Raw genomic sequence first — 94,511 nt, forward strand, 5'->3', positions numbered from 1 at the left:
GCGTAAAAGTGGGAGAGTAGGTAGCCGCCGTTTTCGAAGGGAGAACCCTTGAGCAAGTATGCTTGGGGGTTCTCTTTTTTGTTAGAAGGGGAGTTTCTCCGGAGCTAGAGAGAGGCGTAGAGAGAGGATTGTCGAGCGGGGAGGTCCCTTTCGCGTTTTGGAGCCTTCCTGGAGGAGCCTTTAGTCCCCTTTGGCTCGGTTCTTCTCCGTCCAATGTAGGGCTTTAGAGACCTCTCCATTACCCCGACAAGGAGAACTCATGGGCTTTCAAGAATATCTTGTTCATGAAACCCTGATTAAGTGACCTCTCGTAGGACTCGTTCGGGGCTGTCGTTAAGCTTAGGGGACTTTGAGGGTAGTCGCTTTAAGGGGAGGCTTAGCTCGAAGAAGGCGTTGTGACTAAATTGGGAAGAGTAAGCGAATTGCGTTTTTCTCTTATCTTTGTAGTGAAAGAGGGCTATTTAATCGCCCCGTGGGAGTTTTTAAACCACGGACTTGCGATTATTTAGTTCTCTTTTTTTTGTGGTTACCGTAGAAAATGGCAGGTTTCAAACATACCTCTATGATCCCTAAAAAGACGGGAGGCTAACACATTACAGAAACGTGTTAGCCCCCGCGGACGAAGAATAGCGGCATTACCCGGTTAATCCTCACTACAAAAGTAGCAAAACTATTCGGTGTGTGGACCGGACAAGGATGAGGGATGAGGTGAAGGAGGATCTAGGCTAAGGGAGTCTCGGCAAACTTTTCCCTCCATGGCTAACTAAGAGGAGAGCATGTCTAGAGGGGGCATGCCCCCGTCCCTTTCCTAGCTTCGCAGCGACTTCTTCGATTGCTGTCAGCCAATTAGGCGGAGGGAGTAGGCTGAAAACGCCTCTGTGTATTGCGTGGTTTCTCGAAGAATCTTGCCCTCATCCCTTCAGAGTTTTAGCTCTATCCCGAAATGAATTTCACCTTCTTTGATAGAGCCATAGCGTAAGGCGTTTTTAGAGGAAGTTGCAATATATTGTGTTTTACTCTTTCTTTCTCTAATTTTGAAGAAATGTATACCTTTCAATTGTATTTCCCTCGAGGGATGTGAGACGTATTTGCTCGATAGCTTCGCAATCGCCAGTGCAAAAGGGACGATCATCAATAATCAATATTGGAATTGCGCTCGGATATGGGCATAGCTTTCTCGTTTTTGATGGTGGTTTGAGGGATCCGAGAGGCATATGGCGAAAGTCTGTGCTTTTTCGGGATTTTACATTTGTAAATAAGGAACTAGAAACATATAAGAACGAATGAAAAGGATTTTACTGCTATTGTTATTGCTTACTGTATCTTTAGCTGTATACGCACAGAGCAATGTTACGAAGTTTTTGGGTATTCCCGTGGAAGGAACTAAGTCTGCAATGATTCAAAATTTGAAAACTAAAGGCTTTGTGTACAATCAAAGGCTAGATTGCCTAGAAGGAGAGTTTAATGGGGCTGAAGTTCGGATTTTTGTTCATACTCAGAATGGTAAAGTGTGGAGACTTTGTGTAGGTGAGAAGCACTCGTTTGATGAATCTCAGATTAAGACAAGGTACGAGAAGCTCTGCGAGCAATTTGAGCGTAATCCTAAATACCTACCTCTATCAGTAGATACCCTACCGGAGAGTAAAGATCTCTCCTACGAGCTGGTTGTACATAAGAAGAAATATCAAGCTGTTTATATCCAATTACCAATAGACGAAGATTCTCTTAAAAGGGTAGTTTGGGTTACTTTTCTTCGGAGGACAGAAAGGTATTCAGGTGAATACTCAATTGTAATATACTACGAGAATGGATTTAATGAGGCGAATGGAGAAGATTTATAAGGAGGAATAAATAGTATGAAGAAGGTCTCAGTTCTTGCATTGCTGTTGGTACTACTTGTATCATGCTCCTCTAATGAGGACAAAGCAAATAGACTTATCAAGAAAGAGATGAAAAAGACTCTTTTTATCGCTGATAGTTACGAGCCTGTGGAAATGCAATTGGATAGTGCATTTGCCCCTTTTGATAATCCAGAACTTTTCGAGAGAATGTTTGACTTTTTTCAATATTCAGAGGAATTGGAGGAGGTGAAACTTGATATAAAACATGCCAAATCAAGTATGTCCATATGGTCAGAATCATATTCTTCTCTTGGGGAGAGTCAATTTGTGAAGAATGAATATGAAGAAGCCCGGAGAGAGTACGAAAAGTCCGTAGCCAGAGAGAAAACGCTTACGGATATAATGATGAATAAGGCTGCTAAATTGAAAAAGATGTTGGAGAGCCCTTCTGAATTCATCGGCTATAAAGCTGTACATTCCTATCGAGCAAAAAATAATGCAGGACAAGTGCTTTTGGGGAAGAATATCTTCTTCTTTGATCCAGAAATAGAGCATGTACTTGCCCAATACGATATGGAAAGTTCGGAGTATATAGCCTGTCAGCTGGCTTTAGAAGAAGTAAAAAATAGTCGGCAGTAGTTTTCAAGGCATAGAGACTACTTTCCCCTTGGAGGGGTGGGTCGGTATTTGGCGGAATGGCAGTACCTTTGTAGTCAATAAGAGTGCGATTAATACAATAACGAATGTCACTACAATGCGGAATCGTTGGGCTGCCCAACGTCGGTAAGTCTACCCTTTTCAATTGTCTTTCTAATGCCAAGGCACAATCTGCCAACTTTCCATTCTGTACAATAGAGCCCAATGTGGGCGTTATCACGGTGCCCGATGAGCGCCTCAACGCGCTCGCCGAGATCGATCATCCCAAGCGTTTGATCCCAGCCACGGTGGAGATTGTGGATATTGCCGGTCTCGTAAAAGGAGCAAGCAAAGGCGAAGGTCTGGGGAATAAGTTCTTAGGGAATATCCGAGAGACAGATGCTATCCTGCATGTGTTGCGTTGTTTTGACGACGATAATATTACCCATGTAGATGGCTCGATAAATCCTCTAAGAGATAAGGAGATTATCGATACCGAGTTGCAGCTCAAGGATTTGGAGACGGTGGAGAGCCGTTTGGCCAAGCTTGAGAAGCAGGCGAAGACCGGTGGCGATAAGCAAGCAGCACTGGTCGTTTCGGTATTGCAAGCCTACAAAGAGGCACTAGAGAAGGGCTTAAATGCTCGCACTGTGCACTTCGAGAAGAAAGAGGAGCAAGAGGCGGCACACGACCTTTTCCTCCTAACGGCAAAACCTGTGCTCTATGTTTGTAATGTAGACGAAGCCTCTGCTGTAAATGGGAATGCTTATGTAGAGCAGGTGCGTGAGGCTGTCGCCAGTGAGGGTGCCGGTATTCTTATCGTGGCCGCCAAGATCGAAAGCGAGATCGCCGAACTGGAGACCTACGAAGAGAGACAAATGTTTTTGGAAGAAATAGGCTTGGAAGAGAGCGGTGTGAATCGTCTTATCCGAGCTGCTTACGCTCTTCTGAACTTGGAGACTTACTTCACCTCCGGAGCCGACGAAACCCGTGCTTGGACTTTCGTGAAGGGGAGTAAAGCCCCTCAATGTGCAGGCATTATTCACACCGATTTTGAGAAAGGTTTTATCCGAGCCGAGGTGATTAAGTATGACGATTACATTGCCTTGGGGAGTGAAACTGCCGTAAAAGAGGCTGGTAAGATGAGTGTGGAAGGGAAGGAATATGTCGTACAAGATGGTGATATAATGCATTTCCGCTTCAATGTCTGAGGGAAAGGATGTTTATCACCAATTCGGTATAGCTCAGAGCGAAGCCGAGCAGCGAGCTTTGGGTGGGCAGCTCTTTTCTGCCTCCCAAGATCCTTGGCTTCGGGATGTTTACTATCGGGCACGTTCTTTGTGCCACAGATACAATCAATTGCCCCTCACTCCCGAGAATGAGCGGGAGCATGCGGAGATTGCGCAGGAGCTTTTCGCTCACATTGGTAGGGGAAGTCGGCTCATTGCTCCTATTTTTGTGGATTATGGCATTCACATTTCTATTGGAGAGGATACATTTATCAATGCCGATGTAATCTTTTTAGACTCTGCTACCATCACAATTGGCAGTCGAGTACTTGTCGCTCCTCGCGTAGGATTTTACACTCCGCAGCACCCCATAGAACCGGAGGAACGGGCTAAAGGAGGGGAATATGCCTACCCCATTGTGGTAGAAGATGATGTGTGGATCGGGGCGGGAGCTTCCATCCTTTCGGGAGTGACTATCGGTAGAGGAAGTATTGTGGCTGCAGGTAGCGTGGTAGTTCGTAGCGTGCCTCCCCGTACGATTGTTGCAGGATGCCCTGCGCAGATTATTCGGAGAATAGGGGAGGAGTAGCACGATTTTGCATTACCTTTGCAAGCGTTATACTTGTACACAATACTATCTGATGGAAAAAGTTGCACCTACTGCTACCACTCCTCGCGTCTTACTCATATATACGGGAGGCACCATTGGCATGATCGAAGACCCTGCTACGGGGGCACTTCGCGCATTTAACTTTACATATCTACAAGACCATATCCCTGAACTACAGCGACTGGGGTTCGAGATCTCTTCCATTCAATTCGATCCCCCCATTGATTCTGCTGCGATTACGGTGGATCTGTGGATTCGCCTTGCTCATACTATCGGGGAGAATTACGATAAGTACGATGGATTTGTGGTGCTACACGGCACTGATACCATGGCGTATACCGCTTCGGCGTTGAGTTTTTTGCTTAGAGGAATTGCCAAACCGGTGGTATTTACCGGAAGTCAGTTACCTGTGGGGCGTCTGCGTACCGATGGTAAGGAAAATTTAATAACAGCCTTGCAAATTGCTGCAGAACGTCAGGCTGATGGGCGAGCCATGGTACCTGAAGTGTGCATTTTCTTTGACAAATATCTCCTCAGAGCCAATCGAACAATCAAATGTAGTGCCGATCAGTTTGAGGCTTTTGCTAGTAACAATTATCCCCATTTGGCGTACGCAGGTATTCATATTCGCTATAACGAAAAGCATATCTATCGCACACCCGAGGGTGAAAAGGCTGATTTAGAGGTTTCTACTCGTATTGATCCCCATGTGTGCGTGCTCAAGATATTCCCCGGCATTACTCCGGAAGTGGTGCAGGCTGTGCTCTCCATCCCTACGTTGCGAGGCGTAGTGCTTGAGACCTATGGTAGCGGTAATGCCCCCACAGACGACTGGTTTATTGAGGCATTGGCTGATGCAGTAAAGCGAGGGATTGTGATTGTAAACGTTACGCAATGCGAATCCGGAAAGGTGGAAATGGGGCGCTATGATACGGGGATTCGTCTTGGGCAAGTAGGGGTTGTTTCGGGTTTTGATATGACCACGGAGAGTGCCATTACAAAGTTGATGTACCTCCTAGGTAAGGGGCTTTCTCCTCAAGAGGTGGGGGTAGAGATGCAGCTATCGATCTGTGGAGAACTCACCCAAAACTGAAACTGACTCTAGGGATTCTTGCAGATGGTGCAGTTTATGTGTCTTGCCAGTGGTAGCAGTGGCAACTGTTACTATCTCTCCTCAGGGGAGGGAGGCTTGCTCATAGATGCCGGTATTCCGACCCGTACCATCGCTCGGGCGTTGGCCTTTCAGGGGATCCCTATAGAGGGGCATATCATGGGGGTTTTGGTCACCCACGAGCATGCCGATCATATTAAAGGGCTTAGTGCCTTGGCCTTGCAGTATCATCTCCCTGTTTATACGACGGGGACGATTCAGCAGGCAATAGATTCCCTTCGTTACTACAAAAAGATGGAGGGATTGCCTCGTCCGACTGTGGAGGTAGGCGAGGCTTTTTGCTTGGCAGGATTTGAAATAGTACCTTTTAATGTGCCGCACGATAGTACAGAAAATGTGGGCTATTACTTCCGGCGAGGCGATTTCTCCCTCACGCTGGCTACCGATGTGGGGCATGTTACTGCAGAAGTACATCGTTATGCGGCATTGGCTCGGCACCTGATTCTTGAGGCGAACTATGACCCCGAAATGCTCTGGAAAGGGCGTTACCCTCAATACCTCAAAGAGCGTGTAGCCGGAGGGAGCGGACACCTTAGTAATATAGAAAGTGCGGAGTTTTTGTGCGACATTTACCATCCTGAGCTAGAGCGTGTTTGGCTTTGTCATTTGAGTCGGGAGAACAATCATCCCGAGCTTTGTCGTAAGACTTTTGAGGACGTTTTGTTCCGCCGTGGAATCATCCCTCTTTCCCATTTCGTTTTGGAGCCACTTAAACGCTCTACCCCGAGTGCTCTATACACTCTTGCCGATTAAGGCAAAATGGGCTTCTCTTTCATCCTTTTCTTCTGTCTTTTGAGAGATTTTTCACATCTCTATGTGCTGAGATTGATGGCGCAATAGTATCTATTTGGTGTTTTATTTGCACTTTTTATGTCTCAGTGTTTCCTTTCTCCCCTTCGAGTGCGCTTTGTGGTTGTTGAGACTCCTCTTGGTGCGTTGTCGAAAAACGATTCGGGGGTGATTTTCTCCTATTCCTGAGTTGCTTTGTGTGGATAATATGCCTATCTTTGTCGGCAGAAACTTCATTATTATTTTGTTTGCTATGAAGACAAATGAGATTCTCGCCCAATTGGAGGCTAAGCACCCGGGCGAAAAAGAATTCCTCCAAGCAGTTAAAGAGGTTCTCCTCTCTATCGAGGATGTGTACAATCAACATCCCGAATTCGAAAAGTATGGCATCATCGAACGTATCGTTGAGCCAGACCGTATTTTCACGTTCCGTGTGCCCTGGACAGACGACGCCGGTAAGGTACATGTAAATATCGGTTACCGCGTACAATTCAACAACGCAATTGGCCCGTACAAGGGTGGTCTCCGTTTCCATCACACCGTGAACCTCTCAATCTTGAAGTTCCTCGGTTTTGAGCAGACATTCAAAAACGCTCTTACTACACTTCCTATGGGTGGTGGTAAGGGAGGTTCTGACTTCTCTCCTAAGGGTCGTACCGACGCTGAAATCATGCGTTTCTGCCAAAGCTTCATGACCGAATTGTGGCGCAACATTGGCCCCGATACCGACATCCCCGCTGGTGACATCGGTGTAGGTGGTCGCGAAGTTGGTTACATGTTTGGTATGTACAAGAAACTCGCTCGTGAGCACACAGGTACGATGACCGGTAAGGGCTTCGAATTCGGTGGTTCACGTCTTCGTCCCGAGTCTACAGGCTTTGGTGCTGTTTACTTTGTACAAAACATGTGTAAGGAAAATGGTATCGACTATAAGGGCAAGACACTTGCTATCTCCGGATTCGGTAACGTATCTTGGGGTGTAGCTCGTAAGGCTACTGAGCTTGGTATCAAGGTTGTTACTATCTCTGGTCCTGACGGTTATGTTTACGACCCCGATGGTATCAATACAGAAGAAAAGTTCCAATGCATGCTCGACCTTCGTGCTAGCGGTAACGACGTTGTTGCTGACTACGTTAAGAAGTTCCCCAATGCACAGTTCTTCGCTGGCAAGAAGCCTTGGATCCAAAAGGTAGACTTCGCAATGCCTTGTGCTACACAAAACGAAATGAACGAAGAAGATGCAAAGGCACTCGTTGCTAACGGCGTAACGCTCGTTGCTGAAACTTCTAACATGGGTTGTACCGCAGAAGCTAGTGAATACTATGTTGCTAAGAAGGTAATCTTCGCTCCTGGTAAGGCTGTAAATGCCGGTGGTGTATCTTGTTCTGGTCTCGAAATGACTCAGAACGCAGCTCACCTCTCTTGGAGCAACGAAGAAGTTGATAAGTGGCTCCACCAGATCATGCAAGACATCCACACACAATGTGTTGAGTATGGTCGCGAAGGTAACTACATCAACTACGTTAAGGGCGCAAACATTGCCGGCTTCATGAAGGTGGCTAAGGCAATGGTTGGTCAAGGCATTTGCTGATAAATAGACCTGCCTACATACTATTTGCACTAGAAGAGACTAGTCGCTCTTAGCGTGCAGATGTAAAAGAATAGCTTCCCTCTCGTCTCCTCTTATTCTCTCTCAGTGAGAGTACGTATAAGAGGAAGATGAGGGGGGAGTCCTTTTTATTATAGATTGCTTTTTCTTCTTTTCTCCTTATGACTGAACTAGATCCCTACCAGATTATTGCTCATTATTATCACCCCGGAACGACGGCGTATCACATTCTGGTGGAGCATAGTGAATGCGTTGCTCGCCTAGCTCTGGCGTTGGCAGATCGTTATTCGGATGCAAGTATTGATCGGGAGTTGCTTTATCAAGCGGCGATGTTGCATGATATCGGCATCATTTATACAGATGCAACGACTATCTCTTGCTATGGGAGAGAGCCTTACATCCGCCATGGCTATTTGGGAGCGAGTCTGTTGAGAAGAGATTGGGGGTTAGAAACGCATGCCCGAGTGTGTGAGCGTCATACGGGCTCCGGAGTAAGCGAAGAGGAGCGTACTGCCCTCCGTTTGCCTTTGCCTGTCGGGCGAAGTTACCTCCCTGAGACCCTAGAGGAGAAGTTGGTTTGCTATGCAGATTGCTTTTACTCAAAGACGCACCTCGATCGCCGGAAGAGCTACAAAGAGGTGCGTACAAAGATGGAGGCTTTTTGGCAAAAAAGAGCGCCCCGACTTGCGGCCGGGGCTATTGCACGCCTTGAGGCTATGCATCAGATGTTTGGAGATCCCGCCTAATCACTATCGGGGGAGACGAGCATACCACTTGAGTAATGCTACTATGGTACGATGTTTTAGGCTTTGGGTGGGGGAGGCGCCAAGGTCCTCTTTGATTTTATCTACTAAGAGGTAGTCGTAGTCCATAGGCAATTTCCTTTCTTATAGAGCTTGTAATCTGTATCCTAAGTCCTCTCTCCAAGTCTTTTAGCGAGGGAGGGCCTTTTAGTTCTAAAACGAGAAGGGACTCCTGTTTATTGTCCCTTCTTTTTTGCTTCTTAGTCTAAAGAGAGGGGACCTTCAAAAATAAAAATTATGCTCTTGAGGGGCAAAAGTACGTGTGGATAGAAAAATCTTCGTATTTTTGTCGGGCAAGCAACAGAGTATCGCAATTAGTAATACGATTATAGTATGGAAGTAAAGAAATCGCCAAAGGCAAACTTGGAGAAAGGGAAGAGCCTTTCTTTCTTGATGGGTTTGGTATTAGCCCTCTCCGTGGTGTTCGTCGCTCTTGAGTGGCACTCTTTAGATGCTATGGGCGATGACAGTACCGATAAGGTCGATATTGCCGACATGGAGGATGTTATGTTCATCCCTGACCAACAGCAGCAGCCTGAGACTCCGCCCGAAGAAACACCGGTAGAAACCGTTGAGGTTGCCCTACCGGAAGAGTTTAAGGTTGTGGATAATAGTAAGGAGGTAGCTAAGATTGCCCTCGTATCCGTGGACGAAAAGAAGCCCCTTCCCCCCGCACCCGTTATTACGCAAGCTCCCCCTCAGGAAGTGGAGCAGGAAGAGCAAATCTTCGAATTCGTAGAAAGTAACCCTGTGCCTCCCGGTGGTAGCCAAGAAGCTCTCCTCAAGTGGATTGCTCGCACCCTTCAATATCCAGAAATTGCCGCAGAGAACGGCGTACAGGGTAAGGTGATTGTCCAATTCGTTGTAGAGAAAGATGGTTCGATCTCAAAGGCCACTGTAGTACGTGGGGTAGACGCATCTCTCGATAAGGAAGCCCTCCGAGTTATCAACAAAATGGATAAGTGGCAACCCGGTAAGCAGGGGGGTAAGCCCGTACGTGTGAAGTATACGCTTCCTATCCAGTTCAAGCTCCAGTAATTTGAGTGTAGAAGAGAGGTCGGATAACTTGTTGCCGATTGTTGTGTCACAGCGAAGCCCCCTCTCTTAGAAATTTAGTCACATAGTTGTCCCCCGCAAGTTTCCCGTGATAGGGGAGTTTGCAGGGGACTTTTTTTTGTTCCACCCCAATATGACCACAATTCAAGACAACCTTAGTTATATAGAGACCGAGCTACAGGCTTTGGTCGCAGACTGCTGCACACAAATCTCGGAGCCTCTCTATGCTCCCATGGCTTATGCTTTTGAGGGAGGAGGTAAGCGAGTGCGCCCTCTTCTTGTGCTGATGGTGGCAGATATGTATGGCAAAGATCGTGCAGATTTCATCAAGGCTGCATTGGCTCTTGAGATCTATCATAACTTCACACTTTTGCACGATGATGTGATGGATCACTCAGAGATGCGTCGCAATCGACCCTCCGTGCCTGCTCAATTTGGTATCGCTCAAGCTATCCTAACGGGGGATGCCATGCTCTCTCTTGCCTACAAGCTCATCCAAGAGTATCCTCTTGCTCTCCAGCCCTCGATTATGGGAGTATTCAATCGCATGTCGCAGGGTATAATGGTGGGGCAGCAAATGGATATGGACTTTGAGACGCGTTCGGATGTAACACTTGCGGAGTATGAGTGTATGATCCGTAAGAAAACAGCCGTATTGCTCTCGGCAGCTCTAGAGATTGGAGCCTATATAGCCGATACGGGTATGCGTGATCGTTCCTATTTGATTCGTGCCGGTATCAATGCCGGTATGGCGTTCCAACTAAGAGACGATTACCTCGATGTGTATGGAGACGAAGCGACATTTGGTAAGCCGATAGGAGGAGATATTGCCGAGAATAAGCAGACTTGGATGCTGATAAAGGCACAAGAAATCGCTCGTGAGAGGGGTGAGTGGGAGCAAGTGAAGGTGGCTCTTGCCATCCCCAAAGAGCAGCGAGAGGAGAAATACCGAGCTGTGCGAGCTTTCTATGATGCGTATGGGATTCCCGAACTTATCCGAAAGGAGATTCAGGAGCAGACCGATTGGGCTTTGGATCTCTTGTCAAGAATGAGTAATTCCTATCCGGAGGCTTCGCAGCGTTTGGTCGATCTTATTCAGAAGATGGCGATGCGCGATCTATGATTGATTCGCATACTCATATCTTTGAGCCGGAGTTTGACGAAGATCGTCGGGAGGTGTTGGAGCGTGCCTGTAGGGCAGGAGTGGAGCATCTTATTCTCCCCAACATTGATGTAGAGTCTCTGCCACGCCTCCTTCAAACCCACGAGGATTTCCCCCTCAATACCTCTATTGCCATTGGGTTGCACCCTACTTCTGTGAGGCAGGACTTCTCTTCCCAGTTGGAGGTGATACACGAAGCTGTACGCAACTATCGCTCGAAGGTGGTGGCTATTGGGGAAGTTGGGCTCGATTTCTACTGGGATCGGAGTTTCATTCGAGAGCAGGAAGAGGCGCTTCGTACCCAAGTGGAATGGGCCATTGAGGAGGATCTCCCTCTTATTTTGCACACACGGAGTGCCCACCGAGAGATGCTGGATTTATTGGCAGCCTACCGAGGGGAGGCTCGTCTCCGAGGGGTCTTCCATAGTTTTACGGGGAGTGAGGAGGAGCTGGAGGAACTGATTGCTTTTTCTCCCTCCTTTATGATCGGGATCAATGGTGTAGTCACCTTCAAGAAGTCCACGCTGCGAGAGTATATCGCTCGCATTCCACTTGATCGGCTCCTTTTGGAGACCGATGCTCCCTATCTCGCTCCGGTGCCTCATCGGGGTAAACGCAACGAGCCCTCTTTCCTTCCGAATGTCCTCGCAGAAGTGGCACGTGCTTTTGGATTATTTCCTGCCCAGTTAGAGGAGGCAATTTCAGCTAATTCTCGCCAACTTTTTGCCCTAGAAAAAATCTAAAATCACCCAATTCTCCTTTTTTTTATTGGTGAGTTTTCCGGAAAGATATCATAAGTTGTTCTCTCTTAGAGGCTTTCTTGATTGTGGAAAACCCGCTATGCAAAAGATCATTTTATCCACTTGAAATAGTTACTTTTGCCTTTGCAAGGTTTAAGATAAAAGTGTTTCTCTTCTTGATTCTTAGTGAGTTGACTATTATTGGTTGCGCTAGGGCTCGGACCTTGTCAAGAGGATGGTGAGAAGTCTCGCCAGAGAGAAAGGGAGGAGAGCTCCTTGCATTAAAATCGCCCAGTATAGGATGTGCAAGCAATCAGCACAAGGGATATTAGAAATAAGAAAACTAAACTCGAAGCGTTATGGAACAGGAAGAACTCTACATATTAAAGCGTGACGGCAGTCGTCAGTTGTTTGAAGCAGAAAAGATTCGATCGGCGATCTACAAGGCTTATCGGGCAGGTGGAGTTCGTCCCGATCCTTCGAGTGTAGACGTAATTGTAGCGCGTATAGAGAGCGTGGCACGTGCTCACAAAGATGGTGCTCTAGCCGTGGAAGATATACAAGATATGGTGGAACAGGCTCTTATGGCAGCCGACCCCTTTATTGCCAAGAAGTATATTATCTATCGTGAGTGGCGTACCGTGGAGCGCGATAAGCGTACGCGCTTGAAGCATACTATGGATGGTATTGTCAAGATCGAGAAGAATGATACCAACTTGAGCAATGCCAATATGAGTGCATATACTCCCTCTGGGCAGATGATGACTTTTGCCTCCGAGGTGACTAAAGACTATGCACGCAAATATCTTGTTTCCAACATCTACTCTCGCGCTCATGAGGTTGGCGATATTCATATCCACGACCTTGACTATTATCCTACCAAGACAACAACTTGCGTACAGTACGACCTCGAGGATCTCTACGAGCGTGGTTTCTTTACCAAGAACGGCAGTGTTCGTACTCCACAGAGCATACAGAGCTACGCCACATTGGCTACGATTGTATTCCAAACCAATCAAAATGAGCAACATGGAGGGCAGGCCATCCCGGCTTTCGACTTCTTTATGGCTCCGGGGGTACGCAAAACTTTTATCAAACGCCTTGTGGCTACTTTCGCTCTCTCCATCCGTCTCAAGTCGGGAGATGAGACTACCGAGGTAGACGAGAAGGCTATTGCCGATCGTATCCGTGAGATTCATCCGCGTCTCTCTGACGATAAGGTCGAGGCAGAACGCCTCTATGAGGGATTAAAAGACTTGATCCCAGGGGTTGACCTTCCCTTTGTGGAAGTGGCTCTTGCTGAGTCGTATCGGCAAACACGCAAGGATACGCATCAAGCCATGGAAGGCTTTATCCATAACCTAAATACGATGCACTCTCGTGGAGGTAATCAGGTGGTTTTCAGCTCGATTAACTACGGTACCGATACGAGTGATGAGGGGCGTATGGTAATCCATGAGTTGCTCCAGGCAACGATGGAGGGTCTAGGACATGGCGAAGTACCTATCTTCCCGATCCAAATCTTTAAGGTAAAGGATGGTATTAACTACTCAGATGAGGATTTTGAGAAGGCGAGTGCCGATTTCGATGCTGCTCTAGCCGGTAAAATTCAATTCGCTACGCCCAACTTCGACCTTCTCTTAGAGAGTTGCTATACCACGGCAAAAGCTCTTTTCCCCAACTTCGTTTTCCTCGATACACCCTTCAATAAGAATGACCTCTGGAAGGCCGACGACCCCAAACGCTACCTCTATGAACTTGCGACCATGGGGTGCCGTACCCGTGTGTTTGAGAATGTTCGCGGAGTAAAAAGCTCCGTAGGCCGAGGTAACCTCTCGTTCACCTCGATCAATATGCCTCGTCTTGCCATCGAAGCGCGTCGCGAAGCCGAAGAGCGCTATCCGGATGGAGATAAGAAAACGGTACGCAGAGAAGCTCGTCGTCGCTTCCTAGATAGAGTGCGCGACATGTCCGAATTGGTGGCCGATCAGCTTTATGAGCGTTACTCTTACCAGCGTACCGCCTTGGCACGTCAGTTCCCCTTTATGATGGGTAATGATGTGTGGAAGGGTGGAAAAACGCTCGAAAGCAACGATGAAGTAGGGGATGTAATCGCAACAGGCACCTTGGGGATTGGCTTTATCGGAGGCCACAATGCGATGGTTGCTATCTATGGAGAGGGGCATGCACACAATCAGGAGGCATGGCAAACTCTGTATGATGCTATAGAAGTGATGAACGATGTCGTCAGAGAGTACAAGCGTAAATATGAGCTTAACTACTCTGTACTGGCAACACCGGCCGAGGGGCTTTCCGGACGATTTACGCGCCTCGACCGTAAACGCTATGGCATTATTCCGGGAGTGAATGACCTAGATTACTATGTCAATTCGTTCCATGTAGATGTGCGCGAAGAGGTTACGATTGCAGAGAAAATCCACCTCGAAGCTCCTTTCCATGCTATCACCGGAGGCGGTCATATTACCTATGTAGAGCTGGATGGGGAGGCAAAGAAGAATCCTGCTGTCCTCCTGAAAATTGTCAAGCTAATGCACGATGAGGGTATAGGCTACGGCTCTATCAATCACCCCGTGGATACTTGCCGCCGCTGTGGATATAAGGGTGTCATTTTTGATAAGTGCCCCGTCTGCAGTAGCGATCAAATCGCTCGTCTCCGCCGCATCACAGGGTACCTGACCGGTAGCTTGGAGTGCTGGAATAGTGCTAAACAAGCTGAGGAGCACGACCGCGTGAAGCATTGTTAAGAATTGCGCCGCCTCGCTCCAATTGATCTCCGCGCTACCTTCGCTCTAGCCTCTCACCCCTTGGAGGGAACAGCTATGGCCGAGGTAGCGCTCTTTGTTTGCGGCTTTCAATCTTATAGACAAAGGGATGTTGCACTTGTTAAATAGATACAAGGAGACGATCACCGACGGCCCCGGTCTGCGCTATGCCATCTATTTGGCAGGGTGCAGTCACCATTGCCCCGGGTGTCATAATCCCGAGAGTCATAACCCTTTGGGGGGGATTGAATTGAGCGAGGAGGTGCTACGAGGGATTATCGATGAGATCAATAGCAATCCCCTTCTTGACGGTATAACCCTCTCTGGAGGAGACCCCTTCTTTAACCCGGAAGAACTACTTAAATTGGTACAACGCCTCTCCGAAGAGTGCTCCTTACCTATACTTTGTTACACCGGATATACCTACGAAGAGTTGCTTGCCGACGAAAGGAGAGCGCCCGTTCTAAAGTATCTTACCACCTTGATAGATGGGAGGTTCGTTCGAGAGCTGCGGGATCCCTCTCTTCCCTTCAGGGGGAGTAGTAATCAGCGGATTATAGATCTTCGTAGCCGTTAGATACCTATTAATTGTCAGAAAGGAGCTATCTTTGTGCGCAGAATAAGAGACGGAAGATAAAAAGTAGAGAGAATATAGGCTCCCCCTTGGGTGAGCAGTGATATAATACAATACTCAAACCACTCTAAGTTTAAACTAAATCAATCATGAAGGAATCCAAAGATGTAAGACGTCTTGAGGAAGTTGTGATCCGCTTCTCAGGTGACTCTGGGGATGGTATGCAGCTTACCGGGACCATCTTTTCGGACCTCTCGGCTGTCTATGGCAACTCGATTGCTACATTTCCCGACTATCCAGCCGAAATCAGAGCGCCCCAAGGTACGCTTGGGGGTGTGTCGGGCTTCCAAGTTCACATTGGTACCAATCCGGTGTACACTCCGGGTGACTTTGCCGATGTTCTCGTTGCAATGAATCCTGCAGCCCTTAAGGTAAATCTAGGGCACATTCGTAAGGATTCTCTTATCATTATTGATACAGATTCGTTCGGCGAAAAGGATCTTGAGAAGGCTGAATTCAAGACTATGGATCCTATTAAGGAGCTTGGTCTTAATCCCGATCGTGTGGTGGCTGCCTCTATCTCGTCTATGGTGAAGGAGTCTCTCAAAGAGCTTCAACTAGACAACAAGAGCGCTCTCCGCTGTAAGAACATGTTTGCTCTCGGGCTGGTTTGCTGGCTATTCGACCGCACTCTCGAGCACGCCGTAGACTTTATCAATAAGAAGTTTGGTAAAAAAGAACTCATCCGTCAGGCCAACATCAAGGCCCTCAACGATGGGTACAACTACGGTGCCAATACACACGCTTCTGCAGGTACTCCCTTCCATGTCGAAGGGCAAAAGCAAGAACCGGGTCTCTATATGGATATGAGTGGGAACAAGGCTACGGCTTATGGTCTTATGGCTGCTGCCGAACGCTCCGGTCTCCAACTCTTCCTCGGTAGCTACCCTATCACTCCTGCTACTGATATCCTTCATGAGCTTTCTAAGCACAAGGCTCTCGGTGTAGTAACCGTACAGGCAGAAGACGAAATTGCCGGTATCTGTACTTCTATCGGGGCTTCTTTCGGTGGTAGCCTTGCTGTTACTACAACGTCCGGTCCCGGTCTTGCCCTTAAGAGTGAGGCTTTGGGTCTCGCTGTAATGGCTGAGCTTCCTCTCGTTGTTGTAGACGTTCAGCGTGGTGGTCCTTCTACCGGTTTGCCCACCAAGAGTGAACAAACCGACCTCTTGCAGGCTCTCTACGGCCGTAATGGGGAGTCTCCTCTCGTAGTTGTTTCGGCTACTTCGTCTGGGGATTGCTTCAATCAAGCTTACTGGGCTTCGAAGATTGCTCTTGAGCACATGACCCCCGTAGTGCTTCTTACCGACGCATATGTGGCCAACGGTTCACAGGCTTGGCGTATTCCCGAATACGAAAAGTTCCCCGAAATCAAACCCAATTACATCTGTAATTACAAGGGTGAAGAGCCTTGGAAACCCTATCGTCGCGATCTCGAAACGTTGGTTCGCTATTGGGCAGTACCTGGTCAGGAAGGCTATCAACACCGTTTGGGAGGTCTCGAAAAGGACAATAAGACAGGAGCCATCAGCACCAATCCTGACAACCACCAACTCATGGTGAATAACCGTCAGGCTAAGATCGATAATATCGCCAAGGTAATTCCTCCTCTCAAGGTTGAGGGTGATGTAGATGATGCAGACTTCCTAATCGTTGGTTGGGGAGGTACTTACGGTCACCTACATGAGGCTATGGAAAAGATGCGCAAGGAAGGCAAGAAGGTGGCTCATGCTCACTTTACCTTCATTAGCCCTCTACCTGCTAACACAAGAGAAGTGCTTCTCAAGTACAAGAAGGCAGTGGTAGCAGAGCAAAACAATGGGCAGCTTGCCATGTACCTAAAGGGTAAGATTGCCGAGTTTACTCCGATGCAATTCAATCGTATTAAGGGGCAACCTTTCAATGTGGGTCGCTTGGTAGAAGAATTTTCTAAAATGATGGAGGCATAAGAGATGGCACAAGATCAGAATACTCCAGTTATGTATACTGCACAAGATTTTAAGAGCGATCAGTATGTTCGTTGGTGCCCTGGTTGTGGAGACCATGGTGTCGTTCTTGCCCTCCAAAAGGCAATGGCTGAGCTTGGTATCGCTCCGCACCAAACGGCTGTGATCTCGGGGATTGGTTGTTCTTCTCGTCTCCCCTACTACATGAATACATATGGTTTTCACACCATTCATGGTCGTGGTGCCGCTATCGCTACAGGTCTCAAGACGGCTCGTCCCGACCTCAGCGTTTGGCTCGCATCAGGCGATGGCGATAGCTTGGCTATCGGGGGTAACCACTTTATTCATGCAATGCGTCGTAATATCGACCTTAATGTAGTACTCTTCAACAATCGCATCTACGGTTTGACTAAGGGGCAATACTCTCCTACGTCTCCCCGTGGTTTCGTTTCTAAGAGTTCACCTTATGGTACGGTAGAAGATCCCTTTATCCCTGCTGAATTGGTGATGGGGGCTCGTGGTCGCTTCTTCGCTCGTAGTTTGGACGTGGACCAAAAGACTTTGGTAGACTGCCTCACCGCTTCTGCTCGTCACAAGGGTGCTGCTGTTACAGAAGTGCTTGTGAACTGTGTGATCTTCAATGATGGTGCGCACAAATATCTCTCATCTAAGGAAGTGCGTGCAGAAAAGACGATCGTACTTGAGCATGGCAAAAAGATGATCTTTGGGCAGAATCTTGATAAGGGTCTCGTACTCGATGGATTCAAACTCAAGGTTGTAAAGATCGGCGAAGGTGGTTACTCTATCAACGATATCCTAACCCACGATGCTCATGAGCAAGATCCTACCCTTCATACCATGTTGGCTATGATGGATGGTGAAGAGCTACCTATGGCTATGGGTGTTATCCGCGATGTAGAGGCTCCTACTTACGACGAAGCTGTACACGCTCAGATTGCAGAAGTACAAGCTAAGAACCCAACTCGTAAGCTTCGCGAGCTCTTCTTGCAACAAGATGTTTGGGAGGTAAAGTAAGCAACCTTACCTTCTTCCGACACCCTTAGCCGGTGTTGGGATAGAATAAAACACTCTGTTTCTTCCCCAAGGGGAGGAGGCAGGGTGTTTATAATTATGGGGGTAAAGGGGAAGTTTGTTTGCCGAGGGGTAAATCTTTGATCCGTGAAGAGGATGGGGAGGAGCCTTGGAGTTGTTCGCCTACCTCTTACCGGAAAGAAGAGGAAATATCTCTCCTATTTTGAAAAAGAGAGGGGTTAGGGGTGGTTTTGGAAGATGGAGAAATTAACTGCGCTGTACCTCTTGTGTTTTACAAAGAAAGGAGTTTTGGAAAAATCGTAGGTCTCGGGGTGCTCAAGGATAAAGAGCCCCTCTGGAGTCAACAGACCCGAAGAGAAAACGAGTTGGGGCAGCTTTACGAGGGCTTCTAGGGCATAGGGAGGATCTGCGAAGATGAGGTCGTAGGGCGTAGAGGAAGAGCCCGTTTCAGGAGTAAGCCATTTGAAAACATTGCCAACGTGCACGGCGGCTTCTTCTTCGGCATGGAGTGCTTTAATTACAGATTGGATAAAAGCTACCTGTTTGGGCTGTTTTTCTACCATATCAACCCATTCAGCTCCTCGAGAAGCAAACTCTAATCCAATACTTCCGGTACCGGCAAAGAGATCGAGTATGCGTGCCCCTTCGTAAGAAAACATAGAGGTGATTGTGCTAAATAGAGCCTCTTTGGCGAGATCGGTCGTAGGGCGAAGTTTGAATCCTTTGGGGACGTCAAAACGTCTATGCCCATATTTCCCACTAATGATACGCATAGGATAAGAATATCTGAATCTACCCTCTAATCAACGGATAGGGGAGAGTATTGGATGCTTTGGAGGGAGAAGCCGAGAGGGAAGAGATGGGAAGAAAGAGCATCGCCCAGCTCTTGTGCCATCTCTAGGGAGGTAGTGTGAAAGAGATGAATAGCATCGTCGGCTACCCTATCTCTGCCTATTTGCTGCCATACAGCCCCTAGGTAGTAGAGGATCTCTCCCGCAATGCTAGAGGCAGTGCTGGTGGCAATGAGTGCGAATCTATTGGCAAACTTGATATTCCCTCGCTCGAATACAAGGATGCTGAGCGTAAGAGGAGATACCAAGAGGTAGATAAGTCGGCCGTTCTCTGTGGTGCGGCTTGCTGTGAGCCCCTCGCGGAGGGTAGGGACGACGTAGGGGAGGATTTCGGCGTAAGGATAGGTGCGGCGTAAGAACGTAAAGATAGAACGCTCCCAAGCCGCAAGCAGCGTTGGAGCCTCTGGCCCCAAATGATAAGATGCTGTATAGCCTACTTCGTTGTGTAGGATAGGTACAGCGATGGATAGCCACGCCTCTTCGTCTTCGCGTACGGGGACACCCGGGGGCACTAAAACAAAAGCAGAGGCATCAAAAGCTATCTGAATGTGATGATAGGGAAGGGGGAGAAAGCTATAGGCATAGATAAGGTCACTCAAACGATCTGTATAGCCAACTCCCTCGCTTGTGGGGACAAAAAAGACTCTATCACTGCCCAATACCTTGGTAGGCTCTTGAGCAAGTGATAGAGTATAAGTTATGCCGTCTGGGTGAAGACGTAGAGAGAGGTTATAACGTTCGGCAGTGGTCTCGTCTAGTAGAGGTAACCCTTCTATCGTAGATGGAGCCATGCTTCCTTTCTCTCTTTTTTAGAGTCTCGTTACCTCTCCCCTTCTAGGAGGAATGCTGAATTCCCCGAGGAGAGAGTGAAGAGGATATCTTATTCCCAGTTACCTGTTGTCTTAACTTCTTTGAGAGACCCAATACGCAACCCTGGATAGCCGGCACCATTGTTGCGAGCCTTTGCATCAGAGATCTTTGTGGAGAGAATGTGCTTATCCATTCCTGCGAGGTATACCTCCATGGGTACTTGGGCTTGGAATACAGAAACATTGATCGTATCGTTACCCACCTCTTGCTGTATGGTTGCAGTTTCTATCTCAATACGATGGTCAGGGAATCCGGGCACCATAATGAGTTCGCGAGGGTCTTCTCCATTCTTGAGGAGTGAGTCGCGAGCATTCATGTAGGTAGTATCACGCTTGATGAGCCCTTGTGCTGCGGCTTGATTTTCTGTAATTCCCTTTTCGCGCATTTCGTCGGTATAGTCCCCTTCAGCGTTGATGTAGAAGATTTTGCCATTGGTGAGGAACTCTACCAACTCGTCGGCTGTGGCAAATTTGCCATAGTTCTCTTTGTAGGCAATCTCGTAGGTTGCAATGTCTTTGAGTCGCTTCTCAACTAGAGCTTCTCTCTGAGCTTGTTCCTTTTTGAAGTTTTCGGGAGTTACGATACTCATCACGCAAAGGTAGCCCATTACAATTACTGCTAGGGCAATCAGTACAATCCTTACAATCTTCATCCTGTATAGTCGTTTATTATTATTCGTCTCTGTAGCTCGTTATCCTCCCAAGTTCTGAGTAGAGGATACATTCGCTCTGCAAATATACAACTACCCTGCAAATTGCAGCGCTTTTTGGAGTAGAAAAGTGTTTTTTGTTCCCTTTTTCTTCGAGAAAATCTAGAGGAGAGGCGAAAAAAGTCGCATTATCGATTCACAGAATCTCCGCCAGCGTTTTCGGTTCCTCCAGCGGGCAGGGATTACCGGCTCGCTATTGTCGAGGTCTTGAGCAAATATCTCTTCCAGTTGTTGGGTAAAGCCTGCTTCGTAGATGATGCTTGCGCATTCAAAATTGTGTTCGAAACTTCTAAAGTCCATATTGGCAGAGCCTACAAGAGCTACTTCTCCATCTATCGTGAGGAATTTGGAGTGCAGAAAACCGGCCTTGTAGAAGTAGACATGCACTCCGGCCTCCATCAGTCCATCCAGATAGGAGAGTGAGGCAAGATGGGAGGCTAGTACATCGCCTTTGCGAGGGATGAGTAGATTGACCTCAACGCCACCTAAGGCCGCCATAGAGAGAGCCTCGTTTAGCGTTTGGGTGGGGAGGAAGTAGGGCGTCTCAATGCAGATGCGACGAGTTGCTCGTAGGATGAGGTAATTGATGGCTTGTTCGATGCTACGCCAAGCCCCCATAGGCGATCCCAAGAAAAATTGCATGGGGATAAGGGGTGTATCGCCCGAAGAGAGTCTTTTGGGAAAGTAGTCCCTAAGGTGTACGACCCTCCGTGTGATGAGGTACCAATCGATGAGGAATGCTGTCTGTAGCTCCGCAACAATTCCACCTGTGAGGCGGAAGTGGGTATCTCTCCAGGGGCCCATTTCATTGCCGTAGTAGTAGCGATCGGCTATGTTCATCCCTCCCATGTAGCCGATTTCTCCGTCTATTATGGCAAGTTTGCGGTGATTGCGGTAGTTCACTCGAGAGGAGAGGTAAGGGATCACCACCTTCATAAAGGGATAGACTTGGACACCGGATTTTCGCATTCGCTTCCAAAAAGAGCGACGAGCACCCCAAGAGCCTACATCATCGTACAGGATGCGTACAATAACCCCCTCTCTGACCTTTTGTATCAATAGGTCAGAGAGTTGATTGCCGAGCCGGTCGCTCTCGATGGCATAGTATTGAAGATGGATGTGTTGTTTGGCGGCTCGAATATCGGCAAAGAGAGCCTCAAACTTGTCGTGTCCTGTGGTGAATGTTTTGATTTCCTGTGCTGCAAGTACGGGGCTGTCCCCTAGTCGCTCACAAAGTTGCTCTACGGGGCGATATTGAGGCTTTTGCAGAATGGGCTTACTTACGATGGCATAGTCTTCGAAGCTATAGGGCACACTTGAGAGCCTTCGGTATATTTTGCGGTGGATGGTGTGGGTGTGGCGGAGGTCCTGTCCGAAGAAATAGTAGAGAATGATACCCACGGCGGGAATCAAAAGTACCACCATTACCCACGATAGTGCCTTTATCGGATTCCTGTTTTCGCTGATCACCACAAGGGCAATACCCAACGCAACTACCAGATAGATAGCTGAGAATATGATGCTGGTAACTTCGCTCCACATAGCTTAGGGCTTACTTACGTTGGGGTATAGGGGGTAGAATTTATGGCATGCTATTCGCTGTCGAGATCAAAATCGTCGGAGAAAAAGTCTTCGTTGTCGATGAAGAAGTTGTCGTTCATTCCCTGCCATTCGTCTAGAGAACGTCGGTCTTTTTTGGTGGGTCGCCCCTCGCCCTTGGCTCTGTCGATAAATCCCGATATGCGCTGTAGCTCTAGCACTTCGAGCTCCTCACGTGGTGTTATGTTGAGGATGTAGTCGGGGACGAGCTTGGCTCCCATTCGGTTGCGTGCCGTTTGCAGTACTCTGAAGCTGTAGGTTACGGGGGCTTTGCGCACCCCAATAACGTCGCCGGCCACAACGAGTCGCGAAGGCTTTACACTCTGAGAGTTGATGGTAACACGACCTTTTTTGCAGGCATCGCTAGCCAAGGAGCGGCTCTTGAAGATGCGTACTGCCCACAAAAAACTATCGATTCGTACTTCTCCGGCCATTTCTCTCGAGATGCTAGTAGTTGGGTAGGGGTGTAGGAGTGTCGGGTTTTTGCTCTTCGGGAGGGGGGAGTAGAGACTTTTTGTTATGCCAATTCATGGCTCTATCTACGCCCGAGAGGCAGAAATCGCGAACAATAGCAACTGCCTCCTTGGTGAGAAGTGGCATATATTGCTCCTCTTCCGGCGTAAAATGCCCGAGTACAAACTCTATCTGACGTCCCCTCGAAAAGCGACTTCCTAAGCCAAAGCGTAGGCGTGCATATTCCGCAGTGCCGAGTAGCTGTGCAATATTTTTAAGTCCATTGTGCCCTGCATCGCTGCCCTTCGACTTAAGTCTGAGGGTTCCGAAATCGAGAGCAAGGTCATCTACTAAGATGAGGAGCTGCTCCGTGGGAAGATTCTCTTTTTGGAGCCAGTAACGTACCGCCTCTCCGCTCAGATTCATATAGGTGGAGGGCTTGAGCAAAACGAGTTCTGCATTTTTGATGCGCCCTCGTGCAATAGCCCCATAACGTTGCTCAGTAAAGGTCGCACCGATTTCTTCCGCTATTGCGTTTGCCATACGGAAGCCAACATTGTGCCGTGTGCCCCAATACTCTTCGCCTATATTGCCTAGTCCTACTATAAGGTATTTCATATTCTTGGGCTCAAAGTTAGCCATTCCCCTCGAATTATCTTCTTCCCTTGATAAAGAGAAGAGGTTGTAAGGTTTATCAATCGGGTCGGTTGCAGGTTGGGGAGTGGGCTTATAAGAGGAGTCCTTCCCTAACATCCGAAACCAAAAATCCCCCACCTCTTATTAGTGTCGAGAGGTGAGGGGTTGGTTGTCGGTACTTTTCTTGGGGAGAGTCCCCGTCAGAAAGTCCGTTGCTTTCTAGCCTAATTATTTCTTGGCAGCAGCACCACGAGCAGCACGAGTGAGGCGAACGGCACACACAACGGCGTTCTTTGCATTCATGATCTCAAGTCCTTCGAAGCTGAGAGCACCTACCTGCATAGACTTGCCAAGCTCTAGGTTTTCTACATTGATGTGAAGTCTCTCGGGGATCTGATCGTAGATGGCTTTAACGCGAAGTTTGCGCATTTCGAGCACGAGTTTACCCCCGGCGCGTACCCCGGCAGCGTGGCCTTCGAGTACAACAGGTACTTCCATTTCGATAGCCTTGTCTTTGTTAACTTCAAGGAAGTCGATGTGGAGGATTTCGTCTGTTACGGGGTGGAATTGAATATCCTTGAGTACAGCCTTGCAAGTTTTACCTGCTACTGAGAGATCGATGTCGAAGATCTCGGGAGTGTAGATAAGGTTGCGCACTGCATCTTGTGTTACGGTGAGGTGATGAGTTGCTTCTCCACCATAGATTACTGCGGGGATGATACCCTGCTTGCGGAGGCTCTTAGTAGCCTTCTTGCCAAGACCTTCGCGGAGGTCGGCGTTGAGTTGGAATGTCTTCATTCTCTTCTTCTTTTTTTTTGTGTTACTCAAAATTAGTTGCTCAAAATAGAGCTGTCCCTAATTTCCCATCACACCCAAGAGGCTAACGGGGGAGAGGCTTGGCTTTTCTTGCCTAGGCTAACCGATGTTTGGAGCCTTGGGATGAAGCGCCTTGCTTCGCCGGTTGTTGTCTCTAGCGGTTCTGCGATAGAATACCAAAAACAGGATGGTGAGTACATGATCACTTGACTACAAAAAAAGCCACTGCCCTCCCTTGATCATTAGGAAAGATAGAGGCTTCCTCTTCGTTGTGGTCATAGATGCCTTGTTTTCAGATTCAAGACCATACCACCATTCTCTCTATGCGTGGGCCCAATAGGATTCGAACCTATGACCCTCTGTTTGTAAGACAGATGCTCTAAACCAGCTGAGCTATGAGCCCTCACGCGTTCTCGCTACAAGATTTTCAGAATCTCTTGTATCTACTCTCAAGATAATCCGAGGTGAAGATAAAGTGGGCCCAATAGGATTCGAACCTATGACCCTCTGTTTGTAAGACAGATGCTCTAAACCAGCTGAGCTATGAGCCCTCTTTTCTTTTTTGTCGGTACTACTCTTGCGAGTTTTTAGCAACACTCTCCAGTGCTGCTCTGCTAACAGCGATGCAAAGGTAATACTTTTCTCGAAATCTGCAATACCCTCACTTGTTTTTCTCGCTAAGTAACTTTTCTCCTATCTCTCCTCGTGAAACGGAAGAAAAACCTTGCCCTGCACTTTTCTCGGAATAGGGTAGAATAAAAAAGTTTCATGGGCAGGAGCAAAAAATTTTTAGGCCTGCAATTCAAAAGATCTTGGGCAGAAAGGAAATGAAAACTAGGCAAGGTCCTTTAAAAAGAGCATTGGGGATGCTTCTGAAGGTAAGTATTTGGGAATGAGGGGGCGAAGTGTGACTTTATGGATTGCCCTTAGTCAGGAGTCCTTCTCTATGGATGAGGAGGGCATTCTGGAGAATTCGGGATTGCTGCCGAGCACCTCTTTTGTGAGACGGCTCTGCCGTATAGAGCAAGCAAAAAAAAGACACCCCTAGTTGAACTAAGGGTGCCCCATTCTATTACTAGGCTGTTTTAGAATCGGATTGTTTCGATTTCGCCTTTCATATCGGAAAAGACAGCGGATGTTTCTTTCCTATTTTATGTTCAGATGTCTTTTGCTTATTTGGCCTCAAGGGCTTTCTTGACAAGCTCTGCTACTTTACCCATATCCTTAGTGGGCTCGAAACGTGCAATGACGTTGCCATTACGGTCGATCAAGAATTTGGTGAAATTCCATTTTATATCGCTCTTCGAACGCCAATTGGGATCGGCTTTATCAAGCATTCTCTCAAGTTTTGGGCTCAGGCTGTTTTCTTCGTCGAAACCCTCAAATCCCTTTTGGCTCTTAAGCCAAGTGTAGAGAGGGAGTTCGTTCTCGCCGTTAACATCGCTCTTTTTGAATTGTGGAAATTCGGTGCCGAAATTCATGCGACAAAATTGGGTGATCTCCTCGTCGGAGCCTGGGGCCTGATTCTTAAACTGGTTGCAAGGGATGTCGATAATCTCGAACCCTTCGGCTCTCATGTTGCGGTACATCTCTTCAAGCTTCTCGTATTGTGGTGTAAAACCACATTTGGTAGCGGTATTGACAACAAGCAATACCTTGCCCTTGTATTCCGAGAGGCTTACATCGTTGCCTTGGGCATCGGTAAGGCTGAAGTCATAGATTGTTGTCATTTTTCTTTCCTTCGCCCCCTTATTTGGGTTGGTGTGGGTTGTCTGACCATAAATAGGCATAGCGAGACAAGCCGCTAGTAGCATTAAAAACGTAGTTCTCATTCTTTTATTCTTCGTTTATCAGTTTGATTGTCTCTATATATTTGTTAGTTAAGGAGATTTCTCTTGGACGTAAAGGTAGTGATTAAGTTGTGCATAATCTCTTTTAGAGTAATTTGTTGTGCAAAACATTTTGCTCCACTTCGGGTTCTCTTCTGTGGAGACGTGGCCTGTTTCTTGGCTCGAGGCAAACGAAAAAAGCCGCACTCTGGAGAGAGGGAGTCTCTCTAGAGTGCGCCCCTTGATTCGGTAGGAGGAAAATCTATCGGATAAAGCTCTTTATCACCCCAATAACGTATGCAATCTCGTCGTCACTAAGCCCACTCCCGCTCGGCAGGCACAGACCTCTTTCAAAAAGACCTTCCGCCACGGAGCCTCCATAATAGGGGCAGGCTGCAAAAAAGGGCTGTAGGTGCATGGGTTTCCAGAGGGGGCGGCTCTCAATGTTTTCTTCCTCAAGTCGTAGGCGTAGCTGCTCACGATCGAAGCCGGTCTGCTTAGGGTCGATGAGGATTGAGGTGAGCCAGAAATTGGAATTGAACTGCGCAGAGGGGTTTTGTTGTACCTCTATACCCGAGATAGAACCTAATCCTTGGCTGTATAGGCCGTGGATGGCGCGGCGGCGTGCGATGTGCTCGTCTAAAACTTGCATTTGCCCACGACCAATACCTGCACAGATGTTGCTTAGCCGGTAGTTGTAACCTATTTTTTCGTGTTGGTAGTGAGGGGCTTGCTCACGAGCCTGCGTAGCGTAGAAGGTTACTCGGTCGGCAGTCTCTCGGCTGGGGCAGATCAGGGCTCCTCCGCCTGAGGTGGTAATCATTTTGTTGCCGTTGAAGGAGAGTGCTCCATAGGCTCCCAGCGTACCACACTTTTTCCCTTTATATTCAGAGCCTATCGCCTCGGCAGCGTCTTCGAGTATGGGTATTTCGTACTCTTGGGCAATGGCGATAATTTCGTCCATCTTGGCAGGCATCCCATAGAGATGTACGGGGATGATCGCCTTGGGTTTTCTGCCCGTCTTTTGGATGCGGTCTTCAATAGCCTCTCTTAGGAGAGCGGGATCCATATTCCAAGTGTCGGGCTCACTATCTACAAAAACAGGCTTAGCCCCTTGATAGGTAATAGGGTTGGCACTAGCGGAGAAGGTGAAACTTTGGCAGATTACCTCGTCATCTCGCTCCACTCCGAGCATTATAAGCCCCAGGTGAAGAGCGGCAGTACCTGCACTTAGCGCCACAACTTCTTGCTTGTCTAAGGTGTGATAATGTTTGAGATCTTGCTCAAATCCATTGACATTGGGACCCAAGGGTACTACCCAGTTGGTATCGAATGCCTCCTTTATAAAACTCTGCTCTTCGCCTCCCATTTGGGCGAGGGAAAGCCAAATTCGCTTGTTCATATGCTGCTATTTTGGGTTAGTTACTAATTAGGGGAGTAGGGTTTGTACGATATACTTGAGGTCTCGGGCAAACGACCAATGCCTGAGGTAGTCGAGGTTGATACGAACTTTGTCCGGATAGATCACCTCGGCGTTATATCGGATGGGGTCATCTACAGAGGCAAGGATCTCTTCTTCATTACGGTATTTGAGGGAGGCCGGTCCTGTAATGCCGGGACGTAGTTGCAAGATTTCTCGCTCTTCGCCTACTAATTTGTCAGCAAAGCCCGGGACATCGGGGCGAGGTCCTACAAAGCTCATATCGCCTATTAGCACATTCCACAGCTCGGGCAGTTCGTCGAGTTTATACTTTCTGAGTTTCGCTCCAAGAGGGGGTATTCTACTTTCTCCTGCTACAGAGACGGATGAGCCGCTATGGGATACAACCATGCTTCGGAACTTGACCATAGTGAAAATCCGCCCCCCTTTCCCTACTCTCTTTTGCCGGAAAAGTATGGGGCCATCAGGCATCTTTATCTTGATAAGTATGCCTACAACAAGAAATACAGGTAGCAAAACGATAAGTCCGATTAGAGCTATCACTCGGTCAAATATCCACTTTAGTATCATAATCTCTTCTTTACGGCATGGAATGCGTACCCTACAAACGAGTATATGGACCTGGCTAGAGAAAGATGTTCAATGTCGCGGTAACATATCCAAACGTCTTTGGCCGCTTTCCCTTTTTTTGCCGTGTTTGAGTTTCCTACAAGTCGATAGGTTGCCAAATCCTCTGTAAGGGCATAGGCCTTGTCTATGCGTCTTAATAAGAGTAGCCAGGTAGCCATATCTTGAGACGAACGGATGGGGGGCATGGAGAAGTTGCCAGTTTTCCCCTTATCTATCATGACAGTGAGACAGCCTATCGCCGTATTTCTTAGATACTGCTTGTAGGATAGGGCAGGAGGCATCCTGAGTCTCTTGTGGAGTAAATTCCCCTCTTCACTCATCAATTCATAGTCTGTGTAGGAGAAAGCGTAGCCACCCTCTTCCATGAAACACAACTGCCGCTCTAGTTTTTGAGGTTTCCAAAGATCATCACTATCTAGGAAGGCAATGTATCTTCCCTTTGCCATTGCTAGGGAGTGGTTGCGGGCAGCGGCAGCTCCAGAGTTGCATGGGAGAGCAAATACTTTAATACGAGGATCCTTCCTTTCGTAGCTCTGTGCTATCTCTAGAGTTTGGTCTCTGCTACAATCGTCTGTGATCAGTAGTTCCCAATCCACATACGATTGCGCCAATACAGATTCTATAGACTCTGCAATGAATCGAGCCGCATTGTACGACGGCATTATGATAGAGACAAGGGGGAGTGGAGTCATTCTTTTCGTATCGAGATGTATTATCCAATATGTAGGTAGGTGAATCCGGAGAGGTCGGATGGTTCAAAAACATTGCGACCATCAATCAGAAGAGGGGTGCGCATGGACTTTCGTATCGCCTCCCATTTGGGCATACGATATTCTTTCCACTCCGTAACGTGTAGGATAGCATCGGCATCAACTACGGTTTCATATATATCTTGGGCGTACGAAATTTTATTGCCGAGCCGCCTACGTGCTTCATCCATGGCGATAGGGTCGTAGGCTACTACTTCGCAGCCGGCGCCGAGGAGAGACTCGATGAGCACCAAGGAAGGAGCTTCGCGCATATCGTCTGTTCCGGGTTTGAAGGCAAGCCCCCACAGGGCGATTTTTCGCCCCTTTAGTTCGCCATGGAAGTAGGAAGAGAGTTTCTCGAAGAGGATATTTTTCTGTTTTTCATTAACTCGCTCTACGGCTTCTAACACCTGCATGTCGTATCCATTTTGGTGTGCTGTGGCAATCAGAGCCTTTACATCCTTGGGGAAGCAGGAGCCCCCATAGCCACATCCGGGGTAGAGAAATTTGTTGCCGATTCGCGTATCAGAGCCAATCCCTTGGCGTACCATCGAAACATCCGCTCCTACTTTTTCGCAGAGATTGGCAATATCATTCATAAAGCTAATACGCGTGGCAAGCATGGCATTAGCAGCGTATTTGGTCATCTCTGCCGAGGGAATGTCCATGAAGAGTACGCGAAAGTTATTGAGCAGCATAGGCCTGTAGAGCTGTGTCATTAGCTCTTTGGCTCGCTCGGAGTCAACCCCTACTACCACGCGATCGGGCTTCATAAAGTCATCTATCGCATTGCCCTCTTTGAGGAACTCTGGATTGGAAGCGACATCGAAGTCAATGCTTACCCCCCTAGTCTCTAGCTCTTGGGCAATAGTGGCACGTACCTTCTCCGCTGTACCAACGGGTACGGTACTCTTTGTTACAATGAGTTTGTAGCCTTGCATATTGCGCCCGATGGCGCGAGCCACCTCTAGCACGTAGCTAAGATCTGCAGACCCATCTTCGTCGGGGGGAGTACCAACGGCGGTAAAGATGATGTCTACTTCTTCTAGGACTTCGCGCAAATCGGTAGAGAAGCGGAGGCGTCCTCCCTCTATATTGCGGAGTACCAAGTGGTCTAGATTGGGCTCGTAGATGGGGATAACCCCACTCTTGAGAGCTTCTATTTTTTGAGTATTCTTATCAACGCAATAGACGGTGATTCCCATCTCTGCAAAGCAGGCTCCACTAACCAAGCCCACATATCCTGTTCCTACAATGGCTATACTCATATTGTAAATATTCTTTTTAGAGCAAGTGTTCTATACTCCTCCCCTATTTCCTGTTTTATTTCTCCATACTACTCATTGAGATGGATTGAGGATTCTCAGAAAGTCATGGGAGTTGCACTGTGATTTCGTATCTAGTTCGCAGATATGTTCGTTAGAATTATAGAAAGACTTTTGAAGATAATATCATCTTAGAAAGAGAGACGGCGAGAGGGTGTGGAATAAATTGGAGAATCCAAATGAGAGGGTACAACAAAATAATAATAGTTCTGAAGGGTTGAGGAAAGTAAAGTTGTACATGACAATATGCTTTGCGAAATTGTAATTTTTCAATGAGGAAGTTCTGAACATTGGAGTGTCCATCAAAAGAGCGAGATCCTGCATTTATATATTTATATCCTTTTTCTTTCAAGTAATACCGCGTAAATTCATGGTTGAATCCATAGGTGGGATTACTTTTGGTAAACTTGTGACTTAAGCGTTTACGGCTCATAACCACCATATCTCCTTTGATATATATGTCTTCCCACATCGCCATTTCACCAGATTCCCGATCGTATCCTCCCCAAAAATCATGCCCTTCCTCACCAGATTTTTTTATGTACTCAACATACTCGGCATGGGTCAATGTGGATTTTACTTTTTTCTTAAACCTAGCATTTCCATCCAAGTATACTTGATATCCCTTTAATAGCATTTCTTCTTGGTCTATGCGTTTGTATTCATATACAGAGAGAGATTTTCGGATTTGTTTACGTGTGCTTTTGGATGAGTACTCTTCAATATCGTAGTAACGATCTCTGATGATATACCAGTTGTTTGTGGGTTGAGAGCAATCGAATTTATAGACATTTTTGACGAAAAGAGCTTTCTTCCCTTTTCTCACTTGATTAAGTTGTTTTTTCGATAGCTTTACCCCGGAGTAGAGATCGTCATAAAATTCAGCACATCGTTTATACAGACGGAATTTATTATTCATTTGCAATCTAATTTTTCTGTTGTGATCTGTGTAAGGCTCTTATCCAAAAGATTAGCGATGTAATGGCAAGAGATAGGGATGACAATGTATAGCTCCATGCACTCGACTCTATCGTATTTGAAAAGGATAGGAGCAATACATATAAGGCGAACCATAGCAATAAGCTAAAGAGATTATATGGAACGGAGGAAATTGCATCCAGAGGGTTTCTAAGAAGTAGATAAATAGACCTTGGGATGAGGGAGAGGGAGACTATTATTGTGAGAGAGCTCGCTGGAATGAAGTCTTTTGAAAATAGCATTTGCAACCAAAACTCTGCACCAACGCTTATTATCAAGAATCCGGCCGAAGCTATGGATAGGAAAGCAATCATTGACCAGCGAATGAGGCGACGAATTTTTTTTAGTTCTTTTTTTTCGGCCATCTCACTCACTCGTTGTAAAAATATTTGTCCGGAAAAAGCAAAAAGAGGAGTAATCATCAACTGAAGTGTGATTGCTGTAGAGAATAGTCCTGTAGCCGTCTTCCCAAATTTTGATAGAACGATAAGTAAGGGGACGAAGCTTGTTAGCTGGAATATTAGGTCTGAAAGCATCCTTGGGGTCCCGTAATATAGAAGTTGTTTACCAGAGGCTTGTACGGAAGAGTCTCCTCTTAAAACAATGCTTTTTTGAAGATCTTTCCAGAAGTCTTTTGCAGAAAAGAGTGTGCAATTGAGTAGAATCAATATAGACCAAGAGAGGAATAAAGGAGCAATGTCTCTAAAGAATAATGCCCCGATGAAGAGAGAGAGTTGAGTGCAGATCTGCACCGTGTTCGATCTTTTGTACAAGCCTTTCCCCCTAAAGTAGGCGACAATAAGGTTGTTTAGTGCAGAGCTTGTGGAGTAGAAGAGTGTGATCATTAGGATGTAATTATCTCCTAATCCTCCCAATATCCACTCTCTCATAGTGGAAGGAAATAAGAAACTTATAAGGAATAGTCCCGCTGATAAGATCGAGAAAAGCAATAACGAGGATGGAAAGAGGGTAGGGTATCTTTTGTCGTTAGATACCCTATATCTAGAGAGGTATCTCGGGAGGGCTATTGTCATTCCCCATGCCAATATAGCGACTAATACGGTGCTGCTTTTCTTGGCAATACTGTATAGGGCGAATCCCTCCACTCCTAAATGAGAGCTCACCAGCTTATTGACAAATAGTACAATAAGCATGATAAGAACTTGGGATGAGAATGTCCAAATCAGATCTTTGGAGAGATCTGAATATTTGATACTCATCTTTTTTAGCATCCTGATTGATATTTTAGATAGGTTGTTTTACTTCCTAAATTAGCACTATAGCCCATGAAAAGCCAGAATTCAGGTCTAAGCCATAGAGACGAGCTTAGGAGAAGTCTTCCTAAGGGGAGTAGGAGTAGAACAAGGAAAATGAAAGACTGTTCTTTGTCTTTCTTTTTCCATACGAAAAGAATCCTATTGACTAGGTAATAGATGAAGAAGAGAAACACGAAAAGTCCAAAGTTTACCAAAAGATCCAGAAAGATATTGTGGTAGTACTCAAATTCGGTATCTGTAAAACAGCTGTCGAGAGGAGAGCCCATAATGGGGGATGTCTTGAATCTTTCCCAGGCTGTTATGTAGATCGTTGTTCTTCCTGAGGAGGTTTCGGCAAGAGACTCGCTTTCGACGAAGGAGGTATACTTGTTTATCGCATAGGAGTTTATACCTAGAGAAGTCAGGGTCTCAGGGAGAGAGAGCATTATTTGGTTGAGGGTGAGAGACGCTAGTCCGATCCCTATGATTATAAGTGCTTTTTGGAGATTCTTTTGTTTAGAGAGCAATAGGAAGTAGAGAAACATCAAGAAGACGGCGGTTAAAGTAGCTCCTCTTGCACCAAAGATCAAGCATTCTGCTAATGTTCCTAAGAAAAGGAGTATGGAAAATTTCTTTCTTTTGCCATTGATAATGTGCCAAAAGGAAAATAAAATAGAAGGCAATATGGCGTAGCCGAATCTCATGTAATTTATTTGCCCATCTCCTACTCCATACTTCGAAGATAAGGGGATCCAGCAGATTAAGAGAAAGTTAATCCAGGAGATTTTTAATCCAAGATTCAAAAAGACGCTCCTAGAAAAGGGTATTGTTCCAATCAAAATTCCCGACACACCGATAGTTAAAAAAGAGGCTAAAAATCTAAGAGAAAAATTAGTCCCATCAGAGATGTCTTCAAAGGGGAGTTTAAGGAGGAGGAGGGTCAGGGGAACAAGGAAAAGGATGATCGTCTTCATGCTAATTGCGAACCTCATTGATACAAGAGCGTAGCCAGCAATTAGTACTGTACATGCAATCAACGCAATATCGAAGCTTATAAAGAAAGAGAGAGGAAGAAGCAGCCCTTGTTGGAAAATATATAACAAGACTATCAATGCATTGCTTTTTTGTGTAGCTAGCATTTCGATGTCGTGCTGCATAGGCTTTTTGAATACTTCCATTCTTCCTGTTTTGTCTAGAGTTTTTTTTGGAGGGGCTATTCTGTTTTTTTGTTGAATTTTACAAGGTCAAAAATGATACAGTTCTTTTTTTTCGAGTATTCAGAGAAAAGTTCTGCAAGGGAGTGGTGTGCAACTGCGAAGATAATAATGTTAAAATCTCCTGTTGGAAGTTTTGTATCAATGCTTATTCCATATTCTCGTTGGACTTCTTTGGGGGCTACATGTGGATCATAAATAGAAATATTAGAAGTATAGGTAGAGAGTGTGTTGTATATATCCACGACCTTAGTATTGCGGATATCTGCACAATTGGGCTTGAAGGCAAATCCTAAGATCAAAATCTTGGCATCTTTTACAGGAAGTCCTGCTAAGATCATTTGCCGGATTAGCTCTGTTGCGTAGTACACGCCCATGGAGTTGTTTACGGTGCGTGCCTCCATCAGGAGGCGGGGTTGGTAGCCGTATCGCAACGATTTCTCTATGAGGTAGTAGCTATCTACCCCAATGCAGTGCCCCCCTACCAGCCCGGGATGAAAGGGCAAAAAGTTCCATTTGGTAGATGCCGCTTCTAGTACTTGGTTGGTATCAATGCCCATCGTGTCGAACATTTTTGCAACTTCGTTCATGAAGGCTATGTTGACATCCCGTTGTGCATTCTCCACAATCTTAGAGGCCTCTGCCACTCGGATGCTGGGTGCTTTATAGGTGCCATTTACTAGCACACTACGATAGAGAGCATCAATATACTCCGCAATTTCGGGGGTGGAACCGGAGGTCACTTTTTTTATCTTTTCTACGGTATGCTCTCGATCCCCGGGGTTGATGCGCTCGGGAGAATAGCCTGCGTAGAAATCTTTATTAAACTGAAACCCCGATACCTTCTCAATGACGGGGATACAATCTTCTTCGGTAGCTCCTGGGTAGACGGTGGACTCGTATACCACAACGTCTCCAACAGTAATGACTTTGCCAATGGTGGAGCTAGCTTCGATGAGGGGAGTGAGATCGGGGTGATTATCCTTGTCTACGGGAGTAGGAACTGTTACGATATAGAAGTTACAATCCCTAATATCCTCTACCTTATCTGTATACTGTAGTTGCCGAGGCTTGGCATCCTTAGCAGGTCGTGCCTCTGCAACAGCCTCTGTCATATCAATACCTTTTTGTAGAGCTTCTACTCGAGCTGTATCGCGGTCAAAGCCTATCGTCGGATATTTTGAGGCAAATAAACGAGCGAGAGGAAGTCCCACATATCCTAATCCTATAATGGCAATTTTTGCTTCGCTAATCTCCATTGATAGTTAATCTTTAAGCCGAGGTTCTAAATCTTCCCTCTTCGAAGGAATTGAAAGAGTCCTACCTTATTGGTGTCAATATCTATTTTAATTTCTTAGATCCTATTCGTCTGCAAAGTTACTTTTTTTTTTGGCAAAAGGAGCTAGTTCCCTCTGTGTCTCTGATTTCGTGGGAAGGTTGTTCTGTCAAAAGGGGAGTCTCCAAAATGGATGGGGTGTTCTTGTCGATGGGTTTTAGCTGGTGGGGAGGGCGGGGATTTTACTAGGCTGGTTTTGTTTCCCTTTTCAGCCAAAAACCAACTCTGAAATCAGTCTAAAAGTTTTTATTTCTAGGCCTGTTTCAGGAATTTTCTTGGGCAGATAATTTTCTCGTTTTCAGGGGCGTTTTTTCTAGAGTAGAGCAAATGGCATGCGAAGCGCCCTTGAGAGGAGGATGGACTAGGGGCGATAAAGGAAATGGACAGAGGGCGGTAAAGTGAGAGGCAGCGGCGGAATGAATCCGCAAACGAAGGGGAAGCCCTCAGCAGGATTCGGAAGAAATAAAAAATCCGTCACTTCTTTATGAAGTAACGGACTCTCCGTGAGAAGGAAACTCTCCTTCCTTGGAGCGGAAAACGAGACTCGAACTCGCGACCCTAACCTTGGCAAGGTTATGCTCTACCAACTGAGCTATTTCCGCCTATCGTTTTAGCGACTACAAAGGTAATACAATATTTCTATTGTGCAATACTTCTTGGGTAAAACTTCAATGAAAAAGCAGATTCTTCTCAGAATGAGGTAGGCTTTATAGTCGTAATGTCCCCTTCGTTTCCCCTTTTCTTTTGGGGTAGTGTGGATGCATTTTTCCTGTACGAAGAGTGGGGGAATCATTGCTCATGCATTACCCTGCAGCCGCAAACTATTTACTACCTTTGTGCTGTATGTCCACAGCAGTAAGACAATATAGGATCCTTTGGGTCGATGATGAGATTGACCTTCTCAAACCCCACATTCTTTTCCTTGAGAAAAAGGGGTATAGTGTAGCGGCCGCGCTCAGTGGTAGCGATGCCTTAGAGATGTTGGCTCAGGAGCCTTACGACCTCGTTTTCTTAGATGAAAATATGCCGGGTCTTTCGGGGCTCGAGACGCTCGATGCGTTGCGTTCGCAGTATCCTTCGCTTCCTGTGGTAATGGTTACGAAGAGCGAAGAGGAGCAACTGATGAACCAGGCGATTGCCGGTAATACGGTCGACTTTTTGATTAAACCGGTGAATCCGAATCAGCTTCTACTTACGCTCAAAAAAACGCTTCAGCGCAATGATATCATAGGAGAGGCTACGGTGGCTGACTATCAAAGGGCGTTCCGCGAAACCTCTATGCAGCTCATGCAGCGTATGGAGCTTGAGGATTGGAAGACGCTCTATCGCCAGCTTGCCGAGCGCAGTCTGCTTGTGGAGGAGCACCCCGAGCTTGCCGAGATGCACGCTTTGCAGTGCCGTGAGGCCCAGCTCCAGTTCGGTCGCTTCGTACGCGACCACTATAAGGGGTGGATAACGCCCTCTGCTGGCTCTCCTCTGATGAGTTATAATCTCTTTTCTAAGCGCGTCTTCCCCCTTCTTGATGCCGGAGAAAAGCTCTTTTTTGTACTCATCGATAACTTCCGTTACGACCAGTGGTTGGCAGTGAAAGATCTGCTGAGCGATCTTTTCTATTTCGAAGAAGATCTCTACGTTTCTATCCTCCCCACCGCCACGCAATACGCTCGCAATGCCATCTTCTCGGGCTTGATGCCGGCTGATATCGCCCGCCTTTTCCCCGATTTGTGGGTGGATGAAGAGAGTGAAGAGGGGAAAAACGTAAATGAAGCTCCCCTGATTAGAAGTCTGATTGAGCGTTATCGTAAGCCCTATACCTTCTCATATAATAAGGTACATGAGACCAAGTATGGAGAGAAACTGCTTTCTTCGATGGATAATCTCACACGCCACCCCCTAAACGTCGTGGTGCTAAACTTTGTAGACATGCTCTCCCATGCTCGTACCGAGAGCAAGATGATCCGAGAGCTAGCAGGCAACGAAGCCGCCTATCGCTCCCTGACGCGTAGTTGGTTCCGTCACTCTACTACCTATCGACTTTTCCAAAAGATGAAAGAGATGGGGTACAAGGTTTTGCTTACGACCGACCATGGTACCATACGCGTGCAGAACCCTGTAAAGGTAGTAGGAGACCGCAATACGAGTACCAATCTCCGCTACAAGTTGGGGCGGCATCTCACCTACAATCCCAAGGAGGTTTTTGCCATGACTCGCCCCCGAGACTACGGTCTGCCCGAGGGGTCGATTACCGACAACTTTATTTTTTGCTACGAAGATAAGTTCTTCGCCTACCCCAATAACTACAATTACTACGTGAATTACTATCGCGATACCTTCCAGCACGGGGGGATCTCGATGGAAGAAATGCTTATCCCTTTTATCTCTCTACAGCCTAAATGATTACCCTTACAATATCGTCACTAGAGGACTTGCGTTCCACGGCTCGTACTCTGCTTGATCTTACCGAGGGGAGGCGAGTTTTTGCGTTTTATGCTCCGATGGGTACGGGTAAAACCACCTTTATCACTGCTCTTTGTGAGGAGCTAGGAGTAGAGGATGTGATGAATAGCCCTACGTTTGCCATCGTCAACGAATATGCCATCCCTTCTACAGATGAGGTGGCTTTTCATATGGATTGTTACCGCTTGGAGACCCTCGAAGATGCGCTTAATGTGGGCTTCTCGGACTATCTGACAAGTGGAGCCTACTGCTTTGTAGAGTGGCCCGAGATAATAGAAGGTCTATTGCCCGAGGATACCGTGCGTCTAGAGATGTACGAGCGTACCGATGGTGCACGAGTTGTCTCTTGTGAATTATAATCTCTAAAACCCCTTATAGCATGGACGCTATTGATATAGAACGATTGAACGCAGCCCCTCACCTTCGCCACGGGTCCATAGAGGTGATTTGTGGTTCTATGTTTAGTGGAAAAACGGAGGAGCTGATGCGTCGTTTGCGTCGTGCGGCTATTGCTAAGATGAAAGTAGAGGTCTACAAACCTGCTACTGATGTACGTTACGACCAAGAGAAGGTGGTGTCTCATGATGCCAATGCGGTGGAGTCTACCCCGCTGGAGAATGCACAAATGATCCTTCTCTACGCCTCGGATGCTGATGTGGTGGGCATAGACGAAGCTCAGTTTTTCGACGAAGCATTGGTATATGTGGTGAGTGAACTTGCCGATAGCGGCAAACGTGTGATTATTGCAGGGCTGGATATGGACTTCCGTCGCAATCCGTTTGGCCCCATGCCGCAGCTAATGGCTCTTGCCGACTCGGTGACCAAAGTACATGCCGTCTGCATGGATTGCGGTCTGCCTGCCAATTATTCCTACCGCTTGTCTAGCGACGATAGAACCGTGCTCTTGGGTGAGTTGGACGAGTACCGCCCCCTATGCCGTGAGTGCTATCACCGGAGGCATCACAAGAGATAGCACTCCTTTTTCTCAATTGATAGAGCAATATAGATACAATGAACGATAGAAGAATCAGTAAAATAGCTCGCCTTGTGCAGAAGGCTCTCGGCGAGATTTTCCAGAGACAGACACAGACAATGCCCGGGGTGATAGTTAGTGTGACACGCGTAGCCCCTAGCCCCGATCTCTCTTTTTGCAAGGTTTACCTGAGTATATTCCCCTCGGAGCGTGCGGAGGAGATCATCACAGCAACCCAACGCAATGCGGCGCAAGTGCGTTATGCGCTGGGTGTTGAGCTCAAGTCACAGCTTCGTGTAATACCCGAACTTGTCTTTATCGTAGACGATACGCTCGACTACTTAGATAATATAGATCGCCTTTTGGCGAAGTAGCCTCGTCCCCCTCTCTAGCATGTCTCCCAGGTCGCTTGCTTTCTCTATTGCCAGGCGTTACTTTGCACAACGGAAGCGGTTTCATGCCGTGCAGGTAGTCTCCGCTATTAGTTCGGTAGCGGTGGGAGTCGTTGTAATGGCGGTGGTGGCTATCCTCTCGATTTACAACGGATACGAAGAGGTGCTGCTTACGTCGGTAAGTCATCTCGATGCCCCCCTCAAGGTAGAGCGGGCTGATAAATCTCCCTTTGATGCCCAAGAAAGTAGAATTGCCAGGCTCAGGAATCTGCCGGAGATAGCTGCTTCTTCGCTCCTTATTGAGGGAGAAGGTATCGTTCGTAGCTCTTCTGTTTATGCTGCGGCGCACCTCTTGGGGCTGGAGCCTGCCTATTCGCGCTCATTGGCATTGGATAGTCTGATGCTGGAGGGGAGCCTATCTGCTCTCCCCTGTGAGTACACGCTCGGAGGCGATCTCTACCAAACCCTTTTCTCTTTTGGGCAGACCTCTGGCTTTATGCGCACAGTTTCTCTATACGTACCCAAGCGTAGAGGCTATATCAATCCCTTACTCCCCCAGACGGCTTTCCGCACGACGCAGGGCAAAGCCCCCTCTGTGCTTTCTGCCAAGGAGGAGAAATACGATCGTACGCTCTTCTTATCCGTAGAAGAGCTAGCCTCTCTGCTCGATCTCCCCAAGGGCTATGTACATGCTCTCGCCCTCTTCCCTGCGGAGGGAGTTTCTCCTAAAACCCTCAAAGAATCCCTGCAAAAAGAGTTGGGGGCTGAGTGGCGCGTTCTAGATAGGCGAGACCAACAACCCCATCTTTTGAAGCTCGTTGCCATAGAGAAGTGGATGACTTTCTTCATCCTCTTTTTCGTCCTTCTTCTTGCCGCCTTCAATGTGATTTGCTCCTCTTCGATGCTGATTATCGAGAAGCGTCACGATGTGGAGATTTATGCCGCCTTGGGAGCTCGCCCTCAGTTGATACGCTCCATTTTCCTTTGGCAGGGCCTATTGGTTACCCTGGTAGGGGCTTTGGGCGGATTTTTGCTAGGGATGCTGCTTGTGTGGTTGCAGGCGCAATTTGGTTGGCTTACCTTTGGCGAGGGGGTGTATCGCCAGCCCTATCCCGTGGCTGTTCGGTGGCTTGACCTGTTGGCTCTTGCCGCGACTATTACTTTGGTGGGATACCTTTCGGCTTTCTATCCCGTGCGCCGTCTGTTGCGTAGCCCTCAGCCTCATTGATTCATTCTCGTATCTCTTTACCTCTATGTCCAAAACAATTTCTTTGTCGCAAATGCGTGAGCAGAATCCCGCTGAGTACCTCATTTATATGTGGTATTTGGAGTCTTTGGTGCGGGCTATGCCTCGGCAAGAAGATTTTGATAGCTTTCTCTTGAGGTCGCCGGAGCAGTTGCCCGTAATTGGCTCCCTCCGAGAAGTTTTACCTCCTCTGCGCAAAGAGATGCTCGTGGAGGATATTATGGAGCAACCCAATAGGCACACGGCTACGCTTACCGCCCTACTTCAGGAGTTGGAGCAGCTACATAAGCAGTTGCTAGCTGATGCAGGAGAGGAGATTTACGAAGAGCTATACACAGCGGTATTGACCGCTGTTGTGGAAATCCGCAGGCGTAGTGGCGGCGTTGCCCTAGGGGAAGTGGAGGCCGCTATTGTGGCTTTGTATGGATACACTTTCCTCAAGCAAACCCACCAAGAGACCACAAAGGCTACTCGGGAGATCATGATGCGTATCTCCGTTTGGCTCAAAGTGTTGGGAGAAAAATACACCTTACAGAAGTCCGAAAAAGCCCCTCTCGATGGGGACGTAGCACCTCAATCTTGAAATGCGAGAGGCAGAACCCAAACTAGAGAAAGGGATCATACTCCTAACCGGAGCGCAGGGGCAGCTTGGTTTGACCCTTCTTTTGAGAAGTCTACAGACCGAAATCTCGCACGATATATACCCTCTCTCGCGAGAGCAATTCGACCTCGCACACCCCGAGACACTCCCCCCTGTATTGGAGCGTTTGGCGCTCCGCTTTGAGCATTACAGGGAGATTATTCTTCTCAATGCCGCGGCGTACACACAGGTCGATTTGGCAGAAACACACCCCAAAGAAGCTGAGGTGATCAATACCATCGCCGTGGATACCATGGCGCGTACTTGCGCTCGATTACAGATCCGTTTTATCCAGATTAGTACCGATTACGTATTCGATGGGGCGTACGATCTGCCCTATCCCGTGGACTATCCTCCTCATCCCATCTCGGTTTACGGGACTACCAAATGGCACGCCGAGGAGGCTGTCGCTCGAGCTTTGCCCTTGGGCGAATATGCTATCGTGCGTACTTCGTGGCTCTATAGTCCCTACCGTCAGAATTTCTATCGCACCATGTGGCGCCTAGCGCATGAGCGGAGCGAATTGCGGGTTGTAGCCGATCAGATAGGGACTCCGAGTAGTACGGAGTCTGTGGCAGAGCAATTGTTTCTTCTTTGCTCACGTAGAGAGGCATTGCCTCCCGTCTTGCACTTTGTCAATAGAGGTGAGACCTCTTGGTATGGCTTTGCCCAAGCGATTGTGGAAAAAGCGGGTCGCTCCCACTTTTGTAAGGTTGTCCCCATTACGACAGAGGAGTATCCAACGGCAGCCCATCGCCCTCGCAATTCGCGTCTTGAGGTGAGTTGTCTCGACCCGAATACTCCTCTTTGTAGTTGGCAAGAGGCTCTCCGTCTTTGTCCTCCGCCCTCAGATTCCCCCTCTATCCCTAGTCTTAAAGAAAAGAAGTGAAGGCGCTCTCTCTAGCTCGTACCATGCGGCGACGTATCGTACTTCTCGCCCTCCCCAATATCCTTTCCAATATCACAGTGCCCCTCTTGTCGCTGGTGGATGTGGGGTTGGCAGGGCATACTCCGGAGGGAAAAACAGCCATCGGGGCGGTGGCGGTGGCATCCGGCGTGGTGAGCACGTTGTACTGGTTGTTCGGCTTTTTGAGGATGGGAACCACCGGTTTTGTGGCTCAATGTTTTGGAGCTAGGGATCTAAAGCAAATCAATCAGCACCTAGCGCAGGGGCTTTCGCTCGCCCTCCTCTCGGGGTTTTTGCTCTTCTTGGCAACGCCCTTGGTCTCTCTTTTTGTTCGCTTGATGGCTCAAGATCAACTTGCCATTGCGGCATCGGCTCGGCTATATGTCTCAATCGCGCTCTGCGGAGCACCTGCCGCCATGCTGCTCTATGTGCTTAACGGCTGGTTTATTGGGATGCAAAATACCCGTATCCCCATGATTGGAGCGATCTCTATTAACCTGATAAATATCGTCCTCAGTGCTCTTTTTGTACAGATCCCGGGCTGGGGCGTTGAGGGGCTGGCGTTGGGTACCATTATCGCACAGTATGTAGGCGTGCTACTCTTAGGTCTCTTGGCGGTGTGGCGTTATGGTCGAGTGCTGCGGCATTTCTGCTGGCGCGACTTATTCCGCCTAAGGAGAAGAAAAGGTTATTTCTCCACACAGCGCGATCTCTTTATACGCTCGGCACTCCTTAGTGCTGTAACCCTTTTCTTTACCTACGCCTCTACGAGTTATGGAGAAGAGGCGGTAGCGGCTAATACCCTTTTGCTGCAATTTTTCCATCTTTTCTCCTATTTCATGGATGGATTTGCCTATGCCGGCGAGGCGCTTACAGGGCGTTATGTGGGTATGCAGCGGAGCGATTTGGTGCAAATGCTTGTGCGGCAGCTCTTTTTCTTCGGGTGGCCGTTGGCTCTTCTGACCAGTCTTCTCTACCTTTTGGTGCCCTCTCCTCTCCTACATCTCCTTAGTGATAGCCCCGAGGTGGTAGCCGTTGCATTGCATTGGGTGCCCTACATCGCTTTTGTTCCCCTACTGGGGTTTGCTGCCTTTTTGTGGGACGGCGTATTTGTAGGAGCTACCTATGCACGAGGGTTGCGTACCAGTATGCTGGTGGCTTCCGCTCTTTTCTTTGGGTTTTACTACCTCATGCGAGCCTCTTGGGGCGTTGCCGCTTTGTGGATTTCCTTCGACCTCTATTTGGCCGCTCGCGGATTGGTTCAATGGCGGTTGTGGCGGAGGTATTCTCCTAAACTCGCAAGCCGCTAACGCTCCGGAGGTGAGGTCTCGTCCCTTTCCTTAGAAAGAAACGAACATTCCGAACTTGACTGTCCAGTCAGGAGCCCCGGGGATGCTGCTTTTTGTAAAGCGGCGGAAGTATTGTAAGGAGAAGATATTGAGAATGTTTTCGATCCCTGCACTTCCCTCAAGATAGAGGTGATTGTTCATAGGAGAGACTATCTCGGGATAGACTAACTCCCCTACGCGTCGGTCTTTACGGCTGTGAGAAACATCGCCCCAATAGCCTCGAATGGAGAATACCTCACGCCAGCCCGTGAGTCTAAGCAGGGGAAGACGATTGAAGATTAGCCCTTTCATGTGGTAGTTGAGGGCGAAGTGGAGGTACTTGTCGGAGACGTATTCGAGAGGTCGCATCAGCTCAAAAGTAGTCTGTCTTGCCACAAAACTATTGTTGATGGAGGGAGTGAAGAAGTTCACTTCGTCTAGCTTACCAAGAGCAAGCCCCCCCTGTATATAGGAATCGATAAAGCCGAATAGGGATAGGTAGAGGCGAGCGCTAACTCCGGCTGTGAGCTGAGCACTCGTGTGTTCGTTGCCGGGGAGTCCCTTGGGTTGGAGCGATAGCCCAAAGTTGAGTACAGGGTAGCGACGACTCTCTTTCTCCATACTTACGGGGCGACGCCCATTGCGAGGCATTCTCCCCGGGACGAATGTAAGACCGGCATAGAGGCTCGTTGTGGAGAAAGAGGGGGCAGCGATGAGAGAACCATCCTCTGCAACGCGATAGTAACGTAGGTCGCCTGCAGGGGTTTTGTGGTTGTAGCTGACGGAGAAGTCGGTGTGGAGAGCTTGGCTCCAGTCTGCTTTGAATCCGGCACTAAGGTTGGTACCATAGAAGCGATTGCGCAGTTTCATCGTGCCGACGAGGGTACTTAATCCATCTTTGTACATGGCATCTTCTGTGTAACCGGGGACAAAGAGATCGTGATGAGCCGAGAGGTAAAAATTACGCTGGGGGTATTCCTCTTCGTGTCCCTCTTTGGCAATAGGCGAATAGGTAATCTTGCCATAGTATTTCCAACGCTTATCGCCCAATCCGTATGCCACATAGCCCTGACCAAAGAGGTGCTGACTTAGTTTGGCATTGGTTACTCCCCCGAGGCGGAATCGCGCTCCCTCTACAACGTTCCAAGCAAAAAGAGTCTCGACGGGCCCTACTTCGGCTAGATATTCCTCTCGCTTGAGCTTGCTTAGTGGTAGTCCAACGAATCCTCGTCCCACTACTTGCGCTGCTTTGGCTAGGAAGATATAGGATGGACGCCGGTGCAGATAGTCGAGGATGGCAATAGTGCCTTCACCCAATTTGGGTAGAGGTTCGGGGCGTTCTACAATACCAAAGTTGCTAAGAGTTGGCTTGTCTATCTGGCTACGCATGGGGGCACTCAAGGCAAGCCGAGGGTCTAGAGCTAGAGAGTCTTTCGCTTCTTCTCCTACTCGGTATTGCTTGTAAATGTAGGCGAGATCCACTTCACAGCTATAGGGAATTAACTCGGTAGGCGTGAGAAAGGTATGTATCTCTTGTTTACGAGGGAGCCAAACGGTATCTCCATCGAGCAGAGTTGGCGCATAGTGAAAGTCGGCAGACCAATGGGGCACCCAGTCCAAATTGGCTTGCTTAGGTACTTTGAGATGGGCCTTGGCAAGAGAGTAGGAGACCGTATCTATCCAGACTGTACCCGATAGCCCGATGCTGTATTTGGAGAAGGGGACAAGCCCGATTTCGTAGGCGGGGCGCCCCTCTACGGCTACCGTATCGAGTAGATAGTATTTATAGAAAGAGGTGGAGAAGAGCTTGCTCATCGGCCCCGGGAACTGATTGCGCAGGATCTCCAAATCATTGGCATAGAGGTCGATTTCGGGGAAAAGCTCTTCCAAGTTTGTAGCCGTTCCGGAGGATTCGAGAGCCTCTTCCATACCGGAGAAGCGTCGTCCGATGATCAGTTCTTCTCGTTCCTTTCCCCCCAGAGACGAGCGTACCGATTCGCGCTCTCGGAGGGAGAATGGGCGTACCATCATGCCCTCTAGGGCGGAGCTATCACTCCACATACGCCACTTCTTCTCGGGAATGCCAAAGTACCAGCCTCCGGCACTATCGGCAGGAGTTGCCAAGCCCATCATCTGGCGGCGGTAGAGCCGATAGCTGAAGTCCGAGTACCGTGAGATACGATTCTTTTCTTTGTTAGCGATGGCTTTGTCTATAATTGCGACGGCCGGATTTCCTTTTTTGGTGTACTTCTTCTTGGGCGTTACTACCACGGTGGCAAGTTCTTGGCTATTGAGTGTAGCGTGCCAGTAGTAACCGGTCTCTACATGGGTCTTGGCAATGGTTGTATTCTGGGTATTGTACCCCACCATACTTGCCGATAACATAAGGTTGCGACGAGAGGCAATATCTCGCGGGAGGGTGAGGGTGAACTTGCCATCGAGGTCTGCACGGGTGCCTATAGAGCGATGCTTGGTAACGTAAATCGCGGCACCAACGAGGGGCTCGCCGGTAATGGAGTCTGTCACTACCCCCTTAAGGGTAATTTGAGCCGTGAGGGGAATGAAGGAGATAATAAGTAAGAATAGCAGTGCAATACAGCCTAGGAGTCTTGCGCTTTTTCGAGAGTGGATCGGTTTCATTGTAAGTGTATATTGTTGGTGTGTGTGTGATGAATGGGGAAGGGGAGTGTTACAACTCGCGGCGGAGGCGCGCTATGGGGATGCCCAATTGTTCGCGATACTTTGCTACTGTTCTGCGTGCTATGGGTATTCCCTCTTGGCTTAGAAGAGCTCCCAATTCCGTGTCGGAGAGAGGGGTTCGTTTGTCCTCTTTTTCGATCAATTGCCGCAGGAGATCCTTGGTACTTCGGGACGAAACGGCTTCTCCACCGCTGCCCGTTGTACCTTCGCTGAAGAAGAATTTGAGAGGGTAAATGCCGTAGTCGCTTTGTATGTATTTGCGTTGGGTGATGCGGCTGATCGAGCTGATGTCGAGGGCTACAGTCTCCGCAATTTGCCTTAGAACGAGGGGGCGAAGTTGCTGTATATCCCCTGTGCGGAAGAAATCCTCTTGGGCTTGTACGATGGCACCTACAACGTGTAGGAGGGTCTTGCGTCTACGCTTTAGAGCGTCGATAAACTGCCGGGCTTCTGCAATGCGTGAGGAGGCAAAGGCACGAGAGGTTTTCTCGGCTTCGCTCCTAATCGGAGCCTTTGTAATGGCAAGATATGCCGGTGATATGCCTAGTTGAGGGAGGTTGGGAGCATCGTTGATCCATAGTTGTAGCTCTCCATTATGGAGGTGTACCGTAAAGTCGGGAACAATGCGAGCCACGGCTGCCTCTAGGTTTGAGCCATATCCACTTGCGGGGCGAGGGTTGAGTTGTCGGATGATACGTTGAGCCTCGGAAAACTGGGTAGGAGATATGGAGAGAACACGTATAATTCGGTCGTATCGGTGGGCAGCAAGATCTTCGAAATAGCCCTCTATGATAGAGAGAGCTAGGCTGTGAATTTCGTCTTTCGAGAGCCGCCGGAGTTGCAATAGCAAGGATTCGCGCAAATCACGTGCCGCAATGCCGGGAGGGTCGAGCTGCTGTATCCTATGGATCATTTGCTCTATTTCAGCATCAGAAGCATCGAGATTTTCGTTAAACAGGAGAGCATCGCTGATCTCGTGAAGAGAGGCTGAGAGATAGCCATCGTCACTCAGGTTGCCAATGATGTACTCGGCAATCATCCTCTCCCGATCGGAGAGCGTAAGTGAGATTAATTGCTCGTGGAGCTCGTCCGAAAGAGAGGGCGCTTCGTTGGGTTGCACATAAGAAGGGCCATCATCGTCACCGGCGGAGGGGCGAGGGAGCTCGCGCAGAGCATCTTCGCGTTCATCGTCTGCCGTGTAATCCTCCGGGGAGAAATCGTCTTGTATCTCCTCTTGCTCGTTTTCGGGGGTGCTTAGTGGCTCTTCGTCTAGGAAGTTGTCTTCGGGAGTTGTCTCCTCACTCTCCTCTACCACTTCTAGGGCGGGGTTGGTGGCAAGCTCCTCACGAATGCGATCTGCAAGCTCTTCTCCGGAAACCTCTAGGAGCTTGATTTGCTGTATCTGCTGTACATCAATCGCTAGCTTTTGCCGCTGCTCTTGCTGTTGTTTTAGCATAGTTCTACTAGGGACTCAAAGTGCATACCACGGGAGGCCTTCACGAGAATGAAGGCGTGCTCGATGGGAGCAAGACGGAGTTGCTCTGCCAAAATCTCTGTAGAGGGGAAGTAGTGGAGGTGGGGGGCTTTAGCTTCGCTCTCGAGAGCGGCGAACTCTTTTCCTACGAGGTAGCAGGTAATGCCCGTAGTCTCTCGGGCTAAGCGTTGTACGAGGGCTAGATGCTCTTCTCGAGAGGCACTACCGAGCTCAAACATATCCCCTAGTATGAGGTATTTGGCTCGTGTGCCGGAGGTGGAGAGAAAGTTTTCTATCGCGGTATGCATACTCGAGGGATTGGCATTGTAGGCATCCACTACGAGATTATTGTGATGGGGAGTATTGGCAATATATTGCGAGCGACTATTTGATGGAGTGTAGTGCTCCAATGCTATTACGATATCGGGAGGGGCAACTCCCAACCTAAGCCCAACAGCTACGGCGGCGAGGGCATTGGGGAGATTGTATTTACCTACGAGTTGTGTATGTACTCGGTAGGTCTCTCCCTGCCAGTAGAAAGCAAAGGCGAGGAAATAGCCCAAGGGATGATCGAGTAGTGAGGCACGGAAAAAGGCTTGTTGCCCTGTGCCGTAGGTCGTTCGTACAAGATGGGCGGAATGCTGCATCAGTAGGGGATCATCGGCATTGACCCAGGCCTCCCCATTATGTTGCCCTAGCCAATCGTAGAGCTCACACTTGGCTTTTGTCACCCCTTCGAAGGATCCGAATCCCTCTAGATGCGCTCTACCTATGTTAGTAATAAGCCCAAAGTCCGGCTCCGCAATGGCAGTTAGCTCCGCAATGTCTCCTATATGAGAGGCTCCCATCTCCACAACGCCGTATTGCATCTCCGGTGTGAAAGAGAGCAGGGTAAGGGGTACTCCTATTTGGTTATTTAGGTTACCCACTGTAGCTCCAATGGTATAGGTACTCCTCAGTACCGCCGAGATGAGTTCTTTGGTGGTCGTCTTGCCATTGGTCCCCGTGATGCCAATGATGGGCAAGCCGAGCCGGCGGCGATGCATGCGAGCTAGCTCCGTGAGCGCAACAAAACTATCCTCCACGTAAAGACAACGAGCCTCTTTTTGTGCCAATTCTGCTCGATCTACAACAGCGTAGGCACACCCTTTTGCAAGGGCATCAAGGGCAAAGTCGTTACCATCAAACCGCTCTCCTTTGAGGGCTATAAATAGCGAGTCTCTCTTGGGGGCGCGGCTATCTGTAGTTACTCCACTACAGCGTTTGAAGTACGTATAAAGCTCAAGAATATCCATCCTATTGGGGAGTAGGGAAGAGTCTTGTTTGGGGGCTAGGTGTCTAGAGGTAAGGAAGAGCACATGCTCTATCCCTCTCGGGACGAAGTTTGTGCTCTTCTATTGCGATTAAACTTATTCGCGGAGAGGAGAACTATCCCCTAATTAGTAGGCTGAGTCTAATACGGCAGAAAAGAACACTATAACACCCCATAAGAGGACAAGTGCTGCTGCTACTGCCATACTAGCAATAGACCACGAACGAGCGGCTTTGCTAAATCGTTCAGCTCCGGTGAAGTCTCCCTGATTGTAGGCTTTCTCCACGCGAGTTGCATTTATAATGGCGGGGATACCCAAAGGCCACGCGCAGAAAATCGTGACAATGATAGCAAAAGCCAAATAGGTAGGAGGGCACTTGGGGGGAATGCCTCCGTTAGCGTAAATGTTATAGGGAGTGTTATTTTGAGAGGCGAATGACTGCTGACTAGGTGGCGCTTGAAAGGGAGGAACTCCACTTGCCCCGTTGTTTGCATTATTCTGCCAGAGGAAATCAAGCTCCGGAAGGAGGCGAGCCTCTTTCCAATCTTCCATTCCTTGCCTCCAGACCATAGTCTGAGGGGTGATGTTTTCGCGGGCGAGTTGTTCTGCCTCAATGGGGCCGATTTGTTGTCCGTTACGGATGAAATAAAATTTTTCAGTAGTCATATAGAGATCTCTCTAGATTGCTAATTTTCAGTTGCGAAAGTAGTGATTTTCTATCACATAGAGCCTTTTTCGAGGTGTGCCGCCTGCCAAATCTTCCAATTTTCGTGCGCTTGCAAGAAGAGCATATCAATCCCGTTTTTGATCGAGGCTCCCTGCGCTTGGGCAAGTTGTAGGAAGCGGGTTCGATCGGGAGAGTAGATAAGATCGTAGCAAAGATGTTCGGGCGTAATCTCCTGGTAGGGGATGGGGGGAGCCTCTTGTACGTTAGGAGTCATGCCTACGGGGGTGCAATTCACAATGATCTTGTGCTCTCGAATAACCTCCGGAGTGATGTCGGAATAGGAGATGGCATAGGGAGATTGGGGCGCACGGCTTACGACAAGAGTTGCTACCCCCAGCTTCTTAAAGGCGCGTTGTACAGCACATGAGGCCCCTCCGGAGCCTAGGATGAGCGCACGACGTCGCCCCTCAAGTACGGGGGCTATGGATTGTCTAAAACCCTCTAGATCGGTGTTGTATCCGATGAGCTTACGCTTGCCCCACCGTGAGTTTTGCACTACTACGGTATTGACAGCCCCGAGCAGTGACGCCTCGCTTTCCACCTCATCCAAATAGGGAAGTATGGCTTGTTTGTAGGGGCTTGTTACGTTGAAGCCATGTAGATTGGGGTGTGCCGAAAGGAAGGCCTTTAGCTCTTTGATGCTTGCGAGATCTGCCGTGATATAGTGAGCATCAATCCCCTCGGCGAGGAATTTTTCATTGAAGAACTCTTGAGATTTGGAGTGCTCTACGGGGTGACCAATCAGCGCGTATTCTCTCATTTTATAGCGTAATATAGGGTGGCAATCCCACCCGAGAAAGCTTTGTACTCTGCCTTGCCATAACCCGCCTCTAGGAGCATCTTGGTAAATGCTTCGTATTGGGGCACTTGGCGGACAGACTTGGGAAGGTAATCGTAGGCTCCACGGTTGTGGGCGAAAAGGCTGCCCACAAGGGGGATAAAAGTGTGCGTCCAAAGGGTGTATCCGCAACGCAAGATGGGATTACGGGGCACGCTAAGCTCTAGAATGGCAATGACACCACCCGGGCGCGTTACTCGGCACATCTCCTCTAGCCCCTGAGCGAGGTGCTCAAAGTTGCGTACCCCGAAGCTGCTTACCACGGCATCAAACGTGCCCTCTTCGTAGGGGAGAGCTTCGCAGTTGGCTTGCTCTAATTGGATGTTTGCTTGGGGGGCTTTTTGAGCGATTTTCTCTCTCCCTTTTTGGAGCATCCCCTCGGAGATGTCTACGCCTGTGATCTGCTCTAGTGCGGGGCATTGCCTTGTAAGCTCCATGCTTAGGTCTGCTGTGCCCACGGCCACGTCGAGGATCTTGTGGGGGGAATGGCTTGCTACCCAACGAGCGGTGCGCCTACGCCATAGGCGATCAATGCCTAGAGTCATCAGTTTGTTGGCAATGTCGTAGCGATCGGCAATGCCATCGAACATCCGACGGACGCGTTCTGTTTTACCTGTCGTTGGGGTAGCTTGATCCATACCGGAGATGGGAGTTTTACTTCTTTTTTAGGAAGTCTGTGATGTTCTTCTCAATCCGTTGCGCGAGGTGATCTTGCTCTGCGCGTACGAACCTCTCACCCGTTACGTGCTCATAGAGCTCAATGTATCGCTCGGACACACTTAGGCAGTATTCGTCGGTCATCTCGGGTACCTTCTGTCCCTCTTTGCCCATAAAGCCCTGCTCGGTGAGCCATTTGCGTACGAATTCTTTGGAGAGCTGACGTTGGGGTTCTCCCTTGGCGAAGCGTTCTTCGAAGCCTTCGGCATAGAAGTAGCGAGAGCTATCGGGGGTGTGAATCTCGTCTATGAGGTAGATCTTACCATCCTTTTTTCCGAACTCGTACTTGGTGTCTACGAGGATGAGTCCCATCTCCTCTGCAATCTTGCTGCCGCGTGCAAAGAGATCTTGTGTGTACTGCTCAAGGAGGGTGTAGTCCTCTTCGCTTACAAGTCCCGAGCTTATAATCTCCTCACGAGATATGTTTTCGTCGTGCCCCTCATCCGCCTTGGTGGTAGGGGTAATGATGGGATGCTCGAAGCGTTGATTCTCGCGAAGCCCCTCAGCAAGGGGGATGCCGCAGATAGAGCGAGCACCCTCTTGATAAGCGCGCCATGCGCTACCTGTGATGTAGCCGCGGATTACCATTTCTACTTTGAAAGGCTCGCACTTATGCCCGATGGTGACCATGGGGTCGGGGGTTGCTATCTTCCAATTGGGCACGATGTCGGCCGTGGCATCTAGTTGTTTGGCTGCAATTTGGTTGAGCACCTGCCCTTTGTAGGGAATGCCCGCGGGCAGTACTACGTCGAAAGCACTGATGCGGTCGGTTGCAATCATTGCCACGAGGTCTCCTTCTAGGAAGTAAACGTCGCGAACTTTACCATGGTAAACGCTCTGCTGACCCGGCAAGTTGTAGTCGGTACGGAGGAGGGTTTCGATCTTCATAAGCTATCTGTATCTCTGTTGATTAAGGGTTCTTTCTTTTCTTCTTCTTGCTCATCTCTAGCTTTGGCATCGTAGGCCTCTACAATTTGTTGTACGAGGGGGTGCCGTACGATGTCCCCCTTTTCGAAGGTAATGCGTCCGATGGCGGGTATGCCCGAGAGCACCTCCAAGGCATGTTTCAGTCCGGACTTTACGCCCCGCGGGAGGTCTATTTGGGTTACGTCGCCCGTTACAATCATTTTGGAGTAGTACCCCATACGAGTGAGGAACATCTTCATCTGATGCGTGGTGGTGTTCTGTGCTTCGTCTAGGATAACGACCGCATCGTTGAGGGTGCGTCCGCGCATGTAGGCAAGGGGAGCAATCTGTATCGTACCCTGCTCCATGTATTCTTTGAGTCGGGGAGGGGGTATCATTTCCTCCAGAGCATCGTAGAGCGGCTGTAGATAGGGGTCGAGTTTGTCTTTCATCTCACCGGGCAAGAATCCCAACTTCTCTCCGGCCTCTACGGCAGGGCGAGAGAGGATGATGCGGCGTATCTTGCGCTCTTTGAGGGCTTTGACGGCTAGAGCAATGGCTACGAACGTCTTGCCCGTACCGGCCGGCCCCACGGCAAAGAGCAGGTCTTTCTCCTCAAAAGTGCGGAGCATCCGTTGCTGATTGGCTCCGCGTGCGGCAATGCTTTTGCCTCTAGCGCCGTAGACGATGTGGTACTCAGGTTCGGGGGTAGAGGCGTCTTCTCCTCGGGCAATGCGGCGGATAGCATCCTCGTTGAGGCTGTTATACCGACGGATGTGGGCGGAGAGGTGATCGAGTACCTTTACAAAGTCGTCTATCTGCGAAGCCTCTCCCAAGATCTTGAGCACGTTGTCTCCGGCTACAAGACGCAGCTTGGGGTACAGGGTGCGGAGTAGAATAAGGTTTTCCCTATTAACCCCGAATAAAACCCCTGCATCTACATCGTCGGGGACATAGAGTCGCTCGGTTATCAGCATGATTGTTGTTCTCGGATCCTATCTTTTTCTAGGTGCAAAAATACCAACAAAATTTCGCCTAGAGGGGATTTAATGCGATGAGTTGAGGTTAATTTCCTCCGTGTTGGGGGCGGAATCTGCCCGCACCTTTCTTTGCTCGGTGGAGCTACGCCAGATGGCGATATACCCGGCGCTTTAGGTAGGGGAGGAAAGAGACCGCAGCCACCCCCTTTACGGCCATGGAGGTGGCAATGGCCCACCAGATACCTACGAGCCCAAAGCCCATGGCTCCAAAAATAAGGGCTAATGGGATGCGGATGCTATTGCCAATAATGCTAATGAGGGCTGGTTGTAGGCTACGCCCCGTACCATAGAATAGCCCTTGTATCAAGATCTCTGACATCATAAAGAGCTGAACACATCCGGCAGCACGCAGGTAGCGCCCGCCCTCTAAGTAGGCCTCTTCTTCCGGAATGATGAGGGCGAAGAGCTCTGTTCCGAAGAATATGTAGAGGAACATTGCCACAATACCAAATACAGAGGTTATGGAGATGCTGACCCGAAAAGCGGAGAAGATGCGCTGCGGCTTTCTTGCCGCATAGTTCTGGGCTACAAAGGCCGCTAGGGCCGTGCCAAAGCCTTGGGAGGTATCCCAGGTAATGGCTTCGAGCTGACCGCCTACATTGATGGTGGCTACGCCGATATGTCCGCCGGCATGGGCCGTGATCGTACCCATGACAAAGGTAATGATGGCAAATAGGGAGTTGAGAGTCACGATAGGGAGCCCAAGCTTGAGTATCGCTAGGGTTTCTGTGCGTTTTAAGGGGCCTACTATACGCCAGCCCCCGAGCAGATGGTCTCGCCCATGTACTTGATATAAGAAGAGCAGGGCTACGACCCATTGTGCTACCACGGTGGCGAGGGCGGCTCCCGAGATGCCCCAGTCGAAGACGAAAATAAACAAGGGGTCGAGCAGCATGTTCAGAACCAGTCCGATGCTGTTAATCCGAAAGGGGACTCCGCTTCGCCCGGCAGCGATGTACACCCCACTGTAGGATAGCGAGAGAAAGAAGCCCGGGAGCCCCCAGATTATGATGTTGAGGTATTGTTGGGCAAACTCGCTAGTCGTCTCTTCTAACCCATAGAGACCGATGAAAGTAGAGCCGCCGACTCCGTAGACTAGCATCAAACCAAGGGAGATATAGAGGGCGAGCGTAGAGGTGTGCTGAGCGTAACAGCGAGCTGAGTTGCGGTTTTGTGCCCCTAACCCCTGTGCAACAAGCACCTCGGCCCCCGTCTTAACGAGGGCTCCAATAGAGGAGGCGAGCCAGGTTAGCACGCTAATAACGCCCAGGGCTGCTATCTCACGGCTCCCTAGGCGCCCTACCCATGCCATGTCGGTGAATGAGTAGGCGACCTGTATAAAAGAGGTGCCAATGATGGGGGCTGCTAGGGTGACGATTTGCCGAGCAATAGGACCGCGGGTTAGGTCCTTCGTCTCGGAATGCTCTTCTGCCCTCTCGCTCATTTAGAAGATGCTTAGGTTGATATACTTACGGGGGTGCGCCTTAAAGTCTGTTACAAGGGAGTCTGTTCTCGTGAGCAACGAGCGAAGGTCTTCGTATAGTTTTTCGTCGTTAATTACCTTACCCAGGGTGCCCTCTTTGCTATTGAGTTGCTGTGAGAGGGTATGTAGCTCGTTGCTTGTGGTCTCTAGGTTGGTCATGATTTGACGCACATTGATGCTATCGAGCTGTTGTGAGAAGTTGTCGATACGAGTGAGTGTGCTGTTGGCTTTACCGAGCATAGGGGCTACATCCTGATGGGTATAGCCTTGTAGGGCGGTCATTAAGCCGTCGAGTTTTTGCATCGAACTACGAGCCGAGGCAAGGGTAGCATGGGCTTCGTGGATCGATTGCTTTAGCTCCGGAGTTGCCAGCAATTGCTGTGTGGAGGATAGAATGGAGTCTACCTTCGGTATCAATTGTGCAACACGGGGGAGGATCTCGTTGCCTAGGGTACTAAGGGGGTCACCTGCTCCCTCATTCGTCTCTAGGAAATCGCCTTCGGCAAGGATTTGCTGCGAAGTCGCCAGTTGCAGGTCGAGCTGTGCCCCTCCAAAGATGGCGGCTTTGATGCTGGCGTGGGTGCCACGAGGAATTTTATAGTCTCGGTCGATATTCACTTGCACAAGGGTAGACGCTGTGCCATCGGGTGCAATCTCAAATTCTAACCCCTGCACCGTACCCACTTTGTAGCCGTTGATCTTGACGGGTGATGCCACAGAAAGCCCTTCTACGTTGGTAAAACGAGCATAGTAACTACACTCCCGACCGAAGACGGCGAGCCCTTTGAGGTAGTTGAGCCCAAAGTAAAGTAAGGCGATAGCTAGGAGGGTAAAGAAGCCAATCTTGACGAGTTTCGAGGGGTCTTGCATATCGGTTTGGTCTGTTGTTGGTGTGTATTGTTATTGAGAAGAGTACCCCTCCTCTAGGGGGAGGGGAGTGTCTAATTAGAGGGACGAGCTCTTATTATAGGCTTCGTAGTAGCTGGCAAATCCGTCTGCAATAGCTTGGGCTAGGCGGTTTTGTCCATCGCTAGATAGAAGAAATTCGGCCTCTTTTTTGTTGGAAATGAACCCAACTTCGATGAGGATGCTGGGCATGGCAGTCTCGCGTATTACCAAAAAACCGGCTTGGCGTACCCCTCGGTCGGAGGTGGGCAATTTCGCTAGTTTGCCTTGTACGGCTTGGGCTAGACGAATGCTCTTGTCTTGGTGGACATTTTGCATCATCTCAAACATAATGTAGCTTTCGCTAGAGGAGGGGTCGAAGCCTTGGTAGGTGCGTTCGTAATTATCTTCGAGAAGAATGGACTCATTCTCTTTCATAGCAACGCGCAAGTTGTCTTCGGTGCGCCACAAACCTAGTACGTAGGTCTCAGTACCTGCTGCCGATGAAGATTGTGCTGAATTGGTGTGGACACTCATAAAAAGGTTGGCCTTGTTGCGATTGGCAAAGTTAGCACGCTGCTGTAGCCCGATAAAGGTGTCGTCGCTACGTGTATAGAGCACCTTCACCTCAGGGTACCGCTTCTTGATGATCTCACCGGTGGCGAGGGCAACTTTTAGGTTGATGTCTTTCTCTCGTCCTCCATTGCCTACGGCTCCTGTATCTTTCCCTCCGTGTCCTGCATCTAAAACAAGTACGAAAGAGTCCTTCTTGGCTCCACTTTTCCCCTTCTTTTGTGCAGAGGCTGTGGAGATGCTAGGGAGTAACATCCCTAAGAAGAGAAGAGTGTAGAAAAGCCTTCGTAGGCCCTTGTGCCCTTTCTTCTGAAGGGCGATATTTTCTGTTTGACTCATATCAGCAGTTACTATAAGCCGGGTAAAATACGGTTTTTCCGCCTGCAAAGTTATTGATTTTATCGAACTATTTCTCCATTTTTGCCCTAGGGGATGTGATAGGAGTAGCTACTTTTTGGTTCAAAGTCAGGCCTTTTTCTCTTGTAAGTTAGCCAAATTCTCCTTACAAATCACCCTTTCTTCCTAATTTTTTGAGCTCAGAGGAATTACCACTCTTTGGGGAGAGAAACACCCGTCTGTCAGTCCCCTTATCTAAGAGAGGAAGGAGAGGCTGTTGGGTTTAATTGATGAGGAAGGAAAAATGGAAAGAGAGGCTCCCAATTGATTTTCGGAAGCCTCCCTTCTAATCTATAGGGTTGTTACCTCCCTCAATCTTTGCACTTTGCTTTGATAAACTCTCGATTGAGTCGTGCTATGTGTGAGATGGAGATGTTTTTGGGGCACTCCATTTCGCAAGCGCGAGTGTTCGTACAGTTTCCGAAGCCTAGCTCGTCCATCTTGGCAATCATAGCCTTGGCGCGGCGTGCAGCCTCTGGGCGTCCTTGGGGGAGCAGGGCAAGCTGACTCACCTTTGCACTGAGGAAGAGCATAGCAGATCCGTTTTTGCAGGCTGCGGCACAGGCACCGCACCCGATACAAGCAGCTGCGTCCATGGCTTCGTCTGCCTTGGCTTTGGGGATAGCTATTGCGTTAGCATCGGGTACCCCGCCTGTATTGACCGATACAAACCCGCCGGCTTGGATAATCTTATCATAGGCGGAGCGATCGACCATAAGGTCGCGGATGATGGGGAATCCGGCAGAGCGCCAAGGCTCAATTGTGATGGTGTCGCCATCGTTGAAGCGACGCATGTGCAATTGGCAGGTGGTAATGCTATCGTCGGGCCCGTGGGGGTGTCCATTGATATAGAGGGAGCACATCCCACAGATACCTTCGCGGCAATCGTGGTCGTACACAACCGGTTCTTTTCCTTCGGCTACAAGCTGCTCGTTGAGGAGGTCTAGCATCTCGAGGAACGACGCACTCTGCGATACCTCCTTGAGGCTGTAGGTTTCGAAGCGACCCTTCTCACGGGGCCCCTTTTGCCGCCAAACGCGTACGGTAATATTGATATTGTGATCCATTGCTTAACGTCTCAATTAGTTCTTGTAGTTACGTGTTAATCGCTCCGTAAATTCGTACTCGAGAGGCTCTTTGTACATAACGGGCGCTTGGTTTTCACCCTGATACTCCCAGCACGAAGCATAGGCAAAGGTATCGTCGTGGCGTAAAGCCTCGCCTTCTTCGGTCTGATGCTCCAGACGGAAGTGCCCACCGCAGCTCTCTTCTCTATCGAGAGCATCGTGTGCCATGAGTTCGCCAATCTCGATAAAGTCGGCAAGGCGGAGTGCTTTTTCGAGCTCGATGTTGAGGTCGTTGCCGCTACCGGGTACGTTTACTTCTTTCCAGAACGTCTTCTTTAGTTCGGCAAGGAGGGCAATCCCTTTTTGTAGTCCCTCTTTGTCGCGTCCCATGCCAACGTATTCCCACATGATGTTCCCGAGTTCTTTGTGAAGGCAGTCTACCGAGCGGCTTCCCTTATTTTCCATAAGGGTTTTGATGCGCTTGTTGATTGCTTCTTCAGCTTCTTTGAACTCCGGAAGATCGGTGCTAAAGCGAGGCACGCGGATCTGATCGGCAAGGTAGTTTTGGAGTGTATAGGGGAGGATGAAGTAACCATCGGCAAGCCCTTGCATCAAGGCAGATGCGCCCAGACGGTTGGCTCCGTGATCGGAGAAGTTGGCTTCCCCAATGGCAAAAAGTCCCGGAATGGTAGTTTGGAGCTCGTAGTCTACCCAGAGGCCGCCCATCGTGTAGTGGATGGCAGGATAGATCATCATGGGCGTTTTGTAGGGGTTGTCGTTGGTAATCTTTTCGTACATCTGGAAAAGATTGCCATACTTCTGTTCCACTACGTCTTTGCCCAAACGGCGGATGGCGTCGTCGAAGTCGAGGAAAACGGCGAGCCCCGTGTTGTTTACCCCAAAGCCGGCGTCACAGCGTTCTTTGGCTGCACGGCTTGCCACGTCACGAGGTACGAGGTTACCAAAGGCGGGGTAGCGGCGCTCTAGATAGTAGTCTCTATCCTCTTCGGGTATGTCGTGCCCCTTGAGTGTTCCGGCCTGCAACTTTTTGGCATCTTCGAGCTTTTTGGGCACCCAAATACGACCATCGTTGCGGAGCGACTCACTCATAAGAGTCAGCTTCGATTGGTAATCGCCATGCTTGGGGATGCAGGTGGGGTGGATCTGTGCCATGCAAGGATTGGCAAAGAATGCGCCCTTTTTGTAGCACTGCCAAGCCGCGGAGCCGTTAGAGGCCATCGCGTTGGTGGAGAGGAAGTAAGCATTCCCATATCCCCCGGTAGCTATTACTACAGCATGAGCTGCGTAACGCTCAATCGCTCCCGTGGAGAGATTGCGGGCAATGATACCCCTTGCACGACCCTCGATAATAACGAGGTCGAGCATTTCGTGACGGGTATAGAGCTTAACACTCCCTTTAGCTACTTGGCGACTGAGTGCCGAGTAAGCCCCGAGTAGGAGCTGCTGCCCCGTTTGACCCCGAGCGTAGAAAGTACGGGATACCTGTGCGCCCCCAAATGAGCGGTTATCGAGTAGACCACCATATTCGCGAGCAAAGGGAACGCCCTGAGCTACGCACTGATCTATAATAGCATTGCTTACCTCTGCGAGACGATATACATTGGCTTCGCGGGCACGGTAGTCCCCACCCTTGATCGTATCGTAGAAAAGACGATATACCGAGTCACCGTCGTTTTGGTAGTTCTTTGCTGCGTTGATCCCCCCCTGAGCTGCGATGGAGTGTGCGCGGCGAGGTGAATCTTGGATGCAGAAGTTGAGTACATTGAACCCCATTTCACCGAGAGAAGCGGCTGCAGAAGCCCCTGCTAACCCAGTCCCTACCACGATAACATCAAGACGACGTTTATTGGCAGGATTAACGAGTTTCTGGTGATTTTTGTAGTTGGTCCACTTGCTTTCGAGTGGTCCTTGAGGTATTTTAGCGTCAATTTTAGCCATACTTACAACGATTAATAGAACCAGAGATTACCATCGCATATAGCTCTACCAAAGTAGAGAAGTACTACAGCGGCGAAGCCTAGCATTAGGATAGAAGAGACCCAGGTAGAGAGCACTCGGATGCGTTTCATCCAAACGACATTGTTCCAACCGATGGTCTGGAGGGCACTCCAAAATCCATGGTTAATATGGAACCATATAGCAAGAAGCCATACAAGGTATAGTACCGAGAATATAGGATTGGAGAAGGTGTACGCGATAAGACCGGCACCATCTGTGGGGCCTGTTACCCCTGCTATCCCCAAGTCGTGTGTGTGCATTAGCTCTGCAAGCTGCATCTTCGCCCAGAAGTTGAATAGATGAAGGCCAATCCCCAGCATTACGATAATCCCTAGTACCAGCATGTTTTGCGAAGACCATTCCACTCCATGGGGGCGTGCTGTTACGGCATAACGGTCGTTGCCTCTCGCTCTATGGTTTTGGACGTTGAGCCAAAAAGCGTAGATGATATGGATGATCATCAGACCCGCTAGCCCTATCGACGCCACCACGGCGTACCAATTGGCTCCTAGGAATGCACAGATCGCATTGTAGCCCTCGGGGCTGAATATGGCCACGAGGTTCATGGACATGTGGAAGAGGAGGAAGAGTATAAGCGCGAGTCCTGTAATACTCATTACAAACTTCCTCCCAACGGAAGAATTACAAAGCCACATAGTGATTCGTTCTTGATTATAGTGTACTAATTAATTGCTATCCAAAGAAAGACTCTTCCCTTTTTGTGAGAGGAGCCCTCAAAGGTGTACCATCAGGCGGAAATAAATACATACTGAGATATATCCTACCTATGCGAGTATAACGCGCCTGCAAAGATAGGGAAAATACCTTATAGTAGGTAATAAGGGTTTCCCTTTTCTCCCTGATGGCAAAATCTGCATAACAAAAAGCCTTACTCTCCATCATGGCAGAGAGTAAGGCGGATATGAGGGAGCTAAACTTTAATCTGCAAGTAGAGGGCGATCTCCTATAAGGCGATGTAGCAAAACAATCGCACGATCTTCTGCAAAATGCATGAGACGCTCCTCTTCCGGTGTTTTGTCGTCAATCCCCGAGAGATGTAGCACCCCGTGGATAAGCACACGGTGCAATTCCTCTTCGTAGGGTACGCCAAACTTTTCGGCATTGCTCGCCACCGTCTCCAAACTGATGAGGATGTCGCCCGAGATATATTCAGAGCCTTCTTGGGTGGCATCGAAGGTGAGAATATCGGTGTAGTAGTCGTGATTGAGGAAGAGTTTATTTGCCTCCAGTATGCCGGCATCATTGGTAAACTTGTAGGAAAGTTCACCCAGTGTTTTCCCCATTTCATTTGCCACTTGCCTTATCCAGCGAGCAATGATTTGTCGCCTTAGGTGGGGAACTCTGACGTTTCGTTCGGTGAAGTAGTTGATCTTCATGATCTATGAGATTAGTTGTTTATGCAAAAAATAGATAGCCAATGAGCACCGAAGCGATAATGCCGGCGGCATCAGCAAGTAAGGAGTACCCAATGGTGTAGCGAGTCTGTTTTATCTTAACGGCTCCATAGTAAACCGCTACTATGTAGAGGGTTGTATCGGTGCTCCCTTGTACAATTGAGGCGATGCGCCCTACCAAGCTGTCCGCTCCATAGGTTTGCATGGCGTCCACCATAAGGGCACGGCTGCCGCTCCCGCTTAGGGGTTTTACGAGCATGGTGGGGAGGGCTTCTATCCACTCACTATCTGCCCCTAGAAGCAGAACGAGCCGGCGAAGTGCCTCTATAATATAGTCGAGTGCTCCCGAGGCTCGGAAGACAGCCACCCCCACGAGCATGGCTACGAGGTAGGGGATAATGTTGACCGCCGTAGTAAATCCCCCCTTGGCTCCCTCTACAAAAGTCTCGAATATCTTGATGCGAGCACGTACGCCGCTTATGAGGAATAGTACGATGGTGGTGAGGAGTAAAAGACTCGCTGCAAGCGTAGTGCAGGTGCCAAACATCTCGGGAGAGAGTTGTTGCTTGAGTAGAACAATGAGGGCGATAAGTAGGGCAATACCACCAAAGAAGAGCAGAAGAGGGGCTTGCCATAGTTTGATTCTCTGGCGAGCTCCCACGAGTAGAATAGCTACGATGGTAGAGACGAGGGTTGCCAAAAGGATGGGGAAGAAAACATCCGCAGGGTTACTGGCTCCCGCTTGCATCCTAAACGCCATAATACTTGTGGGGATAAGGGTGAGTCCACTTGCATTGATGGCAAGAAACATGATCATGGCATCGGAGGCTCTATCCGGCTCTTTGTTGAGCTCTTGTAGGCGTTTCATGGTCTCCAGCCCTAGGGGGGTTGCAGCATTGTCTAACCCCAATAGGTTGGCGGAGATACTCATAAAGATTTTGCCCATAGCGGGGTCGCCTTGGGGGATTGAGGGGAATAATGTGCGCAGTAGAGGGCTGATCCCCTTGGCCATCCGTGGTATTAGTCCGCTCTTTTCGCCCACGCTCATGAGCCCCATCCAAAAGCAAAGTACTCCTGTGAGGGCTAGGGCTATCTCAAATGCGGTCTGTGCGGATTGGAAGGTGGCTTGCAGTATGGTATTGAATATCGTGAGGTCTCCTTGGAAAACACAACGCACGACCCCTGCAAGTAAAGCAGATGCAAAAAAAGCAACAAAAAGGAAATCCAGAGGTCCTATAGCCCTTTTTTGTTTTAGTCGCATACCTTCCCCTTTCCTCGGAGTTGCGTATAGGAGTATTTCTCTCTGTAAGGATGGAATTTAGCTCCTATTCTCTATATCTGTGGATATATAGAGGATGAGCAACCTTGAGTTAATATCTTATTCTTGCACAAATGTACTAAAAAGAATTGAGAATAACTTCGTTTTTGGAAAATTAGAAATCGAGATAATAGATCGCTTTCCCTTGAGTTTAATTCCTTAGTAATCAGGAGGATGTTGCAGTATGAGGGCGGAAATGTTATTTTTGTTGCCTTGCTCGCTTCTCTTTTTTCGCCTCCTCTTCTGCTTGGCGCGCGGCTTTTTCCTCGGCACGCGAGGGCAGGCCTAGTATTCTGCGATCGGCATTGGAGGGGTTCCACTTATCGCCATATCGCTCGCGCATCCGTTTAATATACTCTTCGTTGAGGTTGGTGCGTTGCCTCTTCTGGTTCATTTGATCCGCTCTCTGGCTTGTCTCTTCGCTCAACTTTAGCCCGGAAGGTCGTTGCTTAGAGAGGGGTACCTCCGTTGCATTCCAATGAATTTCGTTGGTGAACTTAGGTTGGATGGTCATCGCCTTGGGGTAAAGGTAAGAAGGCTCGGGTTGGCTGGTGGGGTAGTGCCCCGCGTCCCACTTCCCATTGTTGTTTTGGTCTATCCACAGACGGCCGTAGTAGCTACCGGCGGGGAGCATATCAAGTGTGATCGTACTATCGGGTAGGACAGGGCGAGTGATGAGTACCCTATTGTCTTCCGACAAAATCTCTACATAGGCTGTTGCGCCGCGGGTGGCTAAGCTATCAAACGAGAGGGAGATGGCTCCAAATTTATCGGCAGACTCTAGCGCAATGTCGAGGGAGGCGGCGCGGTTGGGAACGCCATAGCAAGAGCGAATGGCTGCGGAGTCTAATTGGAGGCGATACTTTGTATCAAACTGAAGGTCTGCCAGTATTTGCAACTCTAGAGCTTGCTCGGGATGGAGGCGTAGCTGTACAGGTTGCGGAGTTTCTACCGAGTCTGTCACGCTGTAAAGGTGAACTCCTGCAGTATCTACGTGGATAGGAGGTTGTGCAAAGGTAATGGCAAGGGTATCGCGTGGGGAGAGGGCAAAGGGCGAGGTACTCTTGGCAAGTTGGGGGGTGAGGTGCGGAGTTTTCTTCTCATCGTCTTCCTGTGTGGGTGTAGAGGCCGGATTTTCTCCTGTATTACTGCCGGCGTTTCCCTTTGCCTCAGCCCCTTCTTTTCTTGTCTCTTTACCTTGAGAGGAAGAGCCGGAGACGCCTTGCTCCGAGGAGCTTTGGCTGAGAGAGGGGGTATTTCCCTGGTCTCGTGATTTCTTTTGTACCTGTCCCTTTTTCTGAGCTCGGTAGATGAGCTTAAGGGTATCCGTCTGTAGTGTGGGGCGCTCTAGCGAGTCGAGAGTAGCGTACTCGGTAAGTAGCTGTAGAGTATCTCTCCTGTAGTAGTTGCTATCTGTAATCCAATAGGTTACCTCTTTTCGCTTTTCGTCGATTTGGGGTAGGAGTAATCCCTTTTTCTCGACGGGTGCATCCAAAAGGCGGACGAGTGGGAGTTGCTCCAGAGGTTGGCTAAAGGTGAGGGTTAGGCGTGTGGAGTCTTGGCGTGCACTCTTTTGCAAGAATTGTTTTTGCGGTAGGTCAATAGAATAGAGAAGTAGGTGATCCGGCTTTTCGTTTCTGCCCAAAATCGAGTCCGCTTTCTGCCCAGAAAAATCTGAAAAATCAGCTGATTTTGGGGTCGCATTTAGGCTGTCTTTTTTTGCGGAATCAGCTGCGAAAGGGAGCGGGGTCTCCTCTTGGGGAGAAGGAGCTACCGCCTCTACGGCTTCGCTAAGGAAGGCAAAGCCCTCCGATCGCTGACTATAACTGAATGAATGGTCGAGGTCGTTCAGCGCAAAAAGGTGGTATCTGCCGGGGGCTAAGTGCGTGATAACAAAAGAGCCATCGCTCATCGTGCGCCCTGTGCGTAGGAAGGCTTGGGTGCGAAAGAGACTATCCACTCCCTCTTTGTGTACCCCTACGAATACATTGGGGATGGGATAAAGCCCTCGAGCATCAAGTACTTGCCCACGTATCTCCATGCTGTCAATTTTGTCTCCTGTGGAGAATGCAAACACAAAGCCCTCTAGCGGATTCCCTTCGTTTAGGTCTACAATGGCGTCGGTAAAGTCGATGGTGTAGGTGGTATTGCTGTGTAGGGAGTCCTCAAAAATGATGGTAATGCTCTTACCCGTACCCGAGAGGATACGGGGATTGGTATTCTGGGGCGGAGCAAAGATCACCTTTTCGTTACTCTTCTCCACCTTTACATTCTCGTTAAAAGTGAGTTTGATCTTCTTCCCGGAGAAGTGGGTAGCTCCATTACTCGGGTCACTTTTGATGAGCCTAGGGGGAGTCATATCATAGGGGCCTCCCTCGGGAGAGGCTTGCTTGGCACAGCCTACAATAAGGCTGGTGAGTAGCAGAGATAGGACTACAAAGGGCAGGAGTAGGGACGAAAAGAATCGCTTCATTAGTTCTTTTGAAAAGGCTGTATGGGGATCCGGCTAGTGGAGGGGTTGAGGAATACCGGCAGGGCGGACGATCTCTGGCTCTCCTTGGGTAAGGGATACAATGGCAGTGTATCCTCCTAGGGCACAGCCCCCATCTAAGATGGTGTATACCTCGTGTCCGTATAGTTCATCGATGAGTTCGGGGTCTGTACGGTACTCAGGATCCTCTTTTTTTGTAGGGAGAGAGGCTGTGAGTAGGGGCTCGTCGAGTACCTCCAAAAGGAGTGTGGCGAGTGGATGTAGAGGTAGGCGTAGCCCTACTTCGTGCTTATTGATGAGGAGCTTGGGCAGTTCGGAAGTTGCCGGTAGTAGGTAGGTAATAGGCTCTTTTTCGTGCTCCCGAATGTAGCGAAACGAGGGGTTGTCCACCTTGGCATAGCGTGTAAAGTCTGCCAAATCGCGACACATAATGGTGAGTCTGTGCTTCTTGGGATCTACCCCTTTGAGCCTACATACCTCCTCAATAGCTCGTGCTTTGTAGGCAGAGCATCCGTAGGAGTAGCCAATGCCTGTAGGGTAGATAATAATAGCTCCATCACGTATTTGTGCGGCTATCTTGTGCAGGAGATCCCAGTTGGGAGTCTCGGGGTATATCTTGGTAATCATAGGCTCTTGTTTCCTCCTTTTGTTTGAGAATTAGAACGTAAAATAGTGCCCTAAGCGGATGCTGTCGTCGCGCGTGAACTCGGGCAATTTGGCGAGTTGTTGCCAACCCTGTAGTTTGCCGTCGCGGTAGAGAATGCGTGCTATGGCATTCCGTTGCCCCCTATTGAGGTAGGGATGCTGAGGCAGACTATCGTAGGGGAGCGTGCCAAGTGCAATGCGTTGGGGGGCGGTGCCTAGGGTAAAGTAGGGGTAGATTTGTTGGAATTTCTCCGTGGTCATACCATAGACTTCTTGCAGTTGCAAGAGGGTGTAAAAGCCCCCGAGTCGCTCTCTATAGCGTACAATCCGCTGTGCAAAGGTAGCTCCGATGCCGGGAACTTGGGTGAGCGTTGCCGAGTCCGCTTGGTTGAGAGGGAGGGTAATCCCTTCGGGGAGCTTGCGGCTACTTGTGTAACTTCGATCGGAGGTGGGTGGCCCTACGTAATCTTTGCTGAGCACAAGACTATCGCGAGCTACCGGGCTCCTTCTTGCAGCAGAGGGGGTGGCTGTATTGCCATAAAGGGGAGCCTCTTGGCTGTTTGAGGCAATTTGATTCGTTTGGGGGAGGATCTCCGCCTTGTTTTGTGGCTTACCCCAGAGCAGGAGAGTGGCTCCAACGCCGGCAAGGCAGACGAAGAAGAAAAACACAAGAAGGTCGCTCTTGCCAAAACGAAAGAACTTACTCAGATGGGAGTTCATGGTTCTCTTTGGGGGCTGTTTGGGGAGATGATGGTGAAATGCTTTCGTCGGATTCGATTTGCCCATCGTGCAGTGTGATGATGCGATCGGCTCGCTTTGCCATCGTGCGGTCGTGGGTTACGAAGACGATCGTTTGCCCCATTTCTCGGCTAAGGCGAGAGAAAAGCTGATGAAGCTCTTCCTTATTCTTGCTGTCGAGACTACCCGAGGGTTCGTCAGCGAGCAGTACATCCGGATGATTGATGAGGGCACGAGCTACGGCCACGCGCTGCTTCTCCCCTCCGGATAGTTCGCGAGGGGCATGATGGCAACGCTCTGCCAGCCCGAGCATGGTGAGGAGCTCTTCGGCATGCTTTAGCGCTTCGCGTCGGGGTTCGCCTGCGATGAGGGCAGGGAGGGCTGCGTTCTCAAGGGCTGTAAACTCGGGGAGTAGTTCGTGGAATTGGAAGACAAATCCGAGATGCTTATTGCGGAAGTCCGCTTGCTGCCGAGCCGAGAGGGTGTGCGGATTCACCCCTCGAATGCAGACCTGCCCTGAGGTGGGCGTATCGAGGGCTCCCATAATTTGTAGGAGGGTTGTCTTGCCTGCTCCACTCGCTCCCACGATAGCGATGACTTCGCCTTGCGCCACCGAGAAAGAGACGCCGCGTAATACTTCGAGCGAGCCAAAGCTCTTGTGGAGTTGCTCTATGGTGATGAATGGGGTTTGCATCAGTCTGTTGTTGGTAGGTATGGGGTGACGAGTTGCCTTAGTACGTAGCTGGCAAGGAAGCATCCAAAGAGATTGGGCATGTAGGAGATGGTGCCCACAGTGGAGCGTTTGCCTGGCTCTGCGGTGGTGGATTGTATGGCGTGTGGTAGGGCTTTCTCTGTAGAGAAGACAACCGGTATTCCCTTGTGCACGCCGCGTTCTCGCAGTGCTTTGCGTATGGCTTTGGCTAGAGCGCACGTGTGACTAGCACTTATATCTTCGATGCGGAGGGTTGAGGGGTCTAGTTTTGCCCCTGCTCCCATAGATGAAACAACGGGGATACTCCGCTTATGCGCCTCTACGAGCAACTCCGTTTTAGGGGCTAATGTATCGATGGCGTCCACGACAAAATCGGGGCGACACTCCTCAAAGAGAGGAGCCACCTCCTCCGGTGTGAGGTATTGGGTCACCAACGTGAGGTTTACATCGGGCTGTATGCGCCTCAGCTCTTGAGCCAAAGCCTCCGTCTTAAAAGCTCCCAATGTATCTTGATAAGCCACCATCTGTCGGTTGAGATTGCTGGGCGAGACTCTATCCCCATCCACGAGGGTAAGTCGCCCAATCCCTGCGCGAACCAGTAGGTGAGCCGTTATTCCCCCCACGCCTCCAAGCCCTACGAGTAGGACGTGGGTAGAGCGGAGATGTTGCAAGGCTTCCTCGCCTATCAAAAGCTCGGTGCGGCAGAATGCTTCGCTAATGTCGGTCAAAGCAGTTTACTTAATGGCTCGTTTGTCCAATTCGGCTTGGTAGGCTTTGGCATTGCGTTTGTGCTCCATGTAGTTGGAGGCAAAGGCGTGGTAGCCGGAGAAGTCCGCTCGGGCACACATATATATATAGTCGTGCTTTTTGTAATGGAGTACGCTATCAATGGTACTCTGCTCGGGGTAACAGATCGGCCCCGGGGGCAATCCCTTTACCTTATAGGTGTTGTAGGGAGAGTCTGCACTCAGCTGTATTTGCCCGATGCGTTTGACCGTGAAGTCGCCATAAGCGTAGCGAGCTGTGGGGTCGGCTTGGAGCTTCATCCCCTCGCGAAGGCGATTGATATAAAGCCCTGCGATGGTGCTGTGCTCATCTTTTTTTGCGCTCTCTTCTTGTACGATGGAGGCGATGGTTATTATCTCGGCAGGGGAGAATCCGGCTTCTGTGGCGAGGCGTTTGCGCTCGTCGGTCCAGAACTTTTTATACTGCTCGTGGAAGAGTGCGACAAGAGAATCGGGCGAAATATCCCAACGTACTTTGTATTCGTTGGGCATAAAGAGGGTACGTATGGTAATGGTATCCACGCCTAGAGAGGTGCAGAACTGGAGGTCTTGTAGTCGCTCTCTCAGGCTCTCGGGCTTCATCCTAAGCTCCCCGGTTAGCGTTTTTATTAGCTCCTCTTGTGTACGAATCCCTCGTGTGATCTGTAGGGTGACTAGGCTTTCTTCCCCACTTGTGAGGGTGGTAAAAAGGGTGTGAAGGCTCATGGAGGGCTCAATGCGATAACGCCCGGATTGAAGTTGCCCTTTGGTGCGTAGAACCCAAGGAGCCACACGATGTAACACGCCGGGATAGCGTACCAAGATGCGTTTTTCGATCTGCTGGAGCACATCGTCGGCCGTGGTGTTCTCAGTGACATATACATACATTCCTTCCCCGGATTTTCCTATGGGGGCAAAGCGATACAGCCCTATTACTCCTACAATAGCCAGTACTACGATGATGAGTAAGGTGGTGAGTAGGGTACGGCGCACACGGCGGCGGTGTACTTTGCGTCTGTCCATCCCGGGACGCCACTTAGGGTGATATGATGAGTTTCTTCGTTTCATCGGCTTAGCTAATTTGTGTACGCAAAGATAGAAAAATATACCGCAGAGAGGGCTCCCCTCCCTTAGACACGAAGAAAAGGAGAGTGTATTTTGTTTTCGCACCACGCTCCTCTTTTGACACTTTGCCCTGAGGGATTTTTCTCTGCTCCTCTCTAGTTGGGGAGATGTCGGCTTTAAGTTTCTATTAGAATAGCTGATTGTCGGTGGGGATGTCACCTTTCTGTCCTTTCTTTTCTTTTTTTATTCTAGATTCTTTCTATTTGTAATGTTGTATTCAAAATAATGTCGTAACTTTCGGGCAGAGACGAAATTAGATTGACAGAATAAGGTGGAAGCCATCCGCCTTTGCAGGGTTTTCGTCGGGCTGTAAAGCTAAGTGTTTTATTAAAATAACAGATTATGAGAAGAACAGTAGTTCGTATTCTTGTCTTGATTGTAGCTTGCCTGGGCGGAGCTTGCACTTCTGTGTTGGCTCAAGAGCACTCCATCAAGATGTCTTTTCTCGACAACGTGGGCAGTGACTTCGCCTTGCTTCTAATGGGAAGCCGAGAGGGGGAAGTCTCGTTGGTTTGGGAGGATGGTTCCGTAGAAAAGCATGCCTTGCATACCACGGCCACTGCCATTCGAGGGAAAACGAAGTCTAAAAATTTGGAACTCCATGGTGATATTACCGTATTGGAGTGCTCGGGTAATGGCTTGGGGATGCTGGATGTCACGAATATGCCTCCGCTTACCGACCTTATTTCGAGGAAGAATTATTTTACCAAATTAGACCTTACAAAGAATGTAAATCTGCGTGCTCTTACCTTAGAAAGCATCCCTCTAGAGACGCTGGATCTCTCCAATAATATGTTGCTCGATAGTGTCGTTTGTCAGAATTCGGGCAAGATGACAAGTTTTGTCATGCCTTTGCATTCTCCGATGCAGAAGCTGGTGTTGGAGGGTTGTCCGCGTATTCCCTCGTTGGATCTCTCCGGAGCTCCTGAGCTTAGGTATCTAAACGTGGCTCAAGTGTGGCTTAAAGAGTTGGATCTTTCGAACAATAAAAAGCTCTCTTATCTCTTTGCCGGCTTTGGATATCTTAATAATCGCCTCGAGAAACTAGTGCTCCCCAAGGAGAATGAGTTTGAGACGATTTTGCTTCCTGCCACCGGGCTTACGGAGCTAGACCTGCGAGATTGTAAAAAACTTAAGACGATTGCGACGAACAACAGCGTTAATTTGGCGAGCATCAATATCGAAGGGCTAACCGAACTTTCCGTTATCGAGTGCCCCTCTTGCGCGATTACTTCGCTCGATCTCTCCCAATGCACCAAGTTGACCAACCTGATTTGTAACAACAATCAGATAAAGACTCTCCGTTTGGATAATTGTCCGCTCGTGTGGAATGTGACTTGTTACGCCAATAAATTAGAGACGTTGGAGTTGAGTAAATGCTCTCTTCTTAAGGTGTTGGACTGCTCAAGAAACCCTATGCTCGAGAAGTATGAACTGCCCATGTCGCTAGAGACGTTGGATATTAGTGCTTGTAATCTATCGGAGATTTCCGCTGTCCAGGGGATGAAAACCCTCAATAGTCTTACTTGCAGTGAGAACCAAATTACAACGTTAGACCTCTCTTCTTTGGAGAATCTGAATACTATCATTTGCTATGCCAACCACATTTCCGATCTTTCTTCCATCGTTAATTTGACTCAGCTAGTGCACGTCAATGTGCATACCAACCCGATTAAAGAGCTGACCCTCCCCAATGCTAAGGGGGTGTATTACGTATCGGTAAAGGGAACGGATATGAACGACTGTGCCCTCAATGACCTCTACAAGTCGTTGCGCGCTAAGGAACCCAAAGATGATAACAACGGAGCCGGCGGATGTATCTTGCTCAACAAAACGCCCTTTGTTGCCACCAGTAATACCGCCCTTGCTATAGCAAAAGGATGGCAGGTGTCTGATCTTGGAGACGGAACCGGCTGTCCCGAGGGTTCGCCTAATGAGAAGATTGATGCGAATGCCATCTCCATTGCGAGACTTTCGCACGGCTGGGTGATTGGCAATATCCCCATGGGAACTCAATGCTTGCTTCTCTACGACCTCTCGGGTAAGCTCCTAAGTCGTATAGAAGTTACCGCTAGCAGTATGTTTGTGGAGGCTCCCGGCGACGGCGTTTATCTCATTCGATTGGATGATAAAACGACCTTACGTTGCCCTCCTATGAGTTACTAACAATCTGATTTCACGAAATTATAGACCAAATAGTATGATGAAAAAACTACTCGTTTTGATGGCTTGGGTGGTGTGCAGTGTAGCCTCCCTCTGGCATGCTAATGCTCAGGAAGAAAATTTTGACGCCGTTGTCAATCTCTCCGAAGCCGGTAAGTTGTACGACGAAGCTCCCGATAATATTTGGGAGGAAACAGCTGTGTCGGTCAAGATTATAGGCAAGCTCAATAGTTACGACCTACGAGTTTTGCGTCAATTCTGTGGCTCCGATGAGTACGGAACTAAGAGACCTCACGCCTCTGTGAGACGTATAGACCTCTCGGAAGCAACGATTGTGCCCGGTGGTGGAACCTACTACATCCGTGTGGAGGATTTGGGTAACATGCGTGAGTACGTTGTGGACGAGACCAAACCCGATATGCTCCCTGAGAAGCTATTCTATGGCTGCTCCACTATTGAGAGTCTTACCCTCCCCAAGAATATCCGCTCTATTGGTATTGGGGCTTTCTTTAAGTGCGAAAACCTCAAAGAGGTGATCATTCCCGACGAAGTGACTCATATCTACGCAACCGTATTTGGTGCGTGCCCTGTATTGGAAGAGATCAAGCTCCCCAGCAAATTGGAGTTCTTGGGTAACTATGCTTTCACCCACTGTCGTGCTCTAAAGGAGATAACCATCCCGGAAGGGGTAAAGGAAATTCGTCATAATTCTTTCGATCAGACAGATGCTCTTAAGGTGATCAACCTCCCCAAAGAGATGGAAACATTCGACGAAAGTGCTTTCTTCGGCGCTACCGGTCTAGAGGAACTCGTCGTGCCCAAGGGGATCAAGACTATCCCAACTTCCTGCTTCGGATATTGCACCGCGCTACAAAAGATCACTTGCCCTACCACGGTCGAGTCTATCGCCAATGAGGCGTTTGAGGGCGATGCGGCTCTCAAGACCGTTGTATTCGCAGAAGGGCTAAAGACAATCGGGGTGGCTGCTTTTAGAAATTGTTCTTCTATAGAGAAACTGAACTTCCCCAATTCGCTGGAGAGCATTGCTACCGACGCGTTCCTTTCTTGCGAGAAGGTTAAGGAAATTACCTTTGGATCTGGTTTGAAAGAGATTAAGGAGAAGTCGTTTTGGCACAATCATGCCGTGGAAAAGATCTCTTTCCCCGAGAGTTTGACAGAGATTGGTTATGCGGCTTTTAGTGAGTGTCTAGGTCTTAAGGAGGTCAATTTTGGTCGGTCGGCAGCCTCTTTCTCCGGCAATCCCTTCCTCGGATGTTTTGGATTGGAGCGTTTCACTGCAGATGAGGGCAATACTGCCTATGCAGCAAAAGAGGGTGTTCTCTATACCAAGAACCTCACCAAACTGCTCGCCTATCCCAATATGAGCAATAAAGTTTGCAAGATGCCCGATGCCACAACCACTATAGACGACTTCGCTTTTTGGTATTGCACCAATTTGGAAGAGGTAGAGTTCTCTCCCAACTTTGCGGCGTTTGGAGAGAGGGCTTTCTGTGGAAGCAAAAATATCAAGAAGATAACAGTAAAAACGGCAACTCCTGTAGAGAGTGCTTTTGTAGACGATGTGTTTGAGGGGATTAACCGTAGTGAATGTATCCTCATGGTGCCTCAGGGGAGCAAGAGTGCCTATTTGGCTTCTCCGCTTTGGAAAGATTTCAAGATAACGGAGATGACGGCCCTCGCGCCGGTTGCTTGGGGTGCTGATGTGGCATTGCGCGCGACTTCTGAAGGCTGGGAAGTAGTGAATCTGCCTCAAGAGAGCAAAGAAGTTCGCTTGCTCGATCTTGAAGGGCGTCTCCTCGCGGTTGCTACTCCTCAAGCCGGTAGGGTATTGTTTAGTATCTCCGCAGGCGAAGAGAATCCCTGTATTATCGTGGTAATGGGAGGCTCTACGCCCCTTGTTTTCAAGGCTGTACGCTGATATTCCGGAATGGATCCTGTGTAAATCTATATAAGTTCTTCATGAGTAAGGAGGGGTGCCGTCGGGGTGGTCCTCCTTCTTTTTTATGAGAATTGATTAGGATGCTAATGAATAAGTGCGACGCGACTTAGTATCTTCCCGTTGATTGATAATGTACTTTTTCTAATATGCTGATGTGCTTTCTTGGGATTTCTAATGAGTATTCTACAGATTCGTAATTAGCTTTCTCGAAAATCTTAATACACTTTTGGGAGAATCTTAATACACTTTCTCCCAATTCTTAATATACTTTCTAGAGATTGGTAATGTGCTTTGGGCGATAAGTTCATTATCTTTGCACTATAAATAAATCAACTCTCCCCTAAAGCGAAACCCTCCGACTTCGGGAGAGAAAGGACAAAAGGAGGAAATGGTCTTGAGTTATGGCAAATAAGCCCTTGCAGTTCGTTCTGATAGAACGCAAATTAAGTGTCGGTCCTCAGGCAGGAAAGATCTATCAGGTAGCTCGCCCTACGGGCAGACATCGTGTGGACTTCCGCAGTTTCTGCGAGCGTGTGGCAAAGTCTACCGCATTTAATCGTCAAGAAGTGGAAGCCGTACTGAACTATGCCACCGAAATCGCACGCGATATTGTTGCCAATGGCGACATTGTAGAGTTCGGCGACTTGGGTACGCTCAAACCCTCTTTCAAGAGTAAGGCTGTGCCTAAGGGGAAAACTTTCCGTGCGCAGGAGCACATCGAAAAACCTGTGGTACTGCTAAATCCGTCGAAGAAGTACTTCACGCTAACCGACGTGACGTACGAACAAACCTCCGTTAGACCCAAGAAGGCATGACCTCCATACCTCAACCTGAACGAAAACGGCGGCGAGGGCTCAGGTTCGGCTACTTAAATTTCATTGGGGTGCGTTTAGGAGAGTAGGTCACTTGCGACGTTGCGGAGTGGGTGTTCCTCGGGGAGTTGCGTCCAAGAGCGGAGTGTAGGGCTGATCTGTTTAGCCCATTCCTCGTTGTTGTAGAGCCGCTCTAACCAATCCATTTCGGTAACGGATAGCGTCTCGGGTTGGGCGGAGAGCCTCCCCAGCGTCGTCTCAATCGCTTGAGCTAATCCCGAAGTGGGGAGATTTTGCAGGAGTCGGCGAGAGAGCGCGTTGAGCCACACTCTCTGTACCCTTAGGGATTCTCCTTGGGGAAAGCAGGCAACAATGTTTTCGTTCTTAGCCAAAAGGTGAGTGGAGAATAGGCTGAGAAGTTCCTCCGTTTCGAGTGATTTTGCAAAAGAAATTGCCTGGGAATAGGTTAGGGTTTCAGGTGGAAAGGAGAGAAGCCCAAGGATACGCATCTCGCGCAGTTGGGCAGAGAGGAGTTTCTGGGCAAGGCTTAGTCGTGAGGGGAGTTCGCTTGCTAAGTCGCGCAGTTGGGGGATAGACAATCCAAAGTTGTAGGCATAGTCCATCCCGGAGGCACGCATGGCAGCGGCAGTTGCTCCGTCCATACGAGAGCGCACCCTCGCCCGCAGTGAAGCCATAATCTCTTCATCGGTGAGCGAAGGTGCGTAAGAGGATTTGTCGGGAGTCGCCATTAAGCTTCGGCAATCTCGCTAATGAGTCGCTGGAAGATGCGTCCCATCCGTTCGCTGGCCGCATTGGCCGCATCAATTACTTCCTGAGCATCGTTGGTATAGTCGCCCTCGAAGTGCCAGCCTTCGTTGGTGATGACCGACATCCCGAATATTCGGATTCCGGCGTGCCGTGCCACAAGTACTTCGGGTACTGTGCTCATGCCGATAGCATCCCCACCCACACGTTGGTAGAAAAGATACTCGGCAGGGGTCTCGTAAGAGGGTCCGGTTAGCCCTACATATACCCCTTTTCTCACTTCGATGTTTTCTTCTTTGGCAATGCGTTCTGCACGAGCGATGAGGTCGCGGTCGTAGGCTCTGGTCATATCGGGGAAGCGTACTCCGAACTCTTCCATATTAGGACCGATGAGCGGATTGGGCAGGTTGTTGATATGATCTCGTATAATCATCAGATCACCCACGTGGTAGGTGTTGTTGATACCTCCGGCAGCATTGGAGACAAAGAGCGTCTCTATGCCGATGAGCTTCATCACACGTACCGGGAAGGTTACGCGCTCCATGGGGTACCCCTCGTAGTAATGGAATCGCCCCTGCATAGCCACCACGGGGACGCCCCCAAGCTTACCGCAGATGAAATTGCCCTTATGACCAATAGCCGTAGAGTGGGCAAAGTTGGGGATTTCGCTATAAGGGATGATGGTGGGGTCTTCTATCTTATTTCCCAATTCTCCCAAGCCACTACCTAGGATGATACCTATTTTTGCTTTGAAGGGGAGGCGTTTGAGGAGGAAGTCCGCAGCCTCGTGATACATTTTCATTTCCATAGCATTACCTATTTATTGTTTGATTCCGTAGGATTTGATGAGCTTGTGCGCTCGTTGATTCGCCTTTGCAATTACCTCTTCTTCGCCCGGGATCACTCCTTCGCGCATCAGTATTTTACCATCCACAATGGTGGTGTCTACCACGGAGCCATCGGCAGAGTAGACGAGGTTGGAGGTGAGGTTGTGTAGGGGCACCATCGTGGGGCGATCTGTACGTAGGAGGCAAAGATCCGCTAAAGCTCCCTCTTCTATCCTGCCGCCATTGAGCCCTAGGATGTTATACCCCTCGCGAGTGGCAGATTGGTATATTGCCTCGGCGGCTGTTGCCGTGGGGTCGAAACGCCATACTTTGCCCAAAAGAGCTGCCATACGCATGGCGATGAACATATCCAAATTGTTGCTAGAGGAGCATCCGTCTGTACCGATTCCCACTCGGATACCGCGCTTTTTCATCTCCTCAAACTTAAAGGCGTAGCCCGACGCTAGCTTCATATTGGAAGCCGGGTTATGCACGGTGGCAGCTCCATGGCGAGCGATAACGTCTAGTTCGTCATCCTCCATCCAAAGCGAGTGTGCCAAGACGAACTTATCGCTCAGCGCACCCAGTTTTTCCAAATAGTGCACAGGGCGCAATCCATACTCTTTGACGGCATTTTCTATCTCGGTTTGGGTCTCTGAGAGATGGAGGTGAACCAGCACGCCTGTTTCGTCTGCAAAGTCGCGGCAGAAGCGGAGCTGCGGACCGCTTACCGTGTAGATGGCGTGTGGACCGATAGAGAAGACCACTCGGGAGGAGAACTGCTCAAATTCTTTGCGGTAGCGGCTACAATTTTCCCTGTCGAGCTTGGCGCGCTCTGCGTCCCCTCGGTCAAAGAGTGTGTAGCTCACCACGCCTCGCATCCCCGAGTCCTCTACGGCTTGAGCCGTTGCCATGGGGAAGGCGTACATATCTAAGAACGCCGTTGTGCCCGTGCGTATCATCTCAAGGCAGGCAAGCCGTACACCCCAGTAGACATCCTCCTCCGTCATGTGCGCCTCCACGGGCCAAATGTAGTCTTCGAGCCAGCGCATCAGGGGCAAATCATCGCCGTAACCGCGGAAGAGGGTCATGGCGGCATGGGTATGCGTATTCACCATCCCCGGTACCACCACACGGCGGCATCCCTCCAGCACATCGTAGTGATCGGCTACAGGGATACTCGGGGCAATACGAGCTATTTGGTTGCCCTCAATCAATAGATCTTGTATAGATCCATTGACAAGGGCTCCGGTTATCAATATCGGTTTTTCGTTGTTCATCGGTAGAGTTTATAGAATTCGGCAACGGCTTCTATACCAATGCGGAATATATCCAAGGGGAAGTTTTCGTTGGGAGAGTGGATGGCATTGCTTTCGAGACCAAAGCCCATGAGTACACTCTTGATACCAAGAACCTTTTCGAAGGTGGCGATGATGGGGATACTCCCTCCGCGGCGTACCGCTAGAGGACGCTGACCAAAAGCCACGGCACACGCCTCCTCGGCCGCTTTATAGGCGGGGAGATCAATGGGGCAGAGGTAAGCCTCGCCTCCGTGCATGGGTGTTACTTTGACGCGTACGTAGGGAGGAGCAATCTGTTTTACGTAGTCGACAAAAAGTTTAGAGATCTTATCGTGATCTTGATTGGCTACAAGGCGAGTAGATACTTTGGCGTACGCCTTAGACGGAAGCACCGTTTTGGCTCCTTCGCCCGTGTAGCCTCCCCAAATGCCGCATACGTCGAAGCTGGGGCGGCAGCTATTGCGCTCGAGAGTACTGTAGCCCTCTTCGCCAAATACGGCGTCCACATCAATGGCTTTGCAGTAGGCCTCTTGGGAGAAGGGTACTTGAGCAATCATATCTCGCTCTTCCTTCGAGAGGGGTACTACATCGTCGTAGAAGTGGGGTATCGTAATGCGTCCCTTCTCATCCACCATCCGGGCAATGATTTTTGAGAGCTCGTTGATGGGGTTGGCAACAGCTCCGCCAAAGTGCCCCGAGTGGAGGTCGCGATTGGGACCGGTTACCTCTATTTCCCAGTAGGCAAGTCCGCGTAGTCCCGTAGTGAGTGAGGGGGTGTTGCGGCCGACCATACTTGTATCTGAAACCAAAATCACGTCGGCACGAAGCATCTCTTTGTGCTCTTGGCAGAATGCCTCCAAGTGGGTAGAGCCGATCTCTTCCTCTCCCTCGAATATGATTTTTACGTTGCAACGTACGAGGTCGAGAGCCAAGGCGGTGCGGAGCCCGGCTACCTGTATCATGGTTTGCCCTTTGTCGTCGTCGGCTCCTCGCCCCCAAATGTGTCCGTCGCGGATTACGGGCTCGAAGGGTTCGCTCTTCCAAAGCTCAAGAGGCTCCACGGGCATTACATCGTAGTGACCGTATATAAGGATGGTTTTTGCGCTCGGGTCTATAATGCGCTCGGCAAAAACAACGGGATTACCGGGGGTGGGATAAACTTCGGCTCGTTGCATGCCCGAGGTGAGGAGGTAGTCCCTCCAGTGCTCAGCCGTGCGTACCATATCGGGTTTGTGCTCGCTCTTCGAACTGATGCTGGGGATGCGAAGCAGTGCGAATAGGTCTTGTAGGAACTCCTCTTCATGGGCTGCGATATACTCTTTTACTGTCATAGCTCTTGTTTGTTTAGTGGTGTTTCATTTATCTACAACCAAAGGTAGTCTATTTTGCTGTATAAAAAAAGAACGGACACCTCGCTTTTGCTTAGGGTGTCCGCTATGGATAGGAAAAAGAGAAGTGGCCTTAGACCCGAGTGACCGATGCGATCGTGTCTTTTTGTTTTAGCCCTTCGATGATGCGACGTACATCCTCCACGTCGTGTACCATCACCTTGATTTCTCCACCAAAAACTCCCCCTTGAGCCGAGAGGTTGATGCTTGTAATAGAGCGGTAAAAGTCCTCGCTAATGTCTTGGATAATAGCGTTGAGAATGCCGATTGAGTCCATCCCTTTGATGGCGAGAGTTGCCTCAAAAAGAGAATGCGGATGGTCGCCCCAAACGGTCTCGATAAGCTGATTCCCTTTACTGCTTTTGAGTCGCATTGCCTCCGGACAATTACGCTTGTGTACCATGATAGTGCCGTTGTCGGTAACAAACCCTACCGTATCATCGCCCAAGATAGGAGAGCAGCAGGGGGCTATGGTGTAGTTGGGGGTGAGGAGGTGTTGCTCTAGAAGGTAGGGCTTTTTTGTATTGGGCTTATCCGGAGATTGTGCCTCTTCGATGGTGGCGGCTGTGAGTTCTCTGTTTTTCTTTGAGGGGCGGAATAGACGCGAGAAGAAGTTGCCATCAGCCCCTTGGAAGACCTTGCGAAAAGACTCCGGCAGCTCTATGGAGCGGTTCCCTACGGCTAAGAAGAAATCTTCTCTCTTGTGGAAGTTGTAGTAACTGGCAATCTTGTCGAGTAGTAGAGGTGTAATGGTTTGCCCCTCGGCCTCAAGCAGGTCAGTTACCATTTTTTCTCCTAAAGCGGTTTTCTCTCGGTCTGCTTTGCGCAGTGCGGCATTGATCTTCATCCGAGCTTTCCCGGTCACTACGTACTTGAGCCATTCGGGGTGAGGCTCTTGGGTCGGGCTTGTGATTACCTCCACTTGATCCCCATTCCTGAGGGTATGGCTCAGGGGGAATAGATGATGATTTATCTTGATACCGAGACATTTATTCCCCAGCTCCCCGTGGAGGGCATAGGCAAAGTCGAGCCCGGTAGCTCCCTTGGGAAGGGTAAAAACTTTCCCTTTGGGGGTAAAGACGCTGATCTCGTCGGAGTAGAGATTGAGCTTGATCGTATCGAGGAAGTCCATCGAGTCCGGAGTGGGATTCTCCAGGATCTCGCGGATCGTTTCTATCCAGCGATCGAGCTCGGAGTCTTCCTCCACGTTTTCGCTTTTGTACTTCCAATGGGCGGCAAATCCACGCTCCGCTATATCGTCCATGCGGCGCGAGCGTATCTGTATTTCTATCCATTCTCCATCGGGCCCCATCACGGTAAGGTGGAGCGCTTGGTAGCCATTGGTCTTGGGCGAACTAACCCAGTCGCGGATGCGGTCTGTCTTATTGCGGTATAGGTCTGTGATCTCGGAGTAAATATCCCAACACACCTTTTTGTCGGGGATGCCCTCTTGGCTCTCAAAAATGATGCGTACGGCGTAGAGGTCGTACACCTCTTCGAAGGGGATTTTTTTCTCCTGCATTTTGCGCCAAATCGAGTAGCAACTCTTCACCCTCGCCTTCATCTCGTAGTTGAGTTTTTTGCGAGCGAAGACCTCGCGTAGTGGGGCTGCGAAATGCTCAAAGAGGAGAGTTCGCTGCTCTTCGCTGGCCTCTATCTTGTTTTTAATCTCGTTGTATTCGGCAGGATGCTCTATGTGGAAGCATAGCTCCTCGAGTTCTGTTTTGATGGTAAAGAGCCCAAGTCGGTGGGCAATGGGTGCGTAGACGTACAGCGTCTCTCCCGTGATCTTGAGTTGCTTATGCGTAGGCATCGACTCAAGAGTGCGCATGTTGTGCAGGCGGTCTGCTATCTTGATGAGTACGACACGTATATCGTCGTTCATGGTCAGGATTAGCTTCCTAAAATTCTCCGCCTGGGCAGATACATCCTCCTGATCTTTGAACATCTCCACCGAGATCTTGGTAAGCCCCTGCACGATTTGGGCTATCTTGTCGCCAAACATGTCGCGAATGTTCTCTTCGGTGTACTCCGTATCTTCTATTACATCGTGCAGGAGTGCCGAGGCGATAGAGGTGGAGCCAAGCCCCATCTCGTGGCTAACGATATAGGCTACTGCTATGGGGTGCATGATGTACGGCTCTCCGCTACGGCGTCGTACCCCTGCATGTGCTTTATTCGCTAGGTTGAATGCCTTAATAATGATCTCGTCTTTGCGACGATGATTGCTCATTTGATAGTCGTGAAGTAGGGCTTCGAAGGCTGTGCGCACCATCTTCTGCTCTGCTTCGCTTCCGTAATATACTATGTCTTGTAGCCCTTGAGGCTGAGGAGTAGCCGTCTCTTTCATACGCAATATTATTTGTCAGAAGATGAAGAATCCAACGTTTCGTATCCTATTTCTTGCCACAGGGTGGAGGGGCAACAGGAGGCAAGGTAATGCCGTAGATACGCTATGGTCTCTTGTGCTATGGGGGATTCTTCGGGGGGATAGTGGTTGTAGATAATGCGCTCTATCGGGATCTCCCGATCTTGTAGAGCTTGCAAACTCAGTAGGGTGTGGTTGATGCTCCCCAGTCGCCCTGAGGTAACCAAGGCTACAGGATAGCCCCGCTGAGCAATAAAATCGAGGGTAAGGAGCTCTGGAGTCAGTGGAACCATAAGCCCTCCGGCCCCCTCCATTAGGATACGATCGTAGCCCTGGGAGAGAAGCTCTTGGGTGTCAGAATCGATCTTTTTGGGGTCTATCGGGCGTTGTTCTAGCTGAGCCGAAAGGTGAGGTGATGCAGGATACTTATAAAGATAGGTGCAGCGGTAGGGCTCTGCTCGTTGCTCGGGATCAAGATGGGGGGCTAGGGCGTCGTGTACGTCAAGGTCTTCGCTACGTCCCTCGCAGCCTGTTTGCACAGGTTTCTGACTGATGACGCGGAGTCCTTTCTCTCGCATCTCGCGAAGCAAAACGCCTGTAGCATAAGTTTTCCCTACCCCGGTATCTATACCGCTGACAAATAATACTTTATTACTATCCATGGGTATCAATGTCTTTAATATAGTGCAAATGTACAAAGGATTCTCGTTCCTATGTACACTTCTTTATCTTAATCAAAAAGTCTTTTCTCTCTTTTTACAATCTGAGATATAGTCCGTCCCTTTTGGGTAAAAGCATTAGAAAGGACTCCCATGGGCGAATACTTGGCAAGGACTATTGACCAAAAAAGCTCCGGGAAACCCAGAGCTACACAGACACATAATGATTAATCTAGAGGAGAGTGCGGCCGGAGGGACTCGAACCCTCACGCCTCGCAGCATTAGATCCTAAGTCTAACGTGGCTACCAATTACACCACGGCCGCAATCTTCACTGCAAAGGTAAGCATTTATTTTTATCTACAGCTATATCGCCCTCTTGTACTCATATAATTTGGGGAAGTATACAACAGGAGAAAGAGCTCTCTCTATTGCAGCCCGAGAGGTGGGCTAGAGAGCGTTGCATGTCTCTCAAAAGCGAGAGCAATCCCCTAGCTAAGAAACGAAGAAGGGGCTATGCCTCTACGACACAGCCCCCTATTGTTTTAATTTTTATCTGCCGAAGCGTTTCCTCTACGCCCCTCTACGGAGGACGTACGGACGCTCGCTACTCTTTACTTCTCACGCTTTACTGCGTAAACGGAGTAGGCTTTGGCCATATCTTCACCATTTGTCAACTTTTTAGCTTCCCAAGTGTCAGAGTCTGGAGCCTTCGTCCAAAGCATGGCTATGTCTAATGGCGAATTTTCCTTCTCCTCAACCCCTGCTATATAGATATGATTGTCAATTACATAAATAGAGTTGGCGTATGCGTCTCTTGAGCCATCGGTTAAGTTTTTACTCTCCCAACTACCGGACTCCCCACGCTTTGTCCAAAGCATGGCTACTACTTTCGAACCACGCCTTGCAGATCCCACTACATAGATGTCGTTACCCGATACGAAGACAGAGCGGGCACTGGCAGGGTTCGAGCCATCCGTTAGCTTTTCGGCTACGCCATTCTTCCATAGTGTAGCAGATTGGGAGTCCCACCCCGCTACATAAACGTCGTTACCGGACACGAAGACAGAGTAGGCTCCACTGTGCGAATCATTCGTGTACTTGGAGAGAATCTTATTTTTCCAAAGGGCAACTCCATCATAGGAGCCCGCTACATAGACATCGTTACCGGACACGAAGACAGAATTGGCACGGGCAGGCTTCGAGCCATCACTCAATGGCTCGGCTATGCCATTTTTCCAGAGCATGGCTGTAGGTTCTTCTCCAAACTTGTCTTGCCCCACTACATAGACATCGCTGCCCGACACAAAGAGCCCGTTGACTTCAATACCATCTGCTTTCCCGGCGAGGTCTGTAAACCTTGAGATTACTCCATTTTTCCAAAATGCTCCCACGTATCTTGTTGGGTTTTCCTGATCCTGAGCGCCATAATATACACTCTCTAACCCCGCCACATAAACGTCGTTGCCTGATACGAAGACAGCGGTAGCAACGCTTCCCTCATCTTTCTGAGGCAACTTCGTCGGCTCTCCATTTTTCCAAAGCATAGGATCCTCCCTCTCCCATCCCGCCACATAGACATCATACACGTACTCCTTATTTTTCGGAGAGCCTTTGCATCCTACTGCTACTACAGCCGCAAATAGTGCGGCAAAACTTACTAAAATTGATTTCCTCATACTGATATTATAATTAGGGGTTAATAAAAAATTTCTGGTATTCTTCTATTCAGGTTTTCACGCTCTTTCTTTGGGGGAGGAACGACCACGAGACCCCGAATAGAATAAGGTTGTTACATCGCTTTGTAACCTTCTCTAGGTGCAAATATAGTAATTTATCCGAAAAACACCCTAGTGTTAAGACGGAAAAATACACAGATGGGTGGGGAGATGGTGAAATTGGGGTAGGCTTGAGGGGAAGAAATGTACGCTAGAGGGGCGAACTTAGTGCAGTTGCTCAAGAAAGCGTACGAGAGGCGTGGGGAGGGCGTAATCGCCTAGTTCGGACTCCCTTACCCATTGGTACTTGGTGCTCCCTAGGGTGTCGGACTCGAGTTCGGCGGTGTAGATGGTGATGTGAAGTATTTGGTGGGAGAGCCGATGCTCAAGGCTGAAAGTCGTGGGCGCAAGGCGCAACTCCCCCGAGTAGGAGAGTTCGTGCTCTAGCCAATGGACTACCGCTTCGTGTGCTTGGGGCCTCTCGCTCTCAAGCAAAGGAAATTGATACAGCCCTCGCCAGATGTCGTTTCTCCCTCGCTTCTCCAGTAAGACTTGCTGATGGTAGGTGCTATAGATGTAGCTGAAGTAGCGATCTCTAAGGGTTAGCTTTTTCCCCTTTATGGGGAGGAGACGAGCGAGAGGGAGCTCCGCTACACGGCACCAAGAAGAGGCAGGGCAGGCAGAGCATTGGGGAGATTGAGGGGTGCAGACCAGTGCGCCTAGCTCTATAAGGGCTTGCCCCAATTTGCTAGGGGGGAGTTGGGTGGCGAGTAGCTCCTCCACCGCTTGGGTGCAGAGTCGCTTCCCGCTTAGGGTGTCTATGGGGAGTTCGCTTGCCAGAAGTCGGCTGACCACGCGCAGTACATTGCCATCCACGGCAGGGTAAGGTAGATCGAAGGCAAACGAGGCAATGGCTCCGGCCGTGTAGTCGCCCACCCCGGGGAGAGCACGTATCGAATCAAAATCTTTGGGGAATATCCCCCGGTGCTCCGTGGCTATAACTTGTGCTGCACGATGGAGGTTGTGCGCTCGGCTGTAGTAACCGAGTCCCTGCCATAGGCTGAGTATCTGATCTTCGGAGGCTTGCGCTAGGTCGGTAACGGAGGGGAATGCTTCCACAAAGCGAAGGAAGTAGTCGTACCCTTGGTTTACGCGCGTTTGCTGCAATATAACCTCCGATAGCCAAATGTGGTAGGGATTGCGAGTGGTACGCCACGGGAGCTCTCGGGCATTCTCTTCGAACCAATCGACGAGGGCTCGGGCTAGCTGTTGAGGGTGGGTAAAGAGGGTTTCGCTCATTTCGCCGCAAAGGTACAATTCGTGGGGCGAGGGAGAGCGGTCTCTTACTTCTTTTGTGAAACCTTAAAAATTCGCTGCCTGATATTTTTTCCGCCACAGGGCAAAAAGAAAATATTTCACGGGCAAGATTTTTTCTAAAATCACTCGGAAAGGGGAGGAGAAATCAGCCTACGCCGAATTTGCATTTGCCTGATAGCGGTTTTGTTTGTGGAGAGGGAGGTGCCTACCAGTAGGGTTTTTCTTAGAATTTGGTTGAGATTTATTTTAGTAGTACCTTTGGTGTAGGTGGATCCTCTTGGGAGGTGATACTTTCCCTATTTGAGGCTCTTTAATAAAAAGAAGTATGGGTATGGCAAGAAAAAAGAAAGCATATATCAGAGCCGTGGTGGCAGTTGCATTTGCCTCTTTATCGGCTTTTTTGCTGTCGGGTTGTGCCCTTTTGGGAGGGAAAAGGGGAGGAACGAAAACGGACTCCGATTCAGTTCGAGGACAAAATCCCCTACAGCAAGACTCCATTCGCAGAGAGGAAGAAAAGATAGAGGATATGCCTAGAGTGATGTATGGCGTCCCCTATCAGAGGTACGAGGAGATGAGAAAAGTACCCTCTTCTCCCCAAGGAAAAGAAGAAAGAGACTCACTAATGCAAGAGAACCCCGAGGCCTAGAGTAAAAAAGTATTGGGTCTCCTTCTCACAAGAAAACAACACACACCTAAACAACACACAAGACAATGACGAAATTCTCTCAACTTAAATTCGCCTCCTTGTCAGTAATGCTCTTATTATTGCTGGCGGGGTGCAATCTTATAGAGACTCCTCTTGTGGAGACTCCGATCCAGGCTCCGGGTCGCCCCGATGGCACACTGGAGATTGTAGTAACGGTACTTGATACCGATAATAAACCCCTCGAAGGGATGGTGCTCGAACTGATAGAGATGCCCTTGGAGCGGGAGGTAAGTGCCTCGGCTGAGACCAATGTGCGAGGGGTGGCTAAGCTAAGCAAAGATGTCTATATTGCGAATGTGATGCAGCCTATCCACTTGCGCGTGCGGGATGCTAAAGCCTCTGGCAGGGATTATATGTACCGTCCTTGGTATGGAACCATCCAGCTGAGCAAAGGGGACTTTGTGCGTAAAAAGGCTCGTAAGGAGCTTGTGGTGCACCTGGAAAGAATGGGCGTCTCTTACGCTTCGGGCTCTCTAGAGCCTAATGTCCGATAGGCAGGATAGTCCCGATGGATGTATTGATGAAGTGAACACCTATAGACGACCAACACAATGAAAAAACTAACCAAACGCGTAGCAAGCCTCCTCAGTATTGGGAGTGTAGCCTTCCTAGGGTTATTTCATACCTCTTGCGACAGAACTAGGGGTGGAGGCGGAGGAAAGTATGGCCCCTACGTTGACTATGATGTCACAGCCAAGGTACAGACTCCTGAGGGTAAGCCTATTGAAGGCTTAGAGGTTACTCTTCTTAAGAGATCAGAAAACTCAGAAGGAGACTTTGTGCCATGGAGTAGAATCGAACGAACCAATGCCGCCGGCCTTGCTTATGTACATGACGGGCTATCGGGCTTTGGCGGAGCAATGCTCTACGTGCGAGCCGTAGATGTGGACGGAGCTAAGAACGGCCGTTGGGAAACTAAGGTGGATTCGGTAGCGATAACCCCTTCGGATATACATAAATTCCATCCGGAGACCTTTGGGTATCAAGGGACTATCAAAAAAGAGATAACCCTGACCATGGAGCTGGTTCATAACGACTAGGTTTCGAAATAAGCGTCCGTTTTCGCCCACTCCACTTCAAGATGTTTGATAAGAAGACCCATCACAATGGATTTAATCTGGTAAAGTGAAACCCTATAAACAACCAACACAATGAAAAAACTAACCAAACGCGTAGCAAGCCTCCTCAGTATCGGGAGTACAGCTTTCCTAGGACTATTTCACACCTCTTGCAGCAGTATATGGGGCGGAGGTAGAGTAGAGTATGGATGCCCCTATATGGAGTACGAAGTCAAAGCCAAGGTGCAGACCCCCGAGGGTAAGCCTATCGAGGGCATAGAAGTTACTCTTCTTGAGAAATTAGATTACCCAAATGGAGATCTTATGCCATGGAGTATAATCGAACGAACCAATGCCGCCGGCGTTGCTCAAATATTTGATGGTGCATCGGGCTTTGGTAGAAATATGCTCTACGTGCGCGCTGTAGATGTGGACGGAGCTAAGAACGGCCGTTGGGAAACTAAGGTAGATTCGGTAGCGATAACCCCTGCTGATATCCACAAAGACAAGTCGAAGGGGCGTTGGTATGAAGGGACTATTAAAAAAGAGGTAACCCTCACCATGGCGCCGGTACCTAAAGAAAATACTCCAAAATGAGCGGGAGCAAAATCTCTTTTCGCCAGCGCATTTCGCTAGAGGCATATCGTTCTTACCGCCGCAAGTGCGTGGCCGAGCACAAACTCAACACGCTCTTTTGGGAGTGTACGCTCAAATGCAACTTGGCGTGCAAGCACTGTGGTAGCGATTGTCACGTAGATAGTGCCGCCAAAGAGCTCTCCGGAGAGGAGTTCCTCCGCGTGGTCGATAGCATAACGCCTCACGTAGATCCGCATAAAGTGCTTGTCATCTTTACGGGAGGAGAGGCCTTGGTGCGTCAGGACCTTGATGCCATCGGGCTTGAGCTCTACCGCCGAGGCTACCCCTGGGGTATTGTGACCAATGGGATGCTTCTCAACGAAGAGCGTCTCGAGAGTCTATTGCGCAGCGGCTTGCATTCCCTTACAATTAGTCTGGATGGCTTCGAAGAAGCGCACAATTACCTCCGAGGGCATCATTTGAGTTTCGCCCGAGCCTCTCACGCCGTTGAGCTTATGGCAAAGACGGAGCAGGTGCGCTGGGATGTGGTTACCTGCGTCAATCCGATGAACTTTGGTTACCTCGCGGAGTTTCGAGACTACTTGATTGGCCTAGGGCTTAAAGAGTGGAGGCTTTTTACCATTTTCCCCGTGGGGAGAGCAGCTGAGGACCCTAATTTGCAGCTTAGCGATGTGGATTTTTACCGCCTTATGGAGTTTATCCGCGACACCAATAGGGAGGGGCGCATTGCGGCTTCCTATGGTTGCGAGGGCTTTTTGGGCGGTTTTGAAGGCGAGGTACGTCCCCATCCCTATACTTGCTACGCAGGTGTGGAGGTGGCTTCTATCCTCTGCGATGGTACGATCAGTGCCTGCCCGAGTATCCGCTTCGACTATAAGCAGGGCAATGTACGTGAAGATGACTTCTGGACCGTATGGCAAAATCGTTTCCTCCCCTATCGCGATCGGAGTTGGGCTCGCCGAGACCAGTGTGCCGATTGCCTCGTGTGGCGTTACTGTGAGGGGAACGGAATGCACCTGCACGACGATGAGGGAAAGCTCCTCTTCTGCCATCATCAGCGACTTTTGCGCGCCGAAGCATCACTAAAAAAGAAATAATACACAATACTGTATAGACTATCCCTTCTCCCCACCCATAGTTATGAATAGAAAGACCATTAACGAGTATATCCTATCCAATCGCTTCTACGAAGCTATTTTTCTCCTCAAACAAGTCATCGAAGAGCATGCTCTGTATAGCTTGGGAGATAGCTTGAGCCGAGAAGAGAGCATCTATGGGATGATGTTGGGTTACCTCGATAAAGGCATTGTAGACCCCGATAGAGCACACTTCTTGGAGGAGCTCAAAGTGAAATTGCTGAAGCTGAGCGATAGAGTCTATCGGGCTGTACGAAGCAAAGACTCGGGTTCGCTCTACTTCCGCCGTTGGGCGGTAGTGGAGGCGCGCAAGGGGCTGTCGGTAGAGAATTTACTCGAAGATCTTTCTCGCCCCACCTTCAAAGAAGAGGAACGCGATAGCTTCGATACCCTTGTAGACCTCCTGTTTGAGACGCTGTGGGTATCTGAGTCGCTCATGGAGGCGGAGCAAGACCGACTCTCCTCTTCGAGTGAATATGTGCGCTTGGTCGCCTCTTCTGCTATAACGCTGGGCTTGATGTCGTATTGGGATGAGAGTAAGATGGCTTTCCTCCTGCGCGAGGCGGCCTCTCCGGCTACGAGCGAAGCCTATATGGTACGCCTTGCCATGGGCGTTTTTATCAGCCTCTACCTCTATCGCGATAGGTTGCCTCTCTTCATGTCGTGGCTAGAGCCGCTCCTCAAAGATGCCCTGCAGAATCCGATGTTTGTAACGGCTTTTATCCATCTCTGGACACGCTATACGCATGCCACAGAGACGGAGCAACTCTCCCAAAAGATAGGAGAGCTCATGCCCAATATGCTGCAAGAGATGAAGGCCAAATGGAGCTCCATAGAAGAGGATACGGATGAGAATCTAACCGAGGATAAACTGGATCAGCTCTTCGACAAAGTGTCGGACTCGGAGGAGATGAGTACCTTCTTCCAAGAGTTTGGAACGCTGGAGCAGGAGGGCGAAGACCTCTTATTTAGTAGCTTCAAAGAGAATAAAAGCGACTACTTTTTCAACTCCATTTCTTCGTGGTTCCTACCTTTTGACGAGGAGCATAGCCGCATTGCGGGAGTTTTGACTAGGAACGAAAATCTCCGAAAGCTCTACCCCCTACTCAAAGGGAAACTCTGTGATTCGGATCTATACTCCCTCTTTATCACCTTCGATAGGATGGGGATGGGAATAAAAGTGATGGGGATAGAGATGCCGGAAGAGCTCAACGGAGCCATGCTGGATGAGCTATCGGCAGAGTCTTTGATGCCTAAGTGTGCGAAAGTATACGTCGAAGATTTCTACAGATTCACTAAGCTATTCCCTCTGCATGAGCAGTTTGTGGATATATTCCGGCAAGATATCATGGTAGCAAGGCTCCCTATCCTAAAGGAGGCTCTCCCCATCGAGTCTATGGTGCGTGGGGCGGCTCTATTTTTCTACTCGCGTAGGAATTATGCCAAGGTGAGGATGCAAATCGGCTCGATCCCTCAGCTCTTTGATACCGATGCCAACACCCTGAATATTTGGGCTAATAGCTGCTTCTTTATGGGAGATTACCGAGGGGCAATTAGGCATTACCGCCATGCCGACCTCGTGGAAGACGCATCCCCCAAAGAGTTGTCGCGCCTTGCTGTTTGCTATCAGCGCGTAAACATGCCCGAGAAGGCAATAGAGACACTTGAGGAGCTTCTCAAGAAAAATCCCGAAAATCTAACCCCATTGCTAAAGATTGCAGGGGTCTATATGGAGATGAAAGCCTTCGATGAAGCCCTTTCTTATCTCTATAAATATGAGTTCTCTGCACCCGATGGCGAGAGACAGGTAGCTCGTTTGGTGGCCTGGTGCCTTCTCTCCAAAGGAGATTACGAGCGTGCAAAAGGGTACTATCGTACCCTCCTCTCCCTCCCCGACGCAAAGGCTAGCGACTACCTCAATAGTGCCTATGTGCATATTGCCGAGGGCGAGGAGCGAGAGGCTTTGGCGGCCATGCGTATGGCGCTGGAGCATTACGACGAGCCTAGTGAGCTATTCCGCGAGATGCAAGAGGATAGCAGGAACCTAGATAGGAGCGCGATAAGTTTTGATCGTCTTCGCTTCTTGGCGGATGGAGCCATCGCCCTCCGGAACCAAGATTTTGTACAGAATCTAAAACCCAATTATACTATTCCAAAGAGAATGAACATCAAGGATTTTAATTTCAAAGGACTGAGAGCCTTTGTGCGAGTGGACTTCAATGTGCCCCTCGACGACAACCTACAAATTACGGACGACACGCGCATGCGTGCTGCTTTGCCAACGCTCAACAAGATTATTGCAGACGGAGGTCGCCTGATTATTGCCTCGCATCTAGGTCGCCCCAAAGGGGTAAGCGACAAACTTTCGCTCCGCCATCTAGTACCCCATCTTGCCGAGCTACTCGGTCGCCCTGTGACCTTTGTGCCCGATAGCGTGGGAGCCGAGGTAGAGACGGCTATTGCCGGGATGAAGGATGGAGATGTACTTCTCTTAGAAAATCTTCGCTTCTACGAAGAAGAGGAGGGTAAGCCCAGAGGCCTCGCCGAAGATGCTACGGCCGAAGAAAAGAAAGAGGCTAAGAAAGCCCTCAAACCGCGTCAAGCCGAGTTTGCCAAAAGACTTGCCGCCCTTGCCGATTGCTACGTAAACGATGCCTTTGGTACTGCTCACCGTGCACACGCTTCTACGGCTCTTATCGCCGATAGCTTCCCTGCCGATCGCAAAATGTTTGGCTTCTTGATGGAGCAAGAGGTGAATGCCGTACAGCGAGTTTTGGGTGACATTCATCGTCCATTTGTGGCTATCATGGGAGGTTCTAAGGTCTCTTCTAAGATTGATATTATCGACAACCTACTCGACAAAGTAGATACCCTCATCATAACGGGTGGTATGTGCTTTACCTTTGCCAAGGCCTATGGCGGCAAGGTGGGTAGCTCTTTGTGCGAAGACGATAAGATGGACGTGGCTCGTGCCATCGTAGAGAAAGCAAAGGCAAAAGGGGTACATCTCGTTTTGCCCGTGGATGCAAAGGTGGCCGATGCCTTTAGTAATGACGCTAATACCCAGGTAGCTCCCGTTGACAATATACCCGATGGTTGGATGGGGCTTGACGTAGGTCCTAAGACAATGGCTCTCTACGACGAGGCTATCCGTGGGGCTAAAACGATTCTGTGGAATGGCCCTGCCGGTGTCTTCGAGATGAGCAACTTCCGCGATGGCTCTAAGGCTTTGGCGCAGTCTATCGTGGCAGCAACAGAAGCCGGTGCTTACTCTCTCGTAGGGGGAGGCGACAGCGTGGCCTGCGTGCATCTCTTCGAGGTAGCCGATAAGGTTTCGTACGTTTCTACCGGAGGTGGTGCCCTACTCGAAGCTATTGAGGGCAAAGATCTCCCCGGCATTGTAGCTATCAATAAATAATTATTCCCCCTTATGGGAATTGTTTTAATCCCCTTCCGATGGGCGGATGATGGCGACAAACTCGCCTTCGTTCACCAATTGATGGAGGAGGCTTTCCCAGCCGCCGAGCGGCGATCTAGGCGAGACTTCGAGGCTCTTTTGGCTTCGGAGCCTCGCTTTCTACTGCATCTGATTTATCGGGATGAGGCCCTTGTGGGTTTCCTCTCTACGTGGCATTTGGAGGGCTTTTACTACGGAGAGCATTTTGCGATACTCCCCACCGAGCGTAATCAAGGTATAGGGCGAGAGGTGCTGCACTCGCTAAAGAGTGGCGCAGCATCGAGTATCCCCTTTGTTTTTGAGATCGAACCTCCTCTCGATGAGTGGAGTAAGAGACGACTCGCCTTCTACGAATCAATGGGTATGCAGGTGCTTTCTCGCTCCTATATACAGCCCTCCTATGGCGAGGATCGCCCGGCTATCCCCCTTTACTTGATGGGGAATGAATGGGCAGCAAGGGGGCAAGATAGCGAACATTACGCGCAAGAGCTTTACCGGTACGTCTACTGCAAAACCCCAGGAGGGGAGAATTTCTACTAGCTATAGCCTTTTGTTGTTGATGAAACGACTCTCTCTCTTTACCCTCCTAGTCCTCTTTTGGAGTTTTATGGCTCAGGCTGAGACCGATTCGCTCCGCACGGAGGATTCTACTCTTCGCCGGCAGCCTTGGGAGTGGGGCGTATCCACTTTACCCTTTATGGGGGTGGCCGCGGCAGTCGCTCCGTCGCTGGATGGGGCTATTCGGGGGATTCGTATGCAATCTCTCCCCACATTTCGCTCCCCCTACGACGATTATTTGCAGTACTCGCCCTTGGCTTTGCAACTATCGGCAGCGTTGTTTGGGCTTAAAGGAAGCCATTCTTCGCCCTACGAACTCCTCACGACTGATGCCCTGTCGGTAGCGAGTACCTTGATTCTAGTAAACTCAACAAAATGGCTTACGCATCGTTTCCGCCCCGATGGTTCGAGTGCCAATTCTTTCCCCTCAGGTCATACCGCTACCGCATTTATGGGGGCGGAATTGCTGGATATAGAGTATGGAGCGCGTTATCCGTGGCTATCGGCGTTGGGCTACTCAGCTGCGTACGCCACGGGGGTGGGGCGTATCCTTAACAATCGCCACTGGGCGAGCGATGTATGGGCAGGGGCTGGCGTGGGGATTCTGTCTGCACAGATCGGTTCTGTCCTAAGTGACCTCCTTTGGGGTAAGAAAGGAACTTTTCTCTACGAAATCCCCTCAAGCGAAGATTTGCCCCACACACTATCTATCCACTACGGCACCTCACAGCTTACGCAACACTACTACAAAGGCTCCATCCGCCAAGCTATTCGCAACGAAGTGGCACTTCTCTTCCCTGTCTCCTCTGAGGAGGAATGCCTTCTCGATTGCGGCGTAGTGGGAGGAAACTTGCTACAAATCTCGGGCTATGGTGTCCCCAACAATACGGATTGGTACTTCGGTTTCAAGGGGGATGTTTGCTATTACCCCGCTTCTCGCGTCGCCTTGGGGGCAGCTCCTTTTTACTATATTTATCCCGCAGCCCCCTCTGCTCCGGGGACTGTGTTGCTCGGAGAGTTGGGCTTGCGTGCCCACCTTGATTACGACATCCGACCCCACAGGGGCTTTCGTTTTTTCGTGGGAGCATCGCACTCTACCGCCTATTATCCCAAAGAGGAGGGGGCATTAAGTTCCGAAGATAGCGTCGAAGCAACTCCGCTTCGTCTCTCTTTTGAGGTCGGGGTTGCGCTCCTATTGCATCTCTAGTCGCCTTACCGTAATGCTACTCTAGAGGGGGATACTCGCTTTCTATCCATTGCCCCTAAGAAAGGCTTGCCGGTTCGTGCTTAAACAATAAGAGGAGGATAGGCCTTAGCCGTCCCCCTCTTACCTTACTAGTATAGAGATGATTTAATGAGGATTTACCTCCAAGAGTTGCTATGCATAACTAGAAGTGGTGTACCGGCATGGAAGAGCATGCGACGCGCCATACCGGGATTGAAGAAGCGAGCAAAGAGATTGCGTCGATACGTATTAACCACGATAAGACCAATCTGCTTGCTGATGACAAATTTCTCCAGCGCAAGGGAGAAGTCGCCCGGATCCAGCGTTGTAAACTCGATGTTGCTATCGGGGTAGTGTTGCTTGTGGTACTCCATCATGGCGCGCAACTCAATTTCACTCCAATCCTCCGTAATTCTAGAGACGTTGAAGAGCATGTAATTGGGCTTATTAGGCTTTGTGAGCTGCATCATGCGGTCGAAGAGTACGAGGTCTCGTTGGTCAAACCCTGTGGCTACCCCTACATTTTCTACATCCGCAAGGTCTACCACCTTGGCATCTTCCGGTACGACGAGTACGGGCACCTTGGCGCGGTCGATTACCTCTGCGGCAACGGATCCGATGAGATCTTCGTTGCGGCGGCTCTTACCTCGTGTACCCATGATGATGGCAATAGGTGGACGGTTGCGTGCGACTGAGAGCACTACATCCTCGGGGATACCGTCAATGAGCTGGGTCTCGAAGGGAGCCTTCGGGATTTCTCCCTTCTCCATTTTCTCTTTGAGTTCCTTCTCTAGAGCGTTCATTTTGCGCTCGGCGCGCTCATGTTCCCGACGAATGTTAAGCTCTTTATTGGCTTGATAAACGGAGATGTCGGGGGATAGCATGGGGGCAACAGAGTAGAATTGTGAGAAGTAGACATGGAGCAACTTCACGTGCAATCCTCTGCGCTGAGCAAAGTGGAAGGCTATCTGTAGCACGTTGGGCATGAAGTCGCTGAAGTCCACAGGTACGAGTACGTAGGGTGTGGCTTCTGTAGACTTGCCCTCTTTGTTGTAACCATCCACCTGATTAAGCTCGGCATATAGCTCGGGACGATTCCAATTATTATTCTCGATCACGTCTAGTGCGTGAGGTAAGTCGCTCTCTTTGATGCGCACACGCACCCCAGCCGAGACTACGGGAAGTATCTGATTAACATTTTGCAGGGTAGCCTCTATCCCCTCGCTTTGTAGTAGTGTTTGTAGTATCTGTGCCTTTTCGAAGGTATGGATAGCTACGGTAACGAGTTTTTCTTGTTCTGGATTGTTTTTGCTCATGGATTCCTCAGTTTAATGCCACTTTCTATTCTATTGCACAAGTAAGAGCAGAGAATGTACCCGGAGTGTGGTAGCACACAACCCCTCCACCCCTGCTTTTGAGGCCCTTCCCCGAGGGAGAGCCTCTCAAGGTAACCGGCCGAAATTCCTCAAAACTCCAGCCCTATGCTAAAGAGGCACGGAGTGCAACTCACCCTCCCGCGGGAGCGATGTCTGTTTTGCCCCTCCCGTGCCTTCTATATGCTTTGCTCTACTAGAGTTAAGCCTCTTCTTTCTCTGGTTCGGAGGGATCTTCCATCTCTCCAATCAGCGCGAGAGCCTTCTCTAGTATCGTAGTATCGTCAATTTCTACAATACCTCCGTCGGGACCCGGCTCGATGTGAATACCCGCACTTCTTCCATTTTCGTAATTGGCACCACCGAAATAGTTGCGTACTGTTTCTACTTTAAGCCCCAACTCATCAGCGATGCGTTGCGTGGCTCCATCGGGAAGGCTATCTTTGATCCTTCTCAGTTCGTTGAAAGTGATCGTTTTAGTCATGGGTCAATCCGTTTAGTTGTTAGTACTCGTTGTCTTTACTTACGCCACTAAGTTACAACTTTATTTTCTACTTTACAACCTTTTCTGTAACTTCTTTTGCATAATGCTTTCTACTGTGGAGATTCAATTTCTCATTCTCTCATGCAGGAGGATTTTGTACATCCAAAAAGATGAACAAAGGAAATCATAACAGAGGAGCCACCGAAACGACACTGCGTTGCGATGGCTCCCTAATGCGCTACAATTCCTGTTTTACACGTTTTTTTGTCCTATGAGTTTGGACTTCTTCCTTATTGCTTCATTACCTTCTCGCCATTGACGATGTAGATGCCTGCCGGTAGGCGGTCGAAGTCGTCGCCCAGACGCATGCCCTCTAGGGTGTAGATGCCCTTGTACGCAGTCTCAGCTTTGTTATTGGCTACCGGTGTGTCAATGGCGATGGACTTTTTCTTTGTGAAGTAACCCGTTGTGGGGTTTGCCATCATTATATCAATTCTCTCATCGTCATAGGTAACGGTGCCGTCTGTTCCTCCCTTTATGTTCTTGCAGTTTTTGAACATGTTGATAGACATTTCGGTCGTCCAGGTCTCATCGCAG

The 94,511-nt window shown here is 49.3% G+C and carries 82 protein-coding genes, 4 tRNA genes and 3 pseudogenes; 35 read left to right on the top strand and 54 right to left on the bottom strand.

Annotated elements, in window-relative coordinates:
* The first annotated feature begins 1,283 nt into the window (after positions 1–1,283).
* The 8 genes from ACTTHR_RS05465 to ACTTHR_RS05500 all read left to right on the top strand — a co-directional run bounded on the left by ACTTHR_RS05465 (position 1,284) and on the right by ACTTHR_RS05500 (position 8,631).
* A complete protein-coding gene (locus ACTTHR_RS05465; protein ID WP_442605471.1) occupies positions 1,284–1,841 on the top strand; it encodes a hypothetical protein in 558 nt (185 codons plus the stop codon).
* Positions 1,842–1,856: 15 nt separating this feature from the next.
* Positions 1,857–2,480, top strand: coding sequence for a hypothetical protein (locus ACTTHR_RS05470; RefSeq protein ID WP_442605472.1), 624 nt, complete (start codon positions 1,857–1,859; stop codon positions 2,478–2,480).
* Between the two features lie 104 nt (positions 2,481–2,584).
* Positions 2,585–3,688, top strand: a complete 1,104-nt coding sequence (ychF, locus tag ACTTHR_RS05475) for a redox-regulated ATPase YchF (RefSeq protein WP_442605473.1) — start codon at positions 2,585–2,587, stop codon at positions 3,686–3,688.
* On the top strand, positions 3,681–4,295 hold the full coding sequence (locus ACTTHR_RS05480) for a sugar O-acetyltransferase (protein ID WP_442605474.1): 615 nt from the start codon (positions 3,681–3,683) through the stop codon (positions 4,293–4,295). Before ychF ends, ACTTHR_RS05480 begins: the two co-directional genes overlap by 8 nt.
* Positions 4,296–4,347: 52 nt before the next feature.
* Positions 4,348–5,409, top strand: coding sequence for an asparaginase (locus tag ACTTHR_RS05485; RefSeq protein ID WP_083797814.1), 1,062 nt, complete (start codon positions 4,348–4,350; stop codon positions 5,407–5,409).
* Between the two features lie 24 nt (positions 5,410–5,433).
* On the top strand, positions 5,434–6,240 hold the full coding sequence (locus tag ACTTHR_RS05490; RefSeq protein ID WP_442605475.1) for an MBL fold metallo-hydrolase: 807 nt from the start codon (positions 5,434–5,436) through the stop codon (positions 6,238–6,240).
* Positions 6,241–6,529: 289 nt separating this feature from the next.
* Positions 6,530–7,867, top strand: coding sequence for an NADP-specific glutamate dehydrogenase (gdhA, locus tag ACTTHR_RS05495; RefSeq protein ID WP_314942820.1), 1,338 nt, complete (start codon positions 6,530–6,532; stop codon positions 7,865–7,867).
* Between the two features lie 179 nt (positions 7,868–8,046).
* Positions 8,047–8,631 (top strand): HD domain-containing protein, encoded by a 585-nt coding sequence (locus tag ACTTHR_RS05500; RefSeq protein ID WP_442605476.1) that lies wholly within the window; start codon positions 8,047–8,049, stop codon positions 8,629–8,631.
* A 3-nt stretch (positions 8,632–8,634) separates the two neighbouring features.
* Here the strand turns inward: ACTTHR_RS05500 and ACTTHR_RS05505 are convergent, their stop codons facing one another.
* Positions 8,635–8,757: a hypothetical protein gene (locus ACTTHR_RS05505; RefSeq protein ID WP_004332523.1), complete on the bottom strand. Its 123-nt coding sequence runs from the start codon at positions 8,755–8,757 to the stop codon at positions 8,635–8,637.
* A gap of 264 nt (positions 8,758–9,021) precedes the next feature.
* Here ACTTHR_RS05505 and ACTTHR_RS05510 point away from each other — a divergent pair, with 264 nt between their 5' ends.
* From ACTTHR_RS05510 to ACTTHR_RS05540, 7 genes are all read left to right on the top strand, one after another.
* Positions 9,022–9,726 (top strand): energy transducer TonB, encoded by a 705-nt coding sequence (locus ACTTHR_RS05510; RefSeq protein ID WP_442605477.1) that lies wholly within the window; start codon positions 9,022–9,024, stop codon positions 9,724–9,726.
* 151 nt (positions 9,727–9,877) lie between these two features.
* Positions 9,878–10,867, top strand: coding sequence for a polyprenyl synthetase family protein (locus tag ACTTHR_RS05515; protein ID WP_442605478.1), 990 nt, complete (start codon positions 9,878–9,880; stop codon positions 10,865–10,867).
* Positions 10,864–11,649 carry a TatD family hydrolase gene (locus ACTTHR_RS05520; protein ID WP_442605479.1) on the top strand — a complete coding sequence of 262 codons (786 nt, stop codon included), beginning with the start codon at positions 10,864–10,866 and terminating at the stop codon, positions 11,647–11,649. The genes ACTTHR_RS05515 and ACTTHR_RS05520 overlap by 4 nt, the downstream gene beginning before the upstream one ends.
* Positions 11,650–12,005: 356 nt before the next feature.
* Positions 12,006–14,411 (top strand): anaerobic ribonucleoside triphosphate reductase, encoded by a 2,406-nt coding sequence (locus ACTTHR_RS05525; RefSeq protein ID WP_314941140.1) that lies wholly within the window; start codon positions 12,006–12,008, stop codon positions 14,409–14,411.
* Between the two features lie 127 nt (positions 14,412–14,538).
* Positions 14,539–15,006, top strand: a complete 468-nt coding sequence (gene nrdG / locus ACTTHR_RS05530) for an anaerobic ribonucleoside-triphosphate reductase activating protein (protein WP_442605480.1) — start codon at positions 14,539–14,541, stop codon at positions 15,004–15,006.
* Between the two features lie 146 nt (positions 15,007–15,152).
* Positions 15,153–17,012 (top strand): 2-oxoacid:acceptor oxidoreductase subunit alpha, encoded by a 1,860-nt coding sequence (locus ACTTHR_RS05535; RefSeq protein ID WP_442605481.1) that lies wholly within the window; start codon positions 15,153–15,155, stop codon positions 17,010–17,012.
* A gap of 30 nt (positions 17,013–17,042) precedes the next feature.
* Positions 17,043–18,044: a 2-oxoacid:ferredoxin oxidoreductase subunit beta gene (locus ACTTHR_RS05540; RefSeq protein ID WP_281677953.1), complete on the top strand. Its 1,002-nt coding sequence runs from the start codon at positions 17,043–17,045 to the stop codon at positions 18,042–18,044.
* 236 nt (positions 18,045–18,280) lie between these two features.
* Here the strand turns inward: ACTTHR_RS05540 and ACTTHR_RS05545 are convergent, their stop codons facing one another.
* The 19 genes and pseudogenes from ACTTHR_RS05545 to ACTTHR_RS05635 all read right to left on the bottom strand — a co-directional run bounded on the left by ACTTHR_RS05545 (position 18,281) and on the right by ACTTHR_RS05635 (position 35,356).
* A complete protein-coding gene (locus ACTTHR_RS05545) occupies positions 18,281–18,835 on the bottom strand; it encodes an RsmD family RNA methyltransferase (protein ID WP_314813511.1) in 555 nt (184 codons plus the stop codon).
* 26 nt (positions 18,836–18,861) lie between these two features.
* Positions 18,862–19,704 (bottom strand): DUF3822 family protein, encoded by an 843-nt coding sequence (locus ACTTHR_RS05550; RefSeq protein ID WP_442605482.1) that lies wholly within the window; start codon positions 19,702–19,704, stop codon positions 18,862–18,864.
* Positions 19,705–19,793: 89 nt separating this feature from the next.
* On the bottom strand, positions 19,794–20,435 hold the full coding sequence (locus ACTTHR_RS05555; RefSeq protein ID WP_424777579.1) for a hypothetical protein: 642 nt from the start codon (positions 20,433–20,435) through the stop codon (positions 19,794–19,796).
* A 159-nt stretch (positions 20,436–20,594) separates the two neighbouring features.
* Positions 20,595–22,034 (bottom strand): cardiolipin synthase, encoded by a 1,440-nt coding sequence (cls, locus tag ACTTHR_RS05560; protein ID WP_442605483.1) that lies wholly within the window; start codon positions 22,032–22,034, stop codon positions 20,595–20,597.
* Between the two features lie 50 nt (positions 22,035–22,084).
* On the bottom strand, positions 22,085–22,525 hold the full coding sequence (locus tag ACTTHR_RS05565; RefSeq protein ID WP_004332591.1) for an RNA-binding S4 domain-containing protein: 441 nt from the start codon (positions 22,523–22,525) through the stop codon (positions 22,085–22,087).
* A 76-nt stretch (positions 22,526–22,601) separates the two neighbouring features.
* Positions 22,602–23,162 (bottom strand): annotated as a pseudogene (gene pth, locus ACTTHR_RS05570) (aminoacyl-tRNA hydrolase); the annotation flags it as partial.
* 246 nt (positions 23,163–23,408) lie between these two features.
* The gene (locus ACTTHR_RS05575; protein ID WP_304284656.1) at positions 23,409–23,978 is read right to left on the bottom strand and encodes a 50S ribosomal protein L25/general stress protein Ctc; all 570 of its coding nucleotides are present in this window, start codon (positions 23,976–23,978) and stop codon (positions 23,409–23,411) included.
* Positions 23,979–24,324: 346 nt separating this feature from the next.
* Positions 24,325–24,399, bottom strand: a tRNA-Val gene (locus ACTTHR_RS05580).
* A gap of 73 nt (positions 24,400–24,472) precedes the next feature.
* A tRNA-Val gene (locus ACTTHR_RS05585) sits at positions 24,473–24,547 on the bottom strand.
* 621 nt (positions 24,548–25,168) lie between these two features.
* Positions 25,169–25,726, bottom strand: a complete 558-nt coding sequence (locus ACTTHR_RS05590; RefSeq protein ID WP_442605484.1) for a glutathione peroxidase — start codon at positions 25,724–25,726, stop codon at positions 25,169–25,171.
* Between the two features lie 361 nt (positions 25,727–26,087).
* On the bottom strand, positions 26,088–27,227 hold the full coding sequence (locus ACTTHR_RS05595) for a DegT/DnrJ/EryC1/StrS family aminotransferase (RefSeq protein WP_442605485.1): 1,140 nt from the start codon (positions 27,225–27,227) through the stop codon (positions 26,088–26,090).
* A gap of 27 nt (positions 27,228–27,254) precedes the next feature.
* A complete protein-coding gene (locus tag ACTTHR_RS05600) occupies positions 27,255–27,836 on the bottom strand; it encodes a sugar transferase (RefSeq protein WP_442605486.1) in 582 nt (193 codons plus the stop codon).
* Entirely contained in the window at positions 27,833–28,588 is a 756-nt protein-coding gene (locus ACTTHR_RS05605; RefSeq protein ID WP_442605487.1) for a glycosyltransferase family 2 protein, read from the bottom strand. The genes ACTTHR_RS05600 and ACTTHR_RS05605 overlap by 4 nt, the downstream gene beginning before the upstream one ends.
* Positions 28,589–28,608: 20 nt before the next feature.
* Positions 28,609–29,913, bottom strand: a complete 1,305-nt coding sequence (locus tag ACTTHR_RS05610) for a UDP-glucose dehydrogenase family protein (RefSeq protein WP_442605488.1) — start codon at positions 29,911–29,913, stop codon at positions 28,609–28,611.
* 157 nt (positions 29,914–30,070) lie between these two features.
* Entirely contained in the window at positions 30,071–30,889 is an 819-nt protein-coding gene (locus tag ACTTHR_RS05615) for a hypothetical protein (RefSeq protein ID WP_442605489.1), read from the bottom strand.
* 7 nt (positions 30,890–30,896) lie between these two features.
* Complete coding sequence (locus ACTTHR_RS05620) at positions 30,897–32,168, bottom strand: lipopolysaccharide biosynthesis protein (protein WP_442605490.1); 1,272 nt, start codon at positions 32,166–32,168, stop codon at positions 30,897–30,899.
* Positions 32,169–32,173: 5 nt separating this feature from the next.
* Positions 32,174–33,382: an O-antigen ligase family protein gene (locus ACTTHR_RS05625; protein WP_442605491.1), complete on the bottom strand. Its 1,209-nt coding sequence runs from the start codon at positions 33,380–33,382 to the stop codon at positions 32,174–32,176.
* A 35-nt stretch (positions 33,383–33,417) separates the two neighbouring features.
* Entirely contained in the window at positions 33,418–34,671 is a 1,254-nt protein-coding gene (locus ACTTHR_RS05630) for a nucleotide sugar dehydrogenase (RefSeq protein ID WP_442605526.1), read from the bottom strand.
* Between the two features lie 609 nt (positions 34,672–35,280).
* Positions 35,281–35,356 (bottom strand) — tRNA-Gly (locus tag ACTTHR_RS05635).
* Positions 35,357–35,597: 241 nt separating this feature from the next.
* Between ACTTHR_RS05635 and ACTTHR_RS05640 the strand changes: the two genes are divergently transcribed.
* From ACTTHR_RS05640 to ACTTHR_RS05675, 8 genes are read left to right on the top strand one after another with little or no spacing between them, the layout of a single operon-like run.
* The gene (locus ACTTHR_RS05640) at positions 35,598–37,151 is read left to right on the top strand and encodes a PglZ domain-containing protein (RefSeq protein ID WP_442605492.1); all 1,554 of its coding nucleotides are present in this window, start codon (positions 35,598–35,600) and stop codon (positions 37,149–37,151) included.
* Positions 37,148–37,570 (top strand): tRNA (adenosine(37)-N6)-threonylcarbamoyltransferase complex ATPase subunit type 1 TsaE, encoded by a 423-nt coding sequence (tsaE, locus tag ACTTHR_RS05645; protein WP_442605493.1) that lies wholly within the window; start codon positions 37,148–37,150, stop codon positions 37,568–37,570. The genes ACTTHR_RS05640 and tsaE overlap by 4 nt, the downstream gene beginning before the upstream one ends.
* Before the next feature lie 29 nt (positions 37,571–37,599).
* Positions 37,600–38,184, top strand: a complete 585-nt coding sequence (locus tag ACTTHR_RS05650; protein WP_442605527.1) for a thymidine kinase — start codon at positions 37,600–37,602, stop codon at positions 38,182–38,184.
* 38 nt (positions 38,185–38,222) lie between these two features.
* Complete coding sequence (locus tag ACTTHR_RS05655; protein WP_276775329.1) at positions 38,223–38,558, top strand: ribosome-binding factor A; 336 nt, start codon at positions 38,223–38,225, stop codon at positions 38,556–38,558.
* Positions 38,559–38,577: 19 nt separating this feature from the next.
* Complete coding sequence (locus ACTTHR_RS05660; protein ID WP_442605494.1) at positions 38,578–39,804, top strand: FtsX-like permease family protein; 1,227 nt, start codon at positions 38,578–38,580, stop codon at positions 39,802–39,804.
* Between the two features lie 25 nt (positions 39,805–39,829).
* Positions 39,830–40,405: a DUF4924 family protein gene (locus ACTTHR_RS05665; RefSeq protein ID WP_442605495.1), complete on the top strand. Its 576-nt coding sequence runs from the start codon at positions 39,830–39,832 to the stop codon at positions 40,403–40,405.
* A gap of 1 nt (position 40,406) precedes the next feature.
* On the top strand, positions 40,407–41,351 hold the full coding sequence (gene rfbD, locus ACTTHR_RS05670) for a dTDP-4-dehydrorhamnose reductase (protein ID WP_442605496.1): 945 nt from the start codon (positions 40,407–40,409) through the stop codon (positions 41,349–41,351).
* Positions 41,348–42,679, top strand: a complete 1,332-nt coding sequence (locus tag ACTTHR_RS05675; RefSeq protein ID WP_442605497.1) for an MATE family efflux transporter — start codon at positions 41,348–41,350, stop codon at positions 42,677–42,679. The genes rfbD and ACTTHR_RS05675 overlap by 4 nt, the downstream gene beginning before the upstream one ends.
* Before the next feature lie 30 nt (positions 42,680–42,709).
* Here the strand turns inward: ACTTHR_RS05675 and ACTTHR_RS05680 are convergent, their stop codons facing one another.
* The 22 genes from ACTTHR_RS05680 to mltG form a co-directional block, all read right to left on the bottom strand.
* A complete protein-coding gene (locus tag ACTTHR_RS05680; RefSeq protein WP_442605498.1) occupies positions 42,710–45,337 on the bottom strand; it encodes a DUF5686 family protein in 2,628 nt (875 codons plus the stop codon).
* Between the two features lie 49 nt (positions 45,338–45,386).
* On the bottom strand, positions 45,387–46,853 hold the full coding sequence (gene rpoN, locus ACTTHR_RS05685; RefSeq protein WP_442605499.1) for an RNA polymerase factor sigma-54: 1,467 nt from the start codon (positions 46,851–46,853) through the stop codon (positions 45,387–45,389).
* Positions 46,847–48,166, bottom strand: a complete 1,320-nt coding sequence (locus ACTTHR_RS05690) for a UDP-N-acetylmuramoyl-tripeptide--D-alanyl-D-alanine ligase (protein ID WP_442605500.1) — start codon at positions 48,164–48,166, stop codon at positions 46,847–46,849. Before ACTTHR_RS05690 ends, rpoN begins: the two co-directional genes overlap by 7 nt.
* 144 nt (positions 48,167–48,310) lie before the next feature.
* Positions 48,311–48,850 carry a CD225/dispanin family protein gene (locus ACTTHR_RS05695; protein WP_424777559.1) on the bottom strand — a complete coding sequence of 180 codons (540 nt, stop codon included), beginning with the start codon at positions 48,848–48,850 and terminating at the stop codon, positions 48,311–48,313.
* A 53-nt stretch (positions 48,851–48,903) separates the two neighbouring features.
* On the bottom strand, positions 48,904–49,671 hold the full coding sequence (locus ACTTHR_RS05700; RefSeq protein ID WP_304284681.1) for a shikimate dehydrogenase family protein: 768 nt from the start codon (positions 49,669–49,671) through the stop codon (positions 48,904–48,906).
* Complete coding sequence (ubiE, locus tag ACTTHR_RS05705) at positions 49,668–50,387, bottom strand: bifunctional demethylmenaquinone methyltransferase/2-methoxy-6-polyprenyl-1,4-benzoquinol methylase UbiE (protein WP_442605501.1); 720 nt, start codon at positions 50,385–50,387, stop codon at positions 49,668–49,670. The genes ACTTHR_RS05700 and ubiE overlap by 4 nt, the downstream gene beginning before the upstream one ends.
* Before the next feature lie 16 nt (positions 50,388–50,403).
* Complete coding sequence (locus tag ACTTHR_RS05710) at positions 50,404–51,354, bottom strand: phosphoribosylaminoimidazolesuccinocarboxamide synthase (RefSeq protein ID WP_314813486.1); 951 nt, start codon at positions 51,352–51,354, stop codon at positions 50,404–50,406.
* Positions 51,351–52,349 carry a PhoH family protein gene (locus ACTTHR_RS05715; RefSeq protein WP_311552189.1) on the bottom strand — a complete coding sequence of 333 codons (999 nt, stop codon included), beginning with the start codon at positions 52,347–52,349 and terminating at the stop codon, positions 51,351–51,353. The genes ACTTHR_RS05710 and ACTTHR_RS05715 overlap by 4 nt, the downstream gene beginning before the upstream one ends.
* 145 nt (positions 52,350–52,494) lie before the next feature.
* Entirely contained in the window at positions 52,495–53,856 is a 1,362-nt protein-coding gene (locus ACTTHR_RS05720; RefSeq protein WP_442605502.1) for an MATE family efflux transporter, read from the bottom strand.
* On the bottom strand, positions 53,857–54,765 hold the full coding sequence (locus tag ACTTHR_RS05725; protein ID WP_442605503.1) for an MlaD family protein: 909 nt from the start codon (positions 54,763–54,765) through the stop codon (positions 53,857–53,859).
* 75 nt (positions 54,766–54,840) lie between these two features.
* A complete protein-coding gene (locus tag ACTTHR_RS05730; protein ID WP_314863036.1) occupies positions 54,841–55,692 on the bottom strand; it encodes an N-acetylmuramoyl-L-alanine amidase family protein in 852 nt (283 codons plus the stop codon).
* Positions 55,693–56,060: 368 nt separating this feature from the next.
* A complete protein-coding gene (locus tag ACTTHR_RS05735) occupies positions 56,061–56,816 on the bottom strand; it encodes a succinate dehydrogenase/fumarate reductase iron-sulfur subunit (RefSeq protein ID WP_004332541.1) in 756 nt (251 codons plus the stop codon).
* 15 nt (positions 56,817–56,831) lie between these two features.
* Positions 56,832–58,775 carry a fumarate reductase/succinate dehydrogenase flavoprotein subunit gene (locus tag ACTTHR_RS05740; protein ID WP_315075904.1) on the bottom strand — a complete coding sequence of 648 codons (1,944 nt, stop codon included), beginning with the start codon at positions 58,773–58,775 and terminating at the stop codon, positions 56,832–56,834.
* An 11-nt stretch (positions 58,776–58,786) separates the two neighbouring features.
* The gene (locus tag ACTTHR_RS05745; RefSeq protein ID WP_314939970.1) at positions 58,787–59,491 is read right to left on the bottom strand and encodes a succinate dehydrogenase/fumarate reductase cytochrome b subunit; all 705 of its coding nucleotides are present in this window, start codon (positions 59,489–59,491) and stop codon (positions 58,787–58,789) included.
* 282 nt (positions 59,492–59,773) lie between these two features.
* Complete coding sequence (gene ybeY / locus ACTTHR_RS05750) at positions 59,774–60,232, bottom strand: rRNA maturation RNase YbeY (RefSeq protein ID WP_276774918.1); 459 nt, start codon at positions 60,230–60,232, stop codon at positions 59,774–59,776.
* A gap of 19 nt (positions 60,233–60,251) precedes the next feature.
* A complete protein-coding gene (locus ACTTHR_RS05755) occupies positions 60,252–61,511 on the bottom strand; it encodes a nucleoside recognition domain-containing protein (RefSeq protein ID WP_442605504.1) in 1,260 nt (419 codons plus the stop codon).
* Positions 61,512–61,767: 256 nt separating this feature from the next.
* Positions 61,768–64,041 carry an Ig-like domain-containing protein gene (locus tag ACTTHR_RS05760; RefSeq protein WP_442605505.1) on the bottom strand — a complete coding sequence of 758 codons (2,274 nt, stop codon included), beginning with the start codon at positions 64,039–64,041 and terminating at the stop codon, positions 61,768–61,770.
* A 33-nt stretch (positions 64,042–64,074) separates the two neighbouring features.
* Positions 64,075–64,686: an L-threonylcarbamoyladenylate synthase gene (locus tag ACTTHR_RS05765; RefSeq protein WP_442605506.1), complete on the bottom strand. Its 612-nt coding sequence runs from the start codon at positions 64,684–64,686 to the stop codon at positions 64,075–64,077.
* Between the two features lie 30 nt (positions 64,687–64,716).
* Positions 64,717–65,424, bottom strand: coding sequence for a ComEA family DNA-binding protein (locus tag ACTTHR_RS05770; protein WP_442605507.1), 708 nt, complete (start codon positions 65,422–65,424; stop codon positions 64,717–64,719).
* Positions 65,405–66,136 (bottom strand): ABC transporter ATP-binding protein, encoded by a 732-nt coding sequence (locus ACTTHR_RS05775; RefSeq protein ID WP_276774910.1) that lies wholly within the window; start codon positions 66,134–66,136, stop codon positions 65,405–65,407. The genes ACTTHR_RS05770 and ACTTHR_RS05775 overlap by 20 nt, the downstream gene beginning before the upstream one ends.
* Positions 66,136–66,882: a tRNA threonylcarbamoyladenosine dehydratase gene (locus tag ACTTHR_RS05780; protein WP_442605508.1), complete on the bottom strand. Its 747-nt coding sequence runs from the start codon at positions 66,880–66,882 to the stop codon at positions 66,136–66,138. Before ACTTHR_RS05780 ends, ACTTHR_RS05775 begins: the two co-directional genes overlap by 1 nt.
* Before the next feature lie 6 nt (positions 66,883–66,888).
* On the bottom strand, positions 66,889–67,986 hold the full coding sequence (mltG, locus tag ACTTHR_RS05785; RefSeq protein ID WP_442605509.1) for an endolytic transglycosylase MltG: 1,098 nt from the start codon (positions 67,984–67,986) through the stop codon (positions 66,889–66,891).
* A 399-nt stretch (positions 67,987–68,385) separates the two neighbouring features.
* On the opposite strand from mltG, the gene ACTTHR_RS05790 reads away from it, so the two are divergent.
* From ACTTHR_RS05790 to ACTTHR_RS05800, 3 genes are all read left to right on the top strand, one after another.
* The gene (locus ACTTHR_RS05790) at positions 68,386–70,209 is read left to right on the top strand and encodes a leucine-rich repeat domain-containing protein (RefSeq protein ID WP_442605510.1); all 1,824 of its coding nucleotides are present in this window, start codon (positions 68,386–68,388) and stop codon (positions 70,207–70,209) included.
* A gap of 34 nt (positions 70,210–70,243) precedes the next feature.
* Positions 70,244–72,145, top strand: a complete 1,902-nt coding sequence (locus ACTTHR_RS05795; RefSeq protein WP_442605511.1) for a leucine-rich repeat domain-containing protein — start codon at positions 70,244–70,246, stop codon at positions 72,143–72,145.
* Positions 72,146–72,567: 422 nt separating this feature from the next.
* Positions 72,568–72,981: an HU family DNA-binding protein gene (locus ACTTHR_RS05800; protein ID WP_314825126.1), complete on the top strand. Its 414-nt coding sequence runs from the start codon at positions 72,568–72,570 to the stop codon at positions 72,979–72,981.
* Positions 72,982–73,055: 74 nt separating this feature from the next.
* Here the strand turns inward: ACTTHR_RS05800 and ACTTHR_RS05805 are convergent, their stop codons facing one another.
* The 9 genes from ACTTHR_RS05805 to mutY all read right to left on the bottom strand — a co-directional run bounded on the left by ACTTHR_RS05805 (position 73,056) and on the right by mutY (position 83,302).
* Positions 73,056–73,727 carry a hypothetical protein gene (locus ACTTHR_RS05805; protein ID WP_442605512.1) on the bottom strand — a complete coding sequence of 224 codons (672 nt, stop codon included), beginning with the start codon at positions 73,725–73,727 and terminating at the stop codon, positions 73,056–73,058.
* Entirely contained in the window at positions 73,727–74,551 is an 825-nt protein-coding gene (locus ACTTHR_RS05810) for a purine nucleoside phosphorylase I, inosine and guanosine-specific (RefSeq protein ID WP_442605513.1), read from the bottom strand. Before ACTTHR_RS05810 ends, ACTTHR_RS05805 begins: the two co-directional genes overlap by 1 nt.
* A gap of 12 nt (positions 74,552–74,563) precedes the next feature.
* The gene (locus ACTTHR_RS05815) at positions 74,564–75,850 is read right to left on the bottom strand and encodes an amidohydrolase (protein WP_442605514.1); all 1,287 of its coding nucleotides are present in this window, start codon (positions 75,848–75,850) and stop codon (positions 74,564–74,566) included.
* Entirely contained in the window at positions 75,847–77,202 is a 1,356-nt protein-coding gene (locus ACTTHR_RS05820; RefSeq protein ID WP_442605515.1) for a dipeptidase, read from the bottom strand. The genes ACTTHR_RS05815 and ACTTHR_RS05820 overlap by 4 nt, the downstream gene beginning before the upstream one ends.
* 130 nt (positions 77,203–77,332) lie before the next feature.
* A complete protein-coding gene (locus ACTTHR_RS05825) occupies positions 77,333–79,609 on the bottom strand; it encodes a RelA/SpoT family protein (RefSeq protein WP_442605516.1) in 2,277 nt (758 codons plus the stop codon).
* An 8-nt stretch (positions 79,610–79,617) separates the two neighbouring features.
* Positions 79,618–80,289: a dethiobiotin synthase gene (bioD, locus tag ACTTHR_RS05830; protein ID WP_442605517.1), complete on the bottom strand. Its 672-nt coding sequence runs from the start codon at positions 80,287–80,289 to the stop codon at positions 79,618–79,620.
* A gap of 240 nt (positions 80,290–80,529) precedes the next feature.
* Positions 80,530–80,611: transfer RNA gene (locus ACTTHR_RS05835), tRNA-Leu, on the bottom strand.
* A 288-nt stretch (positions 80,612–80,899) separates the two neighbouring features.
* On the bottom strand, positions 80,900–81,964 hold the full coding sequence (locus ACTTHR_RS05840; RefSeq protein ID WP_442605518.1) for a hypothetical protein: 1,065 nt from the start codon (positions 81,962–81,964) through the stop codon (positions 80,900–80,902).
* Positions 81,965–82,228: 264 nt separating this feature from the next.
* Positions 82,229–83,302 (bottom strand): A/G-specific adenine glycosylase, encoded by a 1,074-nt coding sequence (mutY, locus tag ACTTHR_RS05845; protein ID WP_442605519.1) that lies wholly within the window; start codon positions 83,300–83,302, stop codon positions 82,229–82,231.
* 349 nt (positions 83,303–83,651) lie between these two features.
* On the opposite strand from mutY, the gene ACTTHR_RS05850 reads away from it, so the two are divergent.
* The 9 genes and pseudogenes from ACTTHR_RS05850 to ACTTHR_RS05890 all read left to right on the top strand — a co-directional run bounded on the left by ACTTHR_RS05850 (position 83,652) and on the right by ACTTHR_RS05890 (position 92,039).
* A complete protein-coding gene (locus ACTTHR_RS05850; RefSeq protein ID WP_442605520.1) occupies positions 83,652–83,966 on the top strand; it encodes a hypothetical protein in 315 nt (104 codons plus the stop codon).
* Between the two features lie 65 nt (positions 83,967–84,031).
* Positions 84,032–84,520, top strand: a complete 489-nt coding sequence (locus ACTTHR_RS05855; protein WP_442605521.1) for a hypothetical protein — start codon at positions 84,032–84,034, stop codon at positions 84,518–84,520.
* 57 nt (positions 84,521–84,577) lie between these two features.
* Positions 84,578–85,066, top strand: a complete 489-nt coding sequence (locus ACTTHR_RS05860) for a radical SAM-associated putative lipoprotein (protein ID WP_442605522.1) — start codon at positions 84,578–84,580, stop codon at positions 85,064–85,066.
* 111 nt (positions 85,067–85,177) lie between these two features.
* Entirely contained in the window at positions 85,178–85,681 is a 504-nt protein-coding gene (locus ACTTHR_RS05865) for a radical SAM-associated putative lipoprotein (RefSeq protein WP_442605523.1), read from the top strand.
* Entirely contained in the window at positions 85,678–86,778 is a 1,101-nt protein-coding gene (locus ACTTHR_RS05870) for a TIGR04133 family radical SAM/SPASM protein (protein WP_314813461.1), read from the top strand. The genes ACTTHR_RS05865 and ACTTHR_RS05870 overlap by 4 nt, the downstream gene beginning before the upstream one ends.
* Positions 86,779–88,348: 1,570 nt before the next feature.
* Positions 88,349–88,636, top strand: a pseudogene (locus tag ACTTHR_RS05875) (tetratricopeptide repeat protein); the annotation flags it as partial.
* A gap of 342 nt (positions 88,637–88,978) precedes the next feature.
* Positions 88,979–90,235 (top strand): phosphoglycerate kinase, encoded by a 1,257-nt coding sequence (locus ACTTHR_RS05880; RefSeq protein WP_276774943.1) that lies wholly within the window; start codon positions 88,979–88,981, stop codon positions 90,233–90,235.
* Between the two features lie 12 nt (positions 90,236–90,247).
* The gene (locus ACTTHR_RS05885; protein WP_442605524.1) at positions 90,248–90,814 is read left to right on the top strand and encodes a GNAT family N-acetyltransferase; all 567 of its coding nucleotides are present in this window, start codon (positions 90,248–90,250) and stop codon (positions 90,812–90,814) included.
* Between the two features lie 19 nt (positions 90,815–90,833).
* Positions 90,834–92,039, top strand: a complete 1,206-nt coding sequence (locus ACTTHR_RS05890) for a phosphatase PAP2 family protein (RefSeq protein ID WP_442605525.1) — start codon at positions 90,834–90,836, stop codon at positions 92,037–92,039.
* 155 nt (positions 92,040–92,194) lie between these two features.
* Here ACTTHR_RS05890 and ACTTHR_RS05895 read toward each other — a convergent pair whose 3' ends face one another.
* From ACTTHR_RS05895 to ACTTHR_RS05905, 3 genes and pseudogenes are all read right to left on the bottom strand, one after another.
* Complete coding sequence (locus tag ACTTHR_RS05895; RefSeq protein WP_377457032.1) at positions 92,195–93,373, bottom strand: universal stress protein; 1,179 nt, start codon at positions 93,371–93,373, stop codon at positions 92,195–92,197.
* Between the two features lie 259 nt (positions 93,374–93,632).
* Entirely contained in the window at positions 93,633–93,914 is a 282-nt protein-coding gene (locus ACTTHR_RS05900; RefSeq protein WP_304286114.1) for a DNA-binding protein, read from the bottom strand.
* Between the two features lie 290 nt (positions 93,915–94,204).
* Positions 94,205–94,511, bottom strand: a pseudogene (locus ACTTHR_RS05905) (BspA family leucine-rich repeat surface protein); the annotation flags it as partial.

It is taken from the genome of Porphyromonas endodontalis, assembly GCF_052173515.1.
Classification (GTDB): Bacteria; Bacteroidota; Bacteroidia; order Bacteroidales; family Porphyromonadaceae; genus Porphyromonas; species Porphyromonas endodontalis_A.

What these genes read in the sequence shown, in the direction of transcription:
- ACTTHR_RS05610 (WP_442605488.1), bottom strand. Translation starts at nt 29,913, where the DNA reads ATGAGTATAGCCATTGTAGGAACAGGATATGTGGGCTTGGTTAGTGGA.
- mltG (WP_442605509.1), bottom strand. Translation starts at nt 67,986, where the DNA reads ATGAAACGAAGAAACTCATCATATCACCCTAAGTGGCGTCCCGGGATG.
- ACTTHR_RS05485 (WP_083797814.1), top strand. Translation starts at nt 4,348, where the DNA reads ATGGAAAAAGTTGCACCTACTGCTACCACTCCTCGCGTCTTACTCATA.
- ACTTHR_RS05745 (WP_314939970.1), bottom strand. Translation starts at nt 59,491, where the DNA reads ATGTGGCTTTGTAATTCTTCCGTTGGGAGGAAGTTTGTAATGAGTATT.
- ACTTHR_RS05855 (WP_442605521.1), top strand. Translation starts at nt 84,032, where the DNA reads ATGACGAAATTCTCTCAACTTAAATTCGCCTCCTTGTCAGTAATGCTC.
- ACTTHR_RS05825 (WP_442605516.1), bottom strand. Translation starts at nt 79,609, where the DNA reads ATGAAAGAGACGGCTACTCCTCAGCCTCAAGGGCTACAAGACATAGTA.
- cls (WP_442605483.1), bottom strand. Translation starts at nt 22,034, where the DNA reads ATGTGGAGCGAAGTTACCAGCATCATATTCTCAGCTATCTATCTGGTA.
- ACTTHR_RS05800 (WP_314825126.1), top strand. Translation starts at nt 72,568, where the DNA reads ATGGCAAATAAGCCCTTGCAGTTCGTTCTGATAGAACGCAAATTAAGT.
- ACTTHR_RS05660 (WP_442605494.1), top strand. Translation starts at nt 38,578, where the DNA reads ATGTCTCCCAGGTCGCTTGCTTTCTCTATTGCCAGGCGTTACTTTGCA.
- ACTTHR_RS05480 (WP_442605474.1), top strand. Translation starts at nt 3,681, where the DNA reads ATGTCTGAGGGAAAGGATGTTTATCACCAATTCGGTATAGCTCAGAGC.
- ACTTHR_RS05900 (WP_304286114.1), bottom strand. Translation starts at nt 93,914, where the DNA reads ATGACTAAAACGATCACTTTCAACGAACTGAGAAGGATCAAAGATAGC.
- ACTTHR_RS05680 (WP_442605498.1), bottom strand. Translation starts at nt 45,337, where the DNA reads ATGAAACCGATCCACTCTCGAAAAAGCGCAAGACTCCTAGGCTGTATT.
- ACTTHR_RS05850 (WP_442605520.1), top strand. Translation starts at nt 83,652, where the DNA reads ATGGCAAGAAAAAAGAAAGCATATATCAGAGCCGTGGTGGCAGTTGCA.
- ACTTHR_RS05765 (WP_442605506.1), bottom strand. Translation starts at nt 64,686, where the DNA reads ATGATTACCAAGATATACCCCGAGACTCCCAACTGGGATCTCCTGCAC.
- ACTTHR_RS05770 (WP_442605507.1), bottom strand. Translation starts at nt 65,424, where the DNA reads ATGAACTCCCATCTGAGTAAGTTCTTTCGTTTTGGCAAGAGCGACCTT.
- ACTTHR_RS05515 (WP_442605478.1), top strand. Translation starts at nt 9,878, where the DNA reads ATGACCACAATTCAAGACAACCTTAGTTATATAGAGACCGAGCTACAG.
- ACTTHR_RS05615 (WP_442605489.1), bottom strand. Translation starts at nt 30,889, where the DNA reads ATGAATAATAAATTCCGTCTGTATAAACGATGTGCTGAATTTTATGAC.
- ACTTHR_RS05470 (WP_442605472.1), top strand. Translation starts at nt 1,857, where the DNA reads ATGAAGAAGGTCTCAGTTCTTGCATTGCTGTTGGTACTACTTGTATCA.
- nrdG (WP_442605480.1), top strand. Translation starts at nt 14,539, where the DNA reads ATGTTGCACTTGTTAAATAGATACAAGGAGACGATCACCGACGGCCCC.
- rpoN (WP_442605499.1), bottom strand. Translation starts at nt 46,853, where the DNA reads ATGCTAAAACAACAGCAAGAGCAGCGGCAAAAGCTAGCGATTGATGTA.
- ACTTHR_RS05715 (WP_311552189.1), bottom strand. Translation starts at nt 52,349, where the DNA reads ATGCTGATAACCGAGCGACTCTATGTCCCCGACGATGTAGATGCAGGG.
- ACTTHR_RS05735 (WP_004332541.1), bottom strand. Translation starts at nt 56,816, where the DNA reads ATGGATCACAATATCAATATTACCGTACGCGTTTGGCGGCAAAAGGGG.
- ubiE (WP_442605501.1), bottom strand. Translation starts at nt 50,387, where the DNA reads ATGGATCAAGCTACCCCAACGACAGGTAAAACAGAACGCGTCCGTCGG.
- ACTTHR_RS05535 (WP_442605481.1), top strand. Translation starts at nt 15,153, where the DNA reads ATGAAGGAATCCAAAGATGTAAGACGTCTTGAGGAAGTTGTGATCCGC.
- ACTTHR_RS05690 (WP_442605500.1), bottom strand. Translation starts at nt 48,166, where the DNA reads ATGGATATTCTTGAGCTTTATACGTACTTCAAACGCTGTAGTGGAGTA.
- ACTTHR_RS05555 (WP_424777579.1), bottom strand. Translation starts at nt 20,435, where the DNA reads ATGAAGATTGTAAGGATTGTACTGATTGCCCTAGCAGTAATTGTAATG.
- ACTTHR_RS05820 (WP_442605515.1), bottom strand. Translation starts at nt 77,202, where the DNA reads ATGACAGTAAAAGAGTATATCGCAGCCCATGAAGAGGAGTTCCTACAA.
- ACTTHR_RS05575 (WP_304284656.1), bottom strand. Translation starts at nt 23,978, where the DNA reads ATGAAGACATTCCAACTCAACGCCGACCTCCGCGAAGGTCTTGGCAAG.
- ACTTHR_RS05720 (WP_442605502.1), bottom strand. Translation starts at nt 53,856, where the DNA reads ATGAGCGAGAGGGCAGAAGAGCATTCCGAGACGAAGGACCTAACCCGC.
- ACTTHR_RS05565 (WP_004332591.1), bottom strand. Translation starts at nt 22,525, where the DNA reads ATGGCCGGAGAAGTACGAATCGATAGTTTTTTGTGGGCAGTACGCATC.
- ACTTHR_RS05865 (WP_442605523.1), top strand. Translation starts at nt 85,178, where the DNA reads ATGAAAAAACTAACCAAACGCGTAGCAAGCCTCCTCAGTATCGGGAGT.
- ACTTHR_RS05540 (WP_281677953.1), top strand. Translation starts at nt 17,043, where the DNA reads ATGTATACTGCACAAGATTTTAAGAGCGATCAGTATGTTCGTTGGTGC.
- ACTTHR_RS05640 (WP_442605492.1), top strand. Translation starts at nt 35,598, where the DNA reads ATGTCCACAGCAGTAAGACAATATAGGATCCTTTGGGTCGATGATGAG.
- ACTTHR_RS05860 (WP_442605522.1), top strand. Translation starts at nt 84,578, where the DNA reads ATGAAAAAACTAACCAAACGCGTAGCAAGCCTCCTCAGTATTGGGAGT.
- ACTTHR_RS05730 (WP_314863036.1), bottom strand. Translation starts at nt 55,692, where the DNA reads ATGAGTCAAACAGAAAATATCGCCCTTCAGAAGAAAGGGCACAAGGGC.
- ACTTHR_RS05890 (WP_442605525.1), top strand. Translation starts at nt 90,834, where the DNA reads ATGAAACGACTCTCTCTCTTTACCCTCCTAGTCCTCTTTTGGAGTTTT.
- ACTTHR_RS05600 (WP_442605486.1), bottom strand. Translation starts at nt 27,836, where the DNA reads ATGATACTAAAGTGGATATTTGACCGAGTGATAGCTCTAATCGGACTT.
- ACTTHR_RS05490 (WP_442605475.1), top strand. Translation starts at nt 5,434, where the DNA reads ATGGTGCAGTTTATGTGTCTTGCCAGTGGTAGCAGTGGCAACTGTTAC.
- ACTTHR_RS05740 (WP_315075904.1), bottom strand. Translation starts at nt 58,775, where the DNA reads ATGGCTAAAATTGACGCTAAAATACCTCAAGGACCACTCGAAAGCAAG.
- ACTTHR_RS05810 (WP_442605513.1), bottom strand. Translation starts at nt 74,551, where the DNA reads ATGGAAATGAAAATGTATCACGAGGCTGCGGACTTCCTCCTCAAACGC.
- ACTTHR_RS05805 (WP_442605512.1), bottom strand. Translation starts at nt 73,727, where the DNA reads ATGGCGACTCCCGACAAATCCTCTTACGCACCTTCGCTCACCGATGAA.
- rfbD (WP_442605496.1), top strand. Translation starts at nt 40,407, where the DNA reads ATGCGAGAGGCAGAACCCAAACTAGAGAAAGGGATCATACTCCTAACC.
- ACTTHR_RS05595 (WP_442605485.1), bottom strand. Translation starts at nt 27,227, where the DNA reads ATGAACAAGCGAATTTGGCTTTCCCTCGCCCAAATGGGAGGCGAAGAG.
- ACTTHR_RS05510 (WP_442605477.1), top strand. Translation starts at nt 9,022, where the DNA reads ATGGAAGTAAAGAAATCGCCAAAGGCAAACTTGGAGAAAGGGAAGAGC.
- ACTTHR_RS05700 (WP_304284681.1), bottom strand. Translation starts at nt 49,671, where the DNA reads ATGAGAGAATACGCGCTGATTGGTCACCCCGTAGAGCACTCCAAATCT.
- ACTTHR_RS05655 (WP_276775329.1), top strand. Translation starts at nt 38,223, where the DNA reads ATGAACGATAGAAGAATCAGTAAAATAGCTCGCCTTGTGCAGAAGGCT.
- ACTTHR_RS05840 (WP_442605518.1), bottom strand. Translation starts at nt 81,964, where the DNA reads ATGAGGAAATCAATTTTAGTAAGTTTTGCCGCACTATTTGCGGCTGTA.
- ACTTHR_RS05520 (WP_442605479.1), top strand. Translation starts at nt 10,864, where the DNA reads ATGATTGATTCGCATACTCATATCTTTGAGCCGGAGTTTGACGAAGAT.
- ACTTHR_RS05665 (WP_442605495.1), top strand. Translation starts at nt 39,830, where the DNA reads ATGTCCAAAACAATTTCTTTGTCGCAAATGCGTGAGCAGAATCCCGCT.
- ACTTHR_RS05525 (WP_314941140.1), top strand. Translation starts at nt 12,006, where the DNA reads ATGGAACAGGAAGAACTCTACATATTAAAGCGTGACGGCAGTCGTCAG.
- ACTTHR_RS05710 (WP_314813486.1), bottom strand. Translation starts at nt 51,354, where the DNA reads ATGAAGATCGAAACCCTCCTCCGTACCGACTACAACTTGCCGGGTCAG.
- bioD (WP_442605517.1), bottom strand. Translation starts at nt 80,289, where the DNA reads ATGGATAGTAATAAAGTATTATTTGTCAGCGGTATAGATACCGGGGTA.
- tsaE (WP_442605493.1), top strand. Translation starts at nt 37,148, where the DNA reads ATGATTACCCTTACAATATCGTCACTAGAGGACTTGCGTTCCACGGCT.
- ACTTHR_RS05545 (WP_314813511.1), bottom strand. Translation starts at nt 18,835, where the DNA reads ATGCGTATCATTAGTGGGAAATATGGGCATAGACGTTTTGACGTCCCC.
- ACTTHR_RS05885 (WP_442605524.1), top strand. Translation starts at nt 90,248, where the DNA reads ATGGGAATTGTTTTAATCCCCTTCCGATGGGCGGATGATGGCGACAAA.
- ACTTHR_RS05465 (WP_442605471.1), top strand. Translation starts at nt 1,284, where the DNA reads ATGAAAAGGATTTTACTGCTATTGTTATTGCTTACTGTATCTTTAGCT.
- ACTTHR_RS05605 (WP_442605487.1), bottom strand. Translation starts at nt 28,588, where the DNA reads ATGACTCCACTCCCCCTTGTCTCTATCATAATGCCGTCGTACAATGCG.
- ACTTHR_RS05790 (WP_442605510.1), top strand. Translation starts at nt 68,386, where the DNA reads ATGAGAAGAACAGTAGTTCGTATTCTTGTCTTGATTGTAGCTTGCCTG.
- ACTTHR_RS05880 (WP_276774943.1), top strand. Translation starts at nt 88,979, where the DNA reads ATGAACATCAAGGATTTTAATTTCAAAGGACTGAGAGCCTTTGTGCGA.
- ACTTHR_RS05815 (WP_442605514.1), bottom strand. Translation starts at nt 75,850, where the DNA reads ATGAACAACGAAAAACCGATATTGATAACCGGAGCCCTTGTCAATGGA.
- ACTTHR_RS05550 (WP_442605482.1), bottom strand. Translation starts at nt 19,704, where the DNA reads ATGGCTCCATCTACGATAGAAGGGTTACCTCTACTAGACGAGACCACT.
- ACTTHR_RS05725 (WP_442605503.1), bottom strand. Translation starts at nt 54,765, where the DNA reads ATGCAAGACCCCTCGAAACTCGTCAAGATTGGCTTCTTTACCCTCCTA.
- ACTTHR_RS05590 (WP_442605484.1), bottom strand. Translation starts at nt 25,726, where the DNA reads ATGACAACAATCTATGACTTCAGCCTTACCGATGCCCAAGGCAACGAT.
- ACTTHR_RS05500 (WP_442605476.1), top strand. Translation starts at nt 8,047, where the DNA reads ATGACTGAACTAGATCCCTACCAGATTATTGCTCATTATTATCACCCC.
- gdhA (WP_314942820.1), top strand. Translation starts at nt 6,530, where the DNA reads ATGAAGACAAATGAGATTCTCGCCCAATTGGAGGCTAAGCACCCGGGC.
- ACTTHR_RS05760 (WP_442605505.1), bottom strand. Translation starts at nt 64,041, where the DNA reads ATGAAGCGATTCTTTTCGTCCCTACTCCTGCCCTTTGTAGTCCTATCT.
- ACTTHR_RS05895 (WP_377457032.1), bottom strand. Translation starts at nt 93,373, where the DNA reads ATGAGCAAAAACAATCCAGAACAAGAAAAACTCGTTACCGTAGCTATC.
- ybeY (WP_276774918.1), bottom strand. Translation starts at nt 60,232, where the DNA reads ATGAAGATCAACTACTTCACCGAACGAAACGTCAGAGTTCCCCACCTA.
- ACTTHR_RS05620 (WP_442605490.1), bottom strand. Translation starts at nt 32,168, where the DNA reads ATGAGTATCAAATATTCAGATCTCTCCAAAGATCTGATTTGGACATTC.
- ACTTHR_RS05870 (WP_314813461.1), top strand. Translation starts at nt 85,678, where the DNA reads ATGAGCGGGAGCAAAATCTCTTTTCGCCAGCGCATTTCGCTAGAGGCA.
- mutY (WP_442605519.1), bottom strand. Translation starts at nt 83,302, where the DNA reads ATGAGCGAAACCCTCTTTACCCACCCTCAACAGCTAGCCCGAGCCCTC.
- ACTTHR_RS05695 (WP_424777559.1), bottom strand. Translation starts at nt 48,850, where the DNA reads ATGACTACTGAAAAATTTTATTTCATCCGTAACGGACAACAAATCGGC.
- ychF (WP_442605473.1), top strand. Translation starts at nt 2,585, where the DNA reads ATGTCACTACAATGCGGAATCGTTGGGCTGCCCAACGTCGGTAAGTCT.
- ACTTHR_RS05775 (WP_276774910.1), bottom strand. Translation starts at nt 66,136, where the DNA reads ATGCAAACCCCATTCATCACCATAGAGCAACTCCACAAGAGCTTTGGC.
- ACTTHR_RS05795 (WP_442605511.1), top strand. Translation starts at nt 70,244, where the DNA reads ATGATGAAAAAACTACTCGTTTTGATGGCTTGGGTGGTGTGCAGTGTA.
- ACTTHR_RS05505 (WP_004332523.1), bottom strand. Translation starts at nt 8,757, where the DNA reads ATGGACTACGACTACCTCTTAGTAGATAAAATCAAAGAGGACCTTGGC.
- ACTTHR_RS05625 (WP_442605491.1), bottom strand. Translation starts at nt 33,382, where the DNA reads ATGGAAGTATTCAAAAAGCCTATGCAGCACGACATCGAAATGCTAGCT.
- ACTTHR_RS05755 (WP_442605504.1), bottom strand. Translation starts at nt 61,511, where the DNA reads ATGCGACTAAAACAAAAAAGGGCTATAGGACCTCTGGATTTCCTTTTT.